The organism is Citrobacter sp. FP75 (assembly GCF_018342065.1).
Classification (GTDB): domain Bacteria; phylum Pseudomonadota; class Gammaproteobacteria; order Enterobacterales; family Enterobacteriaceae; genus Citrobacter.
Genome location: NZ_JAFDOE010000003.1, coordinates 173,015 through 286,070 on the forward strand (window position 1 = coordinate 173,015; position 113,056 = coordinate 286,070).

Annotated in this window: 112 protein-coding genes, 7 tRNA genes, 1 other RNA gene and 1 pseudogene (1 of these 121 only partly in view); 77 read left to right on the forward strand and 44 right to left on the reverse strand. The window is 53.3% G+C overall.

Going from position 1 to position 113,056, the window contains the following annotated elements; all coding sequences use genetic code 11:
• The 8 genes in view from eutG to eutR are tightly spaced (at most 48 nt apart) and all read left to right on the forward strand, a layout consistent with a single transcriptional unit that may run on beyond the window.
• Positions 1–1,102: the 3' portion of an ethanolamine utilization ethanol dehydrogenase EutG gene (eutG, locus tag JQ822_RS12075; RefSeq protein WP_213133663.1), read on the forward strand. It extends 86 nt beyond the left edge of the window; 1,102 of the gene's 1,188 nt are visible here — the last part of the coding sequence; its start codon lies off the left edge, out of view; it ends in the stop codon at positions 1,100–1,102.
• Between the two features lie 27 nt (positions 1,103–1,129).
• Entirely contained in the window at positions 1,130–2,377 is a 1,248-nt protein-coding gene (gene eutH / locus JQ822_RS12080) for an ethanolamine utilization protein EutH (RefSeq protein WP_213133664.1), read from the forward strand.
• Positions 2,374–3,777 (forward strand): ethanolamine ammonia-lyase reactivating factor EutA, encoded by a 1,404-nt coding sequence (gene eutA / locus JQ822_RS12085; RefSeq protein WP_213133665.1) that lies wholly within the window; start codon positions 2,374–2,376, stop codon positions 3,775–3,777. The genes eutH and eutA overlap by 4 nt, the downstream gene beginning before the upstream one ends.
• Before the next feature lie 11 nt (positions 3,778–3,788).
• On the forward strand, positions 3,789–5,150 hold the full coding sequence (gene eutB / locus JQ822_RS12090; RefSeq protein WP_005121914.1) for an ethanolamine ammonia-lyase subunit alpha: 1,362 nt from the start codon (positions 3,789–3,791) through the stop codon (positions 5,148–5,150).
• A 20-nt stretch (positions 5,151–5,170) separates the two neighbouring features.
• Positions 5,171–6,067: an ethanolamine ammonia-lyase subunit EutC gene (gene eutC / locus JQ822_RS12095; RefSeq protein WP_213133666.1), complete on the forward strand. Its 897-nt coding sequence runs from the start codon at positions 5,171–5,173 to the stop codon at positions 6,065–6,067.
• 9 nt (positions 6,068–6,076) lie between these two features.
• The gene (eutL, locus tag JQ822_RS12100; protein ID WP_096756235.1) at positions 6,077–6,736 is read left to right on the forward strand and encodes an ethanolamine utilization microcompartment protein EutL; all 660 of its coding nucleotides are present in this window, start codon (positions 6,077–6,079) and stop codon (positions 6,734–6,736) included.
• Between the two features lie 11 nt (positions 6,737–6,747).
• Positions 6,748–7,293: an ethanolamine utilization microcompartment protein EutK gene (gene eutK, locus JQ822_RS12105; protein WP_213133667.1), complete on the forward strand. Its 546-nt coding sequence runs from the start codon at positions 6,748–6,750 to the stop codon at positions 7,291–7,293.
• Positions 7,294–7,341: 48 nt separating this feature from the next.
• Positions 7,342–8,394, forward strand: coding sequence for an HTH-type transcriptional regulator EutR (gene eutR, locus JQ822_RS12110; protein ID WP_213134074.1), 1,053 nt, complete (start codon positions 7,342–7,344; stop codon positions 8,392–8,394).
• A 122-nt stretch (positions 8,395–8,516) separates the two neighbouring features.
• On the opposite strand, the gene hemF is transcribed toward eutR, so the two are convergent.
• On the reverse strand, positions 8,517–9,416 hold the full coding sequence (gene hemF / locus JQ822_RS12115) for an oxygen-dependent coproporphyrinogen oxidase (protein WP_213133668.1): 900 nt from the start codon (positions 9,414–9,416) through the stop codon (positions 8,517–8,519).
• A gap of 2 nt (positions 9,417–9,418) precedes the next feature.
• Positions 9,419–10,288 (reverse strand): N-acetylmuramoyl-L-alanine amidase AmiA, encoded by an 870-nt coding sequence (gene amiA, locus JQ822_RS12120; RefSeq protein ID WP_213133669.1) that lies wholly within the window; start codon positions 10,286–10,288, stop codon positions 9,419–9,421.
• Positions 10,289–10,500: 212 nt separating this feature from the next.
• Between amiA and JQ822_RS12125 the strand changes: the two genes are divergently transcribed.
• From JQ822_RS12125 to cysM, 10 genes are all read left to right on the forward strand, one after another.
• Positions 10,501–10,926 carry a GNAT family acetyltransferase gene (locus JQ822_RS12125; protein WP_135324815.1) on the forward strand — a complete coding sequence of 142 codons (426 nt, stop codon included), beginning with the start codon at positions 10,501–10,503 and terminating at the stop codon, positions 10,924–10,926.
• On the forward strand, positions 10,913–11,362 hold the full coding sequence (locus JQ822_RS12130; RefSeq protein WP_213133670.1) for a DUF2919 domain-containing protein: 450 nt from the start codon (positions 10,913–10,915) through the stop codon (positions 11,360–11,362). The genes JQ822_RS12125 and JQ822_RS12130 overlap by 14 nt, the downstream gene beginning before the upstream one ends.
• 60 nt (positions 11,363–11,422) lie before the next feature.
• Positions 11,423–11,998: an RpoE-regulated lipoprotein gene (locus JQ822_RS12135; protein ID WP_213133671.1), complete on the forward strand. Its 576-nt coding sequence runs from the start codon at positions 11,423–11,425 to the stop codon at positions 11,996–11,998.
• A gap of 93 nt (positions 11,999–12,091) precedes the next feature.
• Positions 12,092–12,991: a porphyrinogen peroxidase gene (gene yfeX, locus JQ822_RS12140; protein WP_213133672.1), complete on the forward strand. Its 900-nt coding sequence runs from the start codon at positions 12,092–12,094 to the stop codon at positions 12,989–12,991.
• A 207-nt stretch (positions 12,992–13,198) separates the two neighbouring features.
• A complete protein-coding gene (gene ucpA, locus JQ822_RS12145) occupies positions 13,199–13,990 on the forward strand; it encodes an SDR family oxidoreductase UcpA (RefSeq protein ID WP_213133673.1) in 792 nt (263 codons plus the stop codon).
• 157 nt (positions 13,991–14,147) lie between these two features.
• On the forward strand, positions 14,148–15,161 hold the full coding sequence (gene cysP, locus JQ822_RS12150) for a thiosulfate/sulfate ABC transporter substrate-binding protein CysP (RefSeq protein WP_213133674.1): 1,014 nt from the start codon (positions 14,148–14,150) through the stop codon (positions 15,159–15,161).
• Positions 15,162–15,995 carry a sulfate/thiosulfate ABC transporter permease CysT gene (gene cysT / locus JQ822_RS12155; protein WP_096756246.1) on the forward strand — a complete coding sequence of 278 codons (834 nt, stop codon included), beginning with the start codon at positions 15,162–15,164 and terminating at the stop codon, positions 15,993–15,995.
• A complete protein-coding gene (gene cysW, locus JQ822_RS12160; protein ID WP_135324821.1) occupies positions 15,995–16,870 on the forward strand; it encodes a sulfate/thiosulfate ABC transporter permease CysW in 876 nt (291 codons plus the stop codon). The genes cysT and cysW overlap by 1 nt, the downstream gene beginning before the upstream one ends.
• Positions 16,860–17,957 (forward strand): sulfate/thiosulfate ABC transporter ATP-binding protein CysA, encoded by a 1,098-nt coding sequence (cysA, locus tag JQ822_RS12165; RefSeq protein ID WP_213133675.1) that lies wholly within the window; start codon positions 16,860–16,862, stop codon positions 17,955–17,957. The genes cysW and cysA overlap by 11 nt, the downstream gene beginning before the upstream one ends.
• 68 nt (positions 17,958–18,025) lie before the next feature.
• On the forward strand, positions 18,026–18,937 hold the full coding sequence (gene cysM / locus JQ822_RS12170; protein ID WP_213133676.1) for a cysteine synthase CysM: 912 nt from the start codon (positions 18,026–18,028) through the stop codon (positions 18,935–18,937).
• A 57-nt stretch (positions 18,938–18,994) separates the two neighbouring features.
• Here cysM and JQ822_RS12175 read toward each other — a convergent pair whose 3' ends face one another.
• Together JQ822_RS12175 and ptsJ are read right to left on the reverse strand one after the other, a co-directional pair.
• Positions 18,995–19,711, reverse strand: coding sequence for a type 1 glutamine amidotransferase (locus tag JQ822_RS12175; protein WP_213133677.1), 717 nt, complete (start codon positions 19,709–19,711; stop codon positions 18,995–18,997).
• Between the two features lie 13 nt (positions 19,712–19,724).
• Positions 19,725–21,017: a MocR-like B6 salvage transcription factor PtsJ gene (gene ptsJ, locus JQ822_RS12180; protein WP_213133678.1), complete on the reverse strand. Its 1,293-nt coding sequence runs from the start codon at positions 21,015–21,017 to the stop codon at positions 19,725–19,727.
• A gap of 82 nt (positions 21,018–21,099) precedes the next feature.
• Between ptsJ and pdxK the strand changes: the two genes are divergently transcribed.
• Together pdxK and JQ822_RS12190 are read left to right on the forward strand one after the other, a co-directional pair.
• The gene (pdxK, locus tag JQ822_RS12185) at positions 21,100–21,966 is read left to right on the forward strand and encodes a pyridoxine/pyridoxal/pyridoxamine kinase (RefSeq protein ID WP_213133679.1); all 867 of its coding nucleotides are present in this window, start codon (positions 21,100–21,102) and stop codon (positions 21,964–21,966) included.
• On the forward strand, positions 21,963–22,202 hold the full coding sequence (locus tag JQ822_RS12190; protein WP_213133680.1) for a cytoplasmic protein: 240 nt from the start codon (positions 21,963–21,965) through the stop codon (positions 22,200–22,202). Before pdxK ends, JQ822_RS12190 begins: the two co-directional genes overlap by 4 nt.
• 61 nt (positions 22,203–22,263) lie before the next feature.
• On the opposite strand, the gene crr is transcribed toward JQ822_RS12190, so the two are convergent.
• The 5 genes from crr to cysZ form a co-directional block, all read right to left on the reverse strand.
• Positions 22,264–22,773: a PTS glucose transporter subunit IIA gene (gene crr / locus JQ822_RS12195; RefSeq protein ID WP_008803873.1), complete on the reverse strand. Its 510-nt coding sequence runs from the start codon at positions 22,771–22,773 to the stop codon at positions 22,264–22,266.
• Positions 22,774–22,813: 40 nt separating this feature from the next.
• On the reverse strand, positions 22,814–24,541 hold the full coding sequence (gene ptsI / locus JQ822_RS12200; RefSeq protein ID WP_135324828.1) for a phosphoenolpyruvate-protein phosphotransferase PtsI: 1,728 nt from the start codon (positions 24,539–24,541) through the stop codon (positions 22,814–22,816).
• Positions 24,542–24,586: 45 nt separating this feature from the next.
• On the reverse strand, positions 24,587–24,844 hold the full coding sequence (ptsH, locus tag JQ822_RS12205; protein ID WP_002913505.1) for a phosphocarrier protein Hpr: 258 nt from the start codon (positions 24,842–24,844) through the stop codon (positions 24,587–24,589).
• 383 nt (positions 24,845–25,227) lie between these two features.
• On the reverse strand, positions 25,228–26,199 hold the full coding sequence (gene cysK / locus JQ822_RS12210; protein WP_213133681.1) for a cysteine synthase A: 972 nt from the start codon (positions 26,197–26,199) through the stop codon (positions 25,228–25,230).
• 163 nt (positions 26,200–26,362) lie between these two features.
• A complete protein-coding gene (cysZ, locus tag JQ822_RS12215) occupies positions 26,363–27,124 on the reverse strand; it encodes a sulfate transporter CysZ (protein WP_213133682.1) in 762 nt (253 codons plus the stop codon).
• A 230-nt stretch (positions 27,125–27,354) separates the two neighbouring features.
• Here cysZ and zipA point away from each other — a divergent pair, with 230 nt between their 5' ends.
• The 3 genes from zipA to JQ822_RS12230 all read left to right on the forward strand — a co-directional run bounded on the left by zipA (position 27,355) and on the right by JQ822_RS12230 (position 30,636).
• The gene (zipA, locus tag JQ822_RS12220; RefSeq protein WP_213133683.1) at positions 27,355–28,329 is read left to right on the forward strand and encodes a cell division protein ZipA; all 975 of its coding nucleotides are present in this window, start codon (positions 27,355–27,357) and stop codon (positions 28,327–28,329) included.
• A gap of 71 nt (positions 28,330–28,400) precedes the next feature.
• Positions 28,401–30,416 (forward strand): NAD-dependent DNA ligase LigA, encoded by a 2,016-nt coding sequence (ligA, locus tag JQ822_RS12225; RefSeq protein WP_213133684.1) that lies wholly within the window; start codon positions 28,401–28,403, stop codon positions 30,414–30,416.
• 1 nt (position 30,417) lies between these two features.
• Positions 30,418–30,636 carry a DUF3820 family protein gene (locus JQ822_RS12230; RefSeq protein WP_045445890.1) on the forward strand — a complete coding sequence of 73 codons (219 nt, stop codon included), beginning with the start codon at positions 30,418–30,420 and terminating at the stop codon, positions 30,634–30,636.
• On the opposite strand, the gene JQ822_RS12235 is transcribed toward JQ822_RS12230, so the two are convergent.
• The gene (locus tag JQ822_RS12235; RefSeq protein WP_213133685.1) at positions 30,633–31,631 is read right to left on the reverse strand and encodes a bile acid:sodium symporter family protein; all 999 of its coding nucleotides are present in this window, start codon (positions 31,629–31,631) and stop codon (positions 30,633–30,635) included. The two genes, JQ822_RS12230 and JQ822_RS12235, sit on opposite strands and share 4 nt — an antisense overlap.
• 89 nt (positions 31,632–31,720) lie before the next feature.
• On the opposite strand from JQ822_RS12235, the gene JQ822_RS12240 reads away from it, so the two are divergent.
• Complete coding sequence (locus JQ822_RS12240) at positions 31,721–32,647, forward strand: LysR family transcriptional regulator (RefSeq protein WP_213133686.1); 927 nt, start codon at positions 31,721–31,723, stop codon at positions 32,645–32,647.
• Here JQ822_RS12240 and JQ822_RS12245 read toward each other — a convergent pair.
• Positions 32,638–32,979, reverse strand: a complete 342-nt coding sequence (locus JQ822_RS12245; RefSeq protein ID WP_213133687.1) for a FlxA-like family protein — start codon at positions 32,977–32,979, stop codon at positions 32,638–32,640. The two genes, JQ822_RS12240 and JQ822_RS12245, sit on opposite strands and share 10 nt — an antisense overlap.
• Positions 32,980–33,270: 291 nt before the next feature.
• Here JQ822_RS12245 and xapA point away from each other — a divergent pair, with 291 nt between their 5' ends.
• The 3 genes from xapA to JQ822_RS12260 all read left to right on the forward strand — a co-directional run bounded on the left by xapA (position 33,271) and on the right by JQ822_RS12260 (position 36,402).
• Positions 33,271–34,104: a xanthosine phosphorylase gene (gene xapA / locus JQ822_RS12250; RefSeq protein WP_213133688.1), complete on the forward strand. Its 834-nt coding sequence runs from the start codon at positions 33,271–33,273 to the stop codon at positions 34,102–34,104.
• A 56-nt stretch (positions 34,105–34,160) separates the two neighbouring features.
• A complete protein-coding gene (locus JQ822_RS12255) occupies positions 34,161–35,417 on the forward strand; it encodes a nucleoside permease (RefSeq protein ID WP_213133689.1) in 1,257 nt (418 codons plus the stop codon).
• Positions 35,418–35,517: 100 nt separating this feature from the next.
• Positions 35,518–36,402, forward strand: a complete 885-nt coding sequence (locus tag JQ822_RS12260; RefSeq protein ID WP_213133690.1) for a LysR family transcriptional regulator — start codon at positions 35,518–35,520, stop codon at positions 36,400–36,402.
• 52 nt (positions 36,403–36,454) lie between these two features.
• On the opposite strand, the gene JQ822_RS12265 is transcribed toward JQ822_RS12260, so the two are convergent.
• The 5 genes from JQ822_RS12265 to JQ822_RS12285 form a co-directional block, all read right to left on the reverse strand.
• A non-coding RNA gene (locus JQ822_RS12265) (RtT sRNA) lies at positions 36,455–36,581 on the reverse strand.
• Positions 36,582–36,610: 29 nt separating this feature from the next.
• Positions 36,611–36,686, reverse strand: a tRNA-Lys gene (locus JQ822_RS12270).
• A 4-nt stretch (positions 36,687–36,690) separates the two neighbouring features.
• A tRNA-Val gene (locus JQ822_RS12275) sits at positions 36,691–36,766 on the reverse strand.
• A gap of 46 nt (positions 36,767–36,812) precedes the next feature.
• Positions 36,813–36,888, reverse strand: a tRNA-Val gene (locus tag JQ822_RS12280).
• Between the two features lie 46 nt (positions 36,889–36,934).
• Positions 36,935–37,010, reverse strand: a tRNA-Val gene (locus tag JQ822_RS12285).
• Positions 37,011–37,268: 258 nt separating this feature from the next.
• On the opposite strand from JQ822_RS12285, the gene gltX reads away from it, so the two are divergent.
• On the forward strand, positions 37,269–38,684 hold the full coding sequence (gene gltX, locus JQ822_RS12290) for a glutamate--tRNA ligase (RefSeq protein WP_213133691.1): 1,416 nt from the start codon (positions 37,269–37,271) through the stop codon (positions 38,682–38,684).
• Between the two features lie 55 nt (positions 38,685–38,739).
• Here gltX and JQ822_RS12295 read toward each other — a convergent pair whose 3' ends face one another.
• A complete protein-coding gene (locus tag JQ822_RS12295; RefSeq protein ID WP_213133692.1) occupies positions 38,740–39,132 on the reverse strand; it encodes a MerR family transcriptional regulator in 393 nt (130 codons plus the stop codon).
• A 1-nt stretch (position 39,133) separates the two neighbouring features.
• Positions 39,134–39,496: a YfeC-like transcriptional regulator gene (locus tag JQ822_RS12300; protein WP_213133693.1), complete on the reverse strand. Its 363-nt coding sequence runs from the start codon at positions 39,494–39,496 to the stop codon at positions 39,134–39,136.
• A 221-nt stretch (positions 39,497–39,717) separates the two neighbouring features.
• On the opposite strand from JQ822_RS12300, the gene JQ822_RS12305 reads away from it, so the two are divergent.
• Both JQ822_RS12305 and JQ822_RS12310 read left to right on the forward strand, forming a co-directional pair.
• Positions 39,718–39,793: transfer RNA gene (locus tag JQ822_RS12305), tRNA-Ala, on the forward strand.
• A 38-nt stretch (positions 39,794–39,831) separates the two neighbouring features.
• Positions 39,832–39,907: transfer RNA gene (locus JQ822_RS12310), tRNA-Ala, on the forward strand.
• A 145-nt stretch (positions 39,908–40,052) separates the two neighbouring features.
• Here the strand turns inward: JQ822_RS12310 and nupC are convergent.
• Positions 40,053–41,255, reverse strand: a complete 1,203-nt coding sequence (nupC, locus tag JQ822_RS12315; protein WP_213133694.1) for a nucleoside permease NupC — start codon at positions 41,253–41,255, stop codon at positions 40,053–40,055.
• A 273-nt stretch (positions 41,256–41,528) separates the two neighbouring features.
• On the opposite strand from nupC, the gene JQ822_RS24650 reads away from it, so the two are divergent.
• Together JQ822_RS24650 and JQ822_RS12320 are read left to right on the forward strand one after the other, a co-directional pair.
• Complete coding sequence (locus JQ822_RS24650; protein ID WP_446715012.1) at positions 41,529–41,591, forward strand: hypothetical protein; 63 nt, start codon at positions 41,529–41,531, stop codon at positions 41,589–41,591.
• Positions 41,592–41,600: 9 nt separating this feature from the next.
• Positions 41,601–42,839 carry an Nramp family divalent metal transporter gene (locus JQ822_RS12320; protein WP_213133695.1) on the forward strand — a complete coding sequence of 413 codons (1,239 nt, stop codon included), beginning with the start codon at positions 41,601–41,603 and terminating at the stop codon, positions 42,837–42,839.
• Positions 42,840–42,870: 31 nt separating this feature from the next.
• On the opposite strand, the gene ypeC is transcribed toward JQ822_RS12320, so the two are convergent.
• Both ypeC and mgrA read right to left on the reverse strand, forming a co-directional pair.
• Positions 42,871–43,209, reverse strand: a complete 339-nt coding sequence (ypeC, locus tag JQ822_RS12325; RefSeq protein ID WP_213133696.1) for a DUF2502 domain-containing protein YpeC — start codon at positions 43,207–43,209, stop codon at positions 42,871–42,873.
• A gap of 129 nt (positions 43,210–43,338) precedes the next feature.
• Positions 43,339–44,337, reverse strand: a complete 999-nt coding sequence (gene mgrA / locus JQ822_RS12330) for an L-glyceraldehyde 3-phosphate reductase (protein ID WP_213133697.1) — start codon at positions 44,335–44,337, stop codon at positions 43,339–43,341.
• A gap of 182 nt (positions 44,338–44,519) precedes the next feature.
• Between mgrA and JQ822_RS12335 the strand changes: the two genes are divergently transcribed.
• Positions 44,520–46,172 carry an alpha-keto acid decarboxylase family protein gene (locus JQ822_RS12335; protein WP_213133698.1) on the forward strand — a complete coding sequence of 551 codons (1,653 nt, stop codon included), beginning with the start codon at positions 44,520–44,522 and terminating at the stop codon, positions 46,170–46,172.
• On the opposite strand, the gene JQ822_RS12340 is transcribed toward JQ822_RS12335, so the two are convergent.
• A complete protein-coding gene (locus tag JQ822_RS12340) occupies positions 46,173–47,408 on the reverse strand; it encodes an ion channel protein (RefSeq protein WP_213133699.1) in 1,236 nt (411 codons plus the stop codon).
• 204 nt (positions 47,409–47,612) lie between these two features.
• Between JQ822_RS12340 and glk the strand changes: the two genes are divergently transcribed.
• The 6 genes from glk (at position 47,613) to ptsP (ending at position 55,026) form a co-directional block, all read left to right on the forward strand.
• Positions 47,613–48,578, forward strand: coding sequence for a glucokinase (glk, locus tag JQ822_RS12345; RefSeq protein ID WP_213133700.1), 966 nt, complete (start codon positions 47,613–47,615; stop codon positions 48,576–48,578).
• A gap of 191 nt (positions 48,579–48,769) precedes the next feature.
• A complete protein-coding gene (locus tag JQ822_RS12350; protein ID WP_213133701.1) occupies positions 48,770–49,096 on the forward strand; it encodes a PTS fructose transporter subunit IIB in 327 nt (108 codons plus the stop codon).
• Positions 49,097–49,116: 20 nt separating this feature from the next.
• Positions 49,117–50,364, forward strand: coding sequence for a PTS fructose transporter subunit IIC (locus JQ822_RS12355; RefSeq protein WP_213133702.1), 1,248 nt, complete (start codon positions 49,117–49,119; stop codon positions 50,362–50,364).
• Between the two features lie 17 nt (positions 50,365–50,381).
• Complete coding sequence (gene ypdF, locus JQ822_RS12360; protein WP_213133703.1) at positions 50,382–51,467, forward strand: aminopeptidase; 1,086 nt, start codon at positions 50,382–50,384, stop codon at positions 51,465–51,467.
• The gene (gene ypdE / locus JQ822_RS12365) at positions 51,467–52,507 is read left to right on the forward strand and encodes an aminopeptidase (RefSeq protein ID WP_213133704.1); all 1,041 of its coding nucleotides are present in this window, start codon (positions 51,467–51,469) and stop codon (positions 52,505–52,507) included. The genes ypdF and ypdE overlap by 1 nt, the downstream gene beginning before the upstream one ends.
• A gap of 23 nt (positions 52,508–52,530) precedes the next feature.
• Entirely contained in the window at positions 52,531–55,026 is a 2,496-nt protein-coding gene (ptsP, locus tag JQ822_RS12370; protein WP_213133705.1) for a phosphoenolpyruvate--protein phosphotransferase, read from the forward strand.
• A gap of 37 nt (positions 55,027–55,063) precedes the next feature.
• Here the strand turns inward: ptsP and JQ822_RS12375 are convergent, their stop codons facing one another.
• The 4 genes from JQ822_RS12375 to JQ822_RS12390 all read right to left on the reverse strand — a co-directional run bounded on the left by JQ822_RS12375 (position 55,064) and on the right by JQ822_RS12390 (position 59,486).
• Positions 55,064–56,086, reverse strand: coding sequence for a hypothetical protein (locus JQ822_RS12375; RefSeq protein WP_213133706.1), 1,023 nt, complete (start codon positions 56,084–56,086; stop codon positions 55,064–55,066).
• 74 nt (positions 56,087–56,160) lie between these two features.
• Positions 56,161–57,015: an AraC family transcriptional regulator gene (locus JQ822_RS12380; protein ID WP_213133707.1), complete on the reverse strand. Its 855-nt coding sequence runs from the start codon at positions 57,013–57,015 to the stop codon at positions 56,161–56,163.
• Positions 57,016–57,039: 24 nt separating this feature from the next.
• The gene (gene ypdB, locus JQ822_RS12385) at positions 57,040–57,774 is read right to left on the reverse strand and encodes a two-component system response regulator YpdB (RefSeq protein ID WP_213133708.1); all 735 of its coding nucleotides are present in this window, start codon (positions 57,772–57,774) and stop codon (positions 57,040–57,042) included.
• A gap of 14 nt (positions 57,775–57,788) precedes the next feature.
• Entirely contained in the window at positions 57,789–59,486 is a 1,698-nt protein-coding gene (locus tag JQ822_RS12390; RefSeq protein WP_213133709.1) for a LytS/YhcK type 5TM receptor domain-containing protein, read from the reverse strand.
• 387 nt (positions 59,487–59,873) lie between these two features.
• On the opposite strand from JQ822_RS12390, the gene alaC reads away from it, so the two are divergent.
• Positions 59,874–61,124 carry an alanine transaminase gene (gene alaC, locus JQ822_RS12395; RefSeq protein WP_213133710.1) on the forward strand — a complete coding sequence of 417 codons (1,251 nt, stop codon included), beginning with the start codon at positions 59,874–59,876 and terminating at the stop codon, positions 61,122–61,124.
• A gap of 55 nt (positions 61,125–61,179) precedes the next feature.
• Here the strand turns inward: alaC and ypdK are convergent, their stop codons facing one another.
• Positions 61,180–61,251: a membrane protein YpdK gene (ypdK, locus tag JQ822_RS12400; protein WP_010723117.1), complete on the reverse strand. Its 72-nt coding sequence runs from the start codon at positions 61,249–61,251 to the stop codon at positions 61,180–61,182.
• Positions 61,252–61,594: 343 nt separating this feature from the next.
• Here ypdK and JQ822_RS12405 point away from each other — a divergent pair, with 343 nt between their 5' ends.
• Positions 61,595–62,209 (forward strand): lysozyme inhibitor LprI family protein, encoded by a 615-nt coding sequence (locus JQ822_RS12405; RefSeq protein ID WP_213133711.1) that lies wholly within the window; start codon positions 61,595–61,597, stop codon positions 62,207–62,209.
• A 41-nt stretch (positions 62,210–62,250) separates the two neighbouring features.
• Here the strand turns inward: JQ822_RS12405 and lpxP are convergent, their stop codons facing one another.
• Positions 62,251–63,171, reverse strand: a complete 921-nt coding sequence (gene lpxP, locus JQ822_RS12410; protein ID WP_213133712.1) for a kdo(2)-lipid IV(A) palmitoleoyltransferase — start codon at positions 63,169–63,171, stop codon at positions 62,251–62,253.
• Positions 63,172–63,593: 422 nt separating this feature from the next.
• Here lpxP and JQ822_RS12415 point away from each other — a divergent pair, with 422 nt between their 5' ends.
• Positions 63,594–63,836, forward strand: coding sequence for a YfdY family protein (locus JQ822_RS12415; protein WP_213133713.1), 243 nt, complete (start codon positions 63,594–63,596; stop codon positions 63,834–63,836).
• Positions 63,837–63,948: 112 nt separating this feature from the next.
• Here JQ822_RS12415 and pgtP read toward each other — a convergent pair whose 3' ends face one another.
• Positions 63,949–65,340 carry a phosphoglycerate transporter PgtP gene (gene pgtP / locus JQ822_RS12420; protein ID WP_213133714.1) on the reverse strand — a complete coding sequence of 464 codons (1,392 nt, stop codon included), beginning with the start codon at positions 65,338–65,340 and terminating at the stop codon, positions 63,949–63,951.
• Between the two features lie 460 nt (positions 65,341–65,800).
• Here pgtP and pgtC point away from each other — a divergent pair, with 460 nt between their 5' ends.
• Genes pgtC through pgtA form a run of 3 tightly spaced genes read left to right on the forward strand, consistent with a single transcriptional unit; the run spans position 65,801 to position 70,198 of the window.
• On the forward strand, positions 65,801–66,955 hold the full coding sequence (gene pgtC / locus JQ822_RS12425; protein WP_213133715.1) for a phosphoglycerate transport regulator PgtC: 1,155 nt from the start codon (positions 65,801–65,803) through the stop codon (positions 66,953–66,955).
• Entirely contained in the window at positions 66,952–68,961 is a 2,010-nt protein-coding gene (pgtB, locus tag JQ822_RS12430) for a two-component system sensor histidine kinase PgtB (protein WP_213133716.1), read from the forward strand. Before pgtC ends, pgtB begins: the two co-directional genes overlap by 4 nt.
• Positions 68,951–70,198, forward strand: a complete 1,248-nt coding sequence (gene pgtA, locus JQ822_RS12435) for a two-component system response regulator PgtA (protein ID WP_213134075.1) — start codon at positions 68,951–68,953, stop codon at positions 70,196–70,198. Before pgtB ends, pgtA begins: the two co-directional genes overlap by 11 nt.
• 123 nt (positions 70,199–70,321) lie before the next feature.
• On the opposite strand, the gene JQ822_RS12440 is transcribed toward pgtA, so the two are convergent.
• The 3 genes from JQ822_RS12440 to JQ822_RS12450 form a co-directional block, all read right to left on the reverse strand.
• On the reverse strand, positions 70,322–70,861 hold the full coding sequence (locus tag JQ822_RS12440) for a DUF2058 domain-containing protein (RefSeq protein ID WP_213133717.1): 540 nt from the start codon (positions 70,859–70,861) through the stop codon (positions 70,322–70,324).
• A 109-nt stretch (positions 70,862–70,970) separates the two neighbouring features.
• Positions 70,971–71,045, reverse strand: a tRNA-Arg gene (locus JQ822_RS12445).
• A 68-nt stretch (positions 71,046–71,113) separates the two neighbouring features.
• Positions 71,114–72,061 (reverse strand): formate/nitrite transporter family protein, encoded by a 948-nt coding sequence (locus tag JQ822_RS12450; protein WP_213133718.1) that lies wholly within the window; start codon positions 72,059–72,061, stop codon positions 71,114–71,116.
• A 288-nt stretch (positions 72,062–72,349) separates the two neighbouring features.
• On the opposite strand from JQ822_RS12450, the gene mlaA reads away from it, so the two are divergent.
• The gene (gene mlaA, locus JQ822_RS12455; protein ID WP_213133719.1) at positions 72,350–73,105 is read left to right on the forward strand and encodes a phospholipid-binding lipoprotein MlaA; all 756 of its coding nucleotides are present in this window, start codon (positions 72,350–72,352) and stop codon (positions 73,103–73,105) included.
• A gap of 60 nt (positions 73,106–73,165) precedes the next feature.
• On the opposite strand, the gene fadL is transcribed toward mlaA, so the two are convergent.
• Positions 73,166–74,446, reverse strand: a complete 1,281-nt coding sequence (fadL, locus tag JQ822_RS12460; protein ID WP_213133720.1) for a long-chain fatty acid transporter FadL — start codon at positions 74,444–74,446, stop codon at positions 73,166–73,168.
• A gap of 371 nt (positions 74,447–74,817) precedes the next feature.
• On the opposite strand from fadL, the gene JQ822_RS12465 reads away from it, so the two are divergent.
• The 4 genes from JQ822_RS12465 (at position 74,818) to sixA (ending at position 79,429) form a co-directional block, all read left to right on the forward strand.
• Positions 74,818–75,102: a YfcZ/YiiS family protein gene (locus JQ822_RS12465; protein ID WP_135321081.1), complete on the forward strand. Its 285-nt coding sequence runs from the start codon at positions 74,818–74,820 to the stop codon at positions 75,100–75,102.
• Positions 75,103–75,277: 175 nt separating this feature from the next.
• Entirely contained in the window at positions 75,278–76,588 is a 1,311-nt protein-coding gene (gene fadI / locus JQ822_RS12470) for an acetyl-CoA C-acyltransferase FadI (protein WP_213133721.1), read from the forward strand.
• Positions 76,588–78,735, forward strand: a complete 2,148-nt coding sequence (gene fadJ / locus JQ822_RS12475) for a fatty acid oxidation complex subunit alpha FadJ (RefSeq protein ID WP_213133722.1) — start codon at positions 76,588–76,590, stop codon at positions 78,733–78,735. The genes fadI and fadJ overlap by 1 nt, the downstream gene beginning before the upstream one ends.
• 208 nt (positions 78,736–78,943) lie before the next feature.
• The gene (gene sixA / locus JQ822_RS12480; protein WP_213133723.1) at positions 78,944–79,429 is read left to right on the forward strand and encodes a phosphohistidine phosphatase SixA; all 486 of its coding nucleotides are present in this window, start codon (positions 78,944–78,946) and stop codon (positions 79,427–79,429) included.
• A gap of 74 nt (positions 79,430–79,503) precedes the next feature.
• On the opposite strand, the gene smrB is transcribed toward sixA, so the two are convergent.
• Positions 79,504–80,055, reverse strand: coding sequence for an endonuclease SmrB (gene smrB, locus JQ822_RS12485; protein WP_213133724.1), 552 nt, complete (start codon positions 80,053–80,055; stop codon positions 79,504–79,506).
• A 166-nt stretch (positions 80,056–80,221) separates the two neighbouring features.
• Between smrB and prmB the strand changes: the two genes are divergently transcribed.
• From prmB to JQ822_RS12515, 6 genes are read left to right on the forward strand one after another with little or no spacing between them, the layout of a single operon-like run.
• Positions 80,222–81,154 carry a 50S ribosomal protein L3 N(5)-glutamine methyltransferase gene (prmB, locus tag JQ822_RS12490; protein WP_213133725.1) on the forward strand — a complete coding sequence of 311 codons (933 nt, stop codon included), beginning with the start codon at positions 80,222–80,224 and terminating at the stop codon, positions 81,152–81,154.
• Between the two features lie 37 nt (positions 81,155–81,191).
• Positions 81,192–82,277: a chorismate synthase gene (aroC, locus tag JQ822_RS12495; RefSeq protein WP_213133726.1), complete on the forward strand. Its 1,086-nt coding sequence runs from the start codon at positions 81,192–81,194 to the stop codon at positions 82,275–82,277.
• Between the two features lie 2 nt (positions 82,278–82,279).
• Positions 82,280–83,104 carry a penicillin-insensitive murein endopeptidase gene (gene mepA / locus JQ822_RS12500; protein ID WP_213133727.1) on the forward strand — a complete coding sequence of 275 codons (825 nt, stop codon included), beginning with the start codon at positions 82,280–82,282 and terminating at the stop codon, positions 83,102–83,104.
• A complete protein-coding gene (locus JQ822_RS12505; RefSeq protein WP_213133728.1) occupies positions 83,104–83,913 on the forward strand; it encodes a sulfite exporter TauE/SafE family protein in 810 nt (269 codons plus the stop codon). The genes mepA and JQ822_RS12505 overlap by 1 nt, the downstream gene beginning before the upstream one ends.
• Positions 83,913–84,461 carry an elongation factor P hydroxylase gene (locus JQ822_RS12510; protein ID WP_213133729.1) on the forward strand — a complete coding sequence of 183 codons (549 nt, stop codon included), beginning with the start codon at positions 83,913–83,915 and terminating at the stop codon, positions 84,459–84,461. Before JQ822_RS12505 ends, JQ822_RS12510 begins: the two co-directional genes overlap by 1 nt.
• A 32-nt stretch (positions 84,462–84,493) precedes the next feature.
• On the forward strand, positions 84,494–84,772 hold the full coding sequence (locus JQ822_RS12515; protein WP_135321091.1) for a YfcL family protein: 279 nt from the start codon (positions 84,494–84,496) through the stop codon (positions 84,770–84,772).
• Between the two features lie 56 nt (positions 84,773–84,828).
• Here JQ822_RS12515 and mnmC read toward each other — a convergent pair whose 3' ends face one another.
• Positions 84,829–86,829, reverse strand: coding sequence for a bifunctional tRNA (5-methylaminomethyl-2-thiouridine)(34)-methyltransferase MnmD/FAD-dependent 5-carboxymethylaminomethyl-2-thiouridine(34) oxidoreductase MnmC (gene mnmC / locus JQ822_RS12520; protein ID WP_213133730.1), 2,001 nt, complete (start codon positions 86,827–86,829; stop codon positions 84,829–84,831).
• Positions 86,830–86,988: 159 nt separating this feature from the next.
• Between mnmC and fabB the strand changes: the two genes are divergently transcribed.
• Positions 86,989–88,209, forward strand: a complete 1,221-nt coding sequence (gene fabB, locus JQ822_RS12525; protein ID WP_213133731.1) for a beta-ketoacyl-ACP synthase I — start codon at positions 86,989–86,991, stop codon at positions 88,207–88,209.
• 43 nt (positions 88,210–88,252) lie between these two features.
• On the opposite strand, the gene JQ822_RS12530 is transcribed toward fabB, so the two are convergent.
• The 3 genes and pseudogenes from JQ822_RS12530 to JQ822_RS12540 form a co-directional block, all read right to left on the reverse strand.
• On the reverse strand, positions 88,253–88,777 hold the full coding sequence (locus JQ822_RS12530; RefSeq protein ID WP_213133732.1) for a YbjP/YqhG family protein: 525 nt from the start codon (positions 88,775–88,777) through the stop codon (positions 88,253–88,255).
• A complete protein-coding gene (locus JQ822_RS12535) occupies positions 88,777–89,145 on the reverse strand; it encodes a hypothetical protein (RefSeq protein WP_213133733.1) in 369 nt (122 codons plus the stop codon). Before JQ822_RS12535 ends, JQ822_RS12530 begins: the two co-directional genes overlap by 1 nt.
• Before the next feature lie 167 nt (positions 89,146–89,312).
• Positions 89,313–89,557, reverse strand: a pseudogene (locus JQ822_RS12540) (helix-turn-helix domain-containing protein).
• A 170-nt stretch (positions 89,558–89,727) separates the two neighbouring features.
• Here JQ822_RS12540 and JQ822_RS12545 point away from each other — a divergent pair.
• Together JQ822_RS12545 and JQ822_RS12550 are read left to right on the forward strand one after the other, a co-directional pair.
• A complete protein-coding gene (locus JQ822_RS12545; protein ID WP_213134076.1) occupies positions 89,728–90,102 on the forward strand; it encodes a hypothetical protein in 375 nt (124 codons plus the stop codon).
• Positions 90,103–90,281: 179 nt separating this feature from the next.
• Positions 90,282–91,460 (forward strand): MFS transporter, encoded by a 1,179-nt coding sequence (locus JQ822_RS12550; protein WP_213133734.1) that lies wholly within the window; start codon positions 90,282–90,284, stop codon positions 91,458–91,460.
• On the opposite strand, the gene flk is transcribed toward JQ822_RS12550, so the two are convergent.
• A complete protein-coding gene (flk, locus tag JQ822_RS12555; protein ID WP_213134077.1) occupies positions 91,457–92,458 on the reverse strand; it encodes a flagella biosynthesis regulator Flk in 1,002 nt (333 codons plus the stop codon). The genes JQ822_RS12550 and flk overlap by 4 nt on opposite strands.
• Before the next feature lie 108 nt (positions 92,459–92,566).
• On the opposite strand from flk, the gene pdxB reads away from it, so the two are divergent.
• From pdxB to hisP, 15 genes are all read left to right on the forward strand, one after another.
• The gene (pdxB, locus tag JQ822_RS12560) at positions 92,567–93,703 is read left to right on the forward strand and encodes a 4-phosphoerythronate dehydrogenase PdxB (protein WP_213133735.1); all 1,137 of its coding nucleotides are present in this window, start codon (positions 92,567–92,569) and stop codon (positions 93,701–93,703) included.
• Positions 93,704–93,770: 67 nt separating this feature from the next.
• Positions 93,771–94,784 carry an aspartate-semialdehyde dehydrogenase gene (locus tag JQ822_RS12565; RefSeq protein ID WP_213133736.1) on the forward strand — a complete coding sequence of 338 codons (1,014 nt, stop codon included), beginning with the start codon at positions 93,771–93,773 and terminating at the stop codon, positions 94,782–94,784.
• Positions 94,784–95,596, forward strand: a complete 813-nt coding sequence (gene truA, locus JQ822_RS12570) for a tRNA pseudouridine(38-40) synthase TruA (RefSeq protein WP_213133737.1) — start codon at positions 94,784–94,786, stop codon at positions 95,594–95,596. The genes JQ822_RS12565 and truA overlap by 1 nt, the downstream gene beginning before the upstream one ends.
• Before the next feature lie 24 nt (positions 95,597–95,620).
• Positions 95,621–96,280 (forward strand): DedA family protein, encoded by a 660-nt coding sequence (locus JQ822_RS12575; RefSeq protein ID WP_213133738.1) that lies wholly within the window; start codon positions 95,621–95,623, stop codon positions 96,278–96,280.
• Positions 96,281–96,429: 149 nt separating this feature from the next.
• Positions 96,430–97,344 (forward strand): acetyl-CoA carboxylase, carboxyltransferase subunit beta, encoded by a 915-nt coding sequence (gene accD, locus JQ822_RS12580; RefSeq protein ID WP_135321099.1) that lies wholly within the window; start codon positions 96,430–96,432, stop codon positions 97,342–97,344.
• A gap of 126 nt (positions 97,345–97,470) precedes the next feature.
• Positions 97,471–98,739 (forward strand): bifunctional tetrahydrofolate synthase/dihydrofolate synthase, encoded by a 1,269-nt coding sequence (gene folC / locus JQ822_RS12585; protein ID WP_213133739.1) that lies wholly within the window; start codon positions 97,471–97,473, stop codon positions 98,737–98,739.
• The gene (gene dedD, locus JQ822_RS12590) at positions 98,729–99,391 is read left to right on the forward strand and encodes a cell division protein DedD (protein WP_213133740.1); all 663 of its coding nucleotides are present in this window, start codon (positions 98,729–98,731) and stop codon (positions 99,389–99,391) included. Before folC ends, dedD begins: the two co-directional genes overlap by 11 nt.
• A gap of 248 nt (positions 99,392–99,639) precedes the next feature.
• Entirely contained in the window at positions 99,640–100,128 is a 489-nt protein-coding gene (gene cvpA / locus JQ822_RS12595) for a colicin V production protein (RefSeq protein WP_096756345.1), read from the forward strand.
• Between the two features lie 33 nt (positions 100,129–100,161).
• Entirely contained in the window at positions 100,162–101,679 is a 1,518-nt protein-coding gene (purF, locus tag JQ822_RS12600; RefSeq protein ID WP_213133741.1) for an amidophosphoribosyltransferase, read from the forward strand.
• A 97-nt stretch (positions 101,680–101,776) separates the two neighbouring features.
• The gene (locus tag JQ822_RS12605) at positions 101,777–102,346 is read left to right on the forward strand and encodes a UbiX family flavin prenyltransferase (RefSeq protein WP_213133742.1); all 570 of its coding nucleotides are present in this window, start codon (positions 101,777–101,779) and stop codon (positions 102,344–102,346) included.
• 287 nt (positions 102,347–102,633) lie between these two features.
• Positions 102,634–103,416 (forward strand): lysine/arginine/ornithine ABC transporter substrate-binding protein ArgT, encoded by a 783-nt coding sequence (gene argT / locus JQ822_RS12610; protein WP_135321166.1) that lies wholly within the window; start codon positions 102,634–102,636, stop codon positions 103,414–103,416.
• A gap of 246 nt (positions 103,417–103,662) precedes the next feature.
• On the forward strand, positions 103,663–104,445 hold the full coding sequence (gene hisJ / locus JQ822_RS12615; protein WP_135321167.1) for a histidine ABC transporter substrate-binding protein HisJ: 783 nt from the start codon (positions 103,663–103,665) through the stop codon (positions 104,443–104,445).
• Positions 104,446–104,537: 92 nt separating this feature from the next.
• Positions 104,538–105,224 (forward strand): histidine ABC transporter permease HisQ, encoded by a 687-nt coding sequence (locus tag JQ822_RS12620; protein WP_213133743.1) that lies wholly within the window; start codon positions 104,538–104,540, stop codon positions 105,222–105,224.
• On the forward strand, positions 105,221–105,934 hold the full coding sequence (gene hisM / locus JQ822_RS12625; RefSeq protein ID WP_096756354.1) for a histidine ABC transporter permease HisM: 714 nt from the start codon (positions 105,221–105,223) through the stop codon (positions 105,932–105,934). Before JQ822_RS12620 ends, hisM begins: the two co-directional genes overlap by 4 nt.
• 7 nt (positions 105,935–105,941) lie before the next feature.
• On the forward strand, positions 105,942–106,715 hold the full coding sequence (hisP, locus tag JQ822_RS12630; RefSeq protein ID WP_213133744.1) for a histidine ABC transporter ATP-binding protein HisP: 774 nt from the start codon (positions 105,942–105,944) through the stop codon (positions 106,713–106,715).
• A gap of 36 nt (positions 106,716–106,751) precedes the next feature.
• On the opposite strand, the gene JQ822_RS12635 is transcribed toward hisP, so the two are convergent.
• From JQ822_RS12635 to yfcG, 4 genes are all read right to left on the reverse strand, one after another.
• On the reverse strand, positions 106,752–107,261 hold the full coding sequence (locus JQ822_RS12635; protein WP_213133745.1) for a GNAT family N-acetyltransferase: 510 nt from the start codon (positions 107,259–107,261) through the stop codon (positions 106,752–106,754).
• Between the two features lie 70 nt (positions 107,262–107,331).
• Entirely contained in the window at positions 107,332–108,225 is an 894-nt protein-coding gene (locus JQ822_RS12640; protein WP_213133746.1) for a TIGR01777 family oxidoreductase, read from the reverse strand.
• 19 nt (positions 108,226–108,244) lie between these two features.
• Positions 108,245–108,607 carry a dihydroneopterin triphosphate 2'-epimerase gene (folX, locus tag JQ822_RS12645; protein ID WP_213133747.1) on the reverse strand — a complete coding sequence of 121 codons (363 nt, stop codon included), beginning with the start codon at positions 108,605–108,607 and terminating at the stop codon, positions 108,245–108,247.
• A 54-nt stretch (positions 108,608–108,661) separates the two neighbouring features.
• Complete coding sequence (gene yfcG / locus JQ822_RS12650) at positions 108,662–109,297, reverse strand: GSH-dependent disulfide bond oxidoreductase (protein ID WP_213134078.1); 636 nt, start codon at positions 109,295–109,297, stop codon at positions 108,662–108,664.
• A 136-nt stretch (positions 109,298–109,433) separates the two neighbouring features.
• On the opposite strand from yfcG, the gene yfcF reads away from it, so the two are divergent.
• The 3 genes from yfcF to yfcD are packed head-to-tail and all read left to right on the forward strand — an operon-like array spanning position 109,434 to position 111,296.
• Positions 109,434–110,078 carry a glutathione transferase gene (gene yfcF, locus JQ822_RS12655; protein ID WP_213133748.1) on the forward strand — a complete coding sequence of 215 codons (645 nt, stop codon included), beginning with the start codon at positions 109,434–109,436 and terminating at the stop codon, positions 110,076–110,078.
• A 55-nt stretch (positions 110,079–110,133) separates the two neighbouring features.
• Positions 110,134–110,685, forward strand: coding sequence for a phosphodiesterase (gene yfcE / locus JQ822_RS12660; RefSeq protein ID WP_213133749.1), 552 nt, complete (start codon positions 110,134–110,136; stop codon positions 110,683–110,685).
• A 56-nt stretch (positions 110,686–110,741) separates the two neighbouring features.
• A complete protein-coding gene (gene yfcD / locus JQ822_RS12665; protein ID WP_213133750.1) occupies positions 110,742–111,296 on the forward strand; it encodes an NUDIX hydrolase YfcD in 555 nt (184 codons plus the stop codon).
• Positions 111,297–111,352: 56 nt separating this feature from the next.
• Here the strand turns inward: yfcD and yfcC are convergent, their stop codons facing one another.
• Positions 111,353–112,873 (reverse strand): putative basic amino acid antiporter YfcC, encoded by a 1,521-nt coding sequence (yfcC, locus tag JQ822_RS12670; protein WP_213133751.1) that lies wholly within the window; start codon positions 112,871–112,873, stop codon positions 111,353–111,355.
• Positions 112,874–113,056: the final 183 nt, after the last annotated feature.

The following is a 113,056-nucleotide window of genomic DNA, read 5'->3' on the forward strand; positions in this document are numbered from 1 at the left end:
CACGTTATGCGGACTGGGAGCGCTCAGCACCTGCGGACAGGAAGCGCAAACGCGTGGGCTGACGCATATGTTCGTGATGGTTGATAGCTTCCTGCATCAGGCGGGAATGACCGCCTCACTGGAACGCAGCCTGGCGATGAAGGGCGTGGCGATGACGCTGTGGCCGTGTCCGGTGGGCGAGCCGTGCATCACTGACGTTTGTGCGGCGGTAGCCCAGCTGCGCGAGTCAAAATGTGACGGCGTTGTGGCCTTCGGCGGCGGCTCGGTACTGGATGCCGCCAAAGCGGTAGCGCTGCTGGTGACCAACCCGACGCAAACGCTGGCTGACATGACGGAGCACAGCGTGCTGCGTCCGCGTCTGCCGCTGATTGCCGTGCCAACCACCGCCGGGACCGGGTCAGAAACCACCAACGTTACGGTGATTATCGACGCCGCTACCGGACTAAAAAAGGTGTTGGCCCACGCGTCACTGATGCCGGATGTGGCCATTCTGGATGCAGCGGTAACGGAAGGCGTTCCGGCACACGTGACGGCAATGACCGGCATTGACGCGCTAACCCACGCCGTTGAAGCCTACAGCGCGCTGAACGCAACGCCGTTTACCGACAGCCTGGCGATTGGCGCGATTGCGATGATCGGCAAATCGCTGCCGAAAGCGGTGGGCTACGGCCATGATCTGGCAGCGCGTGAAAGCATGTTACTGGCGTCCTGCATGGCCGGAATGGCGTTTTCCAGCGCGGGGCTAGGCTTGTGTCACGCGATGGCACACCAGCCGGGTGCGACGCTGCACATCCCACACGGGCAGGCTAACGCCATGCTGTTACCCACGGTAATGGGGTTTAACCGCATGGTGTGTCGCGAACGCTTTAGCCACATCGGCAGAGCGTTAACCAATAAGAAATCAGACGATCGTGACGCCATCAGCGCGGTCATTGAGCTGATCGCCGAAGTGGGCCAGACCAAACGGCTCGCTGACGTTGGGGCAAAACCTGAGCATTACAGCGCATGGGCGCACGCCGCGCTGGAGGATATCTGTATCCGCAGCAACCCACGAACCGCCACGCAGGCCGAAATTATCGCGTTGTATGCGGCGGCACAATAAATACACATATGACAGGGAGTGAAGGCTATGGGAATTAACGAAATCATCATGTACATCATGATGTTCTTTATGCTGATTGCCGCCGTGGACAGGATCCTGTCGCAGTTCGGCGGTTCAGCGCGTTTCCTCGGTAAGTTTGGTAAGAGCATCGAGGGATCGGGCGGTCAGTTTGAAGAAGGTTTTATGGCGATGGGCGCGCTGGGTCTGGCGATGGTCGGTATGACCGCGCTGGCGCCGGTACTGGCGCATGTGCTTGGGCCGGTGATCATTCCGCTGTATGAAATGCTGGGCGCGAACCCGTCGATGTTTGCCGGTACGCTGCTGGCGTGCGATATGGGCGGCTTCTTCCTGGCGAAAGAACTGGCGGGCGGCGACGTGGCCGCATGGCTGTACTCTGGCCTGATCCTTGGGGCAATGATGGGGCCGACGCTGGTCTTCTCCATTCCGGTTGCGCTGGGGATTATTGAACCGTCTGACCGTCGTTATCTGGCGCTGGGCGTGCTGGCCGGTATCGTCACCATCCCAATTGGCTGTATTGCGGGCGGTTTGGTGGCGATGTACTCCGGCGTGGAAATCAACGGGCAACCTGTGGAGTTCACCTTCGCGTTGATCCTGATGAACATGATCCCGGTGCTGATCGTGGCGGTGCTGGTGGCGCTGGGGCTGAAATTTATCCCGGAAAAAATGATCAATGGTTTCCAGATCTTCGCCAAATTCCTGGTGGCGCTGATCACCATCGGTCTGGCGGCGGCAGTCATCAAGTTCCTGCTTGGCTGGGAGCTGATCCCGGGTCTTGACCCTATCTTTATGGCGGCGGGTGACAAACCGGGCGAAGTGATGCGCGCCATCGAAGTTATCGGTTCTATTTCCTGCGTACTGCTCGGGGCTTACCCGATGGTACTGCTGCTGACCCGTTGGTTTGAAAAACCGCTGATGAGTGTCGGTAATTTGCTGAAAATTAACAATATCGCTGCTGCGGGTATGGTGGCGACGCTGGCGAACAACATCCCGATGTTCGGCATGATGAAAAATATGGATACCCGCGGCAAGGTAATCAACTGCGCGTTCGCGGTCTCAGCAGCCTTCGCTCTGGGTGACCATTTAGGTTTCGCCGCTGCAAACATGAACGCCATGATCTTCCCGATGATTGTCGGCAAGCTGATTGGCGGCGTGACGGCGATTGGCGTGGCGATGCTGCTGGTACCGAAAGACGAAAACGTTCCGGCAGTCGTCGATGCTGACGCCGCTGAAACAAAAGCGGAGGCGCAATCGTGAATACTCGCCAGCTACTGAGCGTCGGTATCGATATCGGCACCACCACCACTCAGGTGATCTTCTCGCGCCTTGAGCTGGTTAACCGTGCGGCAGTGTCGCAGGTGCCGCGCTACGAATTCATCAAACGCGAAATTAGCTGGCAAAGCCCGGTCTTCTTCACCCCCGTCGATAAGCAGGGCGGGTTGAAAGAGGCCGAACTAAAGGCGCTGATCCTCGCTCAGTACCAGGCGGCGGGCATTGCGCCGGAAACGGTTGATTCAGGCGCGATCATCATCACCGGGGAAAGTGCCAAAACCCGCAACGCACGACCCGCGGTGATGACACTCTCCCAGTCTCTGGGCGACTTCGTGGTGGCCAGCGCCGGTCCACACCTGGAATCAGTGATTGCCGGTCACGGCGCGGGTGCACAAACCCTGTCTGAACAGCGTCTGTGCAGCGTGCTGAATATCGACATCGGTGGCGGTACGTCGAACTACGTGCTGTTTGATGCCGGCAAAGTCAGCGGTTCGGCCTGCCTGAACGTCGGCGGGCGACTGCTGGAAACCGACGGTCAGGGGCGCGTGGTTCATGCGCACCAGCCTGGGCAAATGATCGTCGACGAAGTTTTTGGTGCCGGTACCGACGCCCGTTCGCTTAATGCCGCACAGCTGATTCAGGTCGCGCGGCGTATGGCGAATCTGATAGTGGAAGTGATTGACGGCACGCCTTCTGCATTGGCGCAGGCGCTGATGCAAACCGGTTTACTGCCTGCGGGCGTGAAACCGGATGTGATTACGCTTTCCGGGGGAGTGGGCGAATGCTACCGCAACCAGCCTGCCGATCCGTTCTGTTTTGCTGACATTGGACCGCTGCTGGCGACGGCGCTGCATGAACATCCGCGCCTGCGTGAGATGAACGTGCAGTTCCCGGCGCAAACCGTGCGCGCCACGGTGATTGGCGCCGGGGCGCATACGCTGTCGCTGTCGGGCAGCACCATCTGGCTGGAGGGTGTGGCGCTTCCGCTGCGCAATCTGCCGGTGGCGATCCCGGTTGATGAGGCTGATTTAGTAACGGCCTGGCAGCAGGCGCTGATGCAGCTCGACCTTGACCCGAAAACAGACGCCTATGTGCTGGCGCTGCCTGCTCGGCTTCCAGTGCGCTACGCCGCGTTGCTAACGGTCATTGATGCGCTGCAGGCCTTTGTCGCGCGCTATCCAAATCCGCATCCCCTGCTGGTGGTAGCCGAGCAGGATTTTGGTAAAGCCCTGGGCATGCTGTTGCGCCCACAGTTACAGCAACACCCGCTGGCAGTCATCGATGAGGTGGTTGTCCGGGCGGGGGACTATATCGACATTGGTACGCCTCTTTTTGGCGGATCGGTTGTGCCGGTGACGGTGAAATCACTCGCATTTCCTTCCTGAGGGAACGACTTATGAAACTAAAGACCACATTGTTCGGCAATGTTTATCAGTTTAAGGATGTAAAAGAGGTGCTGGCAAAAGCCAACGAACTGCGTTCGGGGGATGTGCTGGCAGGTGTCGCCGCGACAAGCTCGCAAGAGCGCGTGGCGGCCAAACAGGTGTTGTCGGAAATGACGGTGGCGGATATCCGCAACAACCCGGTGATTTCCTATGAAGAGGACTGCGTCACGCGTCTGATTCAGGATGACGTCAACGAAACGGCTTATAACCGCATCAAAAACTGGAGCATCAGTGAGCTGCGCGAGTACGTGTTGAGTGATGAAACCTCTGTCGATGACATTGCGTTTATGCGCAAAGGGTTAACGTCAGAAGTGGTCGCAGGCGTGGCTAAAATTTGCTCCAACGCGGACTTGATCTACGGCGGCAAAAAAATGCCGGTGATCAAAAAAGCCAACACCACTATCGGTTTGCCGGGCACCTTCAGCTGTCGTTTGCAGCCGAACGATACCCGTGACGACGTGCAGAGTATTGCCGCACAAATCTATGAAGGACTGTCCTTCGGTGCGGGCGATGCGGTGATCGGCGTTAACCCGGTAACGGATGACGTGGAAAACTTAAGCCGCGTGCTCGATACCGTGTATGGCGTGATCGACAAGTTCAACATCCCGACCCAGGGCTGCGTACTGGCACACGTCACCACACAGATCGAAGCGATTCGTCGCGGCGCGCCGGGCGGGCTGATTTTCCAGAGTATCTGCGGCAGTGAGAAGGGCTTGAAAGAGTTCGGCGTTGAGCTGGCAATGCTGGATGAAGCGCGCGCAGTGGGCGCTGAGTTCAACCGTATCGCCGGGGAAAACTGCCTGTACTTTGAAACCGGGCAGGGTTCAGCGCTTTCTGCTGGCGCTAACTTCGGTGCCGATCAGGTGACGATGGAAGCACGTAACTATGGGCTGGCTCGCCACTACGATCCGTTCCTGGTGAACACCGTGGTGGGCTTTATCGGGCCGGAGTATCTCTATAACGACCGTCAGATTATTCGCGCCGGTTTAGAAGATCACTTCATGGGCAAGCTGAGCGGCATTTCGATGGGCTGCGACTGCTGTTACACCAACCATGCCGATGCTGACCAGAACCTCAACGAAAACCTGATGATTCTGCTCGCCACCGCTGGCTGCAACTACATCATGGGCATGCCGCTCGGTGACGACATCATGCTCAACTATCAGACCACCGCATTCCACGACACCGCGACCGTGCGCCAGCTGTTGAACCTGCGCCCGTCACCGGAGTTTGAACGCTGGCTGGAAACCATGGGCATTATGGCAAACGGTCGCCTGACCAAACGGGCGGGCGATCCGTCACTGTTCTTCTGATGACGCGGGGATGACACACGATGGATCAAAAACAGATTGAAGAAATTGTACGCAGCGTTATGGCGTCAATGGGAGAGTCACAGCCGCAGGCTCAAGCGCCGTCACCAGAGGTGAAATGCAGCACCACGCAGTGTGCCGCACCAACGGGTGAAAGCTGTGCGATGGACTTAGGTTCAGCCGAAGCGAAAGCGTGGATTGGCGTTGAAAATCCGCACCGCGCAGAAGTGCTGACAGAGCTGCGCCGTAGCACCGCTGCGCGTGTATGCACCGGTCGTGCGGGTCCGCGTCCGCGCACTCAGGCGCTGCTGCGTTTCCTGGCTGACCACTCACGCTCGAAAGATACGGTACTGAAAGAAGTGCCGGAAGAGTGGGTGAAAGCGCAAGGCTTGCTGGAAGTGCGCTCAGAAATCAGCGACAAAAACCTGTATCTGACGCGCCCGGATCTCGGTCGTCGTCTGAGTGCAGAAGCGATTGAAGCGCTGAAATCCCAGTGCGTAATGAGTCCGGATGTGCAGGTGATCGTCTCTGATGGCCTGTCTACTGACGCTATCACCGCCAACTACGAAGAGATCCTGCCGCCGCTGTTATCAGGCTTAAAACAGGCCGGGTTGAAGGTCGGCACGCCGTTCTTTGTTCGCTATGGCCGCGTGAAAATCGAAGATCAGATTGGCGAGTTGCTCGGCGCGAAAGCGGTGATCCTGCTGGTGGGTGAACGTCCGGGCCTGGGCCAGTCGGAAAGTCTTTCCTGCTACGCCGTTTATTCTCCGCGCGTGGCGACCACCGTTGAGGCTGACCGTACCTGTATCTCGAACATTCACCAGGGCGGTACGCCACCGGTTGAAGCGGCGGCGGTAATCGTGGATTTGGCCAAACGTATGCTGGAGCAAAAAGCGTCCGGCATCAACATGACCCGTTAAGGAGGCATCATGCCAGCATTAGATTTGATCAGACCTTCAGTCACCGCGATGCGCGTGATTGCCTCGGTAAATGACGGTTTTGCCCGCGAACTTAAATTACCGCCACATATACGTAGCCTCGGACTCATCACAGCAGATTCTGATGACGTGGCGTATATTGCTGCAGACGAAGCGACAAAACAGGCAATGGTAGAAGTGGTTTATGGCCGCTCGCTGTATGCCGGTGCGGCGCACGGACCCTCTCCAACCGCAGGTGAGGTGCTGATTATGCTCGGTGGACCTAACCCGGCAGAAGTTCGTGCGGGTCTGGATGCGATGGTTGCCAATATTGAAAATGGCGCAGCGTTCCAGTGGGCCAATGATGCAGAAAATACGGCTTTCCTGGCACACGTCGTCTCGCGTACCGGTTCGTATCTTTCTGCCACCGCAGGATGCGTACTGGGTGACCCGATGGCTTATCTGGTGGCCCCGCCATTAGAAGCAACATATGGGATTGATGCCGCGCTGAAATCTGCCGATGTACAGATTGTCACCTATGTGCCGCCACCGTCAGAAACCAACTACTCAGCGGCGTTCTTAACCGGTAGCCAGGCCGCCTGTAAAGCTGCCTGTAACGCCTTCGCTGATGCTGTTCTGGATATTGCCCGTAATCCTGTCCAGCGCGCGTAAGAGAGGTTGCAATGATCAATTCACTGGGATTACTGGAAGTGGATGGCATGGTGGCTGCCGTAGACGCGGCGGATGCCATGCTGAAAGCCGCGAACGTGCGTCTGCTCAGCCACCAGGTGCTCGATCCTGGCAGGTTGACGCTGGTGGTGGAAGGCGATCTGGCCGCATGCCGTGCAGCGCTGGATGCCGGTTGTGCTGCCGCAGCGCGTACAGGACGTGTTATCAGCCGCAAGGAGATAGGGCGGCCGGATGATGACACCCAGTGGCTGATCGGCGGTTTTACGCGCCAGCCGAAGAAACCAGAACCGAAGAAACCAGAGCAAAAGCCGGAAGTGAAATCAGATGTGGCCTTAGAGAAGACGCAGGAAGCGCCTGTGTCATCTGAATCCTCTGATGAATTGCTGGCGCTGTTAACATCGGTCCGTCAGGGAATGACGGCAGGGGAAGTGGCCGCGCACTTTGGCTGGTCACTTGATAAAGCCAGAATTGCGCTGGAACAGCTCTTTTCTGCCGGAGCGTTGCGTAAACGCAGTAGTCGCTATCGCTTAAAAAATTAACCTGTCGGAGGGCCGGGGGCTTCAATGAAGCTTCCGGCTGCAAAGGTCATGAAAAAGAAACGTACTGCAAACCTGCACCATCTTTATCATGAAGTATTACCCGAAGACGTTAAACTTACGCCGAAAGTGGAAGTGGACAACGTTCATCAGCGGCGAACGACGGATGTGTATGAGCACGCGCTGACCATTACCGCCTGGCAGCAGATCTATGATCAGCTGCACCCAGGAAAATTTCATGGCGAGTTCACGGAAATCCTGCTTGATGATATTCAGGTGTTCCGTGAATACACCGGTCTGGCGCTGCGCCAGTCCTGTCTCGTCTGGCCAAATTCATTCTGGTTTGGTATTCCGGCTACGCGCGGCGAACAGGGGTTCATTGGTACCCAATGTCTTGGTAGCGCTGAAATTGCGACTCGCCCGGGCGGGACGGAGTTTGAGCTAAGTACGCCGGATGACTACACCATTCTTGGCGTTGTTATCTCCGAAGAGGCGATTGCCCGTCAGGCTAACTTCCTGCATAACCCGGAAAGAGTGCTGCATATGCTGCGCAACCAGTCGGCGCTGGAAGTGAAAGAACAACACAAAGCGGCGTTATGGGGCTTTGTGCAACAGGCGCTGGCGACGTTTAGCGAAAACCCGGCGAATCTTCATCAGCCCGCGGTGCGCAAAGTGTTAGGGGATAACCTGCTGCTGGCGATGGGCACCATGCTGGAAGAAGCGCAGCCGATCATGACCGCCGAGAGCATTAGCCATCAAAGTTACCGTCGGCTGCTTTCGCGTGCGCGTGAATATGTGCTGGAAAATATGTCGGAGCCGCTGACCGTGCTCGACCTGTGCAATCAGCTGCATGTCAGTCGCCGGACGTTGCAAAACGCTTTTCACGCCATTCTGGGGATTGGCCCGAACGCGTGGCTTAAACGGATCCGCCTGAATGCAGTGCGTAGAGAGTTGATTAGCCCGTGGTCGCAGAGTACGACGGTAAAAGACGCTGCCATGCAGTGGGGATTCTGGCATTTAGGGCAGTTCGCCACCGACTACCAGCAGCTGTTTGCCGAGAAACCGTCGTTGACGCTGCATCAACGTATGCGCCAGTGGGCATGATGATATGGCTTGAGTAGGCCTGATAAGGCGTTAGCCGCCATCAGGCAATTGTGGTTACTGCGCTGCCGGATGGCGACGCCTTGCGTCTTATCCGGCCTACGAATAGTGCCGCTATCTGGCCATTACACCCAGTTGCGCACCTGAATAAAGTCGCTAAGGGCAGCTTCCGGGCTGTTCGCTTCCGGCTGCCAGTCATACTCCCAGCGCACCAGCGGCGGCATCGACATCAAAATGGATTCTGTACGCCCGCCGGTCTGTAAGCCAAACAGCGTGCCGCGATCCCACACCAGGTTGAACTCCACGTAGCGCCCACGACGATAAAGCTGGAAGTTGCGCTCGCGCTCACCCCAAACCATCGCTTTGCGCCGCTCAACGATAGGCAGATACGCGTCGGTGTAACCTGCGCCAACCGCCTGCATAAAGTCGAAACAGTGGTCGAAATCCGGGGTATTTAAATCGTCGAAGAACAGTCCGCCGATACCGCGCTGTTCGTTACGGTGCTTGAGGAAAAAGTAGTCATCGCACCACTTTTTATAGCGCGGGTAAACGTCGTCGCCAAACGGCTGGCACAGTTCAAGCGCGGTGCGGTGCCAGTGAACGGCGTCTTCTTCAAAACCGTAATAAGGCGTTAAATCAAAGCCTCCGCCAAACCACCACACCGGATCGGCACCCGGTTTTTCGGCAATAAAAAACCGCACATTGGCATGGCTGGTGGGAATATACGGATTGAGCGGGTGCACCACCAGTGACACGCCCATCGCTTCAAAACTGCGCCCGGCGAGTTCCGGCCGATGTGCTGTCGCTGATGCTGGCATCGCGTCGCCATGGACATGGGAAAAATTCACGCCCGCTTGTTCAAAAATACCGCCGTTACGCAGTACCCGGCTGCGCCCGCCGCCACCCGCTTCGCGCTGCCAGTTATCTTCAACAAATTCAGCGCCGTCAACGTTGGATAACTGCTGGCAAATATCATCCTGCAGGCTGAGCAGGAACTGTTTTACGCGCTGGGCATCGGGCTTCATGATTAACGTTTCTTCGAATGGGCTTTTTGGTTATCAAACCAGTGGAAATAGCTGATAACGCCGTTGGCAATAGCGGTGGCAATTTTCTGACGAAATGCAGTCGTGCCCAGCAGCCGTTCTTCTTCCGGGTTGGTAATAAACGAGGTTTCGACCAGTACCGAAGGAATTGACGGGGATTTAAGCACCACGAAGGCGGCCTGTTCCGTGCTGCGACTGTGCAGACGGTGTACCGGTTTGATCTTCTTCAGAATGTGCGAACCCAAGGTCAGGCTGTTTTTAATGGTGTCGGTCTGGACCAGATCGAACAGTACCTGCTGTAACAAATGATCTTTGGCGGTGGCTTTTTTCCCGGCGACTTCATCGGCGCGGTTTTCACGATCGGATAAATACTTCGCCATGGCGCTACTGGCACCGCGATTAGACAGAGCAAAGACCGATGCGCCTGCCGCGCTGGGATTGGTAAAACCGTCGGCGTGGATCGACATAAACAGATCGGCACCGTGTTTGTGGGCGATCTCGACGCGGTCATACAGCGGAATAAAAGTATCGCCGGAACGCGTCAGTCGCGCATCGATCCCCTGGCTACGCAGGATGGAACGCACGTTTTTGGCAATCGCCAGCACCACGTGTTTTTCCTTCGAACCGTTGCGACCAATCGCGCCAGTATCGATCCCCCCATGACCCGGATCGAGTACCACAACCCGCTTAGCGCCTGATTTTTTCGCTTTCGGTTTGCTGTGTCCATTGCTGGTCTTTAGCGCTTCTTCTTTAGCGATGGCTGGCGACATGCCTGACAGCGTCAGGGCTGCCAGCCCGGCTTTCAGCACCTGGCGGCGCGATGTGAGAGTTTTTAGTGGTTTAAAAGTGCTCATACGGCCTGAGTTGTAATAAATAAGTTCCAGATGTTATATCGTATCGCGTAGTCCGTTGCGACGGATCGGGATGATAATTGTTTTATTTTTCATTTCAATACGTGACAGTTCCCTATTATGCCATTTTTTCCGCCGCTTCGCGTCAGATATTGGCTAAATCAGTTGTTCGCGCCATAATCACTATTTTTAGGGCTAAAAAGGGTCTCAATACCATGGAGATACGCGTATTTCGCCAGGAAGATTTCGAAGAGGTCGTTACCCTCTGGGAGCGCTGCGACTTGCTGCGTCCATGGAACGATCCAGAAATGGACATTGAGCGCAAAGTGAATCACGACGTCAGCTTGTTCCTCGTCGCAGAGGTGAACGGCGAGGTGGTTGGCACGGTGATGGGCGGTTACGATGGTCATCGTGGGTCAGCGTACTATCTCGGCGTACACCCTGAGTTTCGCGGTCGCGGCATAGCGAATGCGCTGCTTAACCGACTGGAGAAAAAGCTCATTGCCCGCGGCTGCCCGAAGATTCAAATCATGGTGCGTGACGATAACGACGTCGTGCTGGGCATGTATGAACGTCTGGGCTATGAACATGCTGACGTACTCAATCTGGGCAAACGCCTGATCGAAGATGAAGAGTACTGAGTTTCACTCCACCGACTATGACGCTCATGGTCGTTTACGCCTGCCTGTCTTGTTCTGGTGCGTGCTGCTGCTTCAGGCGCGTACCTGGGTGCTGTTTGTGATTGCGGGATCTTCGCGCGAGCAGGGCAACACCTTACTGAATTTGTTTTACCCCGATCATGATGCGTTCTGGCTGGGATTGCTCCCCGGCGTTCCGGCGGTGCTGGCGTTTTTACTCAGCGGCAGGCGTTTTGCCTTTCCTGTGTTATGGCGCTGGCTGCGCGGATCATTGATCCTCGCTCAACTGGTGTTGCTCTGCTGGCAGCCTGTTTTGTGGCTGGGCGGCGATCCTGTTAATGGCGTCGGGCTGGCGCTGCTGGTGGCAGATATTGTCGCACTGGTCTGGCTACTGACGAACCCGCGTTTACGTGCTTGTTTTTCCATCGAAAAAGAATAACGGCACTTTTTTATGAAGTCGGACTCCAAGCAACGTTAATTAATAAAGAAAGGATGTGAGATGAAATCGCTGCGTTTGATGTTATGCGCGATGCCGCTGGTGCTGACTGGCTGCTCGACGCTCTCGTCGGTGAACTGGTCCGCCGCAAATCCGTGGAACTGGTTTGGTTCTTCGACGGAGGTCACCGAGCAGGGGGTGGGACAACTCACCGCCGCGACGCCGCTGGATGAGAAAGCCATCGCCGATGCGCTGGACGGAGATTATCGCCTGCGCAGCGGGATGAAAACCGATAACGGCAATGTGGTGCGCTTTTATGAAGCGATGAAAGATGACAAGCTGGCGATGGTTATCAATGGTAGCCAGGGAACCATCAGTCGTATTGATGTGCTGGACAGTGATATTTCGTCAGCATCCGGTGCAGAAATCGGTACACCGTTTAGCGACCTTTACACCAAAGCGTTCGGTAATTGCCAGAAAGCGACCGGTGACGACAGCGCGGGCGTTGAGTGTAAAGCTGAAGGAAGTCAGCATATTAGCTACATTTTCTCCGGCGAGTGGAGCGGGCCTGAAGGCATAATGCCGTCTGACGATATGCTGAAAGACTGGAAAGTGAGCAAAATTATCTGGCGGCGTTAATTTGCGTCTGAACAAATCGACGGACTAAAAAAACAGGTAGAATAACGCCCATCAATGCCACGATGTCGTGGCATCTTTTTTTCAGGAGGAACAATGTCTCAGGTTCAGAGTGGCATTTTGCCAGAACATTGCCGTGCGGCGATTTGGATTGAAGCCAATGTTAAAGGCGACGTTGAGGCTTTGCGTGCGGCCAGCAAAATCTTTGCAGATAAACTGGCGACCTTTGAAGCGAAATTCCCGGATGTGCATCTCGGTGCGGTCGTTGCTTTCGGCAACAACACCTGGCGCACACTGAGCGGCGGCGTGGGCGCTGAAGAGCTGAAAGACTTTATCCCTTACGGTAAAGGTCTGGCACCGGCAACCCAGTATGATGTGCTGATCCACATTCTTTCCCTGCGTCATGACGTGAATTTCTCCGTTGCGCAGGCGGCGATGGAAGCCTTTGGCGACTGCATCGAAGTGAAAGAAGAGATCCACGGTTTCCGTTGGGTTGAAGAGCGCGATCTCAGCGGTTTTGTTGACGGTACGGAAAACCCGGCGGGCGAAGAAACGCGTCGTGAAGTTGCGGTCATCAAAGATGGCGTGGATGCCGGTGGCAGCTATGTGTTCGTGCAGCGTTGGGAACACAACCTGAAACAGTTGAACCGCATGAGCATTCATGACCAGGAAATGATGATTGGTCGTACCAAGGAAGCTAACGAAGAGATCGACGGCGACGACCGCCCGGCGACGTCTCACCTGAGCCGTGTTGATCTCAAAGAAGACGGCAAAGGGCTGAAAATTGTGCGCCAGAGCCTGCCGTACGGCACGGCCAGCGGCACGCACGGCCTTTATTTTTGCGCCTACTGCGCGCGTCTGTACAACATTGAACAGCAACTGCTGAGCATGTTTGGTGACACCGACGGTAAGCGTGACGCCATGCTGCGCTTCACCAAGCCGGTGACCGGCGGCTATTACTTTGCGCCGTCATTGGATCGTTTAATGGCGCTGTAGTCTCCCTGTGTTGCCCGGTGGTGTTGACGCTTACCGGGCGCCTACAGGAGCCACAACTGACATAAAAGATATCTCCCCGCATCGCCGGGGATTTTTTTACCTGAGATTAAACTGATTTAGTGAGCTATTCCTCAGTACAAATTTGTTAATGCTGTATCTTTTGCGTGAATGAAGCGGAGGCTTCATATTCAAAAGGAGAATATTGAAATGGGAAAACTCACGGGCAAAACAGCATTGATTACGGGCGCATCGCAGGGCATTGGCGAAGGGATCGCCAGAACGTTTGCCCGCCACGGCGCGAACTTAATCCTGCTGGATATCTCCGATGAGATTGAAAAACTGGCGGATGAACTGGCTGGACGCGGTCACCGCTGTACAGCGGTTCATGCGGACGTCAGAGATTTTGCTTCTGTCACCGCGGCGGTGAAACGCGCGAAGAAGATTGAAGGCAAAATCGATATTCTGGTCAACAATGCGGGCGTGTGCCGTCTCGGCAGCTTCCTTGAAATGAGTGATGAAGATCGTGACTTCCATATTGATATCAACATTAAAGGCGTCTGGAACGTGACGAAAGCCGTTCTGCCGGAGATGATTGATCGCAAGGACGGGCGCATCGTGATGATGTCATCCGTAACGGGCGATATGGTGGCCGATCCGGGCGAAACAGCCTATGCGCTGTCGAAAGCCGCAATTATCGGTTTAACCAAATCGCTGGCGGTGGAATACGCGCAGTCCGGCATCCGCGTCAATGCCATTTGTCCCGGCTACGTCCGTACACCAATGGCGGAAAACATTGCGCGTCAGTCTAATCCGGACGATCCTGAATCGGTGTTAACTGAAATGGCAAAAGCCATTCCGCTGCGTCGTTTGGCGTGTCCGCTTGAAGTCGGTGAACTGGCGGCGTTCCTGGCATCAGATGAATCTAGCTATTTAACTGGCACGCAAAACGTGATTGATGGCGGCAGTACCCTGCCAGAAAGCGTGAGCGTCGGCGTCTGATTGATGCCTGTCTCCTCCTCACCCTGTGTGGGGAGGGATTCTCTTATTCTCTTTTCAACTTTCAAATCATCAAACGGTATATAAAACCGTTACTCCTTTTACTCCCGTTATAAATATGATGACCATAAGAAAGTCATTAAATTTATAAGGGTGCGCAATGGCCGTTAACTTACTGAAAAAAAGAACCCTGACGCTGGCGGCGCTGCTGCTGGTTGGTCAGGCGCAGGCAACGGAACTGCTGAACAGCTCCTATGATGTGTCTCGCGAACTGTTTGCCGCCCTTAACCCGTCGTTTGAACAGCAATGGGCGCAGGATAACGGCGGTGACAAGCTGACGATTAAACAATCTCATGCCGGGTCATCGAAACAGGCGCTGGCGATTCTGCAAGGGCTGAAAGCCGACGTCGTGACCTATAACCAGGTCACCGATGTGCAGATCCTGCATGACAAAGGCAAACTGATCCCCGCCGACTGGCAAAGCCGCCTGCCGAATAACAGCTCGCCGTTCTATTCCACAATGGGGTTCCTGGTGCGTAAGGGGAACCCGAAAAACATTCATGACTGGAATGACCTCGTGCGTTCTGATGTGAAACTGATTTTCCCGAACCCGAAAACCTCCGGCAATGCGCGCTATACCTATCTGGCGGCGTGGGGTGCTGCGGATAAAGCTGACGGTGGCGATAAAGCCAAAACCGAACAGTTCATGACCCAGTTCCTGAAAAACGTCGAAGTGTTTGATACCGGCGGTCGTGGTGCCACCACCACTTTTGCAGAGCGCGGTCTGGGCGATGTGCTGATCAGCTTCGAATCAGAAGTGAACAACATTCGTAAACAGTATGAAGCGCAGGGTTTTGAAGTGGTTATCCCAAAAACCAATATCCTCGCCGAGTTCCCGGTGGCATGGGTAGATAAAAACGTGCAGGCCAACGGTACCGAGAAAGCCGCGAAAGCGTACCTGAACTGGCTGTACAGTCCGCAGGCGCAGACCATCATCACGGATTACTACTACCGCGTGAATAACCCGCAGGTGATGGACAAGCTGAAAGATAAATTCCCGCAGACTGAGTTGTTCCGCGTGGAAGAAAAGTTTGGCGCGTGGCCTGACGTGATGAAAACGCATTTTGTCAGCGGCGGTGAGCTGGACAAACTGTTGGCGGCGGGGCGTAAGTAAATGTTTGCTGTTTCCTCCCGACGCGTGCTGCCCGGTTTTACCTTGAGCCTGGGCACTAGCTTACTGTTTGTTTGCCTGATATTGCTGCTGCCGCTCAGTGCGCTGGTGATGCAACTGGCGCAAATGAGCTGGGCACAATACTGGGAAGTGATCACCAACCCGCAGGTGGTGGCAGCCTATAAGGTGACGCTGCTGTCCGCGTTTGTGGCATCGATTTTTAACGGCGTGTTTGGCCTGCTGATGGCGTGGATCTTAACCCGCTATCGCTTTCCGGGCCGCACGCTGCTGGATGCGTTAATGGACCTGCCGTTTGCGCTGCCTACGGCGGTAGCAGGTCTGACGCTGGCATCACTGTTTTCGGTGAACGGTTTTTACGGCGAGTGGCTGGCGAAGCTTGATATTAAGGTGACCTACACCTGGCTTGGTATTGCGGTAGCCATGGCGTTCACCAGCATTCCGTTCGTGGTGCGCACCGTACAGCCGGTGCTGGAAGAGTTAGGCCCGGAGTATGAAGAAGCCGCAGAAACGTTGGGCGCCACGCGGTTGCAGAGCTTTCGTAAAGTGGTGCTGCCGGAATTATCCCCGGCGCTGGTCGCGGGTATCGCGCTGTCCTTCACCCGCAGTCTGGGGGAGTTTGGCGCCGTTATTTTTATTGCCGGGAACATCGCGTGGAAAACGGAAGTCACCTCGCTGATGATTTTTGTCCGCCTGCAGGAGTTTGACTACCCGGCTGCCAGCGCGATTGCCTCTGTGATCCTCGGGGCATCGCTGTTGCTGCTGTTTTCGATTAACACCCTGCAAAGTCGCTTTGGTCGACGCGTGGTAGGTCACTGATGGCAGAGATTACTCAATTGAAACGCTATGGCGCGCCCCGCATTAACTGGGGGAAATGGTTTCTGATTGGCACGGGTATGCTGGTATCCGCGTTTATTTTGCTGGTGCCGATGATTTACATCTTCGTGCAGGCGTTCAGCAAGGGATTAATGCCGGTACTACAGAATCTGGCCGACCCGGACATGCTGCACGCCATTTGGCTAACGGTGCTAATTGCGCTGATTGCTGTACCGGTGAACCTGGTGTTTGGCGTGCTGCTGGCGTGGCTGGTGACGCGCTTTAACTTCCCGGGTCGCCAGCTGTTGCTGACGTTGCTGGATATCCCGTTTGCCGTGTCGCCGGTGGTCGCTGGTCTGGTGTATCTGCTGTTTTACGGCTCCAACGGTCCGCTCGGTGGCTGGCTGGATGAGCACAACCTGCAGATTATGTTCGCCTGGCCGGGAATGGTGCTGGTCACGGTTTTCGTCACCTGTCCGTTTGTAGTGCGTGAGCTGGTGCCGGTGATGCTAAGCCAGGGCAGCAATGAAGACGAAGCGGCTGTTTTGCTTGGCGCATCCGGCTGGCAAATGTTCCGTCGCGTGACGTTGCCGAATATTCGCTGGGCGCTGCTGTACGGCGTGGTGCTGACCAACGCCCGCGCGATTGGTGAGTTCGGTGCGGTGTCGGTGGTGTCCGGCTCGATTCGCGGCGAAACCCTGTCGCTGCCACTACAGATTGAACTACTGGAGCAGGACTACAACACCGTCGGCTCCTTTACCGCTGCGGCGTTATTAACGCTGATGGCGATTGTTACCCTGTTTTTAAAGAGCATGTTGCAATGGCGTCTGGAAAACCAGGAAAAACGCGCGCAGCAGGAGGAAAATCATGAGCATTGAGATTGCCAATATTAAGAAGTCTTTTGGTCGCACCCAGGTGCTGAACGATATCTCGCTGGATATTCCTTCAGGTCAGATGGTCGCACTGTTGGGGCCGTCCGGCTCGGGTAAAACCACACTGCTGCGCATTATTGCCGGGCTGGAGCATCAGTCCAGCGGGCATATTCGTTTTCACGGTACGGACGTCAGCCGCTTGCACGCCCGTGACCGCAAGGTGGGGTTCGTATTTCAGCATTACGCGCTGTTCCGGCATATGACCGTATTCGACAACATCGCCTTTGGCCTGACGGTCCTGCCGCGCCGCGAGCGTCCAAATGCCGCCGCCATCAAAGCAAAAGTGACCAAGCTTTTGGAAATGGTGCAGTTGGCTCATCTGGCGGATCGCTTCCCGGCACAGCTTTCCGGCGGGCAAAAGCAGCGTGTGGCACTGGCGCGCGCATTGGCGGTGGAGCCGCAGATCCTGCTGCTCGACGAGCCGTTTGGCGCGCTTGATGCCCAGGTGCGTAAAGAACTGCGTCGCTGGTTGCGCCAACTGCACGAAGAGCTGAAATTCACCAGCGTGTTTGTCACCCACGATCAGGAAGAAGCGACGGAAGTTGCAGACCGCGTGGTGGTGATGAGCCAGGGTCGTATCGAGCAGGCCGATGCGCCGGATCAGGTATGGCGCGAACCGGCCACCCGCTTTGTGCTGGAGTTTATGGGCGAAGTTAACCGCCTGCAGGGCACGGTTCGCGGCGGTCAATTCCACGTTGGCGCACATCGCTGGCCGCTGGGGTATACGCCTGCGTATCAGGGGCCGGTCGATCTGTTCCTGCGCCCGTGGGAAGTGGACGTCAGCCGCCGTACCAGTCTCGATTCACCGCTGCCGGTTCAGGTGCTGGAAGCCAGCCCGAAAGGTCACTACACCCAATTAGTTGTGCAGCCGCTGGGGTGGTATAACGAGCCGCTGACGGTGGTAATGCAGGGTGATAACCCTCCAGGCCGCGGTGAACGCCTGTTTGTTGGGCTGCAAAATGCACGTTTGTACAATGGCGAACAGCGCATTGAAACGCGCGAAGCGGAGCTTGCTCTGGCACAATCCGCCTGATAGGTTAATTCGTATGTTTATCGCCCGGTGGCGCGACGCTTACCGGGCTTTTTTATTGGACAGGGTTCGTGAACACATTAGAACAAACAATAGGCAATACGCCTCTGGTCAAACTGCAGCGGCTGACGCCGGATAACGGCAGTGAAATTTGGGTCAAACTGGAAGGGAATAATCCTGCGGGTTCGGTGAAAGACCGCGCCGCGCTGTCGATGATTGTCGAAGCGGAAAAGCGTGGAGAAATTAAGCCCGGTGATGTGCTGATTGAGGCGACCAGCGGCAACACCGGGATTGCGCTGGCGATGATTGCCGCGCTGAAAGGTTATCGAATGAAGCTGTTAATGCCGGACAATATGAGCCAGGAACGCCGTGCCGCGATGCGTGCTTACGGCGCCGAACTGATTCTGGTCAGCAAAGAGCAGGGCATGGAAGGGGCGCGCGATTTAGCCCTTGAGATGGCTCAGCGCGGTGAGGGTACTCTGCTCGATCAGTTTAACAATCCTGATAACCCGTATGCGCATTACACTACCACCGGTCCCGAAATCTGGCAGCAGACGTCAGGACGTATCACCCATTTTGTCTCCAGTATGGGGACCACTGGCACCATTACCGGCGTGTCGCGTTTTCTGCGCGAGCAGGAAAAACCGGTGACAATCGTGGGCCTGCAGCCGGAAGAGGGCAGCAGTATTCCGGGCATTCGCCGCTGGCCTGCAGAGTATATGCCGGGGATTTTTAACGCTTCGCTGGTCGATAAAGTGCTGGATATTCATCAGGATGACGCCGAGAAAACAATGCGTGAGCTGGCGGTTCGCGAGGGTATTTTTTGCGGCGTGAGTTCTGGTGGCGCGGTGGCGGGGGCCATTCGGATTGCTGAACAAACCCCGGGTTCAGTGGTGGTGGCGATCATCTGCGATCGCGGCGATCGCTATCTCTCAACGGGTGTCTTTGGCGAAGAGCACTTCAACCAGGGATTAGGGATTTAAGCCGCTCCCGATTCAGAGATGCCTGAGAAGCGTCGCGCCATCAGGCATCTCTGCACATTATCCGCCGTGTTTCTCGACCAGTTTATCCAGGAACTGCCACAGCTTCTCATTCATTTGCCGGTAATTCCATGTACGCATCTCTTCAACAGAACGAATAAAGCGCTTCCCTTTGGCTTCGGACAACTCTTGCTCAGAGTGCTGAATTAATCCTTCGACCGCTTCCGTGGTAAACTCCATATGGCACTGGAAACCATAGATAAAATTACCGTACTGCACAATTTGTCGCGAGCAGCCCTCGCTTACGGCAAGAATTGCCGCCTGATCGGTTAACCCCGGCATATCGTTATGCCAGTGCCCGACCACCAGCGGCGAACCAAAGTGGGCGATCAGCGGATGTGCTTTACCTGCTTCGGTTAGGCTGATGGGGTAGTGACCAATCTCTTTTTCCGGGCTTTGGCACACCTTCGCACCCAGCGCCTCGCCAATCAACTGTGAACCTAGGCAGATACCGACGACAATTTTACGTGCCGCAATTGCCTGGTTGATCAGATGTTGCTCGGCCTGAGAGTCAAAGTATGGGCACTCTGCCTGCGTGGTTCGTGGTGACTGTGGGCCACCAAACACCACCAGCATATCGAAGCCGTCGGCGCTGGCGGGAACGGACTCTCCGGCGTAGACGCGCGACCAACTTATGGCGTAACCGCGTTCTTCGGCCCATGGCAGGTATGCGCCAGCAGATTCAAATGACTCATGAATTACAAAGTGAACTCGCACGTTTTCTCTCCTGTTAGCGCTTGAGCGCCTGATGAATATCAGCCGCCAGCCTGGTAATGTCGTTGTCTTCTAACATTGACAGCGTAATGCGCAGGCCGTGTGACGGCGCATCGATGCCAAATACTTCGCCTTCACGTACCAGCCAGCCGGCCTTCGCCAGCGCAAAAGCGAGTGACTGGCTGTGGGTTTCCAGCGGCAGCCACAGATTCAAACCATCGCCTGCGGCAAGCTTAATGTCGTGCTGTCGGAGGGCATCGGTCAGTTTTTGTTGCTGTTCGGCGTAAAACTGCTGAGTCTGCGCCAGCGTATATTGATAAGTCTCGTCACTCAGACAGGCGCAGGCCAAATCCTGCAGCAGATGGCTGACCCACTGACTGCCGGAGTTGAGCCGCAGGCGCAGTCTTGCAGAGGTGTCTGGATCGCTGGCGACGATGGCAAGGCGCAGGTCCGGGCCTAATGTTTTCGACATCGAACGGACAATGGCCCAGTGCTTTGTTTGTGCAGCAATCACCGGATGCCACTGGGAAACAGACAGTAGCGCAAAGTGATCGTCGATAATCACCAGCGTTTGTGGGTAGCGGGCCAGGATTTCCTGCAACCGAGCGGCACGGGCAGCGCTCAGGCTACAGCCTGTTGGATTGTGTGCGCGTGGAGTGAGGATCACCGCCCGCGCCCCTTTCTGTAGGGCGAGTTCCAGCATGTCTGGTTGCATGCCTTCGCTGTCCACACTGACCGGGCTTGCCGAGAACCCGGCATAACGCAGCATATTGATGCTGCTTAAAAAACAGGGATCTTCAACGGCGACGCTATCGCCTGGCAGCAAATGGGCGCACAGTAGTCGTTCGATGGCATCAATGGCACCACTGGTAATATCAATTTCACCTGCGCCGGGCAGGGCATCCTGCATCCATTGCGTCGCCCACGCTTTAAGTCCAGGGGAGACGGCGGCGTCGCCATACAGGCGCGGATTCTTATTTATCTTCGCGAAATAACGGCTCAGATCGGGCAGTCGACGAGGCGCAGGGTTACCGCCGGAAAGGTCGGTAAGGGGGGTGTCCGGGCTACTGCCTTCGAGTGCTACAGGGGAAGATACGCCTTTGATAACCGTGCCGTTACGCCCCTGACTCAGCGCCAGTCCGGTGGTGACCAGTCGTTTATATGCCGCTGCGACAGTATTGCGGTTAACGTTTAATGCCGTTGCCAGCTCCCTGACCGGCGGCAGCGTGTTTCCGGGTACGAGCGTGCCTGTAGCGACATGTTGACGAATACTGTCAAAAATTTCGTTAGCGGTTTTTCCGTCGATCATTATTGACCTATGACAAAATGAATTTTAGCATATGACGATAATAGTGAGGCATCAGCCCGCTGTCCAGCGAGAGGAGAGGTTTATGGAGCAGGAGAGTGAAATACAGTCAGTGCTCTTCGACGACAAACATCGGGCGTTGCAAACCGATATCGTCGCCGTCCAGTCACAGGTGGTATATGGCAGCGTAGGCAACAGCATTGCTGTGCCGGCCATTAAAGCACATGGGTTACGGGTCACGGCCGTACCGACGGTGCTGTTCAGTAACACCCCACATTATGAGACCTTTTACGGCGGGGTTATTCCAGGCGACTGGTTTAACGGTTTCCTCACTGCCTTGCATGAGCGCGATGCTTTACGTGAGCTAAAAGCGGTAACCACCGGCTATATGGGGAGCGCGGAGCAGATAGCGCTGCTCGCGCAGTGGCTGGAAATTGTTCGCGCCACGCATCCACAACTGTGCATTCTGGTCGATCCAGTGATTGGTGATACCGATAGCGGGATGTACGTGAAGGCTGAAATCCCGGAGGCGTACCGCAAGTCCCTGCTCCCGCTGGCGCAGGGATTGACGCCGAACGTGTTTGAGCTGCAAATGCTGAGCGGAAAACCGTGTCGCACGCTTGATGAGGCGATTCTGGCGGCAAAATCCCTGCTTACCGACACGCTGAAATGGGTGGTGATTACCAGCGCGCCGGGGGATGCCGAGGAGGTTATCAACGTGGCGGTAGTGACGGCACAGACGGTGGAAGTGTTAGCTCATCCGCGGGTGAAAACGGATCTCAAGGGAACGGGCGATCTGTTTTGCGCCGAGCTGGTGAGCGGTATTGTGTCAGGGAAACCTCTCACCACCGCCACGCACGATGCCGCACAGCGCGTGCTGGAAGTGATGACGTGGACGCACCAGTGCGGTTGCGATGAATTAATTCTGCCACCGGCAGGGGAGGCGCGATGAAGAGTTATCGGCTGGTGGTTCGCCAGCATGGAAGAATGGTAGGGCATTTTGATACCAGCGGTACTGAAGCGCTGGAGGATATCTGCGTGGCGCGCGCCATGTTTAGCATTGCCGGCGGGTATGACTGTGAGCTGCTGGTGGCGGATTCAGAAAGACGGATGCTGGAAAGCGGGCCGGAAGGGATGAAAATCCTGATGCGCGAGGCGTGTTATCGTCCGGTGACCGCGCGCATTTAATGCCGGATGAAGTGTATAAAAAAATGGCGCCATCAGGCGCCATTCTTCACTGCGGCAAGAATTACTTCTTGATGCGGATAACCGGGGTTTCACCCACGGTCACGCTACCGGACAGTTTGATCAGTTCTTTGATTTCGTCCATGTTGGAGATAACAACCGGAGTCAGGGTTGACTTGGCTTTTTCTTCCAGCAGCGGCAGATCGAATTCAATAACCGGGTCGCCCACTTTAACGCGTTGACCTTCTTCAGCGATACGCTTGAAGCCTTCGCCTTTCAGTTCAACGGTATCAATACCGAAGTGAACGAACAGCTCAATGCCGCTATCAGATTCGATAGAGAACGCATGGTTGGTTTCAAAGATTTTGCCGATGGTGCCGTCTACAGGGGCAACCATTTTGTTACCGGTTGGTTTGATAGCGATGCCATCACCAACGATTTTTTCAGCAAAAACTACATCCGGCACATCTTCGATGTTGACGATCTCGCCAGAGAGCGGAGCTATAATCTCAATAGTTCCGGTGTCTTTCTTATCATCAGAAACCAGAGATTTCAGTTTATCGAACAAACCCATGATCTTCTCCTAAGCAGTAAATTGGGCCGCATCTCGTGGATTAGCAGATTGTTTTTTCTTCAATGAACTTGTTAACCAGCGTCATTAACTCGTCCGTTGTCGGTTGAGCAAGAGCCTGCTCTGCTAACACCTTCGCATCTTCGAAGTTCGTGTTACGGATAATCTTCTTAATGCGCGGGATAGAAATGGCGCTCATAGAGAATTCGTCCAGACCCATCCCCAGCAACAGAAGTGTAGCACGTTCGTCGCCTGCAAGCTCACCACACATGCCGGTCCATTTGCCTTCAGCATGAGAAGCATCAATAACTTGCTTAATCAGCGTCAGAACAGATGGTGACATTGGTTGGTAAAGGTGGGAAATCATATCATTACCACGGTCAACTGCCAGGGTATACTGCGTTAAATCATTGGTGCCGATACTAAAAAAGTCGACTTCTTTGGCTAAATGACGCGCAATGGTCGCCGCAGCCGGTGTTTCCACCATCACGCCAATCTCAATGGTTTCGTCAAAAGCTTTGCCTTCGTCGCGCAGTTCCTGTTTGTAGATTTCGATCTCTTTGCGCAGTGCGCGCACTTCTTCAACAGAGATGATCATCGGGAACATGATGCGCAGTTTGCCGAAAGCAGAGGCGCGCAGGATGGCGCGAACCTGGTCACGCAGGATCTCTTTACGATCCAGCGCGATACGAATAGCACGCCAGCCCAGGAACGGGTTCTCTTCTTTCGGGAAGTTCATGTACGGCAGTTCTTTATCGCCGCCGATGTCCATGGTACGGACAATGACCGCCTGAGAGCCACAGGCTTCAGCAACGGCTTTATACGCAGCAAACTGTTCTTCTTCAGTCGGCAGCGATTCACGGTCCATGAACAGGAATTCGGTACGATACAGACCAACGCCTTCAGCGCCATTACGCTCAGCGCCTTCAACGTCACGAACGGTACCGATGTTGGCGCAAACTTCGACCTGATGACCGTCCAGCGTGATGGCTGGCAGATCTTTCAGCTTGGCAAGTTCCGCTTTTTCGGTGGCAACCTGCTCCTGAACGGCACGCAGTTGCTCAATAACGTCGTTGGTTGGATTGACGTAAACCAGATTGTTTACGGCATCCAGAATCAGATAGTCGTCGTTTTTCACCTGAGAGGTGACGCTACCGGTACCCACGATGGCAGGCAGCTCCAGGGAACGCGCCATGATTGAGGTATGGGAGGTACGTCCGCCTGCATCAGTGATGAAACCCAGCACCTTATTCAGGTTCAGCTGTGCGGTTTCTGACGGCGTCAGATCGGCGGCAACCAGGATGACTTCATCCTGAATAGCGCTCAGATCGATAATTGCCAGACCCAGGATGTTACGCAGCAGGCGTTTACCGATGTCACGTACGTCAGCCGCACGTTCCTTCAGGTATTCATCATCCAGCTCTTCCAGAGCGGTGGCCTGACCTTCGATAATTTCATGCGCAGCTGCATCAGCCGTCATGTGCTTATCTTTAATCAGGGCTATGATTTCCTGCTCCAGCTCCTCATCTTCGAGCAGCATGATATGCCCTTCAAAGATGGCTTCTTTTTCTTCACCGAATGTTTCACCAGCTTTGGTTTTGATCGCTTCCAGTTGCGCAGATGCCTTGGCACGACCGCTCAGAAAACGTTCAACTTCCTGATCAACCTTGTCGGCAGAAATTTTTTTCCGGTCAATGACGATTTCGTCTTCTTTCAGCAGCAGTGCCTTGCCGAAAGCGATACCCGGGGATGCTAAAATGCCTGAAATCATAACCCTACCTTACTTGTGACTGATATTAAAAAGAACTCGTTGAACTTACTCGAGTTCAGCCATCAGTTTAACCAGATGCTCAACTGCTTTCTGCTCGTCTTCGCCTTCTGCGGAAAGGGTAACAACGGTGCCCTGGGTCAGGCCCAGAGTCTGCAGTTTAAACAGGCTTTTGGCGCTAGCGCTTTTGCCGTTGGAAGTCACAGTGATTTCAGACGTAAAGCCTTTTGCTTCTTTAACGAACTGAGCAGCAGGGCGAGTATGCAGACCGTTCGGAGCGGTAATGGTAACTTCTTGCTGGAACATTATATTTCCCCAACTTATAGGTTTAGTGTTGTGGAACTAAAGTCTAGCCTGGCGGTTCAACTTTAGCCTGTATTGTTAGCGTCGGCGTAAACAGGACGCGACACAAAAGGAGTTCGGTGCAATCCGTTGCGGGCAACTTCTTGCCGCTGACGTTTCTTTCGTCATTAAACATTATGCCGCGAAAGGAAGAGTTGAACCAAATCATAAAATCGATTCAGCTTGCGCTTTTCCTGTAACGATTAATTTCGCGCATCAAAATAATTAGTTTGGTTAAATACCAGTTCCGGCGGGCTGAATCAATGCCAGGTGGGTTGAAACTTTGAAGCAGGCCACAAAAAAGCACCCGAAAGGGTGCTTTTTTACGCGTTTTTAACATGCTGGCATTACTGTTGCAGTTCTTTCTCAGTGAAGAGATCGGCAAACAGTGCAGTGCTCAGATAACGCTCACCCGATGACGGTAGAATAACCACTATATTCTTATTGGTAAAGGATTCATCTTCCTGGAGCTTAAGCGCGGCAGCAACTGCAGCCCCCGAAGAGATACCGGCCAGAATACCTTCTTCTTCCATCAATCGACGCGCGGTAGAGATAGCTTCGTCATTGGTGATGGCGACCACTTTATCAATTAGCTTCAGATCGAGGTTGCCAGGAATGAAACCGGCACCGATCCCCTGAATTTTGTGCGGGCCCGGTTTAAGCTCTTCACCCGCCAGCGCCTGAGCGATAACCGGGGAGTCGGTCGGCTCTACCGCGACGGTGATCAGATCCGTTTTACCTTTGGTACCTTTAATGTAGCGGGTGACGCCGGTCAGCGTACCGCCGGTGCCAACGCCGGAGATAAACACATCCACCTGACCATCGGTATCTTCCCAGATTTCCGGGCCGGTGGTTTTTTCGTGGATTTCCGGGTTGGCCGGGTTGCTGAACTGCTGAAGCAGCAGGAATTTTTCCGGATTGCTGGCGACGATTTCTTCCGCTTTCTGAATCGCGCCCTTCATGCCTTTTGCACCTTCGGTCAGCACCAGATTTGCGCCCAGCGCTTTCAGCAGCTTACGACGCTCAATGCTCATGGTTTCCGGCATCGTCAGCGTCAGCTTGTAGCCACGCGCGGCGGCCACGTAGGCCAGCGCAATGCCGGTGTTGCCGCTGGTCGGTTCAACCAGTTCAACGCCCGGTTTCAGTACTCCACGTTTTTCGGCATCCCAAATCATGTTGGCACCGATACGGCATTTGACGCTAAAGCTCGGGTTGCGTGATTCTACCTTCGCCAGAATGCGTCCGTTACCGATACGGTTCAGTCGAACCAGCGGCGTATGACCGATAGTCAGCGAGTTGTCTTCAAAAATCTTACTCATGGCCTGTCCTTAACTGTATGAAATTGGGATACCACCTCAGCATACCTGTTGAGAAAGTATGGGGAAGTAAGGAATTCGCATATCTATATGCTGATGAGAAATAATGCCTTGCAGTATGGAATAAGAGCGGGCATAAGACTGCCCGCTTTTACACAATTTTGCATTACTTCCATAACGCGTGCTTAGCACGATAGCAATCTACCCACATCGCGGTGGCACCGCATACGGCAACCGGCATGATAAACATGTTGAGCACCGGGATCAGGGTGAACAGGCTGGTCAGCGCACCAAACTGCATATTGGTGACTTTACGCGTGCGCAGGGCGCTGCGCATCTCTTTGAAGGGCACTTTGTGGTTATCAAACGGGTAATCGCAATATTGAATAGCCAGCATCCACGCGCTGAACAGGAACCACAATACCGGGGCGACGGTCTGTCCGATACCAGGGATAAAATAGAGGATCAGCAATACAAAGGCGCGCGGCAGGTACCATGCCAGCTTTTGCCATTCGCGTTTCATAATGCGCGGGACATCTTTCATGATGCCGAGCACGCCGGTGTCGGGAGGAGTTGCACCAGTCAGGCGAGCTTCCAGTTGTTCCGCCAACAAGCCGTTAAACGGTGCGGCAATCCAGTTTGCGATGGTGGAGAAAAAGTAGCCAAACACTAACAGTACGGAAAGGGTCACAATGGGCCACAGTAAATAGCTGAGCCACTGCAGCCAGTCCGGAACATAGCTCATCAGGGCGGGGATCCAGCTATCCAGTTGGGTGAATAACCACCAAAATGCGCCGCCCATCAGCAGAATATTCACCAGTAAAGGCAGGAGGACAAAGCGACGGATCCCCGGTTGGCTGATGAGCTTCCATCCCTGAGAAAAGTAATAAAAACCGCTGCGTGGTACACTTGCAGATGATGAAACCATAGTCGGGACGTGCTCCTTGTAATCTAAGTCCAGGTCAACTTTGCGTATCTTACCGGGTTGTTGAGCCTTAGGCTGTTCGGAAATGTTCGAAAAAACAGCAAAAAGCACGATTTTATTCATCTTTATGCTGTGAAAGCCAAGAGTACACTTGCACTAGACGTAATCGGCAAATACTCTTAGTGAGTAAATGTTTGCCGTGGTGGCAAGGTGTTAGAACAACAGAGAATATAATGATGCAGGATTTGCGTCTGATATTAATCATTGTTGGCGCGATCGCCATAATTGCTTTACTGGTACATGGTTTCTGGACTAGCCGTAAAGAACGGTCTTCTATATTCCGCGATCGCCCACTGAAACGCATGAAGTCTAAACGTGATGACGAGGATTCTATCGACGACAACGTCGAGGAAGAAGAAGGCGTGGGCGAAGTTCGCGTGCATCGCGTGAATCATGCTCCCGGCAACGCGCAGGAACATGGTGTTCCTCCTCAGCCGCCGCAGCACCAGTACCAGCCGCCTTATGCGTCTGCTCAGCCGCGCCAGCCTGCACAGCAACCCGCTGAAACGCAGGTGCCGCCGCAGCACGTGCAGCAGCCTGTACAACAGCATCAGCCTGTACAGCAGCCGATGCAACAGCAACCCGTTGCTCCGCAGGTTCAGCAGCCAGTACAGCAAGCACCGCAGCCAGCGCCGCAGACCTTCCAGCCAGCGGAGCCTGTCGTTGAACAGCAGCCACAGCCTGAGCCGATCGTTGAGCCTGCGCCCGTTGCAGAAAAACCGCAGCCTAAAGAAACGGTCATTATTATGAACGTTGCGGCCCATCATGGCAGCGAGCTCAACGGTGAAGTGCTGCTCAACAGTATTCAGCAGGCGGGCTTTAAATTTGGCGACATGAATATTTTCCATCGTCATCTGAGCCCCGATGGCAGCGGCCCGTCACTGTTCAGTCTGGCAAACATGGTTAATCCGGGGACGTTTGACCCTGAGATGACCGGTGATTTCACCACCCCAGGCGTCACTATCTTTATGCAGGTGCCGTCCTACGGCGACGAGTTGCAAAACTTTAAGCTGATGCTGCAGTCTGCGCAGCACATCGCTGATGAAGTGGGTGGTGTGGTGCTCGACGATCAACGTCGTATGATGACGCCGCAGAAACTGCGCGAGTATCAGGATCGCATCCGCGACGTTAAAGAATCTCACGCCTGATTTTCCTCTGGCGTGACATCCCCTTTCTGAACCCCCGCCTGTCGGGGGTTTTTTATCATTGATGGTGCGATATGGAATCAATCGAACAACAACTGACAGAACTGCGAACCACGCTTCGCCATCATGAGTATCTTTACCATGTGATGGACGCGCCGGAAATTCCCGATGCGGAATATGACCGCCTGATGCGCGAACTGCGCGAACTGGAAGCGCAGCATCCGGAGTTGGTTACACCCGACTCGCCGACGCAACGCGTGGGTGCGGCTCCGCTGGCGTCCTTCAGCCAGATACGCCATGAAGTGCCCATGCTGTCACTGGATAACGTGTTTGATGAAGAGAGTTTTCTCGCCTTCAATAAGCGCGTGCAGGACCGACTGAAGAGTACGGACAAACTGACCTGGTGCTGCGAATTAAAGCTGGACGGGCTGGCCGTCAGCATTTTGTATGAAAACGGTGTACTGGTCAGCGCGGCAACGCGCGGGGACGGCACGACCGGTGAGGATATTACCTCTAATGTGCGCACCATTCGCGCGATCCCGCTAAAACTGCGCGGCGACAATATCCCAACGCGTCTGGAAGTACGTGGTGAAGTCTTTCTGCCGCAGGCCGGTTTTGAAAAAATTAATGAAGACGCCCGTCGTACCGGCAATAAAGTGTTTGCTAACCCACGTAACGCGGCGGCCGGGTCATTGCGCCAGCTTGATCCGCGTATCACGGCGAAGCGACCGCTTACTTTCTTCTGCTATGGTGTCGGTGTGCTGGAAGGCGGCGTGCTGCCCGATACCCACCTGGGTCGCCTGCTGCAATTTAAAGAGTGGGGACTGCCGGTGAGCGGCAGAGTGGCGCTGTGCGACTCCCCGCAGGAAGTCCTTGCTTACTATCACAAGGTTGAAGAAGACCGACCGACGCTGGGATTTGATATCGACGGCGTGGTAATCAAAGTCAATTCGATGGCATTGCAGGAGCAACTGGGCTTCGTAGCTCGTGCGCCGCGCTGGGCGGTGGCCTTTAAGTTTCCGGCGCAGGAACAAATGACCTTTGTCCGCGACGTCGAGTTTCAGGTCGGACGCACCGGGGCAATTACGCCCGTCGCCCGTCTTGAGCCGGTACAGGTGGCGGGGGTACTGGTCAGTAACGCCACGTTGCACAACGCCGATGAAATCGATCGTCTGGGTTTACGTATTGGCGATAAGGTCGTTATTCGCCGTGCGGGCGATGTGATCCCGCAGGTGGTAAACGTCGTGCTTTCTGAACGCCCGGAGGAGACGCGTGAAATTGTCTTCCCGGCTCATTGTCCGGTGTGTGGTTCTGACGTTGAGCGTGTGGAAGGTGAAGTTGTCACCCGCTGCACCGGAGGGCTAATCTGCGGCGCGCAGCGTAAAGAGTCACTCAAACATTTTGTCTCGCGTCGGGCGCTGGACGTTGACGGCATGGGTGATAAGATTATCGATCAGCTGGTAGAGAAAGAGTATGTCCATACGCCTGCCGATCTGTTCCAGTTAACCGCAGGTAAGCTAACCGGTCTTGATCGTATGGGACCGAAGTCGGCGCAAAATGTGGTTAATGCGCTGGAAAAAGCCAAGGAGACCACGTTTGCCCGTTTTCTCTATGCACTCGGGATACGTGAGGTAGGCGAAGCCACAGCGGCAGGTCTGGCGAGCTATTTCGGTACGCTGGAGGCGCTGGAAGCAGCCTCCATTGAGGAGCTGCAAAAAGTCCCTGATGTCGGCATCGTGGTGGCGACTCATGTGTTTAACTTCTTTGCCGAAGAGAGTAACCGCGAGGTGATCGGGCAGCTACTGGCGCAAGGGATTCACTGGCCGGCTCCGGTGGTTATCAACGCTGAAGAGATCGACAGCCCGTTTGCCGGTAAAACGGTAGTGCTGACCGGGAGTCTGAGCCTGATGTCGCGTGATGATGCCAAGGCTCGGCTGACTGCGCTGGGCGCGAAAGTTGCGGGCAGCGTGTCGAAGAAAACCGATCTGGTGATTGCCGGTGAAGCCGCAGGTTCTAAACTGGCAAAAGCGCAAGAGCTCGGCATCGACGTGATTGATGAAGCGGAAATGATCCGCTTACTGGGCGTCTGAGATGGAAAAAGAGCAGCTGATTGACATTGCTAATACCGTAATGCCCTTTGGTAAATATAAAGGGCGTCGGTTGATTGATGTGCCGGAAGAGTACCTGCTGTGGTTTGCCCGTAAGGATGAATTTCCGCCGGGCAAACTGGGCGAGCTGATGCAAATCACGCTGCTGATTAAAACCGAGGGGCTGACGCAGCTGGTACAGCCCCTGAAACGCCCGCTTTAAGCCTTCGCGGCGCGGCTTTTCTGCTGCGCCTGCAACGCGTCTGTCTGTTGTTTGTAACGACGCGCCAGTACAGCGCACACCATCAGCTGAATCTGATGGAAGATCATCAACGGCAGCACCATCATGCCGATCACCGATGTCGGGAACAGAATGTTCGCCATGGGGATCCCGTTCGCCAGGCTCTTTTTCGACCCGCAGAATACAATGGTGATTTCATCGGCTTTATTGAAGCCGCATTTACGCGCCACAAAGACGTTTATTCCGATCACGATGGCCAGTAGTACGATACTGACTACCACGATAAACAGCAGCGAACCCACCCCAACTTTATGCCAGATCCCATTCACAACGGCTTCGCTGAAGGCGGAATAAACCACCAGCAGAATCGAAGACTGGTCGGTTTTTGCGATCCATTTTTTATGGCGCGACACCCAGTTACCAATCCACGGACGTGAAAGATGCCCCAGCACGAACGGCAGCAGCAGCTGCAGCATTATTTTACCCACTTGCTCGAGGCTACCTTCTGCGCCATGCATATTCATCACCAGGCCGACTAACAGCGGTGAAAGAAAAATACCCAGCAGGCTGGAGGCCGAGGCGGAGCACACGGCGGCGGCAACGTTACCGCCCGCCAGCGACGTAAAAGCGATAGCCGACTGCACCGTAGCCGGCAAAATGCACAGGTACAGGAAACCGGTATACAGCATGGGATCCACGTTAACCGGTGCCCACCAGGCAAACAGCACGCCCAGTACCGGGAAGACAACAAAGGTGCTGCACATGACCCACAGATGCAAACGCCAGTGGCTACCACCGGCAATAATGGCTTCTCGTGAGAGCTTTGCCCCATGCATAAAAAACAGCAGGGCAATCGCGGCGGTGGTTAAACCTTCAAAGAAAGGGACAAATCCGCCCTCGGCGGGAAAAAAGGATGCCAGTAATACGACGGTAATCAGCGTCAGCGTGAACGGATCGAGGATACGAAAAAGTTTCATAAAAGCTCCTGGAGTTCGGTCGCAATAGTTTGCGTTTTTCCATTTGAGAAATAAAATTGATTTATTGCATCCATATATGAATTAAATAGATGAATTATTCGCTGCGCCAGCTACGTATCTTTGTCACCGTCGCCCAGGCCAAAAGCTTTAGCCGGGCGGGGGATATTATCGGTTTAAGTCAGTCGGCGGTCAGCCACAGCATAAAAGAGCTGGAGGGGCAGACGGGTGTACGACTGTTGGATCGTACCACGCGAGAAGTGGTGCTGACCGAAGCCGGACAACAGCTGGCAGCACGACTGGAGCGTATTCTGGATGAACTGCATAGCACGCTACGGGAAGCCGGGCAGGTGGGTACTCAGCTCACCGGTACGGTGCGTGTGGCGGCCAGTCAGACTATCTCCGCCCATCTCATTCCGCAGTGTATTGCGCAGAGCAATGCGATGTATCCGTCTATTGATTTTGTCCTGCATGACAGGCCGCAGCAGTGGGTGCTGGAAAGCATTCGTCAGGGGGAAGTGGATTTCGGTATTGTTATCGATCCCGGCGCTGCGACGGACCTGCAGTGCGAAGCGGTGCTGTCGGAACCCTTCCTGCTCTTGTGCAGGGAGGATCATCCCTTAGCCGGACGGGAGTGGGTTAACTGGCAGGATCTCCTGTATGAAAGTCTGGTGTTACAGGATTATGCCTCCGGTAGCCGACCGCTGATTGATGCCGCGCTGGCCCATTTTTCCATCGATGCCAACATTGTGCAGGAGATAGGTCACCCGGCGACGCTGTTTCCGATGGTGGAGGCGGGGATTGGCATTAGCGTGCTGCCGGCACTGGCGCTACCGCTGCCGCAGGGAAGTCATTTGCAGGTCAAACGATTGACGCCGGTGGTGGAACGGCAGTTGATGCTGGCACGGCGCAAAAATCGATCGCTATCGACCGCCGCTCAGGCGCTGTGGGATGTGGTGCGTACGCAGGCCAGTGAATTAACTGCTGCCCGCGCACGCGATCCGCTGTATCAGATATAAATATCGACCTGATGTTGGTCGGAAGCATTGTTGACGCCCTTTGCTTTGCTCTGATCGGCGCTTTGATTTTGCTGCGACTCCTCGGCTTGCCGGCGCAACAATTGAGCCAGTTGTGCTTGTAACACCTTAATTTGAGTCTGAATAATTTCCTGCTGCTCGCGCTTCTGCTCGACACTGCCACTACTATTGGGAATATCTTTGAGCTGCTGGGTTAGCTTGGTTATCTTTTGGGTGATTTGTGCAATCTGTGCGGAGATGTCATTCCCGGCTGGTGCTTTTACTCCACCGCTACTGCTTTGAACAGTTGGGGTGGAAACGTTGATAGTTGTCATATGGATCCCTCACGCCATAAAACATGAGTATCGGCATCAGCGAACAGAACTTCAGTTGCAATACGGACGAGCGGAGTTTAATTATAAAAACCCCAGGGCTTCATTTATCTGCACTCCGGTGCCATTTCTGGCTCGAAAATAATGTGATTTCAGGCTGATTTAGCACAAATCATCGATACCGATTTACTATCGGTAGTCGGGATAAACTGTATTGGTAATCGATTGCGTAGTCTCGCTATAACAGTGAGGTACGTGACGTTATTTTCGATTACTCAGTATTAAGGACATTTCATGAGCCACTCTCTTTTCTCACAAAACCCCTGGTATAGCGCCGACATCATTCGTAGTTACAAACCAGATTTCACGCCGCGCGTAGCCTTTATTCTTGGCTCTGGCCTCGGCGCATTGGCGGATCAAATCGAGGATGCGGTGTCCATCTCTTACGAGAAATTGCCGGGATTCCCTGTCAGTACAGTGCATGGTCATGCCGGTGAACTGGTATTGGGGAATCTGGCGGGTATTCCGGTGGCCTGTATGAAAGGGCGTGGGCATTTCTATGAAGGTCGCGGCATGACGGTGATGACCGATGCCATTCGCACCCTGAAACTGCTGGGCTGCGAATTGCTATTTTGTACCAATGCTGCAGGTTCTTTGCGTCCCGAAGTCGGGCCGGGTAGCCTGGTCGCGCTTAGCGATCATATTAATACGATGCCAGGTACACCGATGGTGGGATTAAACGATGAGCGTTTTGGTGAGCGATTTTTTTCGCTGGCGAATGCCTATGATGCAGATTATCGCGCAGTCCTGCAAACCGTCGCGGGAGAAGAAGGATTTCCGCTGAGTGAAGGGGTGTTTGTCTCCTATCCGGGGCCGAATTTTGAAACGGCGGCAGAAATCCGCATGATGCAAATTATCGGCGGTGACGTGGTGGGGATGTCGGTGGTGCCTGAAGTTATCTCTGCACGCCACTGCGGTCTGAAAGTGGTTGCGGTGGCCGCCATCACCAACCTGGCGGAAGGTCTGGGTGATGTGAAATTATCTCACACGCAGACGTTGGCGGCAGCGGAACTCTCCCGGCAGAATTTCATCAATCTGATCTGTGGCTTCTTGCGCAAATTAGCCTGAATAATTAAAAAATGACCCCGCTTGCGGGGTCTTACTTTATGGCAAGGAACGGAAAAATGGGTATCGCATCTCGCTTAAAACTCATGTCGTTTTTGCAATATTTCATCTGGGGAAGCTGGCTGGTAACCCTGGGTTCTTACATGATTAACACCCTGGATTTTACCGGCGCGAACGTCGGTATGGTCTACAGTTCGAAAGGGCTGGCCGCGATCATTATGCCAGGCATTATGGGGATCATTGCCGATAAATGGCTGCGTGCCGAGCGCGCCTACATGCTTTGCCATCTGGTGTGTGCGGGCGTGTTGCTATACGCCACAACCGTTACCGATCCCCAGACCATGTTTTGGGTGATGTTGGTTAATGCAATGGCTTATATGCCGACGATTGCGTTATCGAACAGCATCTCATACTCGTGCCTTGCGCAATCGGGTCAGGATCCTGTCACCGCGTTCCCGCCAATTCGTGTGTTTGGCACTATAGGCTTTATTGTGGCGATGTGGACGGTCAGCCTGGTGGGGGTGGAGCTGAGCAGCGCGCAGCTGTATATCGCTTCAGGCGCATCGCTGCTGCTGGCTCTGTATGCGCTGACGCTGCCGAAAATTCCGGTTGCGAAGAAAAAAGAATCCGCCACGCTTGCCAGTAAACTGGGGCTGGATGCGTTTGTGCTGTTTAAGAACCCGCGAATGGCAATCTTTTTTCTGTTTGCCATGATGCTGGGAGCGGTGCTGCAAATTACCAACGTCTTTGGTAATCCGTTCCTGCATGATTTTGCCCGTAACCCTGAGTTTGCCAACAGCTTTGTGGTGAAATACCCCTCCATTTTGCTGTCTGTTTCTCAGATGGCGGAGGTGGGCTTTATCCTTACTATTCCGTTCTTCCTTAAACGCTTTGGCATTAAAACGGTAATGCTGATGAGCATGCTGGCGTGGACGCTGCGCTTTGGCTTCTTTGCCCTTGGCGATCCGTCTCCGTCTGGTTTTGTGCTGCTGTTGATGTCGATGATCGTTTACGGTTGTGCGTTCGATTTCTTCAACATCTCGGGGTCAGTATTTGTGGAGCAGGAAGTTGACTCGAGCATTCGCGCCAGTGCGCAGGGGCTGTTTATGACCATGGTTAATGGCGTTGGTGCGTGGGTTGGGTCAATTTTAAGCGGTATGGCTGTGGACTATTTTTCTGTCGATGGTGTCAAAGACTGGCAAACCATCTGGCTGGTGTTTGCCGCTTATGCGCTGGCCCTGGCGGTTATCTTTGCATTGTTCTTTAAATATAAGCATGAGCCTGAACCCCTGGCGCAAAAATCACCGGCACATTAATGTTCCAATAACGGCGGGGTTCTGCTACCCGCCGTTTCATTTTCTGTGATGCAATGTGGTAACTTTGCGCATTGTCCTTCATCTCAGGAGCGCATTATCCATGGAACGCACGCACCGTATCGATCTGAAGTTACTGCGTTATTTTCTTGCTGTCGCAGAAGAACTGCACTTTGGACGCGCTGCTGCTCGCCTGAACATGTCACAACCGCCGCTTAGTACGCACATCAAAGAGTTAGAACAACAGCTCGGCACTTTGCTATTTATCCGTCATTCCCGCAGCGTGGCGTTAACCCACGCCGGAAAGGTTTTGATGGAGGAGTCGCGCCGGCTGTTATCCAGTGCCAATCAGGCACTGGCAAGAGTGGAGCAGATTGGTCGCGGTGAGGCAGGGCGAATTGAGCTCGGCGTCATCGGTACCGCAATGTGGGGAAAAATGCGCCCGGTGATGCGGCGTTTTCTGAAGGAAAATCCCAACGTTGAGGTGCAGTTTCGCGAGAATATGCCCGCAATGCAGATGACGATGCTGGAACGACGTGAACTGGATGCGGGAATCTGGCGGATGGCCACTGAGCCTTCCCCTGGGTTTACCAGTCTGCGCTTACATGAGTCATCTTTTCTGGTTGCCATGCCTGAAGAACATCCTCTTACCGTCTATGAATTTGTACCGTTGGAGGCACTAAGGAATGAATATTTTGTCACGATGCCTTCCATACATACTGACTGGGCATTTTTACAGAGAGTTTGCCTGAGTGCCGGGTTTTCCCCGATGATTATTCGTGAGGTGAGGGAACCGCAAACGGTGCTGGCGATGATCAGTATGGGCATTGGTATTACGTTGATTGCAGATAGCTATGCGCAAATGAGCTGGCCTGGCGTGGTTTTCCGACCATTAGAAGAACGTATTCCAGCGGATTTGTATATTGTCTATGAACAGCCGCAGGCTACGCCCGCGCTGGAAAAACTGGTGGCGGCTTTGACGACATGATTTTTATAAATCGCAGATAGTAAAAAAGCGCCTTTAGGGCGCTTTTTTACATTGGTGGGGCGTGCAGGATGACTCGCTGCGCTCGCCCTTCGGGCCGTCGCCGTGAACGGCTCCGTTGTTTCGCTACGCTCAACACCGAACCTGCTGCAGGTTCGAATCTTACAGATCGCAGATAGCAAAAAAGCGCCTTTAGGGCGCTTTTTTACATTGGTGGGGCGTGCAGGATTCGAACCTGCGACCAATTGATTAAAAGTCAACTGCTCTACCAACTGAGCTAACGCCCCGAAGTGGTGGGTGATGACGGGATCGAACCGCCGACCCCCTCCTTGTAAGGGAGGTGCTCTCCCAGCTGAGCTAATCACCCACTTCGGTACTTCACATTATTGTAAGAAATCCAGCTGGCGAGAAAGTGGTGGGTGATGACGGGATCGAACCGCCGACCCCCTCCTTGTAAGGGAGGTGCTCTCCCAGCTGAGCTAATCACCCACTTCTCAATTTCTTACATTACACGGCGGAGACTACATAAAGTAGTTGGTGGGTGATGACGGGTTCGAACCGCCGACCCCCTCCTTGTAAGGGAGGTGCTCTCCCAGCTGAGCTAATCACCCCCGCTGTGTGGAGTCGCATTATAGGGAGAGTTGAAAATGAGTCAACGCATTTTCTAAAGAAATTGTTCGTTCGTCGTAAATTTAAGCAAAACGATCGCAAAACCATCCATGCGGCATGATTTGTATACGAAAATGGCAAAGCGTGATGTTCCAACCTGAACAACATTGAGGAATCAGACCACGGTGATAGAATACCAGCCTGATAATCTTCCCAGGATTTGCCGGTTGTCGGCATCTTTATAAACGTAAGGCCATTTCATGAAAATCAAAACTCGCTTCGCGCCTAGCCCGACAGGTTATCTGCACGTCGGCGGTGCGCGTACTGCTCTTTATTCCTGGCTTTTTGCACGTAACCATAGCGGTGAGTTTGTGCTGCGTATTGAAGACACCGATCTCGAACGCTCCACGCCGGAAGCTATCGAAGCTATTATGGATGGTATGAACTGGCTCAATCTGGAGTGGGATGAAGGCCCGTATTTCCAGACCAAACGTTTTGATCGCTACAACGCCGTTATTGATGAGATGCTGGAAGCGGGCACGGCGTATAAATGCTACTGCTCCAAAGAGCGTCTGGAACAGTTGCGTGAAGATCAGATGGCGAAAGGTGAGAAGCCGCGTTACGACGGGCGCTGCCGCCATGGTCACGAACATCATGCCGACGATGAACCTTGCGTGGTGCGTTTTGCCAACCCGCAGGACGGTTCCGTTATATTTGACGACCAGATCCGTGGACCGATTGAATTCAGCAACCAGGAACTGGACGATCTGATCATCCGCCGTACCGACGGTTCCCCAACCTATAACTTCTGTGTGGTTGTTGATGACTGGGATATGGAAATTACCCACGTCATTCGTGGTGAAGACCATATCAACAACACCCCGCGTCAAATCAACATCCTGAAAGCGCTGAACGCGCCGGTACCGGTTTACGCCCACGTGTCGATGATCAACGGTGACGACGGTAAAAAGCTGTCCAAACGTCACGGTGCGGTCAGCGTCATGCAGTATCGCGACGACGGCTACCTGCCGGAAGCGCTGCTGAACTATCTGGTGCGTCTGGGCTGGTCCAGCGGCGATCAGGAAATCTTTACTCGCGAAGAGATGATCAAACTGTTCTCTCTCGGCGCGGTCAGCAAATCGGCGAGCGCGTTCAATACCGAGAAACTGCAGTGGCTGAACCATCACTACATTAACTCTCTGGCACCAGAATATGTGGCAACGCACCTGCAGTGGCACATTGAGCAGGAAAATATCGATACTCGCGTCGGCCCACAGCTGTCTGAGCTGGTAAAACTGTTGGGTGAGCGCTGCAAGACACTGAAAGAGATGGCGCAGAGCTGCCGCTACTTCTATGAAGACTTTGCTGAGTTCGATGCAGATGCCGCGAAGAAACATTTACGTCCGGTAGCGCGTCAGCCGCTGGAAGTGGTGCGTGACAAGCTGGCCGCAATTAGCGAGTGGACCGCTGAAAACGTGCACCACGCGATTCAGGCAACTGCTGATGAGCTGGAAGTGGGTATGGGTAAAGTCGGGATGCCGCTGCGCGTTGCGGTGACCGGTGCAGGTCAATCCCCGGCGTTAGACGTGACAGTGCATGCGATTGGTAAATCCCGCAGCATTGAGCGTATTAACAAAGCGCTGGCGTTTATTGCTGAGCGTGAAAGCCAGCAGTAAGACCGGCTGAGAGATAAAAAAACGGCAGGAGCGCATCCTGCCGTTTTTTTGGCATTTATTCGGACTCACCAATACCCAGACGGGTGAGGAAACTGCGGATACCTTCGCGAGAAAGAAACAGTGCCAGCTTTTCTTGTTCCGCGGGCGACATGTTATCCAGTGCGCTGATTATCTGACGACAGGCGTGACTGCGGACAACGTGCGTGTATTCTGCCACGGGTTCTTCAGCCTGATAAAACTCAGGGGTTTTGCGAAAAGCAGGGATATTGAGAATAAATTCCCGAACGCCAGCATCAATATGAATAAGTCTTGCACGACCACCTTTCACGCCGGGAAACTTTTCGGTTTTCCAGTTTTGTTCTCTGACCCAACGATTGACCGTTTGTTTGGCAACGCCAAGACATTCAGCCAGTTCTTCGGTGGTCATTTTGCTGCGTAATTTTTTCATATTATTTGCTGTCGCGGATCCCTAAGCGTTGTAACAAACCCGTAATGCCTTCACGCAGGAGCAGGGACGTAAACATTTTCTGTTCTGCTGGGGTCATTTCTTTCGCGAGGGTTATCAGCAGTGTTTCAATAGATGAGTCGCCCGCAAAAGAGACGTTATCTGATAAACCTTCAGCTGAACGCTCTGCGCTGCGGATGTATTCACGAACTTGTTCGGTGACGTGAACCAGACGGGCTTTTCCGCCCTGAACGCCCGGTTTTGGTGACGTAGCCCAGCCTTCCTTGCGCACCCATTTATTGATGGTCTGTCGGCTGTAACCGGTCAGATTAGCAAGTTCTTCTGGCGTCATCCGTTCCTTGAACATAACGATTCCCTGAGTAGTCGTGGGGTTAATTAGTGGTTCATTTTATAGCACCATTTTACTAGAAACCGTGACGCGTTTAACTACTGAATGCGAGTTGTTGCGCAATGTTCTTCATTTGCCTGCTTTTTCAGCGATTGAATTCAGTGAGTTAATTTTGCCGTTGACACGCGCGAAGGGAATTCATATTATGCCGCCCGTCAACTCGACAAGCTTTACGTGACGGGGCTATAGCTCAGCTGGGAGAGCGCTTGCATGGCATGCAAGAGGTCAGCGGTTCGATCCCGCTTAGCTCCACCAAATTTAATCCCAATAAATTTGGTACGTAATAGCATCGTGGGGCTATAGCTCAGCTGGGAGAGCGCCTGCATGGCATGCAGGAGGTCAGCGGTTCGATCCCGCTTAGCTCCACCAAAATTGAAACCCTCGCTGAAAAGCGGGGGTTTTTTGTTTACACTTCCTGCCTGATTCTCTGGTTTCTCCGTGTAGATTGCCAAATTACGGATATAAAAAAACCGGGGAAATCCCCCGGCCTTATCACTACGATGTTGTCTTGGTCTTACAGCACCAGCGCTGCGATTGACGCAGACAGAACGCTCACCAGCGTAGAGCCGTAGACCAGCTTCAAACCAAAGCGGGAAACCACGTTACCTTGCTCTTCATTCAGGCCTTTAATCGCGCCTGCGATGATACCGATGGAAGAGAAGTTAGCGAAGGAGACCAGGAACACAGAAATGATGCCTTCCGCGCGTGGAGAGAGCGTAGAGGCGATTTTCTGCAGGTCCATCATCGCGACGAATTCGTTGGAAACCAGTTTAGTGGCCATGATACTGCCCACCTGCAGCGCTTCGCTGGACGGCACACCCATCACCCATGCAACCGGGTAGAAGATGTAACCCAGGATGCCCTGGAAGGAGATGCTGTAGCCAAACCAGCCGGTAACGGTGGCGAACAGGGCGTTCAGCGCGGCAATAAGCGCGATGAAACCAATCAGCATGGCGGCTACGATAATCGCCACTTTGAAACCTGCCAGGATGTATTCACCCAGCATTTCGAAGAAGCTCTGGCCTTCGTGCAGGTTAGACATCTGGATATTTTCTTCGCTGGCATCCACGGTGTAAGGGTTGATCAGCGACAGTACGATAAAGGTGCTGAACATGTTCAGAACCAGCGCAGCAACGACGTATTTGGGTTCCAGCATGGTCATGTACGCGCCGACGATGGACATGGAAACGGTAGACATTGCCGTCGCTGCCATAGTGTACATGCGGTTGCGTGACATCTTGCCGAGAATATCTTTATAGGCAATAAAGTTCTCGGATTGACCTAAGATCAGCGAGCTGACGGCGTTGAAGGATTCCAGCTTGCCCATACCGTTGATTTTGGATAACAGGAATCCAATCGCGCGGATGATAACCGGCAGAACGCGGATATGCTGCAAAATACCGATCAGGGCGGAAATGAAGACGATTGGGCACAGTACTTTCAGGAAGAAGAATGCCAGACCTTTATCGTTCATGCTGCCGAAGACAAAGTTTGTCCCTTCATTAGCAAACCCGAGCAGTTTTTCAAACATCTCGGAGAAGCCTCTCACGAAGCCCAGCCCGACATCAGAGTTCAGGAAGAACCATGCAAGTAACACTTCGATAACAAGCAATTGAATAACATAACGAATGCGAATTTGTTTACGGTTACTGCTTGCCAGCAGTGCGAGTGCCGCAACCACGGCAAGGGCCAGGACAAAATGAAGAACGCGGTCCATATTTGCTCCAAATATGAGGCAGGTTTAATTTTCATGCACATTCTATGTAACAACACCAAAGAAAACGAGATCAAACACACACTATAATAAGGACCTGTGACGGGATTCAAAATTAGTGATCGGTAAGACACTTCCGTGATGTTTAGTATGGAAGTGAAAAGTTATGTCATTGTGCTAATCTGATAACATTAATTAAACATCTCACCTGTGTTGCCAGATCCCTGATCTATTTATAGACCAACGCTATCAAAGAAATCATTTTTATCCATTAAAATGAATTTGATAATCATTCTCAACTGGCGTAATTTGAAATATAGCAAAGGCTATGTTTTTTGAGGCAAGAAAATGACGAATGAACGCGTTGAGACGAGCAGTGGACGGGCGGCACGCAAGCTGAAACTTGCGTTAATGGGACCTGCATTCATCGCGGCTATCGGATATATCGACCCAGGTAACTTTGCCACTAACATCCAGGCAGGGGCCAGCTTCGGTTATAAACTGCTGTGGGTTGTTGTCTGGGCAAACCTGATGGCGATGCTGATTCAGGTGCTGTCGGCCAAGCTGGGTATTGCTACCGGAAAAAACCTCGCGGAGCAAATTCGCGATCACTATCCGCGTCCGGTGGTGTGGTTTTACTGGGTGCAGGCTGAAATTATTGCCATGGCGACCGATCTTGCTGAATTTATCGGTGCCGCAATTGGCTTTAAGCTGATCCTCGGCGTTTCGCTGCTGCAAGGGGCGGTACTGACCGGTATTGCTACATTTTTAATCCTGATGCTGCAGCGTCGCGGGCAAAAACCGCTGGAAAAAGTGATTGGCGGATTGCTGTTGTTTGTTGCCGCGGCTTATATTGTCGAACTGATTTTCTCGCAGCCAAATCTGGCACAGTTGAGTAAGGGGATGATTATTCCCAGCCTGCCGAACTCCGAAGCGGTCTTTCTGGCGGCCGGCGTGCTCGGCGCGACAATTATGCCGCACGTCATTTATCTGCACTCCTCTTTAACCCAGCACCTGCATGGCGGGACACGTCAACAGCGCTATGCGGCAACCAAATGGGATGTGGCCATTGCCATGACCATTGCCGGGTTTGTCAATCTGGCGATGATGGCTACAGCCGCAGCGGCCTTTCATTTCAGCGGCCATACCGGCATTACCGATCTCGATCAGGCTTATCTGACGCTGGAGCCGTTGTTGAGTCATGCGGCAGCGACGGTATTTGGTCTTAGCCTGGTAGCGGCGGGACTTTCCTCAACGGTTGTCGGCACGCTGGCCGGACAGGTGGTCATGCAGGGGTTTATTCGTTTTCACATCCCGCTGTGGGTTCGTCGTACGGTTACCATGATGCCGTCGTTTATCGTCATCCTGATGGGACTCGATCCCACGCGTATTCTGGTCATGAGTCAGGTTCTACTCAGTTTCGGTATAGCGCTGGCGCTGGTACCACTCCTGATATTCACCAGCAACAGTACGTTAATGGGAGATTTGGTTAACACCGTCTGGGTCAAATATGTTGGCTGGATAATCGTGGTGCTGGTGGTGGCGCTGAATATCTGGTTGCTGGTAGGGACCGCGCTCGGTTTGTAAGAAAAAAGAGCCCGCAGGCTCTTTTGTTACATTAATGATGGTGGCCATGACCTCGTCCGCGGTCCTTTCCGCGACCGCGATGGTCATCGCGATCGTTCCAGCCTTCACGGTAACCGCGCTCGTAAGCTTTGCGCTTATCCCAGCCGCGATGATTTCCGTTATCATGACGCCACCAGCGATTTTTGCGCCATTCATAATTATTGTGCCAGTAACCCCGGTCGCGCCAGTGCCCGCCATCCCAGTAGTTACCATAATTGTCGCGATCGCCAATTTGTAATTTTATTGATGGCAGCAGGGTGATTTCGCCAGCGTTTACGGCCAGCGGCGTAAAAGCCAATAAGGCTGCAGCCAGAATCAGTGACCTGAACATTTTTTTCTCTCCTTCACGATCGAGCCGTAGCCGGCCTGTTAACGCAATATTACGGGGCAGTAAAGCCCCGTTTAATCGCCTTAACTCTTAAATCATAAAAGAGAGCACTTTTTGTTAATAAATGTGTCTTTATTTCGAACAACCCAGGATGGCGTCAATCTCTGCACACTCCTCTGCAGAGAAATAACGGTTTGCCAGCATGCCGACAGCATCTTCAATTTGCGCCGTTTTACTGGCACCAATAAGCACTGAGGTGACTTTGTCTTCCCGCAGAACCCAGGCCAGGGCCATTTGGGAGAGCTTCTGCCCCCGACGCTCAGCCAGCGCGTTCAGTTGGCGGACTTTTTCCAGTTTTTCTGGCGTGATCTGATCCGGATTCAGAAAGCGACTGCCGCTTGCCGCACGGGAATCCGCCGGGATCCCGTTCAGGTAGCGGTCGGTTAACTGCCCGCCTGCCAGCGGTGAGAAAGCAATACTTCCCACGCCTTTCTCCTGCAGCAGCGACAATAATCCCCCTTCCACCCAACGTTCAAACATGGAATATTTCGGCTGGTGGATCAGGCATGGGGTGTCTAAGTCGTCGAGGATCTCAATCGCCTGTCTGGCAAGGTCGGCGGGATAGTTAGACAGCCCGACATACAACGCTTTACCCTGGCGAACAATATGATCCAGCGCCTTCATGGTTTCTCTGAGCGGCGTTTGTGGGTCAGGGCGATGGTGGTAGAAGATATCGACGTATTCCAGCCCCATGCGTTTGAGGCTTTGGTCGAGGCTGGCAACCAGGTATTTACGCGAACCCCAGTCACCGTAGGGACCGTCCCACATAGTGTATCCCGCCTTGGTCGAGATAATGAGCTCATCCCGCCACGGTAAAAAATCTTCCTGTAAAATACGGCCGAAATTACGCTCGGCTGAGCCCGGCGGAGGGCCATAGTTGTTGGCGAGATCAAAATGGGTGATCCCCAGATCGAAAGCACGCTGTAGCAGGTTTCGACTGTTCTCCACCTGCGTGGTGTCGCCAAAATTGTGCCATAAACCTAGAGAGATAACCGGTAGCTTTAACCCGCTCTGACCGCAGCGGCGGTACTCCATTGTCTGATAGCGATTTTCATCAGCCTGATAAACCATGTGACCCCCTTTCGGATAACGTGAGGATTTCAGTGTATACGGTTACACTGAGCAGACTTCAATGAAATTTCACCGGCAACACTGTAAATTCTGCTTTCCACCCCCTCCACGGCGTCTTTCCTGGACAGCTATCACAGTTCTTCGATACTCAACATGAGGTTACCGTCAGAAGGATAGCTGTCATGCAAACCCCGTATTCTGTTGCTGATTACCTGCTGGACAGACTGGCAGGTTGTGGTATTGGCCATCTTTTTGGTGTGCCGGGCGATTATAATTTGCAGTTTCTTGACCATGTGATTGACCATCCCGATGTACGCTGGGTCGGCTGTGCGAACGAATTGAATGCGGCTTATGCTGCGGACGGGTATGCACGGGTTGCTGGGGCAGGGGCGCTTCTTACTACCTTTGGCGTTGGAGAACTAAGCGCCATTAATGGATTAGCGGGCAGCTACGCAGAATTTGTTCCCGTACTGCAGATAGTGGGCGCGCCGTGCAGCGGGGCCCAGCGTCGCGGGGAGCTTATGCATCACACTCTGGGTGATGGCGATTTTCAGCATTTTTATCGGATGCACCAGGCGGTGACGGCAGCAAGCGCGGTGCTTGATGAACAAAACGCCTGCTATGAAATTGACCGTGTGCTGCGGGTCATGCTAACCGAGCGCAGGCCGGGCTATCTGATGCTGCCTGCCGATGTTGCCAAACAGCCCGCCACGCCCCCGCAGGAGCGACTGATTATTCCGTTGAGTGAACCGGAGAACAGCGTGGCGGCAGCGTTTCGTTATCAGGCCCGTGAACGACTGCTGGACAGTTCGCGTGTGGCGCTACTGGCTGATTTTCTCGCGCAGCGCTTTGGTTTGCAGCCAGTCTTGCAGCGCTGGGTGGTGGAAACGCCGATGGCTCATGCCACGCTGTTAATGGGCAAGGGGCTTTTTGATGAGCGTCATCCGGCGTTTGCTGGCACTTATAGCGCTGGAGCCAGCAGTGAATATGTACGCCAGGCGATAGAAGATGCCGATACGATTATCTGTGTGGGCACCCGTTTTATTGACACGCTAACCGCAGGTTTTACGCAGCGCTTGCCGCAGGACCGCACGATTGAGGTTCAGCCGCATGCTGCGCGTGTGGGAAGTCAGTGGTTTAACGTCCCGATGGAGCAGGCGGTCGCCACACTGCGCGAGTTGTGCCTGGAAATGTCGTTTTCGCTTCCGCCAGAGCGTCCTCCTGTCGGGGGTAGTCAGATTGAGAAAGGGCCGCTGACGCAGGAAAATTTCTGGCATGCGGTGCAGCAATATCTGGCACCTGACGACATTATTCTTGTCGATCAGGGGACCGCGGCCTTTGGCGCGGCGGCGCTCTCGCTACCCAGCGGGTCAGACGTTCTGGTACAGCCGCTGTGGGGTTCCATCGGCTACGCCCTTCCGGCGGCATTCGGTGCGCAAGCGGCCTGTCCGGATCGTCGGGTGATCCTGATTATTGGTGACGGGGCAGCCCAGCTCACGATTCAGGAATTGGGTTCGATGCTCAGAGATGGGCAATCTCCGGTTATTTTACTGCTCAATAATGACGGCTATACCGTGGAGCGCGCGATCCACGGGGCGAGCCAGCGTTATAACGATATTGCCGGATGGAACTGGACGCAGGTACCACAGGCGTTAAGCCATGAGTGTCAGGCGGAATGCTGGCGCGTGACGCAAGCCGTACAGCTGGAAGAAGTGCTGGCCCGGTTGTCTCGTCCGCAACGATTGTCGTTAATTGAGGTGGTATTGCCGAAAGCCGATCTTCCCGAGTTATTGCGCACGGTGACCCGTGCGCTGGAAGCCCGTAATGGGGGATAGTTATTGATCAGGGCGGTTGGCGATCATCATTGGTTTACCTGCCAACAGCAGCCAGGCGGGAAGCATGACAATGCACAGCAGAGGCAGCAGGGTGGTGTCGGGGACCACCACTGCCGCCATGAACAGGCTCAGCCAGGCATCGCGTGTGACGACTAGTACCAGCCCGAGAATGGCGCAGGAGACGGTGATCGCCGCCGGAACGGTTTCCACATGAGCGTGTAGCATCAGCCCCAGCGCCACGCCAACGAATACCGCCGGGAAAATGCGTCCCCCGCGAAAACCACTGGCGGCGGCAACCACTAACGCCGCCAGTTTAATCACCGCGAGCATGAAATAATCCGACGCGCCCAGCGTCTGGCTAAACACCATTTGCTGCATTTCATCCAGCCCCTTAAACAGGGTTAGCGGTCCCCCAATGATGCCCAGAATGCCGAGAACAAAGCCGCCAGCGCCGAGAATCAGCACCGGGTGTTTCAGGCGATGCATCAACTGGTGTAAGCGTGGTAAACACCAGACGGCTACCATGCCCGCTGCAATCGCAATGGCCGCGACAATGGCACCGCTAAAAATATCGGTCAGACGCATCTGTGAATAGTGTTCGATAGGCAACGAAAAGTGCGGATGAAAGAACAGACTGGTGGTCAATGAACCCGCGGCCGCCGCCATTAACGGCGCAAATAAACGATCCCACAAAGGAACATCGTTGGAGCCATTCAGCGTTTGTGAAAACACCAGCGCGGCGGCAACGGGGGTACCAAATAGCGCTCCGATAGTGCCGGCGGAGGCGAGGATGGTCCAGTCCAGCTTAGCAATACGGGGAAACATACGGCTACCAATCGCTACAGCCAGTGCGATATTCACGGTCATAATGGGGTGTTCTGGGCCCAAACTGACGCCGCCCGCCAGACCGAGGATCAGCGCGGCCAGCAGGCCGGGGATCGCCGACGTTGGGATCGGCATACCGATTAACGGTTCGCAGGCCGGATCCGGGCCTGCATGATCACGGCTGTAGCGGATAACCAGCCCAACCATTAGACCGGTTAGCGTCAGCATACCGATAATCCAGAATGGGGAGTCGTGGGCAATACCGATGCTGCCGGGCAGTCGCTCCCACAAAAATTGCTGTAAGACAGCCGCTACTTTCATGACGACGATCAGCACCAGGCTTGAGGCGACGCCAATGATCAGGGCGGGAGTGGATAATAACAGCATCGTTCTGGCTCGCGGATGGAGCATTTGCTATTCCCTCAAATAGAGTCATAGACATAGTTTGCACAGCCTGCCCAATGGCATCGCTGCAAATGGTGCTGAAACGATAAAGTAATTCTGTGATCTGGGTCGATATTCCACCGGCATCAGCCTTCAGAACATTGTTGTTATGCCCCCATGAATTTACAGTGTGGCAAAGATTTATTCTGACTTTAGCGGAGCAGTGAAAGAATGACAAAATATGCTTTAGTAGGTGATGTTGGCGGCACCAACGCGCGTCTTGCTCTGTGCGATATTGCCAGCGGTGAGATCTCGCAGGCAAAAACCTATTCCGGGCTGGATTACCCAAGCCTGGAAGCCGTGGTTCGCGTGTACCTGGACGAGCATAGCGTCAGCGTTGAGGATGGATGCATTGCGATCGCCTGTCCCATTACCGGCGACTGGGTGGCCATGACTAACCATACCTGGGCGTTCTCTATTGCTGAAATGAAAAAGAATCTTGGCTTCAGCCATCTGGAAATCATCAACGATTTCACCGCCGTGTCGATGGCGATCCCGATGCTGAAAAAAGAGCATCTGATTCAGTTTGGTGGCACACAACCGGTAGAAGGTAAACCTATCGCGGTATACGGTGCGGGAACCGGCTTGGGCGTGGCGCATCTGGTGCATGTCGATAAGCGTTGGGTGAGCCTGCCGGGAGAGGGCGGTCACGTGGATTTTGCGCCTAACAGCGAAGAAGAGGCGATTATCCTTGAAGTTCTGCGTGCTGAAATTGGCCATGTTTCCGCGGAACGCGTGCTGTCCGGACCGGGGCTGGTGAACCTGTACCGCGCAATTGTGAAATCAGACGGACGCCTGCCGGAAAACCTGCAGCCGAAGGATATCACCGAACGCGCGCTGGCCGACTCGTGCACTGACTGTCGTCGGGCACTATCGCTGTTTTGCGTCATCATGGGGCGTTTTGGTGGCGACCTGGCATTAACGCTGGGGACGTTTGGCGGGGTTTACATTGCCGGTGGTATCGTGCCGCGCTTCCTCGAGTTCTTTAAAGCCTCGGGTTTTCGCGGTGGCTTTGAAGATAAAGGGCGTTTTAAAGCCTACGTGCAGGATATTCCGGTATATTTGATTGTGCATGATAACCCAGGCCTGCTGGGCTCCGGTGCGCATCTGCGCCAGACGCTGGGGCATATTCTGTAGTTATTTCGCAAAAAGCCTGTAAAACCGCGTCATTCACGCGGTTTTTTTTCGTCTGCTATTTCCCTTTCCGACACGCGTCACATTTCTGTATTGCGGAATTATTTGTCCAGTAAAAGCATTATTCATCGGGTAACGATCGTGACTTTCCTGCCGCCATAATTTCACTCGTTAACTATTACGAGGAAATGATAATGACCAAAAAACTGATTGCAGTTTGTGCATGCCCGATGGGGCTGGCTCACACCTTTATGGCGGCCCAGGCGCTGGAAGAGGCGGCGGTTGAGGCTGGATACGAAGTGAAAATTGAAACCCAGGGAGCGGACGGTATCCAAAATCGTTTGACGCCGCAGGACATCGCGGAGGCGACGTTAATCATCCATTCTGTCGCCGTCACCCCGGAAGATAACGAGCGTTTTGAAACGCGCGATGTGTACGAAATTACGTTACAGGATGCGATAAAAAACGCGGCTGGCATCATTAAAGAGATCGAAGAGATGGTTGCCGCAGAACAACAATAATTGTCTACAGGGAAACACGTATGGCCATTAAAAAACGCAGTGCAACCGTTGTGCCTGGCGCATCTGGTGCGGCAGCGGCAATAAAAAATCCCCAGGCCACCCGCAATAGCTTTTGGGGCGAACTCCCGCAGCATGTGATGTCGGGCATTTCGCGTATGGTACCGACGTTAATCATGGGCGGGGTCATCCTCGCCTTCTCGCAGCTGATCGCTTATAGCTGGCTCGATATTCCTGCTGACACCGGCATTATGGATGCGCTGAATAGCGGAAAATTCACCGGTTTTGATCTCTCACTACTGAAGTTTGCCTGGCTGTCGCAATCCTTTGGCGGCGTGCTGTTTGGTTTTGCGATTCCGATGTTTGCCGCGTTCGTCGCTAACTCTATTGGCGGCAAACTGGCGTTTCCGGCCGGGTTTATCGGTGGGCTGATGTCTACCCAGCCAACCCAGATACTGAACTTTGACCCGGCCACCCTGCAATGGGCGACCAGCGCTCCCGTACCGTCGACCTTTATTGGTGCGCTGATTATCTCGATTGTCGCCGGGTATCTGGTGAAGTGGATGAACCAAAAAATCCAGCTCCCCGATTTCCTGCTGGCGTTCAAAACCACTTTTTTACTGCCCATTCTTTCCGCCATTTTCGTCATGCTGGCGATGTATTACGTGATAACCCCGTTTGGCGGCTGGATCAACGGCGGCATTCGAACCCTGCTGACGGCAGCGGGAGAAAAAGGCACGCTGATGTATGCCATGGGGATCGCTGCGGCAACGGCGATTGATCTTGGTGGCCCTATTAATAAGGCCGCTGGATTTGTTGCCTTCAGCTTTACCACCGACCATGTTCTGCCGGTGACGGCGCGCTCTATTGCGATTGTCATCCCGCCGATTGGCCTCGGTCTGGCAACGCTCATTGACCGTCGCTTAACCGGTCAGCGCCTGTTCAGCGCCCAGCTTTACCCGCAGGGAAAAACGGCGATGTTTCTTGCGTTTATGGGCATCAGTGAAGGGGCAATCCCGTTTGCGCTGGAAAGTCCCATTACGGCAATTCCTTCCTACATGGTTGGCGCCATTGTGGGATCGACAGCTGCCGTCTGGCTGGGTGCGGTGCAGTGGTTTCCTGAGTCGGCGATATGGGCATGGCCGCTGGTCACCAACCTTGGTGTTTATATGGCGGGGATCTTGTTAGGTGCGGTGATTACGTCACTGATGGTGGTGTTCCTTCGCCACAGGATGTATCGCAAAGGCAAACTGCTGATTGAAAGCCTCTGAGAATAAGGATTGTTACCATGAGCTTACTTGCCTCACTGCGGGAATGGCTAACGGCGCAGCGCCTTGATGCGATGCTGCTTTCATCGCGGCAGAACAAACAGCCGCATCTGGGGATCTCCAGCAGCTCCGGGTTTGTGTTTATTAGCCAGAACAGCGCGCATATCCTGGTCGATTCCCGTTACTACACGGATGTCGCAACGCGCACGCGTGGCTACCAGATCCATCTACTCGATGGGACGCAGACGCTGTATTCGCGGGTGAATCGCATCATTGATGACGAAAAGCTGTCCACGGTGGGGTTCGAAGGCGAACAGGTGAGCTGGGACACGGTGAACACGTGGTCAGGCAAGCTGCGTGCCCGACTGGTGAGCGCCGTACCGGATGTGCTCCGACAGGTAAAAATGGCGCAGGAAATTACCTGTATCCGCGAAGCCTGCCGGATTGCCGATCTCAGCGCTGAACACATTCGTCGTTTTATTCAGCCGGGGCTCAGTGAGCGAGACATTGCCGCCGAGCTGGAGTGGTTTATGCGCACGCTTGGCGCAGAAAAAGCGTCTTTTGACACCATTGTCGCCAGCGGCTGGCGCGGCGCGCTGCCGCACGGAAAAGCCAGCGACAAGCGTGTTGAGGCGGGCGAGTTCATCACGCTGGATTTTGGTGCGCAGTATCGGGGCTATTGTTCGGATATGACGCGAACGTTTCGCATCGCCGATGCAAACCAGCCAGCGGGAGAAAGTGCCCTGTTTTCTGTTTATCAGACTGTCCTGGCGGCGCAGCGTGCGGCGGTGGCGGCAATTCGCCCCGGCCGTCTTTGTCACGAGGTAGACGCTGCCGCGCGTCGGATAATCACCGACGCTGGTTATGGCGATAACTTTGGTCACAATACCGGACACGCGATTGGCATTGAAGTCCATGAAAATCCACGATTCTCACCAACCGATATGACCGAACTGAAGGTAGGTATGTTGCTGACCGTCGAACCGGGGATATATCTGCCGGGGCAGGGAGGAGTGCGTATTGAGGACGTGGTGCTCGTCACGCCAGACGGTGGTGAAGTGCTCTACAGCATGCCGAAAACATTGCTACACACGGGAGAGGCGTAATGGATTTATCGCTACTGAAGTCCCTGAGCGAGGCGGATGCGATCGCCGCTTCAGAACACGAGGTTCGCCAGATCTTACTGGAAGAGGCGGATCGTTTGCATAAAGAGGTGCGCTTCGATGGTCTGGGATCGGTGCTGATCCGCCTGAATGAGTCGAACGGTCCAAAGGTGATGATCTGCGCCCATATGGATGAGGTGGGATTTATCGTGCGCAGCATTTCCAGCGAAGGAGCGATCGATGTGTTGCCGGTGGGCAATGTTCGCATGGCGGCCCGACAGTTGCAGCCGGTACGCATTACCACGCGGGAAGAGAGCAAAATTCCCGGACTGCTTGACGGTGAGCGCAGCGGAAGTGACGTTAGCGCGTTGCGGGTAGATATTGGCGCACGTTCTTATGACGAGGTGATTCAGGCCGGTGTTCGTCCGGGCGATCGCGTCACCTTCGACACGACTTTTCAGGTCCTGCCACACCAGCGGGTGATGGGCAAAGCTTTTGACGACCGGCTCGGGTGCTATTTACTAATAGCCCTTCTGCGCGAATGGCATCGTGCGGAACTGCCTTGCGAGGTCTGGCTGGTGGCCAGTTCCAGCGAAGAGGTCGGGCTGCGCGGAGGGCAAACGGCAGCACGCGCGGTCGCACCGGATGTAGCGATTGTGCTGGATACAGCCTGCTGGGCAAAAAACTTTGACTATGGTGCAGCGAACCACCGACAGCTCGGTAAAGGCCCGATGCTGGTGCTGAGTGATAAGTCACTTATTGCGCCGCCAAAATTGACGGCATGGATCGAAAGCATTGCCGCTGAGGTGGGTATACCGCTACAGCTCGATATGTTTAGTAACGGCGGCACCGACGGCGGGGCGGTACATCTCAGCGGTACGGGCATCCCGACGGTGGTGTTAGGCCCCGCCACCCGCTACGGGCACTGCGCGGCATCGATTGCTGATTGTTGCGACATCAGCCAGACACAACAGCTGCTGTCGGCTCTCATTTCACATCTTACGTGCGAAACCGTGGCTCATCTGACGGATTTCAGGTGCTGATTTCGCGCTAACCAGGAGTTGTTATGCTTACGATTCAATTTCTTTGCCCGCTGCCTAATGGCCTGCATGCACGGCCTGCGTGGGAGCTGAAAGAACAGTGCAGCCAGTGGCAAAGTGAGGTGGTGTTTATCAATCATCGCCAGAACTCGCGGGCTGATGCGAAAAGCTCGCTGGCGCTGATCGGCACCGGAACGCTGTTTAATGACAGCTGCAGTTTAATTATTACTGGTCGTGATGAAGAACAGGCCCGACGTGCTCTGGAAGCGTATATCCAGCACCGGTTTATTGATAGTGATAGCGTTCAGCCCACGCCTGCAGAGCTGGCGGCGCATCCGCTGCCGCGCTCGCTGATCCGTCTCAACCCGGATTTGCTGTATGGCAACGTGCTGGCAGGCGGCGTGGGATCAGGTCAGCTCACGCTTTGGCAGAGTGATAATCTGGAAAGCTATCGCGTTATTGCGGCAAGCGCGGAAGATAACACCCGGCTGGAACACAGCCTGGCAACGCTGGCTGAACAGCTTAACCAGCAGCTGCGTGAACGCGATGGTGAGAGTAAAACTATCCTGAGTGCACACTTGTCGCTGATTCAGGACGATGAGTTTGCGGGCAACATTCGCCGCTTAATGCTCGAGCAGCATCTGGGATTAGGTGCGGCGATTATCGCCAATATGGAACAAGTGTGTGAAAAACTGTCGGCTTCCGGTAGCGATTACCTGCGTGAGCGCGTTAGCGATATCCGTGATATCAGCGAGCAGTTGCTGCACATCACCTGGCCTGAAAGGCAAACGCGTAATGCGTTGGTGTTGGAAAAGCCGACCATTCTGGTTGCCGAAGACCTTACCCCTAGCCAGTTTTTGAGCCTCAATTTGCAGCATTTGTCCGGGATGATGCTCGAGAAAACCGGGCGCACTTCGCATACCTTGATCCTGGCCCGCGCATCGGCGATCCCGGTGCTAAGCGGCTTGCCGCTGGACGCCATCAGTCGCTATGCCGGACAGCAGGCGGTGTTGGACGCCCGCAGCGGCGTGCTGGCGATTAGTCCAGATGACGCCGTGCGCGGATATTACAGCATTGCGCAAAAGCTGGCCGACGAATGCCAGCAGCGACAGGCGCTCGATGCCGCGCAGCCCGCTCTCACCAGAGATAGTCAGAGAATTGACGTTGCGGCAAACATTGGCACCGCGCTGGAAGCCCCCGGTGCGTTTGCCAACGGCGCGGAAGGGATTGGTCTGTTCCGTACCGAAATGCTGTTTATGGACCGGGACAGCGCTCCCGACGAGCAAGAGCAGTTTGAAGCCTACCAGCAGGTGCTGCTGGCCGCTGGTGACAAACCGGTTATCTTTCGCACCATGGATATTGGTGGTGATAAAAATATCCCTTACCTCAATATTCCGCAGGAGGAGAATCCGTTCCTCGGCTATCGCGCGGTGCGTATTTATCCTGAATTTGCCGGGCTGTTTTGTACGCAACTACGCGCCATTTTGCGCGCAGCAACCTTCGGTAACGCACAGCTGATGATCCCGATGGTACATAGCCTTGACCAAATTTTGTGGGTGAAAAGCGAACTGCAGAAGGCGATAGCTGAACTGAAGGCGGACGGTTTACGCCATGCCTCAGCTATCCCACTGGGGATTATGGTTGAAGTGCCGTCGGTGTGTTACATCATCGACCACTTCTGCGACGAGGTGGATTTCTTCAGCATCGGTTCAAACGACATGACCCAGTACCTGTACGCGGTCGATCGCAATAACCCACGCGTTTCGCCGCTGTATAACCCGATTACACCGTCGTTCTTGCGTATGCTGCAGCAGATTGCTCGGGTGGCGCACGATCGCGGTAAATGGGTGGGTATCTGCGGTGAACTGGGCGGAGAGAGTCGTTACCTGCCGCTACTGTTAGGTTTAGGACTCGACGAGTTAAGCATGAGCAGCCCACGCATTCCGGGATTGAAAAGCCAGCTTCGTCAACTGGATAGCCAGGCGTGTCGGGAACTCGCGTTACAAGCCTGTGAGTGTCGCAGCGCGCAGGAAATAGAAGCACTGTTGAACCAGTTTACACCGCCTAAAGATGTCCGTCCGTTGCTGGCGCTGGAGAATATCTTCGTTGGTGAGCCGCTTGCCAACAAAGAGCAGGCGATCCAGTTTCTGTGCGGCAATCTCGGCGTGAATGGGCGAACGGAGTATCCGTTTGAGCTGGAAGAGGATGTCTGGCAGCGAGAGGAAATCGTCACCACCGCCGTCGGTTTTGGCGTGGCCATCCCGCACACTAAATCTCAGTGGGTCCGCCACTCCAGCATCAGCATTGCCCGGCTTGCCGGACCGGTTGACTGGCAGTCAGAAATGGGCGAGGTTGAACTGGTCATTATGCTGACGCTGGGTGCCGATGAAGGCATTAACCATGTGAAGGTCTTCTCGCAGCTTGCGCGAAAGCTTGTGAACAAGCCATTCCGCCAGTCGTTATTTGCTGCACAAGACGCCGAAAGTATTCTGGCGCTGCTGGAGGCGGAATTGACGTTTTGAGCCTGAGTGACAGGTCGGATAATGACGTATACGCGTCTTATCCGGTCTGGCTGTTCTGACTGGCAATACTCTCTAAAATTATCTGTATTATCTGTTGTTCAAAATATTCTGCGTGCAGGTATCTTTTGTCTCGATATCTTTTATCCGTATCCAGATAGGGTTGATGCAAAGAGCATTCTGGTGGCGTGCACGAGATAAGCGTATTAATGACGTCAATGGGTTCAGGATATTCAAAAAAAAGCGGTCCGTGGCGATAGTTATGCTTAATTTGCCATTCCGCCAGGTCGTCCAGGAAACACTCTGCGGCTGGCTTTATCATCAAACTGGCTTTTTCTCTGCCCAACACAATAAAAGCCAGGTTGTATAACCCATGCGCGTATGGCCAGAACAGTTTATGGAGTTTAGTAAGCCCCGATTCCCTTAGCGCTGAGACGCTTTTACAGTATAAATCGAGCTGTGCGCCTGCTTCTGTAACATCCTCATCAAGAAGCGCCATCAGATAGCGGAGGGTAAACACATCAGCAGGTGTTTGCTTCGTCGCCAGTACTTTTTGCGCTCTTTTTCTGGCATCAGCTTCAAAGTCGGTACGTTTGTACCATAACGCCATAATTAAATTAGTTATGGCCAGCGTAACAGGGTGGCCGTTATCACTCATACCTAATTTTTCAGGTAATAGCAGTGGTACTCGATCAAACAAACCTGCGGCAAGAATATCCAGGGTTGTCCATATATTAATAGAGTGGTCGCAACCTGAATCCACACCCAATGTCACATGTTTAATCATGGCAGACTGAAGCAGAGATGAGTGTAGCATTTCCATATTATTCGAGTGTATTGCAGTTTTATAGCCTAATAAATCCGGAGTACGTTTCATGCGTAATATAAAAAGCCATGAACTTACCTTTTTTTGAAGTGAGTAATCCTGGTGAGATTGCTCGTGAATATCCAGGCATTCAGCTAAATAATCATCCGTGCTTATCCATACCAGGGCATTTTTCTCTGCTTCTTTTTTGTATTCGCGTTGATATGTACGTTGATATTTTTCGCTCAGCTTTGCCATGACATTACCTGTAAAAAATAGAGTAACGACCAATATACTACAAATAAGGGAAAGTCATCATTTGGCAACGGGATCTACTTAAAGCGAACGCTGTACTCTCCCGGCGTCAGGCCAAACTGGCGGCGGAAAAGACGACAAAAATAGTCACTGTCCTGATATCCGCATCGCTGTGCCACTTCGCTTATTGGCAAATGGTATTTTTGTAAGATAATGCGCGCTTTCGCCATTCTGACCCAGCGGACATACTCAACGAAGCCCATCGTACCGTGCTGGGTAAACAGTTTTGATAAATGGTTTGGGGTGATGTTGAAAAACTGCGCCACGTTTTCCCGCGTCAGCTGTTGGGCATAGTTGTCCTGTACCCAATTACACATGCTGTGATAGAGAAATTCAGATCGCGGGCGCTGCGTGTCAGGACGGGTATTGACCACGCTGCGGCAAAGATGCAGCAGGCTGAGCACCAGAGGCTGAATGATACTCTGGGCTTGAGGAGAGCGGCTCAAGTGGGTCAATGCCGTTAGCATCGCTTCGCCTTCACCACGCTGCGGATGCGGCAATTCAATACGACGAGTGGGATGTAAAAGCGATGCAGTTCGATTGTCGTAAAACGACAGGCCCAGCCAGGACGGCGAGAATACCAGACTCAACAGCATAACCGGTTTGTCGCTACCGGGAAGATTGGCCGCTCTCGCCGGGATAAACAGCATCTCGCCTTCTGGCAAACAGTGCTGCTTTTTTTCCAGTTGATTGCTGTACTCCCCGCGCAGCACGATATCGAGGCGTGGGAGGTCAATACACAAACTGCCGGTCGGTAAATTGGCAGGCTGAGTGGCAAACCACACGCGACCCAGGCGCTGCGGGTTTAACACCAGGCCGCTGAACAGATCGGCAAAAAACTGTTGGTCTGCGGGCAAGCCTGGCTCTTTCATCACTCTTTCTCTGTGGAATAAGCGCTATAAATGCATTAACTGCCTGAACTCTTTCACTTTACTCCGACTGACCGGGATTTCAAATTCCAGGTCTTTTAAGCGCAGAATGTAGGTGTTATTGAACCACGGTTCGATCTCGCGGATTTTATTCAGATTCACGCAGAATGAGCGGTGGCAGCGGAAGAAATGTGAGGCCGGCAGTTTGCTGCAAAATTCGCTGATGTTCATTGGCATGACGTACGATTCCCGTCGCGTGTAGACGAACGTCATCTTTTCATGCGCTTCAGCGTAGTAGATGTCGTTGATTGGGGTCACGATGATCCGCTCATCTTTGATCAGGTTAATGGTGTCATTTTCACGTGTGACGGGGGCTGCGAGCGGAGTTCCCGTCTGCTGCTGCTGCCAGGCAGCTTCCAGCTTTTGCAGCATACCGACAATCCGCGACTCCTGGTACGGCTTCAGAATGTAGTCAAACGCCTCGAGCTCAAATGCTTCAACGGCGTGTTCTTTCCATGCGGTAATAAACACAATAAAGGGTTTATGCGCGAACTGGCTGATGTTTTGTGCCAGTAATACGCCGTCCAGCGAGGGAATATTAATATCCAGAAAAATGGCGTCGACGCGGTTGTGCTGCAAAAATTTCAGCACGTCCAGACCGTCGTCGAAGGTGCCGACAATGTCCATCTGGCTGTGTTCTTTTATCAGCCAGCTCAGTTCCTGTTGGGCCAGGAATTCATCTTCAACAATGATGACTTTCACAACTTCACTCCTGGTTAAAGCAACAATGTGGCCGGTGCGGCTGCGGGCGAGTGCTGATTGGGCACATAGAACGCAATTTCGGTGCCTGGCTCCAGGCGGCGGATATGCAGCCCTTCTCCATAGAGCAGCTTCACGCGGTGATGCACGTTCAACAGGCCGATTTTATTGCCCGGCATTTCGTTGGATTCGACCCGCTCGATGACTTGCGGATCGATCCCATGGCCGGTATCCCTGACGGCGATGCGTACCCGGTTGCCGCACTCTGCGACGCTGATCGTAACCACGCCTTTCCCTTTACACGGCTGAATACCGTGGACGATGGCGTTCTCTACCAGCGGCTGAATCAGCAGGCTGGGAATATAGCAGCTTACCTCTTCATCAATATCATAAATAACCGTCAGTTTATCGCCAAAACGGGCCTGTTCTATGGCGATGTAATCCTTGATTTGATACAGCTCTTTCTTGATGTCGATCTGTTCATCGTCTTTCAATTCAATATTATAGCGAAGGTAACGCGACAAATTAAAAATGAGCTGGCGTGCGGTATCCGGGTTAAGTCGCACCGACGACGAAATCGCGTTCAGGGCGTTAAACAGGAAATGGGGATTTATTTTACTTTGCAGCGCGCGCAGCTCTGCCTTATTTGCCATTTCACGTAGCTGTTCTGCACGAGAAACCTCCAGCTGAGTAGAGATAATTTGCGACAGGCCGATAGCCATTTCCTGTAGCGAGGAGGTGATCTGGTGGGCGTGGCAGTAGTAAATCTTCAGCGTGCCGGTCACGATGCCTTTCTCCCAGAGCGGGATCACCAGCATGGAGTGGATTTCCGGTGTGCGATGCGCCTCATCATTGTTTTTTATGATGATTTTTCCGTAATTGATCGCCTGCTGCGTGGTCGGACTGACGAAGTCATCGTTATCGCGGTAATTCAGTTCCCCCACGCCGACATAGGCCAGAACGTGCTGGGTATTCGTGATGGCAACCGCGTCTGCATGAATATCATGGCGAATAATTTCGCACACCTGACGTAACGACTCGCTGTTGACCTGGCGAAAGAGCGGCAGAGTTTTATTGGCAATATCCAGCGCCAGCTTGGCTTGCCTGGCGGCGCTGGCTTCTTTTTCACCTTCAACGCTTTGAACCAGCATCACTATAAAGCCAATACAAACGCTACCGAGAATCATCGGGATGCCGATTTTCGAGACAATATCCAGCCCCAGTTCGGTGGTGGGAGCCCAGGCGACAACCAGGATCATGGTCAGGGATTCGCACAGCATTCCACCTAAAATACCGGCACGCCAGTGCTGCGCTTTGGGGATCTTACGGTTGATCCACCCGGCAATGCAGCCTGCCAGAATGCTGGTAATAAAGCAGGGGAGGGCAGTTACGCCGCCGATGTCTATCAGGTAGCGGTGGGTGCCTGCGATGACGCCGGTAATGATGCCGACCCACGGGCCGAACAGGATCCCACCCGACATCACCGCAATAATACGCACGTTAACCAGAGAACCTTCGACCGGTACCCCGGACCAGGTGCTGAAAAGAGCAAACATGGAGAAAATCGCGGTAACGGCGAGCAGCTCTTTCGGTGAGTGGGCTGACTTGTGCAACAGTTCGCGAAACAAGCGGATACGAATCAGGAAAAACAGGCAGAACAGCATCAGCGCTGCCCGATCAAAGACCGCCAGCAGCATATTGAATATTTCGTGCACAGGTGACTCTTGCGAATGAAGTAAACCTCTATGATAGGTAACCTGAGCGAGGATGACCAGCCTGCCCATAGCGTCTACTTAATGAGGAAAAACCATAATATTAAAAGGGGATTGTAAAGAAAAAGTGAGTTTGCACGACATGTCCAGGATTGATTGATTTTCAACGTAAAGTTCATGGGCTGAAAATGTTAATGATTGGTAATTTTTGCAGTTGCCGAAAAATATTTATTTCCTTGTTTATTTTTATTGTTCCTCTTTTAAAGCAGGAAAAAATATTTTTCGTTACCTCTCGACAGACGGAATTTATTCAGGCTATTTTCTAAACATGCCACCATCGTGGCAGCGTCGCTCGGACGGTCCGGGCGCTAACGTGAATCTGAGGATACTATGGCTGACTCCCGCCCTGAACGTCGCTTTACGCGTATTGATCGCCTTCCCCCTTACGTTTTTAACATCACCGCTGAACTGAAGATGGCTGCGCGTCGGCGCGGCGAAGATATTATCGATTTCAGCATGGGGAACCCGGATGGAGCCACGCCTCCCCACATTGTCGAAAAACTGTGTACCGTGGCGCAGCGCCCGGATACCCACGGTTATTCAACCTCTCGCGGTATTCCGCGTCTGCGTCGGGCGATTTCCCGCTGGTACCAGGAACGCTATGACGTCGAGATCGATCCCGAATCCGAAGCCATTGTGACCATCGGCTCTAAAGAGGGGCTTGCGCACCTGATGCTGGCTACGCTTGATCACGGTGACACGGTCCTCGTGCCCAATCCAAGCTATCCGATCCACATTTACGGTGCCGTCATCGCCGGGGCGCAGGTGCGTTCTGTGCCGCTGGTGGAAGGGGTCGACTTCTTTAACGAACTGGAGCGGGCGATCCGTGAAAGCTACCCGAAACCGAAGATGATGATCTTAGGTTTCCCGTCCAACCCGACCGCGCAGTGCGTCGAGCTGGAGTTCTTCGAAAAAGTGGTCGCCCTGGCTAAACGCTACGACGTGCTGGTGGTTCACGACCTGGCCTATGCCGACATTGTCTACGATGGCTGGAAAGCACCGTCGATCATGCAGGTGCCCGGCGCCCGCGATGTAGCGGTCGAATTCTTCACGCTGTCGAAAAGCTATAACATGGCGGGATGGCGTATTGGCTTTATGGTGGGTAACAAAACGCTGGTTAACGCGCTGGCACGTATTAAAAGCTATCACGATTACGGTACTTTCACGCCGTTGCAGGTTGCGGCCATTGCCGCGCTGGAAGGCGATCAGCAGTGCGTGCGGGATATCGCAGAACAGTATAAGCGTCGTCGCGATGTGCTGGTCAAAGGGCTGCACGAAGCGGGCTGGATGGTAGAAATGCCGAAGGCGTCGATGTATGTCTGGGCAAAAATTCCCGAGCAGTATGCCGCAATGGGCTCGCTTGAATTTGCTAAAAAAATGCTGAATGACGCGAAAGTATGCGTGTCGCCGGGCGTTGGTTTTGGTGATTATGGCGATACCCACGTGCGCTTTGCGTTGATTGAGAACCGTGACCGTATCCGCCAGGCGATCAGGGGGATTAAAGCGATGTTCCGTGCAGATGGCCTGCTGCCCACCAGCATGAAATCAGCCTCTGAAAGCGCCGACTCACCGAACGCTTAACCCATAAAAGCAAACAGGAGCCTGAGGGCTCCTGTTTTTTGCTGTGGCTTTTCTTCTAGATCATCAGGGCAAACGTACCGGCCCAAACGATGACCATAAATGAAATGCCCATAAAGAAATATTTCACTTTTCATCTCTCCGCGTACTTTGAGTACGCCTAAATGAACATATGCTTACCTGACAGAGAGCTGATGCAAGCGTGAACGAGATAGAGAATATCCCTCGTTTGCTTGGCGGCATCACCTCAGAATTCTGAGCGTTAATGCTCCAGACGGCGCTAATGTACGCCTAAAAATGAGGTGAGACAAGAGGCATTTTTTTATTTAATTTTAATAACTTACAAGTGTCGTGATTCGGCGACAGTTTAATTTCTGTCGGTAATAAATTGCTATTGAGCGACGTAATGGTTACTCAGAGAATTCTCATATCGCCATGAGATTAATACGGTTAATTTTTCCCGGAATTTGATAATGAAAAGGTTAAAAATGACCAGGTTAATGATGTTAGCGCTCGTTCTTACTCCACTGACGTCGATGGCGGCTTCGCCGCTGGCGTTTAATTTCAGCTGCGCAAGTATTGGTGGTGTGAATAGTGATGGTAAAGGTAATGTCTGGATTAATGGCACAAAAGCGACCATTAAGGCTTTCAATGAAAATTACTGGGAAGCTAAAAGCGGTAAAAATACCGTATCCATTTCCCGCAATGGTGACGGGAATCCGGATGTATCCTGGGCTGGGCCGGATCGAAAGCACGGGATTTGCCTGCCTGAAGATGAGAAGAGCTATGCTCCGGTGACAAAATCGGTGAATGCTGGTCCGTCTTTCTCCTGTGCGGCGGTCGACAAGGGAAGCATGGAAGAGATGATTTGTCAGAGTCCGTCACTTTCCGCAATGGATTTGAAACTGAATGGCATTTACAAGCAGGCGTTGGTTAAATCAAATAATGACTCGATGCTGAAAGCGGAGCAGCGCGGCTGGATAAAAGGTCGCAACGAGTGCTGGAAAGAGCAGGATAAGCCCGCCTGTCTTTCCCGGGAATACAGCCAACGGATGAGCGAACTACAGAGTAAATGGGGCGTTAAGTAATTTGGTTGCAGAAAAAAAGAAAGGCCATTAGGCCTTTCTTTTTAGATATATAACGAGGCTTCACCCATCGGGCGGGTTTTGAAACGACGGTGGATCCAGAGATACTGCTCGGGTGCGCGCATGATCTCTTTCTCAATAATTTTGTTCATATAAGCCGCAGCCAGGCCCTCATCTGCCGGGTAACCTTCCATCTCCGGCGTGATAAACAGACGGTAGCCGGAATTGTCCTTTTTTCTCACCATTGTGACGGTCAACATCGCAGCACCTGATAGACGTGACAGCACGTAGGTACCATTGGTTGTCGCGACGTCTTTGACGGCGAAAAAAGGGGCAAATGAACTGCCTTTACGACCGTAGTCCTGATCGGGCGCAAACCATACGGCTTCTCCTTTTTTTAGGGCGCCGACGATGCCGCGCAGGTTATTTCTGCCGATCATGGCTTTGTTTGAGCGCATCCGTCCACGGGTTTGGATCCACTCCATTAACTTATTGTTATGCGGGCGATAGGTCGCCATCATTGGCTGGCAAAGCCCCATAACACGGCCCCCCAGTTCCAGTGACATAAAATGTACACCGACGACCATCACGCCACGCTTTTGCGACTGCACACGCTTCAGGTTGTCCAGACCTTCAACATCAAACCACTTACGCACCCGGCGGTCAGGCCAGAACCAGGCCATGCCGGTTTCAAGCAGCGCCATGCCGAGTGAATGAAAGTTTTCTTCGATCAGCTTGTCTCGTTCTTCTTGTGACAGATTCGGGAAGCACAGTTCGAGGTTTTTACGGGCGATAGATTCACGACGTTTTAAAAATGGGCGTGCAAGCGTTCCGGTACGCGTACCCAGAAAGCACAATACAGGGTAGGGGAGTTGCACCAATAACCAGAGCACACCGACACCAAACCATGTGAGCCAGTAGCGCGGATGCAAAAACGCGCGTGAAAATTTACATTGGGGGAACATAAGCACCTGTTGTTGATACGAATAGGATGTATCGCGAAGATTCTGTGTCTACAACGTTACACTCTGATACTGATCGTTAGGCCACCATGAAAGACAATGGTTCCTGTAAAGAGTGTAAAACTTAGTCAGGATAAAACCACGGGGGGACATGAATGATCGGACGCATAATGTACCACCTGGAGATTAATGTCAGCCAGAGATAAATACTCAAGAAGCGTAAATGTTTTTGGCCGGTAAGAAAAAATGAAATGAGAGATAATCTGTTGTTTTTATGATGGTTAAATACCCGTCAGCGGACAATGACGAATTTATTGTAACAAAAATGTTGCTTGGATTGTTTGTGTATCGGAATTGTCTTAGACTATAAATTCAAGGAGTGTAAGGACTTACGTGAAGTTTTATAGCAAACAGGAGGTACCGCTATGCTCTATTTCTGGACCTTTCTCGTATTGAGCATTTTGTGCGTTAGTTGCTATATCTGGCAGGTTTTGGGCGCGTTGGCATCCATCAGCTCTTTAATCGGTATGGTTATCCTGGCGGCATTAATTTACTACGTTACCATGTGGTTGACCCATGGTGACGAAATGGTCACGGGAATATTTCTTTTTCTGGCCCCGATCTGTGGGCTGATCATCCGCTTTATGGTCGGTGACGGTAAGCATTAAATCGACGTGCCATTATCGATAATAACAATGAGTGCTACGTGTTTTTTTGTATTAAATGTGAACATCCTGAAGTGCCAGCACCGCTGGCACTTTCTTGTCGACCTAAAACAGATTACCGGGCTTCAGCAAGCTGTAATGCGGCTTCCTCTTGCTGGGCATCTTTTCGCTGTTGTTCCAACTCCAGCGCGCCGCGGTGAGACAAGTAGCAGAACACGATACAGCAGACGATCCCACCCATCAGCAGATAAAAACCCCCGTGCCAGCCCATTTTGTCGACCATCACGCCAAACAGGCTGGTTCCCAGCGATGCGCCAAAAATGTAGCTCATAAATCCGCGTAACCCTACGGCTGAACCGACGGCAAAGCTGGGGACGATTTCCATGGTCTGTACAGATGCCAGGAACTGAGGAACGTAAATCAGGCAGCCGACAATGGCAGCGAATATGGTCACCATCAGCAGGGATTCACTTTTCCAGTAGCCGATCAGGCAGACGAAGATTAGCGCCATACAAATCATCGCCAGTGGCATTCTGCGCCCCTTAAACAGTTTGTCGGTGAGCCAGCCTGCGAGTAGTGTGGAAGGAATGGCCGCCCATTCGAAAAACAGAAAAGCCACGCTCATTTCTTCTTTCGAGAAGTGTTTTTCGGTTAACAGATAAATAGGCAACCAGCTGATCATGCCAAAGCGCACCATATAGACAAACACGTCCACCAGGGATACATACCAGGCGTTTTTATTACGCAGCACGTAGGTGCAAAAGATCTGGAAGGCACTCATATTTTCCGGTGCTTGGGTGACATGTCGGGCGTTGAGCACGACTTTTTCTTCCGGCATCATCTCTTCCAGCGGCGGTAAACCTTCTTTTCGCGGCGAACCTTTACCCAGCATTAGAACAACAAAGGCAAACAGCACAGCGATGCAGGCGGGGACAATATAACTGGCGCTTTGCCAGTGTTCGCTACCCAGAATGGCAAAAGCCGTGCCCACAATCGGTGCGACAATACCGCCGCCAACGTTGTGCGAGATATTCCAGAATGCACCAACGCGCCCACGCTCTTTACGCGGGAACCAGTTGGCAATGGTTATAAACGAGGGGCCGACACCCATCCCCTGGAATAAACCGTTGAACACCACCAGTGTGGCAAAAATCCAGAATCCGGTGCTGAAACCTAAACCGACGTTCACAATGGCGCACAGGATCAAGCCGCAAGCCATAAAGACTTTAGGGCTGGCCTTATCAGCCAGGCTGCTCATAATGCCTTTACTGATCCCGTAGGCAATTAGCATGCAGCTGCTGAGCAAACCAATCTGGGTTGCACTGAGATCCAGGTGTTCTTTCAGGTACGGCGTAGAGAGGGTGAAGTTATTACGTACAATATAGTACGCGAGATAACCGAGAAATACGCTAAGGAGCGCCTGCATACGGTACCGACCATATGTCGCCTGGACTTGCTCCGGCGGAATTTTATTTGCCGAGGGGCCTGTCTTAAATATTGATAGCATATCATCACCTAAATTTTTATTGATGTGAATATCAGGAGTTTTCGTCAGGCAGGGTGAAATAGACGGTGATGAAATTCAACTCGATGAAATGTGTCAGTATTGACTCAATTTACGCGACGGGTGGCTAATTTTGACTCTTTTAAATTAACAGGAATGTGTGGTTGTTATTTTTATCAGGGTTTTCTAGTCGGTGTGTGCGGGTATTAACAATTTCAATCGGCATTTTAAGGTATTCTTTAGCCATGTTTTTGCATTCAGCCTGGTTATTTTGATAACCACCTTATCCTTCCCTTCAGTGGTGGTAAACGGGTAAGTTTTGTCTCAATATTATTTTTAGAGCATGTTGGTATTTATGAACAGGATCACAAACAGGCTTTTTGACCGGGGGCGGACTTTTATCCTTTCGCTCTGTTTTACGTTGCTGTCGGCGGCAAGCCTGGCGCAGGGCAAAGAGTTAGTCATGGCAACAACGTTTTCTCCAGGTGCGACGGCATGGATTATCCAGCAATGGCAAACTGAGTCTGGCTCGGTGATGATTCGTACGCTAAATCGCACCAGCGCTTCTCTGGAACAACTGCTCGATACGGCGAACGCGGATAACGTCGATCTGATTTTGACCTCATCCCCCATGCTGTTGCAGCATTTGCAGGAGCATCAGAAGCTGGCACCGTTTGACAATGCGCTGTCGGAGAGCCAGCGTCTGGTTCCTGAATCCATCCGTTCTACGTCCGTGGCGGTGGCGATATCGGGCTTTGGTCTGCTGATTAACCGTTCTGCGCTGGCGGCGCGGCATTTACCTGCCCCAACAGACTGGGGGGATTTAACGCACCCAAAATATCAGGGGGCGCTATTGATGAGTAGCCCGTCGCGTTCCGATACTAACCATCTGATGGTGGAATCGCTGCTACAGCAAAAAGGGTGGGAACAAGGATGGGCGACGCTGCTGGCAAGTGCCGGTAATCTGGTGACGATTTCCTCGCGCAGTTTTGGCGTCGCCGACAAAATAAAGAGCGGACTGGGCGTCGCCGGGCCGGTGATTGATAACTACGCCAATTTGCTGCTCAACGACCCGCATCTGGCGTTTAACTATTTTCCACAGTCTGCGGTGTCACCAACCTATGTGGCGGTGTTGAAGAACAGCCAACATGCCGGGGACGCTCGTCGTTTTATCCGCTATTTGTTGAGTCCTCAAGGGCAGCGGATCCTTGCCGATGCGAATACGGGGAAATACCCGGTCACGCTGTTGCCTGCCGATAACCCGCGCGCCGCTCAGCAGGCCATCCTGATGAATCAGTCGCCGTTAAATTATCGCTTGATCCTCAAGCGCCAGCAGCTGGTGCAGCGGATGTTTGATACCGCCATCAGTTTTCGTCTTGCGCAGTTGAAGGATGCCTGGCGGGCGCTGTATAGCGCTGAAGCACGGCTGAAACGTCCTCTTCCTGAAATCAGAGCGTTATTGACCCGCGTCCCGATAGACGCCAGGAGCAGCGAAGATGAGGCCTGGCTTGCGCAATTCGATAATAAAAGCGTTGCCGAGCAGCAGATGATGGAGTGGCAGCTGTGGTTTCTCAACAATCAGCGCGAGGCTATCTCGAAACTGGAAGAATTAAAATGAAAGGGGGGGCGCTACTGCAACGTCTTCGCCAGCTCAGCATCAGCAGCAGCCTGCGGGGGGCCTTCCTGACGGGCGCGCTGCTAACGCTAAGCGTGAGCTGTGTGAGCTTGTACTCCTGGCATGAGCAGGGCTCGCAGATCCGCTATTCGCTGGATGACTACTTCCCGCGCGTTCATTCCGCTTTTCTGATTGAAGGAAATCTTAACCTGGTGGTGGATCAGCTCAACGAGTTCCTGCTCGCACCCAACACCACGGTAAGGCTGCAACTGCGTAACCAGATAATCCAACATCTGGATAAAATTGAGGCGCTGAGTCGGGGATTACAACCCGCGGAACAGCGGCAGCTGGCAGTCATTTTGCAGGACAGCCGCACTCTGATGACGGAGCTGGACAGAGTGCTCTACAACATGTTCCTGGTGCGTGAAAAAGTGAGTGAACTGTCCGCGCGCATCGACTGGCTGCATGATGATTTTACGACCGAGCTGAATTCGCTGGTGCAGGATTTTACCTGGCAGCAGGGAACATTGTTGGATCAAATCGAGGCCAAAAATGGCGATGCGGCACAATACCTGAAACGCGCCCGGGAAGTGCAAAACGAACAGCAGCAGGTTTACACGCTGGCGAGAATTGAGAATCAAATCGTCGATGATCTGCGCGACAGGCTGAACGAACTGAAGTCGGGCAGCGATGACGGCATGCTGGTGGAAACCCACATTCGCTATCTGGCGAATTTGAAAACAACGGCGGATGAAAATATCCGTACCCTCGATGACTGGCCCAGTACTATCACCTTACGGCAAACTATCGACGAGCTGCTGGAAATCGGCATGATGAAAAATAAAATGCCCGATACGATGCGCGATTACGTGGCCGCACAAAAGGCTCTCGTTGATGCTAATCATGCCAGAGAAGCGACGCTCGGGCGCTTTCGTACTTTGCTCGAGGCGCAACTGGGCAGCAGTCATCAGCAAATGCAGATGTTTAATCAGCGTCTGGAACAGATTGTTCGCGTCAGCGGCGGGCTGATTCTACTGGCGACAATGCTGGCGCTGCTTCTTGCCTGGGCACTCAACCACTACTTTATCCGCTCACGGCTGGTGAAGCGTTTTACCGCGCTCAACCAGGCCGTGGTACAGATTGGTCTCGGCAGAACCGATGCGACGATCCCGGTGTATGGTCGTGATGAGTTAGGGCGAATTGCGGGCTTGCTGCGCCATACGCTGGGGCAGCTCAATACGCAAAAAAATCAGCTTGAGCAGGAAGTGGCTGAGCGTAAGGAGATTGAGTCCGATCTCCGTGCCACGCAGGATGAGCTGATTCAGACGGCGAAACTGGCGGTGGTCGGTCAGACCATGACCACCCTGGCGCATGAAATAAACCAGCCGCTGAACGCGCTGTCGATGTACTTGTTTACGGCGGGAAGGGCCATTGAACAGGGGCAGTCGGCGCAGGCGAGAAGCACCTTAACCAAAGCGGAAGGGCTGATCACCCGCATTGACGCCATCATTCGCTCGCTGCGCCAGTTTGCGCGCCGGGCCGAGCCGGGTGCGCCGTTGCATCCGGTTGATTTGCGACAAACCTTTAGTGCAGCCTGGGAGCTGTTGGCGATGCGTCATAAGCCACAGCAGGGCAGGCTGACGCTCCCGCCAGAGGCAGTATGGGTTCTCGGTGATGAGGTGAGAATTCAGCAGGTGCTGGTTAATGTACTGGCTAACGCGCTCGACGCCTGTCCGGCTACGGCTGAGATTGAGGTGTGCTGGCGAGCTCAGGGCAGAACCCTGTGCGTATTGGTCAGCGACAATGGCCCCGGCTGGCCGCCAGCGCTGTTACCGTCGCTATTAAAGCCGTTCACTACCAGCAAAGATGTTGGCCTTGGTATTGGTTTGTCGATTTGTGTATCGCTGATGACGCAGATGAACGGCGAGCTACGCCTGGCGTCAACGCTGGGGCGCAATGCCTGCGTAGTCCTGCAATTCAACCTGACGGATGTAAATGATGTTGAGTGATGAATGTTCTGTTCTGCTGATTGATGACGATGCCGATGTACTCGATGCTTACACTTTGTTGCTGGAGCAGGCGGGGTATCGCGTCCAGGCCTGTAACAATCCTTTTGACGCCAGAAACCTGATGCCGGCCGACTGGCCAGGGATCGTATTAAGCGATGTGTGCATGCCGGGTTGCTCAGGGATCGATCTGATGACCCTGTTTCATCAGGATGATAATCAGCTGCCAATTTTGCTGATCACTGGGCACGGCGATGTACCTATGGCGGTGGATGCAGTGAAGAAAGGCGCATGGGATTTTCTGCAAAAGCCGGTCGACCCCGGCAAATTGTTAGCACAGGTCGAAGATGCTTTGCGCCAGAGGCAGTCCGTGATTGCGCGCCGCCAATACTGCCAGCAGAAGTTACAAGTTGAACTGGTCGGCTACAGTGACTGGGCAAAGCAATTCCGCCAGCGGTTACAGCAGTTGGCTGAAACGGATATTGCTGTCTGGTTTTATGGTGAACCCGGAACAGGGCGCATGACGGGTGCGCGGTATCTGCATCAACTCGGGCGCAGCGCTAACGGGCCGTTTATACGAGCAGACCTGACATGCGAAAATGCGGTTCAGCTCAATGCGCTTATTGCTCAGGCGCAGGGAGGAATGCTGGTATTGAGCCATATTGAGTGTCTGACGCGCGAGCAGCAGCACCATTTGGTACAGTTACAAAGTCAGGAGCGGCGTCCTTTTCGTTTAATTGGGATCGGGGAGACGTCATTGGTGGAGCTGGCGGCAACCAACCAGATTGTGGCGGAACTCTATTATTGCTTCGCCATGACGCAAATCGCTTGCCAGCCGTTGTCTCTGCGTCCGGACGACATCGAGCCTTTATTCCATCACTATCTGCACAAAGCCTGTCTGCGGTTAAACCATCCTGTACCCGAGGTCGACGGAGAGTTGCTGAAAGGCATGCGCCGTCGCGTATGGTTGAGCAATGTGCGGGAACTGGCGAATGCCGCAGAGCTTTTTGCCGTCGGGTTACTCCCACTGACCGAAACCGCCAACCCGCAAATGCATATGCCTGAGCCGACCCCGCTAGACCGTCGAGTAGAAGAGTATGAGCGGCAGATTATTACTGAAGCGCTGAATATCCATCAGGGGAGGATTAATGAGGTGGCAGAGTATCTGCAAATCCCGCGTAAGAAGCTGTATCTGAGGATGAGAAAATACGGGCTAAGTAAAGAACACTATAAGTTTTAAAGAATTTGGTCTGCGAGTATTTTATGCAACGCCTGCAGTATTTCGGCGATCGTTTGGCGCTCACCGAAATACTCGAAATATAGCCAGATACCCATCTGGCTATATTGCTTACCACATCATTGCTTACCACATCAAATCATCTGGTACGACAAAGTCAGCATACGGATCGTCTTCGTCCTTATCTTCCTGACTCAGTTCGCAATTTAAGACAATATAGCTCGCGTCACGCTGGGCAATCTTATCGGCGACGACCGCCGGAATTATGGCGTATTCGCTATCGCTGTCGCTTTCAGCGGTCAGACGAGCGATGGCCAGACGGCCCTTGATCAACTGAGACTGAGTCACCTTATCAACGTAGATTTTTTTAATCAGATTATTGTCAGTAAAGTTGTAGCCAATATCGCCACGGCTAATGGTGATTTTGTTCATTTCAATAAGTTGCTTGATCTGCGCTCTATACTCTTTAGACAACGCAGCTTGCTTCTGCTGCTCGCTGAGCTGCTTGTCACGCTCAACCTGCGCTTTTTTATTTTCTTCTACCGCTTCCCGGGCTTCGCGAGCCTGAACGCGCGATTTTTTCGCTGTTCGCTGCACTTTCGCCATTTTTTTACTGGTGACTAAGCCAGCTTTAAGCATCTGCTCTTGTAGGGTGAGTTTTGTCATGTTCGTTTCTAAATCCAGTAAAAGAGTTCTCAGGATTATACCCTTAACGTCCAGGAGGATGCCAGATTGCGGGGAGTTGCAAAGCGTCGGGGGATAAAATGGAAGGCTATGGTGTCCCCTGCAGGAATCGAACCTGCAACTAGCCCTTAGGAGGGGCTCGTTATATCCATTTAACTAAGGGGACGAAGCGGCACGAGTATAGCGTTTTTTCCAAGCAACGGTAAGACTGTGTCCGCCTGACTGCTCAAACAGTCACCATTCAGGACTGTTTTTCTTAGGTTTCTGCATTCGCTGTTCTCGCTCAGCCTGTAACCGGGCTTCTTCCTTGCGCTTATTGCTCATGTCATTACGGATCTGCGCGTGGCTCATCAACGCGAAGATAAACGTCCCGCCGCAGATATTCCCGGCAAGCGTCGGAAGTGCGAAGGGCCAGAAGAAGTCGCTCCAGTGCAGCGTGCCGTTAAAAACCAGATAGAGAATTTCAACCGAGCCGACGACGATGTGGGTGGTATCACCTAGCGCAATAAGCCAGGTCATCAGGACAATAACGACAATTTTTGCCGCACCTGCTGCGGGAAACATCCACACCATGGTGGCGATCAGCCAGCCGGAAATAATCGCGTTGGCAAACATCTCCGCAGGACTGTTTTTCATGACGTCCATACCAATTTTAACAAAGGCGTCGCGGGTCTCTTCATCAAAAATAGGCATATATTCAAACGCCCATGCCGCAATACCGGTGCCGATAATATTACCCAGCAAGACCACACTCCACAGACGCATCAGCAAACCAAAATTCCCGAGGGTTGGGTTTTGCATGACCGGCAGTACGGCGGTCACGGTGTTTTCGGTAAACAGCTGCTGGCGGGCCATGATGACGATGATAAACCCGAAGGTATAGCCGAGGTTTTCCAGTAAAAATCCGCCAGGGACGCCCTCAAGCTGTACGTGAAAAATGCCTTTTGCCAGCAAAGAGGCCCCCATCGACAGCCCGGCGGCAATCGCTGACCACAGCAGCGCCATCGCGTCGCGTTCCATCTCTTTTTCCCCGTCCTGGCGGATATGTTCATGGATCGCCATTGCGCGGGAAGGGAGCCGGTCTTCGTCGAGCTCTATTTTCTTACCCTGCAGCTTTTCTTCGCTTTCAACTTCGAGTTCGTCGCTGTGTTGATCAATTTTTTCTTTTTCGATGTCATTCATCTCAGAGTCCCGAATAAGCACGTATTGCTAAAGCGTAGCGGTTTTTATCCAGAAACTGGCAGGAGAAACTCTGAAATCGCAAAAATGGTAACGTTTGTATTTATCGGATTCGGTAAAATAGAAAGACCGCGAGGTCAACCTTACCAGGCTATGATCAAATCAGTAAGTTAGGGTATATAGACATCGTTTGACGTGCTGTTACAATCGCTCACATCTAAACTGGCGGATACCTTATCGTTCCGTCACGGATGGCAATCAGCGATAGCCATAAAACACAGGGAGACACTTATGAAGCTTCGCCTGTCGGCGCTTGCGCTGGGAACCACACTTTTGGTGGGGTGTGCGAGCTCCGGTACAGAACAGCAGGGGCGCTCGGATCCGTTTGAAGGGTTCAACCGCACCATGTACAACTTCAACTTTAATGTGTTGGATCCGTATATTGTTCGACCGGTGGCTGTAGCCTGGCGTGATTATGTTCCGCAGCCGGCCCGAAACGGTTTGAGCAACTTTACTGGCAACCTCGAAGAACCAGCCGTCATGGTTAACTATTTCCTGCAGGGCGATCCTTATCAGGGCATGGTGCATTTTACCCGTTTCTTCCTGAACACCTTGTTAGGTATGGGGGGCTTTATCGATGTTGCGGGCATGGCTAATCCAAAACTGCAGCGCGTTGAGCCACATCGTTTCGGCAGTACGTTAGGCCACTATGATGTGGGTTATGGGCCGTATATGCAGCTTCCGTTCTACGGTAGCTTCACGGTACGTGATGACGGTGGTGATATGGTGGATACGCTGTATCCGGTGCTATCGTGGCTGACCTGGCCGTTGTCGGTCGGTAAATGGACGATTGAAGGAATTGAAACCCGTGCACAGCTGCTCGACTCCGACGGTCTGCTGCGTCAATCTTCAGATCCTTACATCCTGGTGCGTGAAGCCTACTTCCAGCGTCATGATTTCATCGCGAACGGCGGGAAACTCAAACCAGAAGAAAACCCGAACGCGCAAGCTATTCAGGATGATTTAAAAGATATTGATTCCGAGTAAGGAATTGGCGCAAATAAAAAGGTGAGCTAAAAAGCTCACCTTTTTTACGTCTGAAGAAAATCAGAACGCGTAGTTAAAGTTGGTACCGAACAGCCAGGCTTTACCTTCAGATTCGAACGTATATGGACCTTCTTTGACGGTCACTTTCTGGCCGTGCATATAAGAAGCACCGATGTCGATAGACGCATCTTCATTGAACGCGTAGGTGGTACCTGCGCTCAGCCACAGACGATCCTGGTCTGGAATGGAGATGGAACGCTTGCTTGCTGGAACAGGACTATCGTCATAGGCGATACCAGTACGGAAGGTCCAGCTTTTATCCATGTAGTAAGTGGTACCCAGCGCGATGCGGTAAGAATCTTTGAAGCCTTCTTCTTTATAGAACAGCGTCTGTCCGTTGGTGCCGGTTGCTTTCAACTCCTGGAACTGACTCCAACTGGTGTAAGCCATGCTGTAGTGAATAGCCCACTGTGGCGCGATGCGGTTGTAACCCGACAGTTCCCACATTTCCGGCAGGTTAAGCGTCAGAGAGCCCGGGACGGTGGCATTGGTTGTTCCCCAAGGGAACGCCGTGCCTGCGCCAGGTAACGCGTTTGCCTGGGTGCGGATGCCGCTCTTGTAATCGCCATCAAAGTCGATTTTGACTTCGGAACGATACGTTAAACCGTAGCGGTTATTTTTATCCAGCTCGTACAAAATACCGGCGTTCCAGCCGTAACCCCATTCGTCACCTTTCAGGCTGGCAATTTTCTGGCTGACTTTCGGCAATGCAGCTGTCTGTTCGCCGGAATAACGTTCAATTTTGGCGTCGGCATACACGGCGTTAAAACCGAGACCGAAGCTCCAGCTATCATTCAGACGGTAGGCCCCGCTGAGGTTAAGGTTAACCGTTTTAAGGTCGGTCTTGCCGCCGTATTCGCCGACAATGTAGCTGTCGTTAAATTCGGTTGCCAGGCCATAGTTAGAGGTGACGGACGCCCCCCAACCAAACTGCTCGTTGATAGGCATCACAAAGTGAGCATTCGGCACCCATGCCGTTGGGGCGATATTGTCCGCGTCGGTGCTGCGCCCAGTGAATGGCGATTTACCGGAGATATTAACGTCTGGATCGATATACACCGCACCTGCCGAGAAAGTAGGGCGATCGAACATCATGATCAGTGCCGGGTTACGACTCGCGTTACCTGCGTCGTCTGCAATTGCGCCTTCACCCGAATATGCCCGGCCAAGGCCAGAGGAAGAAAATTCGTTTAACTGAAAGCCTGCAGACCAGGCCTGTGTGGAGATAATTGCCACTGCGACTGCGAGAGCAGACTTTGTAAACAGGGTTTTCTGGCTCATGACCATAACCTCATTGATTTATTTTTATACAAACAATGTTACATACCGTAACAGGAGCGCGAAGTGTAGGGTCTGAGGTACCACATAGAAATCAGACCAGTGGCGAGAGTATAGGTCTGACCAGATAGAATGTTGCAAGTATGTTTATAAGTTTTTTCAAATATGATCTTAAAAACGCGATCCAGCTGGCAAAATTGCGGTGATGCGCACTCACCTGTTTGGGCGATTTTTGTTTTGGATCATTTTTAAGTGTGATTTCGGTCGCTTATCTCATTTCGCACAATTAACGACTGGAGAGGAGAATAATGGGAGCGTAAAATATCTCTAACGTTTATCTGGCACCTCAGGTGCGAATACAGAGGAAATCTACAATGAGTAAATGCAGTGCTGATGAAACCCCGGTTTGCTGCTGTATGGATGTTGGTACCATCATGGACAACACCGATTGCACCGCGTCATACAGCCGTGTGTTCGCGACTCGCGCACAGGCAGAAGAAACGCTGGCCGCTCTGACCGAGAAGGCGCGTGGCGTAGAATCTGAACCTTGCCAAATCACCTCGACCTTTACTGAAGAGGCTGAGGGCGTTCGTCTGGATATCGATTTTGTTTTCGCTTGCGAAGCCGAAACCCTGATCTTCCAGCTGGGTCTGCGTTAATCCCTTCTTTCAATGCCCTTGTCACCTTCGGACAAGGGCATTTTCGTAACAAGCAGTGATTATTCACTGTGTCATAGCTCCCACTTTCTTTTCTCTCCGCTTGGCTAAATGTAAAAAATTGGTTAAGACTGTGATCAGGTCAGACCACTTATTTTATTTTTTACAGGGGAGTGTTATGAGTCAGGCTTTACCGCTGGTTACCCGTCAGGGCGATCGCATCGCCATTGTGAGCGGACTGCGTACGCCATTTGCCCGTCAGGCGACCGCGTTTCATGGCATTCCCGCCGTTGATTTGGGAAAAATGGTTGTCGGCGAACTGCTGGCACGCAGTGAAATTCCTGCCGACGTCATTGAACAACTGGTGTTTGGTCAGGTCGTGCAGATGCCGGAAGCGCCAAACATTGCCCGGGAAATCGTGCTGGGCACCGGGATGAACGTGCATACCGATGCCTTCAGCGTGAGCAGAGCCTGCGCCACCAGCTTTCAGGCAGTGGCGAATGTCGCGGAAAGCCTGATGGCGGGAACCATCCGTGCGGGCATTGCCGGCGGGGCGGATTCCTCATCTGTGTTGCCGATTGGCGTCAGCAAAAAGCTGGCGCGGGTGTTGGTAGACGTGAATAAAGCCCGCTCCACCGGCCAGCGGCTGAAGCTATTTTCCCGACTGCGTTTGCGCGATTTGATGCCGGTTCCGCCTGCAGTTGCTGAGTATTCCACCGGTCTGCGCATGGGAGACACGGCGGAGCAAATGGCGAAAACTTACGGCATCACGCGTGAGCAACAGGATGCGCTGGCGCACCGTTCGCATCAGCGTGCCGCTCAGGCGTGGGTAGAAGGCAAGCTGGCCGATGAGGTGATGACCACCTATGCGCCGCCGTTCAAAGATCCTTTTTCAGAAGATAACAATATTCGCGGTAACTCTACGTTGGCGGATTACGCCAAACTGCGCCCGGCGTTTGACAGAAAACACGGCACCGTCACCGCGGCGAACAGTACCCCGTTGACCGACGGTGCCGCCGCGGTAATTTTGATGACGGAGTCCCGTGCAAAGGAGTTGGGACTGGTGCCGCTGGGCTATCTGCGCAGTTTTGCGTTTACCGCCATCGACGTCTGGCAGGATATGCTGCTGGGGCCGGCGTGGTCGACGCCGCTGGCTCTTGAGCGCGCAGGTCTGACCATGGCCGATCTCACGCTTATTGATATGCACGAAGCCTTTGCCGCACAGACGCTGGCGAATGTTCAACTGCTTGGCAGCGAACGTTTTGCCCGTGACGTACTGGGTAGGGCACATGCCACTGGCGAAGTGGATGACAGCAAATTTAACGTACTGGGCGGTTCGATTGCCTATGGACACCCGTTCGCTGCGACCGGTGCGCGGATGATCACCCAAACGCTTCATGAACTACGACGTCGCGGCGGTGGATTTGGTCTGGTCACCGCGTGTGCGGCGGGTGGCCTGGGTGCGGCAATGGTTCTGGAGGCGGAATAATGGAAATGACATCGGCTTTTACGCTGCATGTGCGTCTGGATAACGTGGCGGTCGTTTCCATTGACGTACCCGGAGAGAAAATGAATACCCTGAAAGCGGAGTTTGCTTCTCAGGTGCGGGCTATTCTGAAACAAATTCGCGACAACAAAGATCTGCGCGGCGTGGTGTTTATTTCGGCGAAGCCGGATAATTTTATCGCCGGGGCGGATATTAACATGATCGGCAACTGCCGCAGTGCGCAGGAAGCCGAAACCCTGGCTCGTCAGGGGCAGCAGATAATGGCGGAAATTAATGCGTTGCCGATCCCGGTTATCGCGGCTATTCACGGTGCCTGCCTGGGCGGTGGTCTGGAGATGGCGCTGGCGTGCCATAACCGCATTTGCACCGATGACGTCAAAACCGTATTGGGTCTTCCGGAAGTACAGCTTGGTCTGTTGCCCGGCTCCGGCGGCACGCAGCGATTACCACGTCTGATTGGCGTCAGTACCGCGCTGGACATGATCCTGACCGGTAAACAATTACGAGCCAAACAAGCGCTGAAAGTGGGGCTGGTGGACGAAGTGGTGCCGCAGACCATTTTGCTGGAAGCGGCGGTGGAACTGGCGAAAAAGGAGAGTTCGGTAAACCGCAGTTTGCCCGTGCGAGAACGTATTCTGGCCGGACCGTTGGGCCGGGCGATGCTGTTTCGTATGGTCAGTAAAAAGACGGCACAAAAAACGCAGGGCAATTACCCTGCAACGAACCGCATCCTTGAGGTGATTGAAACCGGTCTGGCACAGGGCAGCAGCAGCGGCTATGACGCAGAAGCTCGCGCGTTTGGCGAACTGGCGATGACGTCGCAGTCTCAGGCCCTGCGTAACATTTTTTTTGCCAACACCGACGTGAAAAAAGATCCCGGTAGCGAGGCGCAACCCGGTCCGCTAAACAGCATAGGCGTCCTGGGCGGTGGCCTGATGGGTGGTGGTATTGCCTACGTGACGGCCTGTAAAGGCGGCTTGCCGGTACGTATCAAAGATATTAATACGAAGGGAATCAATCACGCGTTGAAGTACAGTTGGGATCAGCTTGAAACCAAAGTTCGCCGCCGCCATCTTAAAGCCGGTGAACGTGATAAACAGCTGGCGCTGATTTCAGGCACCACCGATTTTCGCGGTTTTGCACATCGTGATCTGGTTATTGAGGCGGTGTTTGAAGATCTGGCGTTAAAACAACAGATGGTGGCAGATGTTGAGCACAATTGCGCCGCTCATACTATTTTTGCCTCTAACACTTCATCTTTACCAATTGGCGATATTGCGGCTAACGCAGCACGGCCTGAGCAGGTCATTGGTTTGCACTTTTTTAGCCCAGTGGAAAAGATGCCGCTGGTAGAAGTTATCCCGCATGCTGCAACGTCTGAGCAGACGATTGCCACAACCGTTAAGCTGGCGAAAAAACAGGGGAAAACGCCGATTGTGGTGCGGGATAAAGCTGGGTTCTATGTGAATCGCATTCTTGCCCCGTACATCAACGAAGCCATCCGCTTACTGACCGAAGGCGAACGCGTCGAGCAGATTGATGCCGCGCTGGTAAAGTTTGGTTTTCCGGTAGGGCCAATCCAACTTTTGGATGAGGTCGGAATTGACACGGGCACTAAAATTATACCTGTACTGGAAGCGGCTTATGGTGAACGTTTTAGCGCGCCTGCAAATGTTGTTGCTTCAATTTTGAATGACGATCGCAAAGGTAGAAAAAATGGTCGGGGTTTCTATCTTTATGGTGCGAAAGGGCGTAAAAGCAAAAAACAGGTCGACCCTGCAATTTATACGCTTATTGGCGCTCAGGGGCAGGGCCGACTTACGGGGGCGCAGATCGCAGAGCGGTGCGTCATGTTAATGCTTAACGAAGCGGCACGCTGTTTTGATGAGCAAATTATCCGCAGCGCGCGCGATGGCGACATCGGCGCGGTATTTGGTATTGGTTTTCCGCCATTCCTCGGCGGCCCGTTCCGGTATATGGACTCTCTCGGTGCGGGTGAAGTGGTTGCGGTTCTGCAACGACTGACCACGCAATATGGTTCCCGGTTTACACCGTGTGAACAATTGTTGCTGATGGCGGAACGCGGTGAAAGTTTCTGGACGTACGGGGAAACTGACCTGAATTCATGAGGTCAAAGGTAAGATGAATCCGCACCGAATGTATGACTTACGCTCAAAATGTAAACAGAGATTGACTATACTTACGCCATTAAGGTAAAAAACAGCGTTTCATTCGGTGAATGGATAAGGCACAATGCCGGCCACCACAAATTTACCATCGCCAATAGGGGCTTTGGCTAAAGATGTTGGTGTTTCTGGTTAACAAAAGCGGTGCAATATGCAAGTTTTTATCATGCGTCACGGCGACGCGGCCCTCGATGCCGCCAGTGATTCGGTTCGTCCCTTAACCTCCTGTGGTTGTGATGAATCTCGCCTGATGGCGAACTGGCTGAAAGGTCAAAAAGTGGATATCGAACGTGTTCTGGTGAGCCCGTTCCTGCGAGCCGAACAAACGCTGGATGTGGTTGGGGAGTGTATGAACCTACCAGCCGGTGTGGATGTTTTGCCGGAGCTGACTCCCTGCGGCGATGTTGGTCTGGTCAACGCCTATTTACAGGCTCTGGCCAATGAAGGTGTCGCCACGGCGCTGGTCATTTCTCACTTGCCTTTGGTGGGATATCTCGTGTCAGAGCTTTGCCCTGGTGAAACGCCGCCGATGTTTACCACATCTGCGATTGCCAGCGTAACGCTTGATGAGAGTGGAAAAGGCGTTTTCAACTGGCAGATGAGCCCGTGTAACCTGAAAATGGCAAAAGCGATTTAATCAGGCCGGATAAGGCTAAGCCGCTATCCGGAAAATCAAAGAGCCGCAACTGCGGCTCTTTCTGTTTTTCTTTCTCAGGGAAGTTCTGGCGGCAGCCACTCTTCCACTTCAATCAGCACCAGCAGCGCGGCGTCGCCGCCATACTCTTTAGGCGCCTGATGAAAAGCCATCACGTGTGGGTGTTGTGCCAGCCAAAGCGGCGTTTGCTGTTTCAGAACATGTTTTCCGTGGCCATGCATGACGCAGGCGCAGAAAACGTGTTCACGACGACAGGCGGCAATCAGCGCGCCAAGTTCCTGTTTAGCCTGCTGTTGCGTCAGTCCGTGTAAATCAAGAAACAGTTCTGGGGAGTAGTCGCCACGGCGCATTTTCTTCAGTTCAAAGTGGCTGACGTCGGCGCGCAGATATCTTACCGGGCCTTCCGTATTCAGCAACGGCTGAAATTCATCAGAGAAGTAGTGGCTGGCATCAGCCTGTTCCTGCAACAGCCTTTTGACCGGCACCTCGGTGATTTTTTTACGCGGTGTCCGATGGACAATAGTGTCCTGCTTAATTTGACGAGTGCCGGTCATCAACTGGCGAAACAGCGTCTGATCCTCCTCGCTGAGCGATGTTTTCTTTTTCATTTGAGCGTCTCATCTTTTATTTTCCGTTAGTTTAACCCGACTCGGCAGGCATCCGATCGCTTAAAACGCAATTTTCGCGCTCAGGCTCCGCGTGAATGCTGATTTATCGCCGTCTTCGTGGCAAACTAGCCGCCGAATTTAATACGAGCATGCCCTGGAGGAATACGTGGATAAAATTTTCGTTGATGAAGCAGTGAGTGAACTGCATACCATTCAGGACATGTTGCGTTGGGCGGTCAGCCGTTTTAGCGCGGCGAATATCTGGTATGGCCACGGGACGGATAACCCATGGGATGAAGCGGTACAGCTGGTGTTGCCGTCGCTCTACCTGCCGCTGGATATCCCAGAAGATATGCGCACCGCACGTCTGACCTCCAGCGAGCGCCACCGCATTGTTGAGCGTGTGATTCGCCGCGTCAATGAACGCATCCCGGTTGCTTACCTGACCAACAAAGCCTGGTTCTGCGGCCACGAATTCTATGTCGATGAACGTGTGCTGGTGCCGCGCTCACCGATTGGCGAGCTGATTAATAATCGCTTTGCCGGTCTTATCAACGAGCAGCCGCAGCACATTCTTGATATGTGTACCGGTAGCGGCTGTATCGCGATCGCCTGTGCGTATGCCTTCCCGGAAGCTGAAGTGGACGCGGTCGATATTTCCACTGATGCGCTGGCGGTGACCGAGCACAATATTGAAGAACATGGTTTGATCCATCACGTGACGCCGATCCGCTCCGATCTGTTCCGTGACCTGTTGAAAGTGCAGTATGACCTGATTGTGACCAACCCGCCGTATGTGGATGCGGAAGATATGTCCGATCTGCCTAATGAGTATCGCCATGAACCAGAGCTGGGACTGGCGTCTGGCAGCGATGGGCTGAAGCTCACCCGCCGCATTCTGGGCAATGCGCCGGACTACCTGTCAGACAACGGTATTCTGATTTGTGAAGTCGGTAACAGCATGGTACATCTGATGGAACAATATCCGGATGTGCCGTTTACGTGGCTGGAATTCGACAACGGCGGCGAAGGCGTATTTATGCTGACTAAAGAGCAGCTGATCGCCGCTCGTGAGCATTTCAGCATCTATAAAGATTAACGACACGCGCACATACAACAATGATAACGGAGCGGTGATGGCAGGAAACACAATTGGACAACTCTTTCGCGTAACGACCTTCGGCGAATCACACGGGCTGGCGCTCGGCTGTATCGTGGATGGCGTTCCGCCGGGCATTCCTCTGACTGAAGCTGACCTGCAGCACGATCTCGACAGACGGCGTCCGGGAACTTCGCGTTACACTACGCAACGTCGCGAGCCGGATCAGGTGAAGATCCTCTCTGGCGTGTTTGAAGGCGTCACCACCGGTACCAGTATTGGCCTGCTGATCGAAAATACCGATCAGCGTTCACAGGATTACGGCGCGATTAAGGATGTTTTCCGTCCTGGCCATGCCGACTATACCTATGAGCAGAAATATGGCGTGCGTGACTACCGTGGCGGCGGGCGTTCTTCCGCGCGCGAAACGGCGATGCGCGTGGCAGCCGGGGCGATTGCCAAAAAATATCTGGCGCAGAAATTCGGCGTCGAAATTCGCGGCTGTCTGACTCAGATGGGCGATATTCCGCTGGAGATCAAAGACTGGTCTCAGGTCGAGCTTAACCCGTTCTTTTGCCCGGATCCGGACAAAATCACGGCGCTGGATGAACTGATGCGTGCGCTCAAGAAAGAGGGCGATTCCATCGGAGCAAAAGTGACCGTGGTTGCAAGCCACGTACCGGCGGGTCTCGGCGAACCTGTTTTTGACCGTCTGGATGCCGACATTGCCCATGCGTTGATGAGCATTAATGCGGTCAAAGGCGTGGAGATTGGCGACGGCTTCGAGGTTGTTGCGCTGCGCGGCAGTCAGAATCGTGATGAAATCACTAAAGAAGGTTTCCAGAGCAACCATGCGGGCGGCATTCTGGGGGGGATCAGCAGCGGGCAACAAATTGTTGCGCATATGGCGCTGAAACCGACGTCCAGTATTACCGTTCCCGGACGCACCATTAACCGCTTTGGTGAAGAAGTCGAAATGATAACCAAAGGACGTCATGATCCGTGTGTTGGGATCCGCGCTGTGCCGATCGCAGAAGCGATGCTGGCGATTGTGCTGATGGATCACCTGCTGCGTCAGCGGGCGCAGAATGCGGATGTAAAGACGGACATTCCACGCTGGTAAAGATGAAAAAAACGGCACTTGCGGCGCTGGCTCTTTTTGCCAGTACCGCCTGTCTGGCGGCGACGCCCTGGCAGAAAATTACCCACCCGGTGGCAGGCAGCGCACAGTCCATCGGTGCGTTCTCCAATGGTTGCATTGTTGGCGCAGATACGCTGCCCGTGCAGTCAGAACACTATCAGGTGATGCGCACCGATCAACGTCGCTATTTTGGTCATCCGGACCTGGTGACGTTTATCCAGCGTTTGAGCACCCAGGCCAGTAACCTTGGATTGGGCACGGTGTTAATCGGCGATATGGGTATGCCGGCCGGTGGGCGTTTTAACGGCGGACACGCCAGCCACCAGACGGGACTGGACGTCGATATTTTCCTGCAATTACCGAAAACGCGCTGGACCCAGTCGCAACTGCTGCGGCCCCAGGCGTTGGATCTGGTATCACAGGATGGCAAGCGGGTTGTGCCGTCATTGTGGAAGCCAGAGATTTTCAGCCTGATCAGGCTGGCGGCAAAAGATAATGAAGTCACACGTATTTTCGTGAATCCGGCGATTAAGCAGCAACTTTGTCTGGATGCAGGGACCGACAGGGACTGGTTGCGTAAAGTGCGGCCATGGTTCCAGCACCGTGCGCATATGCACGTACGGTTACGTTGTCCTGCCGACAGTCTTGAGTGCGAAGATCAACCGTTACCGCCACCGGGTGACGGCTGTGGCGCGGAGCTACAAAGCTGGTTCGAACCTCCAAAACCTGTAACCACCAAGCCTGAGAAGAAGACACCGCCCCCGTTGCCGCCTTCCTGCCAGGCGCTGCTGGATGAGCATGTACTCTAATGGATCATTTTGCCTCTCTGTTTATGGTGTCTCCGCTGTTGCTGGGCGTTCTTTTTTTTGTGGCAATACTGGCGGGATTTATTGATTCTCTGGCGGGGGGCGGTGGCTTACTCACCATCCCTGCGTTGATGGCTGCCGGTATGCCGCCAGCACAGGCGCTGGCAACCAATAAACTGCAGGCCTGTGGGGGATCGATCTCTTCCTCGCTGTATTTTATTCGCCGGGGCGTGGTGAATCTGGCGGATCAAAAACTCAACATCTTTATGACCTTTATTGGGTCAATGAGCGGCGCGCTGCTGGTTCAGCATGTGCAATCGGATATTTTGCGCCAGATCCTGCCGGTTCTGGTTATCTGTATTGGCCTTTACTTTCTGTTGATGCCGAAAGTGGGTGAAGAAGACCGGCAGCGTCGGTTGCATGGTCTACCTTTTGCGCTGATAGCCGGAGGCTGCGTCGGTTTCTACGACGGTTTCTTTGGCCCGGCAGCCGGGTCGTTTTATGCGCTCTGCTTTGTCATGCTGTGCGGCTACAATCTGGCGAAATCCACGGCACACGCCAAAGTCTTGAATGCCACCTCAAATATTGGCGGGCTACTGTTATTTGCCCTCGGCGGCAAAGTGATTTGGGCAACCGGTTTTGTGATGCTCATTGGCCAGTTTATTGGCGCGCGGATGGGGTCGCGACTGGTGCTCAGCAAAGGACAAAAACTGATTCGGCCAATGATCGTCATTGTCTCCGCGGTGATGAGCGCCAAGCTACTTTACGATAACCATGGACAGGAGATTCTCCACTGGCTGGGGATGAACTAATGAATAATACCCATCACTACGATCAGTTAATTGAGATTTTTAACGGCTGCTTTGCCGATGAATTTAATACCCGTCTGATTAAAGGCGACGATGAACCGATCTATCTTCCTGCTGATGCGGAATTACCGTACCACCGCATCGTTTTTGCACATGGTTATTACGCCAGCGCGTTACACGAAATTTCCCATTGGTGCATTGCCGGTAAAGCCCGTCGTGAGCTGGTCGACTTCGGTTACTGGTACTGCCCGGATGGGCGTGACGCCAAAACACAATGTCAGTTTGAAGACGTGGAAGTGAAGCCGCAGGCTTTTGACTGGCTATTTTGCATGGCGGCGGGATACCCGTTTAACGTCAGCTGTGACAACCTGGAAGGCGACTTTGAGCCGGATCGCGTGATGTTCCAGCGCCGTGTTCACGCCCAGGTAATGGAGTATCTGGAAAAAGGCATCCCTGAGCGTCCAGCGCGTTTCATCAAGGCGCTACAGAATTATTATCACACGCCTGAACTTAAGGCGGAACAATTCCCGTGGCCCGAAGCGCTCAACTGAAGTGGCAGCCACGTTTACAATGAGGAAAGAAGATGATCGCGGAGTTTGAATCACGCATTCTGGCACTAATCGACGATATGGTAGAACACGCCAGCGATGATGAGCTATTTGCCAGTGGGTATTTGCGTGGACACTTGACGCTGGCCGTGGCAGAACTGGACGGTGGTGAGGACCATTCCGCTGAGGCATTGTACGCCAATGTTACCAGCAGCCTGGAAAAAGCTATCAGCGCGGGCGAACTCTCGCCGCGTGACCAGGCGTTAGTGAAAGAGATGTGGGACACGTTGTTCCAGAAGGCGACGCAACAATAATTACCTTACGGACCGGGTGGCGTTAACCGCTTATCCGGTCCGCAATGATGACCTCATTATTTTACTGCTTTTCCCTTCACTAATTTTCTCACCCATAAACGATTCGGATTCAACGCTGCCAGAGTTTCTGCGTCCATTGGGATCGGTTCATCACTCATTTGCGCCGCCAGAATTTCTGCACACAGTGGGGCAGAGCACAGCCCGCGCGAGCCCAGTGCACCCAGCATAAATAAGTCACGGTAAACCGGCGCGGGCGCGGCGGTCTCTTTGTGTTCTGCAAGATTGGCGTACTGACTGAGCGTGGCGTCATAATCCGGTACATTGCCGACCATCGGTAAGTGATCGCGGGTGGCACAGCGAACGCCACAGCGCGCAGCCTGCCCACTGACATCTACCTCTTTTGCCCACGCAGCATGCGGGAAGCAGTCGATTAAACGTTGTCGGTTTTGCTGCTGATCGTCTTCGCGATACGCCGTCTCTTCTTCACCACGATGATAGCTCGCGCCAATACAATGATGCTGATTGTCCGGATTTTGTGGCGTGAGGTATCCGTCGTAACACAACACTTGATGCAGCGCCGAAAGTGAAGGCGTGGTGGGAATATGGCTCACCTGACCGCCGACGGAATAGACCGGTAACGGCTGGGTCTGATCAAAGCGGCTTATGCGGTGACCATTCGCCAGCACCACCACCTCATGTTCAACGGTTTTGCCAGTGGCAAACTGTAGCTGCCAGTTGTCTTCCTGCTGTGCAAGTGATGTCAGCGAATGCTGATAAAGGGTACGTAATCCTTGCGTTTCGGCGTAGTTCAGTACAGCAGTGGTCAACTGCGCAGGAGACAGCCACCCTCCGGTAGGATATTGGATACCGCCGCAGTCAGTTGCGACGCCGGTCGTTTGTAAAACCTGTTCAGCATCAGCGGCAAGCGCAAGAGCATCGGGTAATGCAAGTGACAGCATCTGGGTGATTTTCTGTTGGCTTTTCTCATCCCAGGCAAGTTGCGTTACGCCGCACCAGTCATGCGCGAAATCCACCGGCAGGGCGTCATACAGTCGACGGGCGAAGGTAAACGCGGTGGGGAAAAAGAGATTAATGGCGGCATCATGTTTGCTGAGCAACGGATACAGTGCGCCCTGACGATTACCGGACGCGCCCTGTGCGGGCTTATCGTCAGCGCAATAGAGCGTCACCTGCCAGCCACGGCGCGCGAGTGCCAGCGACAGCAATGCGCTGGCAATGCCGCCACCGATAATAGCCGCCTCACGTTTTTCCGTGCCGGTGCGTGAGAACCACGGTGCGGGTGACGGGAAAGCAAGGTTTTGCTCCATCACGCCGCACAACATTTCGCGTTTACGCCCGAAGCCTTTGCATTTTTGCATCGTGAAACCGGCGTCCTGCAAGCCCCGGCGAACAAAACCTGCGGAGGTGAAGGTTGCCAGCGTCCCGCCCGGACGGGCAAGCCGGGCCATCGCGTTAAACAGCGTCGGCGTCCACATATCGGGGTTTTTTGCCGGAGCGAAACCGTCCAGGAACCAGGCATCGACCTGCTGATTCAGGGATTCATCCAGTTTACCGGTGAGATCGTTAATGTCGCCGAACCACAAATCCAACGTGACCCGACCTTCATCGAGCAGCAGTCGATGACAACCCGCTAATGGCAGCGGCCACTGAGCCTGCAATGACTCCGCCCACGGGGCAAGTTCCGGCCAGTGCTGATGGGCTAATGTCAGATCGTCACGCGTCAGCGGATATTTTTCAAAACTGATGAAATGCAGTCTTTCCAGGGTTGCGTCAGGGTGCGCAGCGAGAAAAGCCGAAAATGCTTGCCAGAGGGTGAGGAAGTTGAGTCCGGTGCCAAAACCACTTTCCGCCACCACGAATAACGGGCGTGGATGTGTCGGGAATCGGTCCGCGAGATGATTGCCGCCGAGAAACACATAACGCGTCTCTTCCAGCCCATTATCATTGGAAAAATAGACATCGTCAAAATCTCGGGAAACAGGTGTACCCTCAGCGTTGAATTCAAGGTTGGCAGGTTGTATCGCGTATTGTTTCACGTAAGTTACTCGTCTGGCTTGCTGTGTCTCGATCTTAACGATGAGTGCCTGAGTGCGCAAATTTCCACATTAAATGGCTGATCGGACTTGTTCGGCGTACAAGTGTACGCTATTGTGCCACTCGAAACTTTAAAATAGTGCGACTTACAGAGGTATTGAATGAAACGTGCAGTGATTACTGGCTTGGGCATCGTTTCCAGCATCGGTAATAACCAGCAGGAAGTCCTGGCATCTCTGCGTGAAGGACGTTCAGGGATCACTTTCTCTCAGGAGCTGAAGGACTCCGGCATGCGTAGCCACGTTTGGGGCAACGTAAAACTGGATACCACTGGCCTCATTGACCGCAAAGTTGTGCGCTTTATGAGCGACGCATCCATCTATGCATTCCTTTCTATGGAGCAGGCTGTGGCTGATGCCGGCCTCTCTGCAGACGTTTACCAGAATAACCCGCGCGTTGGCCTGATTGCAGGTTCTGGCGGCGGCTCCCCACGTTTTCAGGTGTTCGGTGCTGACGCAATGCGTAGCCCGCGTGGCCTGAAAGCGGTTGGCCCGTATGTGGTCACCAAAGCGATGGGCTCTGGCGTTTCTGCCTGCCTCGCAACCCCGTTCAAAATCCATGGTGTGAACTACTCCATCAGCTCCGCCTGTGCGACATCTTCGCACTGTATCGGCAACGCGGTTGAGCAGATCCAACTGGGCAAACAGGATATCGTTTTCGCAGGCGGCGGCGAAGAGCTGTGCTGGGAAATGGCATGCGAGTTCGACGCTATGGGCGCACTGTCTACCAAATATAACGACTGTCCGGAAAAAGCATCCCGTACTTATGATGCGAACCGCGATGGTTTCGTTATTGCAGGCGGCGGCGGTATGGTTGTGGTTGAAGAGCTGGAACACGCTCTGGCTCGTGGCGCGCATATCTATGCAGAAATCGTTGGCTACGGAGCAACGTCCGATGGTGCAGATATGGTTGCACCGTCTGGTGAAGGCGCAGTGCGCTGCATGCAAATGGCGATGCACGGCGTGGATACGCCAATCGACTACCTGAACTCCCACGGTACCTCTACTCCGGTAGGTGACGTGAAAGAATTGGGTGCTATCCGTGAAGTCTTCGGCGACAACAGCCCGGCGATCTCCGCAACTAAAGCGATGACCGGTCACTCTCTGGGCGCGGCTGGCGTACAGGAAGCCATCTACTCTCTGCTGATGCTGGAACACGGCTTTATCGCCCCAAGCATCAACATTGAAGAGATGGATGAGCAGGCGGCGGGTCTGAACATCGTGACCAAACCGACTGAGAAAGAGCTGACCACTGTGATGTCCAACAGCTTCGGCTTTGGCGGCACCAACGCCACGCTGGTTATGCGTAAGCTGAAAGCATAATTCTGAATGATTATGTGAGAAGGGAGCCTGATGGCTCCCTTTTTTATTTATTCATTTTTTCGTATTCCGGCGCGATTTCAGCAGACCAGGCCTTGGCTTGCGTAATATCACCGGCGCTGTAGATGGGGTGCTCGAAATTATTGCCCACATCGCGGACGCGATAAATTTTCCAGCGGCCATCCTCCCAACGCGTATACACCTCCAGTTGAACAGGTTGCGATTCGGTACCTAACTGAACGTCAACTTTTTCACCACCGAGAAAGGACTGAGCCTGCCCAACCCGTAACTGTGGGATCCACTCCGGGGCGTAATCCTGCATGTACATAAAATAGTCCGAATCCATGATCTCCTGCTCGTAAAGGGCACTAATCATCGCCAGACGCTCGATAGCCTCTTTCGCCACATAGTGTTGCATTACTGCTGATGTCTTGTCGGGGAGCGCGTCACCCTCACTCCAGGTTGTCATCCACAAGAGATAGAACTGTTTTACATCCTGGGTGCTGTCGCAGTGGGGCGTAGAACAACCGCATAGCAACAGGATCAGAGCAATAAACGAGAACACTTTCATTACTGTTTCCTGTAAATGATGTATGACGGTTTAGCTGCCCGATAGCCCGGACCGGCCCACATATCTCGCTGTTTAAAGTCGGAGTACCACTCTCTGCCGTCATATATCGCCATATGACCACTTGGGTTTCCTCCTGCATAAGGCTGAATGACGATGACATCTCCCTCGCGCGGTTGTTCAAAGGTACCAATAGCGCTGAATCCGGCACTTTTTAGCATGGGGCCATAATCTTTGGCATGGTAAGTATGCCCGAGAGTGATACCTCCAGCCTGAATGGCTTTGCGGGGATATTTCGCACAACGTGCTTGAGAATGTGAACCCGCATGCGATTTAGCATAACTGGCTGCCGTCGTTTTATTCCAGTTCATAGTCGTTCCGGTTAATATAAAGAGTAATGGAATCACGTAATGCTTTAGCAGTATTTATTTAAACAGGAATGACCGTTAGTGCTATTAATACCTTCAATATGATTCGTTAATATATTTATTAATTGATGTCATAGATAACTTAAGAATGATTGATTTATCAGATTGGGTTATTCGACGGGTTTGTTTTCATTAGTTGACTCACTGGAGTAGCGCGAAGGCCAGACCTCATCGGGTGTAGTATCCAGCGCCTTCGCAATGATCATCTCTGCTCTTGGCCAGTGGCGGGTAAATACATTGCGTAGCGAGTCGGGAGATAAACCTGCTGAACGCGAAAGTTCTCTGAGAGTAATTCCTCTTTTTCCAGTGCACTTTTAATATCTGCACGATGCCAGTCTTGGCTTTTGTGTTTCATTCTGTAACCCTATGAAGATGTGTTATCGGTGCCGATATTTTTAGGGTATTAATCAGGATGATAAAAAGAACGTTACTTTCTTTTTTATCGCAGGAATATTGCCAGAATAAAACCGAAAATTTGCGCAAAAGAAAAAATATTTTTATTTCATCGCAGAAAGGAAAGAAATGGTGCCAAGAGAGTGGTTCACAGTACAGGAATGTATAGGTTTACCTGGTTATCCTGGCACCGCACCTGCCGTTCGAGGTCGCCTTAATGCGCTCAGCAAAGGAAAAGAGGGGGTTAAACGCAAGCGCGTTAAATCCAAAGCCTGGGAGTATCACATTTCGATTCTGCCAGCGTATGTTCGCGACTACATGGCGGAAAAGGACGATGTGGGCATACCGGGTAACAGCACTCTCTGGGAAGCTGAACCGAAAGAGATCTGGGATATGATGTTCCGGCTATTGACGCTGGAGCAGCGCAAGCAGGTAAGCGGACTGTTTGGTACTAAAGGTATTGATACAGTATTTCCCTTTTTGTTCGACGAGAAGCCACCATTTTGATGCGAACACCTGTGATTTCATGGTTGACAGCCCTGGCAAATCACAGGCAGACTCCAGTTTCAACATTATCCTCATGATAATGCGTAAGCGTTTAACGTTATCCAACGCACCTTAATCCTGATCGTCAGGTAGAGGGGGCGTGGGCATTCCTCGCCTTACTCTGCATTTTGGAGTAACGCATGACAGCAGTAACTCAACAAGAAAAAACACCTTCGGCGAACTTTTCGCTGTTTCGTATCGCTTTTGCGGTTTTCCTGACCTATATGACGGTCGGGCTACCTTTACCCGTCATCCCGCTGTTTGTGCATCAGGAACTGGGCTATGGCAATACCATGGTCGGTATCGCTGTGGGCATTCAGTTTCTGGCAACGGTTTTAACGCGTGGCTACGCCGGGCGTTTAGCCGATCAGTATGGTGCCAAGCGTTCGGCGCTGCAGGGGATGTTTGCCTGTGCGCTGGCGGGCGCGGCGTGGCTATTGGCCGCGCTATTACCGGTCTCCGTTCCTGTTAAATTTGCTTTGCTGATTATCGGACGTCTGATCCTCGGTTTTGGCGAAAGCCAGCTGTTGACCGGCACCCTGACCTGGGGCTTGGGGCTGGTTGGGCCAACACGTTCCGGCAAAGTGATGTCGTGGAACGGGATGGCGATTTACGGCGCGCTGGCGGTCGGTGCGCCGTTGGGCCTGCTGATCCACAGCCATTTCGGCTTTGCTGCGCTGGCGGGAACCACGATGGCGTTGCCGCTGCTGGCATGGGCATTCAATGGTACGGTCCGTAAAGTGCCAGCCCACGCGGGAGAGCGTCCTTCGTTGTGGAGCGTGGTTGGGCTTATCTGGAAACCGGGGCTGGGTCTGGCGCTGCAAGGCGTTGGCTTTGCGGTGATTGGCACGTTTATTTCACTCTATTTTGTCAGTAACGGCTGGACGATGGCTGGCTTCACCCTGACCGCGTTCGGCGGTGCGTTTGTGCTGATGCGCATTCTGTTTGGCTGGATGCCGGACCGGTTTGGCGGCGTGAAGGTGGCGGTGGTTTCTTTGCTGGTTGAAACCGTGGGGCTGGTGCTGCTCTGGCAGGCACCCACGGCCTGGATTGCGCTGCTGGGAGCGGCATTAACCGGGGCCGGGTGTTCGCTTATCTTCCCGGCGCTGGGTGTAGAGGTGGTGAAGCGCGTTCCTGCACAGGTGCGTGGGACCGCGCTCGGCGGTTACGCCGCATTTCAGGATATCTCGTACGGCGTAAGCGGTCCTCTGGCAGGCGTCTTGGCTACCGCGTACGGCTATTCCTCGGTATTCCTCGCTGGGGCGATTTCCGCAGTAGTGGGGATTGTCGTTACGCTGTTGACCTTGCGCAAACGCTAAACAACGAGCCAGAAAATGGCTAAGGCAATCATCAACGCCACAAACAGCAATCCCGGTCGTGTCGACAGCGATTTAACGGTTTCAATTACCGGCGCGAACGGGCTGTATATAGGTTGAAGATGGCGCGGATCGCTTAATTCTCGTTCCCGCTCTGCGCGGCGCAGGAAGATTTGATTAAGCAAGTCTTGCACCTGCACCGCGGTCAGAACCGTTTGCGGTTGGATCTGATACGTCTGTTGGACATAGTCTTTGATGGCCGCAAATTCATTTGGCTCTAACGGCTGCTTGAGCGCCGCCTGTAGCGTTTGCAGGGTTGGAGCATTTTGCAGGCTTAGCGTCTGGCGCGCCTGCAGCCAGGTGACCAGATGCGTAAACTGCCTGGCGGGGATCAGTTCACCGCTTTTTACACCGGACAGTTCCAGCATCGACTGCCAGATCATTTTGCTGGATTCTCCGGTAGCAGCCGCCAGCTTTGTGACCAGTTGATTCAGCGTATTGTGTTCGGCGGGTAACAGGGGACGCGCGGTTGCCGGACGTTGTTGTGGTTGAGGAATCGAAAGCTGCCCTTGTTGCAGCAGCGTCAGCACATTCTTCAACTGCTCCGGCGTGAGCTGGCTGAGTGCCGTTTGTCCGTACTGTTGACGGATAAAATCGCTCACCGCCTGGCGGTTATTTCCCTGAGTCAGTAATTCAGTGAGCTGCGCCAGTACTTGACGGTTGACATGATTCTGCTGAGCAATACCCAGACGTTGGTTCAGGTTTTGTTCAGCTGCGGGAAAGTGACGCGACTGCAGCGGCGTATCGCTTTTGACGCCCAGATCGTGCTTCATTCCGGCCCACACCTCGGCGCTTTGCTGCTGAGTGAGCGAAATCAAACGGGTAATCAGTCGTTCCAACACGGTGCGTTGTAGCGTGGACAATGGTTGCTCACCCGCAACGGAAGGGGCGTTTTGGCCTTCACCGGGAGGGCGGGCGGGCGTACCAGAAATGGGCTGCATCATCTCTATTCCTTAAATCTGTGCTAACCAGGTCTCGCAGTATGCCTGGCGACGAGATTATGGCACACTTGCCCGGTTAACTCTCGTTCTCAAACAGGTGCGAAAGACGTGAAAATCCTCGTTGATGAAAATATGCCCTATGCCCGCGAACTGTTCAGTCGTTTGGGGGAGGTCAAAGCGATTCCAGGTCGCCCGATTCCCGTTGCAGAACTGGATAATGCGGACGCCTTAATGGTGCGTTCGGTGACGAAAGTCAATGAATCACTGCTTGGCGGAAAACCGGTTAAGTTTGTCGGAACGGCAACCGCAGGCACTGACCACGTAGATGAAGCCTGGCTTGCGCAGTCAGAGATTGGTTTCTCCGCCGCGCCCGGTTGCAATGCGATTGCGGTGGTTGAGTATGTCTTTTCAGCACTGCTGATGCTGGCAGAGCGCGATGGTTTTGCGTTAGCCGATCGCACCGTGGGCATTGTCGGCGTCGGCAATGTAGGCGCGCGTTTGCAGGCGCGACTGGAAGCGTTAGGGATCCGCACATTACTTTGCGACCCGCCGCGTGCCGACCGGGGAGACGAGGGCGACTTCCGCTCGCTGGGCGAGCTGGTTGAGCAAGCCGATATTCTGACCTTCCATACGCCACTGTTTAAAGACGGTCGGTACAAAACCCTGCATCTGGCCGATGAAGCGCTGATTAGCCGACTGAAGCCGGGCACTATCCTGATTAACGCCTGCCGTGGACCGGTCATCGACAATACCGCTTTGCTGGCCTGTCTTAATGCCGGGAAACGTTTGAGCGTGGTGCTGGATGTTTGGGAAGGTGAGCCGGATCTGAATGTCGCGCTGCTCGAGAAAGCGGATATCGGCACGGCACACATTGCGGGTTATACCCTCGAAGGGAAGGCGCGTGGGACAACGCAGGTTTTTGAGGCCTATAGCAAGTTTATCGGTCGTGAGCAGCACGTTGCGCTGAACACACTGTTACCCGCACCCGAATTTGGCCGTATCACGCTGCATGGCCCGTTGGATCAGCCAACGCTGAAAAGGCTGGTGCATTTAGTGTATGATGTGCGCCGCGATGATGCGCCGCTGCGCAAAGTCGCTGGAATTCCGGGTGAGTTTGATAAACTGCGTAAAAATTACCTTGAGCGCCGTGAATGGTCGTCTTTGTACGTGATGTGTGACGACGCTGCTGCAGCTACCTTGTTATGTCAGCTGGGTTTTAACGCCGTTCATCACCCGGCACATTAATGTCTTCTTAATGCTCCCTGTCGAATAATACGACAGGGACGCTTACGTATTTCTGGAGTAAATCACCATGTCTGAAGGCTGGAATATTGCCATTCTGGGCGCAACGGGCGCCGTAGGCGAAGCCCTGCTCGAAACGCTGGCGGAACGCCAGTTCCCGGTCGGTGAGATTTATGCGCTGGCTCGTAATGAAAGCGCGGGTGAGCGCCTGCGTTTTAACGGTAAATCAATAATCGTCCAGGATGTTGCTGACTTTGACTGGACACAGGCGCAGCTGGCATTTTTTGTCGCGGGCGTTGAAGCAACCGCGGCGTGGGTAGAAGAAGCAACCAATGCGGGCTGCCTGGTAATTGACAGCAGCGGCCTGTTTGCCCTTGAGCCGGACGTTCCGCTGGTGGTGCCGGACGTAAATCCGTTCGTACTGGCGGATTACCGCAACCGCAACGTGATTGCGGTCCCCGGTAGCCTGACCAGCCAACTGCTGTCTGCGCTGAAACCGCTGATTGACGATGGTGGACTTTCTCGTATCACGGTGACCAATATACTTTCGGCTTCCGCTCACGGTAAAAAAGCGGTTGATGCGCTGGCCGGGCAGAGTGCGAAGCTGCTCAACGGTATTCCGATTGATGACGACGATTTCTTTGGCCGCCAGCTGGCGTTCAACATGCTGCCGTTGCTGCCAGACCGCGAAGGCAGCGTGCGTGAAGAGCGTCGTATTGTTGATGAAGTGCGTAAAATTATGCAGGACGAAGGGCTGATGATCTCCGCAAGCATCGTACAGTCGCCGGTATTCTACGGCCATGCGCAGATGGTGAGCTTTGAAGCGCTACGTCCGCTGGCGGCAGAAGAAGCGCGCGACGCGTTTGAGCGTGGCGAAGATATTGTGCTGTCAGAAGCGACGGATTTCCCGACCCAGGTCCGCGATGCGTCTGGTAGTCCGCATCTTTCGGTTGGCTGCGTGCACAATGATTACGGTATGCCGGAGCAGGTACAGTTTTGGTCTGTAGCAGACAACGTGCGCTTCGGCGGCGCGTTGATGGCGGTGAAAATCGCTGAAAAACTGGTGCAGGAGTATATGTACTAATGTCTGACCTGCAACAACTGCCCGTCCATAAAATTGCGCTGGGTATTGAGTACGACGGCAGCAAATATTATGGCTGGCAGCGCCAGAACGAGGTCCGTAGCGTTCAGGAAAAGCTGGAAAAAGCGCTCTCTCAGGTCGCCAATGAACGCATCAATGTCTTTTGTGCGGGACGCACCGATGCGGGCGTTCATGGCACAGGGCAAGTCGTGCATTTTGAAACGACCGCGCAACGTAAAGACGCCGCCTGGACGCTGGGGGTAAATGCCAATTTACCGGGTGACATTGCTGTGCGCTGGGTAAAGGCAGTACCGGATGATTTTCATGCCCGATTTAGCGCAACGGCTCGCCGTTACCGCTACATCATCTACAATCATCGGTTGCGCCCTGCGGTTCTGGGTAAAGGCGTGACGCATTACTATGAGCCGCTGGATGCCGAACGTATGCATCGCGCGGCCCAGTGCCTGATTGGGGAGAATGATTTCACTTCGTTTCGGGCAATGCAGTGCCAGTCGCGTACACCGTGGCGCAACGTGATGCACATTAACGTGACGCGTCATGGCCCTTATGTGGTGGTTGATATTAAAGCGAATGCCTTTGTACATCATATGGTCAGGAATATTGTCGGCAGCCTGATGGAAGTAGGTGCCAACAACCAGCCGGAGAGCTGGATAGCAGAACTGTTAGCGGCGAAGGACAGAACGCTGGCAGCGGCAACGGCGAAGGCGGAAGGGTTGTATCTGGTCGCGGTAGATTACCCCGACCGGTTTGACTTGCCAAAACCGCCGATGGGCCCGCTATTTCTGGCGGACTAATTTGAGTCGTATAAAGGCATAACTATGGAACTGATTTACTTTCTTATTGATTTTATCCTGCACATTGATGTGCACCTGGCAGAGTTGGTCGCGGAATATGGCGTTTGGGTTTATGCCATTCTGTTTCTGATCTTGTTCTGTGAAACCGGGCTGGTGGTCACGCCATTCCTGCCGGGAGACTCGCTGCTGTTTGTCGCAGGTGCGCTTTCCGCACTGCCAACCAACGATCTCAATGTTCATCTGATGGTGGCGTTAATGATCGTGGCGGCAATTGTGGGCGATGCGGTGAACTACACTATCGGTCGGGTGTTTGGCGAAAGACTGTTTAGCAATCCGAACTCGAAAATTTTTCGTCGCAACTACCTGGATAAAACCCATGCGTTTTATGAACGTCATGGCGGTAAAACCATTATTTTGGCGCGTTTTGTTCCGATCGTGCGTACATTCGCACCGTTTGTTGCCGGTATGGGGCACATGTCCTATCGTCATTTTGCGATGTATAACGTAGTGGGTGCGCTGCTGTGGGTATTACTGTTCACTTATGCGGGCTATCTGTTTGGCGACCTGCCAGTGGTGCAGGAAAACCTGAAGTTGTTGATTGTGGCGATTATCGTGCTCTCCGTATTACCAGGCGTTATCGAAATCATTCGCCACAAACGTGCAGCATCCAGGGCGCAAAAATAGAAAGTAACTCAGCGGTTCGACCACTTTTTTATCCAAAGTTTCGGGCTGTTATGTTTTAATGTGCAACATTCATGGTCTGTTGGGGGCAAAACTGGCATTATGCGCCCCTTATAACAAAGCTGACTAAGGTTCAGGCAGAAAGGTCACCAATGAGCTGGATTGAACGAATTAAAAGCAACATTACTCCCACCCGCAAGGCAAGCATTCCTGAAGGGGTGTGGACCAAGTGTGATAGCTGCGGTCAGGTATTATACCGTGCTGAGCTGGAACGTAATCTTGAGGTCTGTCCGAAGTGTGACCATCACATGCGCATGTCGGCGCGCAATCGCCTGCATAGCCTGTTAGATGAAGGTTCTCTTGTGGAACTGGGTAGCGAGCTTGAGCCGAAAGACGTGCTGAAGTTTCGTGACTCCAAGAAGTACAAAGACAGACTGGCTTCTGCGCAGAAAGAAACCGGTGAAAAAGATGCGCTGGTGGTAATGAAAGGCACGCTTCACGGTATGCCGGTTGTTGCTGCCGCATTCGAGTTCGCGTTTATGGGCGGCTCCATGGGTTCTGTGGTTGGCGCACGTTTCGTCCGTGCCGTTGAGCAGGCGCTGGAAGACAACTGTCCGCTGATCTGCTTCTCCGCTTCTGGCGGGGCGCGTATGCAGGAAGCGCTGATGTCGCTGATGCAGATGGCTAAAACCTCTGCTGCGCTGGCAAAAATGCAGGAACGCGGTTTACCGTATATTTCAGTACTGACCGACCCAACCATGGGCGGTGTTTCAGCAAGCTTCGCGATGCTGGGCGACCTGAACATTGCTGAACCGAAAGCACTGATCGGCTTTGCCGGTCCGCGCGTTATCGAGCAAACCGTACGTGAAAAACTGCCGCCGGGATTCCAGCGCAGTGAATTCCTGATTGAAAAAGGCGCTATCGACATGATCGTTCGCCGTCCGGAAATGCGCCTTAAGCTGGCAAGCGTTCTGGCGAAGCTGATGAATCTTCCTGCGCCGAATCCGGATGAGCCGAGTGAAGGCGTAGTGGTACCTCCGGTACCCGATCAGGAAGCAGAGGCCTGATAATTTACTCTATGGATTTCGAGTTGCAGCCAACGTATCTGCAACTTGAAAAATGACGGGTAAAAAAGGGCAGAGCCACAGGCGCTGCCCTTTTGCTTTTATTAACGTAACGAATCTACAGGCATCATGGACAATAAACGTATTCCCCAAGCCGCGTCGCCCCTGGCGTCGTGGCTTTCTTATCTGGAAAACCTGCACAGTAAAACCATCGATCTCGGCCTTGAGCGCGTAAGCCAGGTCGCGGGCAAACTGGGCGTGCTGAAACCTGCGCCGTTTGTTTTCACGGTGGCGGGTACTAACGGTAAGGGTACGACCTGCCGTACGCTGGAATCCGTACTGACAGCGGCGGGATATAAAGTCGGGGTGTACAGTTCTCCTCATCTGGTGCGCTACACGGAGCGCGTGCGCGTGCTGGGGGGGGAACTGCCGGAATCAGCACATACCGCCTCATTTGCCGAGATTGAAGCCGCACGCGGCGACATTTCCCTGACCTACTTTGAATACGGTACGCTGTCGGCGCTGTGTCTGTTTAAGCAGGCTCAGCTTGATGTCGTTATTCTGGAAGTCGGCCTGGGCGGGCGTCTTGATGCTACCAATATTGTCGATGCTGATGTTGCCGTCGTCACCAGTATTGCGCTTGATCATACTGACTGGCTGGGGCCGGATCGCGAAAGCATCGGCCGTGAGAAGGCCGGGATCTTCCGTGCAGAAAAACCGGCTATCGTCGGCGAACCGGAGATGCCTTACACCATTGCCGATGTGGCACAAGAGACCGGGGCTATTTTGCAGCGCTGTGGCGTTGACTGGCGCTATGCGGTTACGGAAAGTGACTGGTCCTTTACGGACGGAGACGGTACGCTGATGCATCTGCCGTTACCCCAGGTTCCGCAGCCTAACGCCGCCACTGCGCTGGCCGCGCTGCGGGCCAGCGGACTTAATGTCAGCGAGCAGGCGATTCGTGAGGGGATTGAGCAGGCGATTTTACCGGGGCGTTTCCAGATTGCGAGCGAGTCGCCGCGCGTTATTTTTGATGTCGCGCATAATCCTCATGCAGCAGAATATCTGACCGGACGTCTGAAAAAGTTAGTGAAAAACGGGCGTGTGCTTGCGGTTATCGGTATGCTACATGATAAAGACATTGCCGGTACGTTGGCCTGGCTGAAAAGCGTGGTTAACGTGTGGTATTGTGCGCCCCTGGAGGGGCCACGAGGTGCGACGGCAGAACAACTGCTGGAGCACCTGGGCAACGGTAAGGCGTATGACAGCGTGGCGCAGGCATGGTATTCAGCGCTGGCAGAGGCTAAACCAGAAGATACCGTGTTGGTGTGTGGATCGTTTCACACTGTCGCACATGTCATGGAAGTGATAGACGTGGGGAGAAGCGGTGGCGAGTAAGTTTCAGAATCGATTAGTCGGCACGATTGTGCTGGTGGCGCTCGGGGTGATTGTGCTTCCCGGGCTGCTTGACGGGCAGAAAAAACATTATCAGGATGAGTTCGCGGCTATTCCGTTGGTACCTAAACCCGGCGACCGTGATGAGCCGGATATGATGCCTGCAGCAACGCAGGCGCTGCCGACGCAACCGCCGGAAGGTGCAGCAGAAGAGGTGCGTGCGGGTGATGCCGCTGCGCCGTCGTTGGATCCGTCGCGCATGGCGACGGCAAACAGCGCTGAGTTCGATCCTATACCTGCGCCTGTTGAACCACCGAAGCCTAAACCGAAGCCGCAGCCTGTTGTTGCTACACCTGCGCCGGCACCGACTCCGGCCCCGAAACCGGTCGTCGAAGAAGCCCCGGCCCCGACCGGTAAAGCGTATGTTGTGCAACTCGGTGCGCTAAAAAATGCGGATAAGGTCAATGAGATCGTGGGCAAACTTCGTGGCGCTGGCTTCCGGGTATTTACTTCCCCGTCAACACCAGTACAGGGTAAAATAACCCGTATTCTCGTTGGGCCTGACGCCTCCAGAGATAAGTTGAAAAACTCGCTTGGCGAACTGCAGAAGATCTCCGGCTTGAGTGGGGTAGTGATGGGTTACAGCCCGAACTAAGTTAGGGTTGCCAGATGGCGATGCTCTGCGTCTTATCATGCCTGGAGTGTCGCTGTTTTGTAGGCCGGAAAAGGTGTTTACACTGCCATCCGGTAGTGCCCGAAGAGGCAAAAAGTCAGATGGCGTTGAAGATTTTTTCAGCGCCATTTTTATTTACGCGTGGAAAGGAAATCCCTACGCAAACGTTTTCTTTTTCTGTTAGAATGCGCCCCGAACAGGACGACAGGGCGTAAAATCGTGGGACACATATGGTCTGGATTGATTACGCCATTATCGCGGTGATTGGTTTTTCCTGTCTGGTTAGCCTGATCCGTGGCTTTGTTCGTGAAGCATTATCGTTGGTGACTTGGGGTTGTGCTTTCTTTGTCGCCAGCCATTACTACACTTACCTGTCTGTCTGGTTTACGGGCTTTGAAGACGAACTGGTTCGAAATGGGATTGCTATCGCGATACTGTTTATCGCGACGCTTATCGTCGGTGCTATCGTTAACTTTGTGATAGGCCAACTGGTGGAGAAAACAGGTCTGTCGGGTACCGACAGGGTGTTGGGGATCTGCTTCGGTGCTCTGCGAGGAGCGTTGATCGTCGCCGCCATACTGTTCTTTCTCGATACGTTTACCGGTGTGTCGAAAAGTGAAGACTGGAGTAAGTCGCAGCTGATCCCGCAGTTCAGTTTCATCATCAGATGGTTCTTTGACTATCTGCAAAGCTCGTCAAGTTTCTTGCCCAAAGTATAAATTTTGGGTCGTTGCTGAACGAGGAAAAGACGTATGTGCGGTATTGTCGGTATCGCCGGTGTTATGCCGGTAAACCAGTCGATTTATGACGCGTTAACGGTGCTCCAGCATCGTGGCCAGGATGCCGCTGGCATCATTACCATTGATGCCAACAACTGCTTCCGTTTGCGAAAAGCGAATGGAATGGTGAGCGACATTTTTGAAGCTCGCCATATGCAGCGTTTGCAGGGCAATATGGGCATCGGGCATGTGCGTTACCCAACGGCTGGCAGCTCCAGCGCCTCCGAAGCTCAACCTTTTTACGTCAACTCACCGTACGGTATCACGCTTGCCCACAACGGCAATCTGACCAACGCCCATGAGCTGCGTAGAAAGCTGTTCGAAGAAAAGCGCCGTCACATCAACACCACTTCCGATTCAGAAATCCTGCTGAATATTTTTGCCAGCGAGCTGGATAACTTCCGCCATTACCCGCTGGAAGCGGACAATATTTTTGCTGCTATTGCGGCAACCAACCGCCAGATCCGCGGCGCTTATGCCTGTGTGGCGATGATTATCGGTCACGGCATGGTCGCCTTTCGCGATCCGAACGGCATCCGTCCGCTGGTGTTGGGCAAGCGCGATATCGGTGATGGCCGTACCGAGTATATGGTGGCCTCCGAGAGCGTGGCGCTGGATACGCTGGGCTTTGAATTCCTGCGCGATGTTGCACCGGGTGAAGCGGTCTATATTACCGAAAAAGGTAACTTGTTTACCCGCCAGTGTGCCGATAATCCGGTCAGCAATCCGTGCCTGTTCGAGTACGTTTACTTTGCGCGTCCGGACTCCTTCATCGACAAAATTTCCGTCTACAGCGCTCGCGTGAATATGGGCACTAAGCTTGGCGAAAAAATTGCCCGTGAGTGGGAGGATTTGGACATCGACGTGGTGATCCCCATCCCAGAAACCTCGTGCGACATCGCGCTGGAAATTGCCCGTATTCTCGGCAAACCGTACCGCCAGGGCTTTGTGAAAAACCGCTACGTGGGCCGTACCTTTATCATGCCGGGCCAGCAGTTACGTCGTAAATCTGTGCGCCGTAAGCTGAATGCCAACCGTGCGGAATTCCGTGATAAAAACGTGCTGCTGGTAGATGATTCCATCGTGCGCGGGACCACCTCAGAACAGATTATCGAGATGGCGCGTGAGGCCGGAGCGAAGAAGGTGTATCTGGCCTCCGCTGCGCCGGAAATCCGCTTCCCGAACGTTTACGGCATTGATATGCCGACGGCGACGGAGCTGATTGCTCATGGCCGCGAAGTTGACGAGATCCGCCAAATCATTGGCGCTGACGGTCTTATCTTCCAGGATCTGAACGATCTGATCGAAGCCGTCCGCGCTGAGAACCCGGAAATTCAGCAGTTTGAATGTTCTGTGTTCAACGGCGTGTACGTTACTAAAGACGTTGACCAACAGTATCTTGATTTCCTTGATTCCCTGCGTAATGACGACGCCAAAGCGGTATTGCGTCAAAACGAAGCGGAAAACCTCGAGATGCACAACGAAGGTTAATGCTCACCTTCAGGCAAGGGCGCGAGTGGTGCCCTTGCTTGCAACTCCCCGCAAAATCCTGCAAAGTCAGCCCTGAAACAAGAAAGGGCGATTAAACATGAAACGACTCATCATTGGTATTTCTGGCGCCAGCGGTGCAATTTACGGCGTGCGGCTGTTACAGGTTTTACGTGACGTTGCCGATGTGGAAACCCATCTGGTGATGAGCGCGGCGGCGCGGCAGACGCTGGCGCTGGAAACGGACCTCTCTGTACGCGACGTGCAGGCATTGGCCAATGTGAATCATGACGCGCGCGATATCGCCGCCAGTATTTCATCCGGTTCATTCCAGACGGCAGGGATGGTCATTCTGCCTTGTTCAATTAAAACGCTTTCCGGCATTGTCCATAGTTATACCGATGGGCTGCTGACCCGTGCGGCCGACGTGGTGCTGAAAGAGCGCCGTCCGCTGGTGCTGTGCGTACGTGAAACGCCGCTGCATCTGGGGCATCTGCGACTGATGACGCAGGCGGCTGAAATAGGCGCGGTGATTATGCCGCCGGTTCCGGCGTTTTATCATCGTCCTCAGACGCTGGATGATGTGATTAATCAAACGGTTAATCGCGTACTCGACCAGTTCGACATCACGCTTCCGCAGGATCTCTTTACTCGCTGGCAGGGGGCATAAGCCGCTCCGCCTGCGTGCGTATCTGCATTCATTGCCCTGTTTCAGGGCAATTTTGTAACCGCGATCATATCCTCAACATTTAATTCGTTAAAACTCAACGAAACGCTGCGGTTCAACCGTCAGACCTGCTATCTTCAAAATCAGGACAATATTGCAACGTTTTATTAACATATTTAACGTCGAATATCCTCATCGACGCGAAAATGGCATAAGACCTGCATGAAAAAGTCTGCAAACACACAACACAACGTAAAACATAATAAAATTATGCCACTTGAGGGTTATGTATGAAGAAGACGGTACTTGCTTTGTCTTTGCTGGTAGGACTTTCCGCAACCGCGGCCAGCTACGCAGCGCTTCCGCAGACAGTTCGTATTGGTACAGATACCACCTACGCCCCATTCTCCTCTAAAGATGCCAAAGGCGATTTTGTCGGCTTTGATATCGATCTCGGAAATGAGATGTGTAAGCGTATGCAGATTAAATGTACCTGGGTTGCCAGCGACTTTGATGCGCTAATCCCCTCCCTGAAAGCGAAGAAAATCGATGCCATCATCTCCTCGCTTTCCATCACCGAGAAGCGCCAGCAAGAGATCGCTTTCTCAGACAAACTTTACGCAGCAGACTCGCGTCTGATTGCCGCGAAAGGTTCACCGATCCAGCCCACTCTTGATTCGCTGAAGGGGAAACATGTTGGCGTACTGCAAGGCTCCACCCAGGAAGCCTACGCCAATGACACCTGGCGCAGCAAAGGCGTGGATGTGGTGGCCTATGCCAACCAGGATCTTATCTATTCTGACCTGACAGCAGGGCGTCTGGATGCCGCGTTGCAGGACGAAGTCGCAGCCAGCGAAGGGTTCCTGAAACAACCGGCAGGTAAGGACTACGATTTTGCGGGCCCTTCGGTAAAAGACAAAAAATATTTTGGCGACGGAACCGGGATTGGTTTGCGCAAAGATGATGCTGAGCTGAAAGCCGCGTTTGATAAAGCGCTGGGCGAGCTGCGCAAAGACGGTACCTACGACAAAATGGCGAAAAAGTATTTTACCTTTAATGTCTACGGTGATTAATACGCCGATAGGGAAATGGACTGCACCATTGGGGTTAACCATTACGGTGCATAATCATTGCAGTGCACTGTTTTGGTGCCTTTATCGCTGACTTAATGAGCATGATTGCATAGTTAAGCGCTTTTCATGCAAAAAAATACCGCCGACAGGGTAGAATACTTTGCCTTGTCGGCCTGATTAATGGCACGATAACTGCACCTGGTCCTGTAAAGATCCCCTATAAAAGACAGTCTGTTGAGGATAGTTATGAAAAAACTGGTGTTGTCTCTTTCTCTGGTTCTGGCTTTCTCCAGCGCTACCGCAGCCTTTGCAGCTATTCCGCAAAAAGTGCGTATCGGTACCGATCCCACTTATGCCCCGTTTGAGTCGAAAAATGCGCAGGGTGAATTGGTTGGTTTTGACATCGATCTGGCGAAAGAACTCTGCAAACGCATTAATACACAGTGTACCTTCGTTGAGAACCCGCTTGATGCGCTGATCCCTTCGTTAAAAGCGAAGAAAATCGACGCTATTATGTCTTCGCTTTCGATCACTGAAAAACGTCAGCAGGAAATCGCCTTTACCGACAAGCTTTATGCAGCAGACTCTCGTCTGGTGGTCGCTAAAGATTCCGCTATCCAGCCGACCATTGAGTCGCTGAAAGGCAAGCGTGTCGGTGTACTTCAGGGCACAACTCAGGAAACGTTCGGCAACGAACACTGGGCGCCTAAAGGTATTGAAATTGTCTCCTATCAGGGGCAGGACAATATCTATTCTGACCTGACGGCAGGCCGTATTGACGCCGCGTTCCAGGATGAAGTTGCGGCCAGCGAAGGTTTCCTGAAGCAGCCGGTAGGCAAAGATTACAAATTCGGCGGCCCGTCTGTGAAAGATGAGAAACTGTTCGGAGTAGGTACCGGTATGGGGCTGCGCAAAGACGATAACGAACTGCGCGAAGCACTGAATAAAGCGTTTGCAGAAATGCGCGCTGACGGGACTTACGAGAAGCTGGCGAAGAAGTACTTTGATTTTGATGTTTACGGCGGTTAATCCCCCCGTTTTTTGATAAAGCCCGCTCCCTCCTGCGACTGCGGGAGGGAGAAAAGAGGCCTAGAGCTACCACACACGACAGGACAGGCAGCATGTTGTATGGCTTTTCAGGTGTAATTTTACAGGGCGCAATTGTGACGCTTGAGCTGGCTCTCAGCTCAGTGGTGCTGGCGGTTCTGATAGGTCTTGTCGGCGCGGGAGCAAAGCTGTCGCAAAGCCGGGCAATGGGGCTTATTTTCGAAGGGTATACGACGCTGATCCGCGGGGTACCCGATCTCGTCTTAATGTTGCTCATCTTTTACGGGTTACAAATCGCACTTAACGTCGTTACTGACGCTGTCGGTATCAGCCAGATTGATATCGATCCGATGGTGGCGGGGATTATCACGCTCGGTTTTATCTACGGGGCCTATTTTACCGAAACGTTCCGTGGCGCGTTTATGGCGGTTCCCAGAGGCCATATTGAAGCGGCGACGGCGTTCGGTTTTACCAGCTCACAGATTTTCCGTCGGATTATGTTTCCGGCGATGATGCGCTACGCGCTGCCGGGAATTGGTAATAACTGGCAGGTCATCCTGAAGGCGACGGCACTGGTTTCACTGCTCGGCCTGGAAGACGTGGTGAAAGCGACACAGCTTGCCGGGAAGAGTACCTGGGAGCCGTTCTATTTTGCCGTGGTGTGCGGGGTTATCTATCTGGTGTTTACCACCGTGTCTAATGGTGTGCTGCTGTACCTTGAGCGCCGCTACTCCGTGGGTGTGAAGAGGGCTGACCTGTGATTGAGATTATTCAGGAGTACTGGAAATCCCTGTTGTGGACCGACGGCTATCGTTTTACCGGCGTGGCGATCACCCTGTGGTTGCTGATCTCATCCGTGGTGATGGGCGGGATTTTGGCGTTGTTTTTAGCGATTGGTCGCGTATCCAGCAATAAGTTTATCCAGTTTCCCATCTGGCTATTTACCTATATTTTTCGTGGGACGCCGCTTTACGTTCAACTACTGGTGTTTTATTCCGGAATGTACACGCTGGAGATCGTCAAAGGGACGGACCTCCTCAACGCGTTTTTCCGCAGCGGGCTGAATTGCACCGTGCTGGCATTAACGCTGAATACCTGCGCTTATACCACCGAGATCTTTGCCGGGGCTATACGTTCGGTGCCTCACGGTGAGATTGAAGCCGCGCGTGCCTACGGCTTTTCATCCTTCAAAATGTATCGCTGCATTATTTTGCCTTCCGCACTGCGTATTGCACTGCCTGCGTACAGCAATGAGGTTATTTTAATGCTGCACTCCACGGCGTTGGCCTTTACGGCGACGGTGCCGGATTTGTTGAAAATTGCCCGCGATATCAACTCGGCGACCTACCAGCCGTTTACCGCCTTCGGTATTGCAGCCGTGCTGTATTTGATGATTTCGTATGTCCTGATCAGTCTGTTCCGTAAAGCGGAAAAACGCTGGTTGCAGCATGTAAAACCTTCGACGCACTGAGAACATCATGTCTGAAAATAAATTAAACGTTATCGATTTACACAAACACTACGGCGAACATGAAGTGCTGAAAGGGGTATCGCTGCAGGCTAATGCGGGCGATGTTATCAGTATTATTGGTTCGTCAGGTTCCGGTAAAAGTACCTTTCTGCGCTGCATTAACTTTCTCGAAAAACCCAGCGCTGGGTCGATTGTGGTCAGTGGTCAGAATATTGGTCTGGTGCGCGACAAAGACGGCCAGCTTAAGGTGGCGGACAAAAATCAGCTGCGTCTGCTGCGCACGCGCCTGACCATGGTCTTTCAGCACTTTAACCTGTGGAGCCACATGACGGTGCTGGAAAACGTCATGGAAGCGCCCATTCAGGTGTTGGGGCTGAGCAAGCAGGAAGCCCGCGAGCGCGCGGTGAAATATCTGGCAAAAGTGGGTATCGATGAACGCGCGCAGGGTAAATATCCGGTGCATCTGTCCGGTGGTCAGCAGCAGCGTGTCTCCATTGCGCGCGCGCTGGCGATGGAGCCTGAGGTGCTGCTTTTTGATGAACCGACGTCAGCCCTTGATCCTGAGCTGGTGGGTGAAGTGCTGCGCATTATGCAAAAACTGGCCGAAGAGGGGAAAACCATGGTGGTCGTCACCCACGAAATGGGATTTGCCCGTCATGTCTCCACGCACGTAATTTTCCTGCATCAGGGGAAAATTGAAGAAGAAGGCAATCCGGAGCAGGTCTTCGGTAATCCGCAAAGCCCACGTTTACAACAGTTCCTTAAAGGATCGCTGAAGTAAGCGAGTGATTGCCTGGCGGCGCGTCGCTTGCCGGGCTTACGACTTGCTGCACCCCAGACGATAAACCCAGTCGTCATAACGCACACCGTTCACTTCATACGCTTGCTCAAGCACCTGGGTTCGCACAAAGCCGGTCTTCTCCAGTATGCGCACGGAGCCTTTATTGTCTGCCAGTACGTAGGCGTTGATTGCCGTTACGCCAACGTGCTGAAAGGCATAATCGCATACCGCGCGCACCGCCTCGCTGGCGATACCTTTTCCCTGTGCCTGTGGAATGATGACGTAACCAATGTCGGCTTCCTGCGGATAAAGATGGCTAATCTGTAAGCCAATATCACCCAGCGGGGTCGCGTCATGATGTTGGCGGATGACGAAAGTATGTGCCGCATTCAACCGTCGGGCGAACAGCAGGCGCGTTTCTTTTGCCGGGGAGATATCGCCCATAAAACGCATAATGTCCGGACTTTCGCGCAGCCGCAGGAAAAACGGCCAGTCAGTCGGTTGAAACGGGGAGAGGGTAAGTCGCGGGGTGGTAATTATCGCCATAAATTCGCCATTACAGAAGTCAGGTCTATAACCTTACCACCGTAATGGCGACAGTAAACAGCAATCGGACTTATCGAATGACGTCGGCCAGCGCTTCCTCTAAGTCATACCAGCGAAACGCAAAACCGGAGGCTTCCAGCCGCTTAGGTAATGCGCGCTGACCGCCAAGGACCAGCACTGAGGATTCCCCCATCAGCAACCGCATAGCCGTGGCGGGAACGCGTAAGATGGCGGGGCGATTCAAAGCATGACCCAGCGCATGGGCAAATTGTTCGTTACGCACCGGGTATGGTGAGACCATATTGAATGGACCGCGCAAATCGTTATCCAGCAGCCAGATGATCGCGTTGACCATATCATCAATATGGATCCAGGCCAGATACTGACGCCCGTTGCCGATGGGACCGCCCAGACCAAGGCGAAACGGTGGGACCATTTTCCCCAGGATCCCGCCCGCCGGTGCCAGCACGACGCCGGTACGCAGCAGGCAGACGCGCGTGTTATCGCTTTGCGCAGCGCTGGCAATTTGCTCCCAGCGGGCGCACAGCTTGTGGGTAAATTCGTTGTGCGGAGGGTCTTCCTCCGTGACAACCACTTCGCCCAGATCGCCGTAGTAGCCCATTGCGGAACCGGAAATTAACACCGCCGGCGGTGCATCGCTGGCCTTGATTAAATCGACCAGTTTCTGGGTTATTCCCCAACGACTCTGGCACAGACGTTCCTTTTGCTCAGTCGTCCAGCGCTTATCGGCGATAGGCTCGCCGGCAAGGTTTACGATAGCGTCGATGCCATTGAGGTTGGGTCTGCCCTCCAGCCCTTTCCAGAGTGTAACCCGGGAGTCCAGAATCTGGCTGGCCTTATCAGGGGTGCGTGTCACCACGGTTATCTGATGTCCCAGTTCCAGCAGGCGGGGGATCAAATGGCGTCCAATCAGGCCAGTACCGCCGGTAATCAGAATCTGCATATCGCCTCCCGGATAGTGGTTATCGCTGCCAGCTCAGCGTCATGGACACGGAGTCGGCGTAGCGTAATGCGTGAAGTTTGTCGATCTCCACTTCAGCATAAGTGACCCAGTGATGTTCACGTGCGATATCGAGCACATCCTGGGTTAATTTTTCCAATAATGAGAAGCGGTTATTCTCTACGTGCGAAATAATGTTTTTGGTGATAGTGCGATAATTCAACGCATCGTTGATATCTTCGCTGGATCGGGCTTTGTCTGCCGGGTAGTGAATGGCGATGTTAATGACGATATCCTGGCGGTTCAGGATCTCCTCTTCTTTGATGCCAATAAAAGTGCGCAGACGAAGGTTTTTTATACGAATAATCGCGTCAGGTTGTGACATTGCAGGTTTCCTCCATGTATGAACCTCTGCATGATACACGAGAACCGAATTACGTTACCTCTTCTCACTCTGGGTGTGCTGCAAAGCACGTTCTGTGGCGGGCCGCGTACGAATGCGTTCGTACCAGTTATTGACCGCCGGATAATTGTCGAGATCGATGCGCTGGCGCTGATGGGCATTAATCCACGGCCAGCAGGCAATATCCGCAATGCTATAGTGATCGCCACCCAGCCAGGGGGATATTTCCAGACGTTTGTTCATCACGTTGTACAGCCGCTGGGTTTCAACCTGATATCGCTCAATGGCGTAAGGGATGGTCTGGGGGGCGAAGTGATTGAAATGGTGATTCTGGCCCAGCATGGGACCCAGACCGCTAACCTGCCAGAACAGCCACTGCAGCGTGGTATGGCGTTCGCGTAATTCGCCGCTGAGCAGCTTGCCGCTCTTCTCCGCCAGGTAGAGTAAAATTTCACCCGACTCAAACAAGCTAAGCGGCTTACCGCCGTCTTCCGGGGTGTGATCAACAATGGCCGGGATTTTATTATTTGGCGAGATTTGCAGAAAATCCGGGTGAAATTGATTCCCTTTGCTGATATCGATATGAATCAGGCGGTATTGCAACTGCGCTTCTTCGAGGAACAACGTGATTTTGTGACCGTTGGGCGTTGGGGTGTAGTAGAGATCGATCATATTCAGCGTCCGTTGAGTGATGAACCAGGTCATTACAAGTATAGAAAGCCTCCAGATGTACGTGAGTTTTCATCAAGTGACAGGGTAAGAAAGACTCTATATTTTGAAAGCAAGCCAATCCACTCCCGAGGACATTATGAGCAAACCTGCAATTACGCTGTGGTCAGATGCCAACTTTTTCTCCCCGTACGTGTTATCTGTGTATGTCGCTCTGCAAGAGAAGGGGCTGCCTTTTACGCTGAAAACCGTCGATCTCAGCGCGGGCGAGCATTTACAACCGGCATGGCAAGGGTATGCGCTGACGCGCCGCGTACCGGTTCTTGAGATTGACGGTTTTGAAGTGAGCGAATCCTCGGCCATCGCTGAGTTTTTGGAGGATCGTTTCGCACCACCGCAATGGGAGCGGATCTACCCGCACGATCTGCAAAAACGTGCGCGGGCTCGCCAGGTTCAGGCGTGGATCCGTAGCGATCTGATGCCTATTCGTGAGGAACGCTCAACGGATGTGGTTTTTGCTGGCGTGAAAAAAGGTCCGTTGAGCGAGGCAGGAAAAGCCTGCGCGGAAAAACTGTTCGCCACCGCGGGCAGTTTACTGGCCCACGGGAATCAGAATTTATTTGGCGAATGGTGTATCGCTGATTGTGACTTAGCGCTAATGCTTAATCGTCTGGTGCTAAACGGAGATGAGGTTCCACAGGCGTTAGCCGACTACGCCACCTTTCAGTGGCAGCGGGCGTCGGTACAACGTTTTATCGCGCTGTCAGCGAAGCGTTCCTGCTGATAATCGAGCCATAATCCAGTATCATTAAAAGGTATTTTACGACGAGGAGTGAGTGATGAAACTGATGTTCGCATCGGACATTCATGGGTCGTTGCCAGCCACGGAACGCGTGCTTGAGTTGTTTGCCCACAGCGGTGCGCAATGGCTGGTGATATTGGGTGATATTTTAAACCACGGTCCGCGTAATGCCCTGCCACAAGGCTATGCGCCTGCGCAGGTTGCCGACCGTTTGAACGAACTGGCGTCGCGTATCATTGCGGTACGCGGCAATTGCGACAGCGAAGTGGATCAGATGCTCCTGCATTTTCCAATAACCGCGCCGTGGCAGCAGATTCTGACAGAAAACCAGCGGCTCTTTTTGACCCACGGGCATCTTTTTGGTCCGGAAAACCTCCCGGCGCTTAATGCAGGTGATGTGCTGATTTATGGGCATACGCATCTGCCGGTTGCCGAGAAGCGTGGCGATATTTATCACTTTAACCCCGGTTCGGTCAGTATTCCGAAGGGAGGTTTTACGGCAAGCTACGGGATTCTGGATGATAATGTTCTCAGCGTAATGGCACTCAATGATCAAAGTGTTATTGCGCAGATCGAGATTAATCCGTAAGTTACCCCACAAACGTAAACGCGCCGTAAGAGCGCTAGAAAAAAGAAGGTTTCCTGATGGTGGAACAGCGTCGTTTGGCAAGTACGGAATGGGTGGATATTGTGAATGAAGACAACGAAGTCATCGCACAGTCCAGCCGGGAACAAATGCGGGCGCAACGCCTACGTCATCGCGCAACGTATATCGTCGTGCACGACGGTATGGGCAAAATTCTGGTTCAGCGTCGCACCGAGACAAAAGATTTTTTGCCCGGCATGCTGGATGCCACCGCAGGTGGCGTTGTCCAGGCGGATGAGCAAATGCTTGAATCCGCGCGTCGTGAAGCGGAAGAAGAGTTGGGCATTGCGGGCGTGCCGTTTGCTGAACACGGTCAGTTCTATTTTGAAGATAAGAACTGTCGCGTATGGGGCGGGTTGTTTAGCTGCGTATCCCACGGTCCGTTTGCGCTGCAGGAAGAAGAAATCAGCGAAGTCTGCTGGCTGACGCCGGAAGAGATTACCGCGCGCTGCGACGAGTTCACCCCGGACTCGCTGAAAGCGCTGGCGCTGTGGATGACCCGCAACGCCAAGAATGAAGCGGCGAAAGCCGAAAAACAGGAAGAGGCGGAGTAAAATCTGCTCGTCCGGCCTACAGCGTCGAGAAATCGTGTAGGCCGGACAATTGTTTTTTAATGATAACCCATTATCTGCGCACCAATTACCACCACGCTGGACATAATAAACAGCAGACCGAGCAGCGTGGCGCCGACCTTCAGCCAGTTGCGGAAGTCCACCCGGCAAACGCCTAACGTCGCCATCAGTGACGCCGACGTAGGATAGATAATATGACTGAATCCGTCGCCAAACTGAAAGGCCAGCACGGTGACCTGACGGTTGACGCCAACCAGGTCGCCTAACGGTGCCAGCAGCGGCATGGTTAACGCCGCCTGACCCGAGCCGGAAGTGACGAAGAAATTAAACACCGCCTGGAACAGCAGCATAAACCACGCCGCAATGGCGTTATCCAGACCGCTAATGCCGTTGGCGATGCTGTGCAGCAGGGTATTCAGCACGCTGGCATCTCCCGCCTCGCCATTGCCTACCAGCAGCAATATCCCTTTGGCAAAACCGACCAGCAGGGCAGGGGCAATCATCATGCGCGCGCCCTCAGTAAATGAGGAAGCCATAATGTTGACCGTCATCCCGTTGAGCCGAAAGACCACGCCGATGATGCCAATTACCAGCCCCATGGTGAAGAACTGGCTGGCGATCTCAGGAATGAACCATGCGTTGACAATAACGCCCCAGATGACCCACACGATCACGCCCGTTAGCACCATCAACACCAGCCAGTCGCCGAGCGTAAAGCGACGCTCAATGACCTCATCCTGTTGTTCGCGGAAGAAACGGTCTGATTCATGAACGCGGGACAGCAGGGGATTCTTTTTGATGCGCGCCGCGTAGGCCAGCGTGAAGGTCAGGCCAATCATCGTGGCAACAACCCACACCACGATGCGCAAACCTGAGCCGGAGAGCACTGGAACGCCCGCAATACCCTGCGCGACCACCACGCAGAACGGGTTCATCCACGAACTGGCAAAACCTATTTGGGTGGCAATATAGGTCACCAGCACGGTGGTAATGCTGTCGTAACCTAAGCGCACCATCAGCGGCGCGATAACAATGGCAAAGGCGACCGCCTCTTCCCCCATGCCAAATACCGCCCCGCCTAAAGAGAAGAGAATAAACAGCACCGGGATAAACAAGACCTCGTTACCCCGGGTATGGCGGATGAGCGCCAGGATGCCGTTATCAATGGTTCCGGTGCGCATAACGATGCCAAACGCGCCGCCAATCACCAGCATAAACATAATGATACCAACGGCAGTACCGAATTTAGAGCCGGAGGTTAACCCTTCGAACGGAAAGTTCATCAATCCAGGGCTTTCATCGCCGGTGGTAAAAAATTTAACCCGGTGATACTGCTCTTCTCCCGCCTCGTTGGTCAGAATGCGAAAAGAGTGGGGGTCGACTACCTTACGGGTTTTGGTTTGCCCATCAACCTGGTACTGTACCTCCTGGCTGTCGAACATCCCGACGGGAATAACCCAGGTTGCCAGGCTGGTTAAAATGGCGACGAAAAAAATAATCACTAGCGTATCGGGCATGGCCCATTTTTTCGCGGGTTGTGATTCTGTTACTGCTGACATGAAAGACTATCCCTGTTGCAAAGCAAAGAGGTTAAGTATGCAAACAGGAGAATAGTTATTCATTGATGCAGCGCATCCTGGCAAATGTTTCAGATTATGCCAACGGGAAAACAGATATAAAAAAACCGGAAATATCAGCTATTTCCGGTTTGATAAGCAGATGTGTTGCCGGATAGGACATCC

Excerpts from the sequence above, each read along its gene's own strand:
- eutH (WP_213133664.1), top strand. The coding sequence starts at position 1,130 with ATGGGAATTAACGAAATCATCATGTACATCATGATGTTCTTTATGCTG.
- eutB (WP_005121914.1), top strand. The coding sequence starts at position 3,789 with ATGAAACTAAAGACCACATTGTTCGGCAATGTTTATCAGTTTAAGGAT.
- eutC (WP_213133666.1), top strand. The coding sequence starts at position 5,171 with ATGGATCAAAAACAGATTGAAGAAATTGTACGCAGCGTTATGGCGTCA.
- eutL (WP_096756235.1), top strand. The coding sequence starts at position 6,077 with ATGCCAGCATTAGATTTGATCAGACCTTCAGTCACCGCGATGCGCGTG.
- eutK (WP_213133667.1), top strand. The coding sequence starts at position 6,748 with ATGATCAATTCACTGGGATTACTGGAAGTGGATGGCATGGTGGCTGCC.
- eutR (WP_213134074.1), top strand. The coding sequence starts at position 7,342 with ATGAAAAAGAAACGTACTGCAAACCTGCACCATCTTTATCATGAAGTA.
- hemF (WP_213133668.1), bottom strand. The coding sequence starts at position 9,416 with ATGAAGCCCGATGCCCAGCGCGTAAAACAGTTCCTGCTCAGCCTGCAG.
- amiA (WP_213133669.1), bottom strand. The coding sequence starts at position 10,288 with ATGAGCACTTTTAAACCACTAAAAACTCTCACATCGCGCCGCCAGGTG.
- JQ822_RS12125 (WP_135324815.1), top strand. The coding sequence starts at position 10,501 with ATGGAGATACGCGTATTTCGCCAGGAAGATTTCGAAGAGGTCGTTACC.
- JQ822_RS12130 (WP_213133670.1), top strand. The coding sequence starts at position 10,913 with ATGAAGAGTACTGAGTTTCACTCCACCGACTATGACGCTCATGGTCGT.
- JQ822_RS12135 (WP_213133671.1), top strand. The coding sequence starts at position 11,423 with ATGAAATCGCTGCGTTTGATGTTATGCGCGATGCCGCTGGTGCTGACT.
- yfeX (WP_213133672.1), top strand. The coding sequence starts at position 12,092 with ATGTCTCAGGTTCAGAGTGGCATTTTGCCAGAACATTGCCGTGCGGCG.
- ucpA (WP_213133673.1), top strand. The coding sequence starts at position 13,199 with ATGGGAAAACTCACGGGCAAAACAGCATTGATTACGGGCGCATCGCAG.
- cysP (WP_213133674.1), top strand. The coding sequence starts at position 14,148 with ATGGCCGTTAACTTACTGAAAAAAAGAACCCTGACGCTGGCGGCGCTG.
- cysT (WP_096756246.1), top strand. The coding sequence starts at position 15,162 with ATGTTTGCTGTTTCCTCCCGACGCGTGCTGCCCGGTTTTACCTTGAGC.
- cysW (WP_135324821.1), top strand. The coding sequence starts at position 15,995 with ATGGCAGAGATTACTCAATTGAAACGCTATGGCGCGCCCCGCATTAAC.
- cysA (WP_213133675.1), top strand. The coding sequence starts at position 16,860 with ATGAGCATTGAGATTGCCAATATTAAGAAGTCTTTTGGTCGCACCCAG.
- ptsJ (WP_213133678.1), bottom strand. The coding sequence starts at position 21,017 with ATGATCGACGGAAAAACCGCTAACGAAATTTTTGACAGTATTCGTCAA.
- pdxK (WP_213133679.1), top strand. The coding sequence starts at position 21,100 with ATGGAGCAGGAGAGTGAAATACAGTCAGTGCTCTTCGACGACAAACAT.
- JQ822_RS12190 (WP_213133680.1), top strand. The coding sequence starts at position 21,963 with ATGAAGAGTTATCGGCTGGTGGTTCGCCAGCATGGAAGAATGGTAGGG.
- crr (WP_008803873.1), bottom strand. The coding sequence starts at position 22,773 with ATGGGTTTGTTCGATAAACTGAAATCTCTGGTTTCTGATGATAAGAAA.
- ptsI (WP_135324828.1), bottom strand. The coding sequence starts at position 24,541 with ATGATTTCAGGCATTTTAGCATCCCCGGGTATCGCTTTCGGCAAGGCA.
- ptsH (WP_002913505.1), bottom strand. The coding sequence starts at position 24,844 with ATGTTCCAGCAAGAAGTTACCATTACCGCTCCGAACGGTCTGCATACT.
- cysK (WP_213133681.1), bottom strand. The coding sequence starts at position 26,199 with ATGAGTAAGATTTTTGAAGACAACTCGCTGACTATCGGTCATACGCCG.
- cysZ (WP_213133682.1), bottom strand. The coding sequence starts at position 27,124 with ATGGTTTCATCATCTGCAAGTGTACCACGCAGCGGTTTTTATTACTTT.
- zipA (WP_213133683.1), top strand. The coding sequence starts at position 27,355 with ATGATGCAGGATTTGCGTCTGATATTAATCATTGTTGGCGCGATCGCC.
- ligA (WP_213133684.1), top strand. The coding sequence starts at position 28,401 with ATGGAATCAATCGAACAACAACTGACAGAACTGCGAACCACGCTTCGC.
- JQ822_RS12230 (WP_045445890.1), top strand. The coding sequence starts at position 30,418 with ATGGAAAAAGAGCAGCTGATTGACATTGCTAATACCGTAATGCCCTTT.
- JQ822_RS12235 (WP_213133685.1), bottom strand. The coding sequence starts at position 31,631 with ATGAAACTTTTTCGTATCCTCGATCCGTTCACGCTGACGCTGATTACC.
- JQ822_RS12240 (WP_213133686.1), top strand. The coding sequence starts at position 31,721 with ATGAATTATTCGCTGCGCCAGCTACGTATCTTTGTCACCGTCGCCCAG.
- JQ822_RS12245 (WP_213133687.1), bottom strand. The coding sequence starts at position 32,979 with ATGACAACTATCAACGTTTCCACCCCAACTGTTCAAAGCAGTAGCGGT.
- xapA (WP_213133688.1), top strand. The coding sequence starts at position 33,271 with ATGAGCCACTCTCTTTTCTCACAAAACCCCTGGTATAGCGCCGACATC.
- JQ822_RS12255 (WP_213133689.1), top strand. The coding sequence starts at position 34,161 with ATGGGTATCGCATCTCGCTTAAAACTCATGTCGTTTTTGCAATATTTC.
- JQ822_RS12260 (WP_213133690.1), top strand. The coding sequence starts at position 35,518 with ATGGAACGCACGCACCGTATCGATCTGAAGTTACTGCGTTATTTTCTT.
- gltX (WP_213133691.1), top strand. The coding sequence starts at position 37,269 with ATGAAAATCAAAACTCGCTTCGCGCCTAGCCCGACAGGTTATCTGCAC.
- JQ822_RS12295 (WP_213133692.1), bottom strand. The coding sequence starts at position 39,132 with ATGAAAAAATTACGCAGCAAAATGACCACCGAAGAACTGGCTGAATGT.
- JQ822_RS12300 (WP_213133693.1), bottom strand. The coding sequence starts at position 39,496 with ATGTTCAAGGAACGGATGACGCCAGAAGAACTTGCTAATCTGACCGGT.
- nupC (WP_213133694.1), bottom strand. The coding sequence starts at position 41,255 with ATGGACCGCGTTCTTCATTTTGTCCTGGCCCTTGCCGTGGTTGCGGCA.
- JQ822_RS12320 (WP_213133695.1), top strand. The coding sequence starts at position 41,601 with ATGACGAATGAACGCGTTGAGACGAGCAGTGGACGGGCGGCACGCAAG.
- ypeC (WP_213133696.1), bottom strand. The coding sequence starts at position 43,209 with ATGTTCAGGTCACTGATTCTGGCTGCAGCCTTATTGGCTTTTACGCCG.
- mgrA (WP_213133697.1), bottom strand. The coding sequence starts at position 44,337 with ATGGTTTATCAGGCTGATGAAAATCGCTATCAGACAATGGAGTACCGC.
- JQ822_RS12335 (WP_213133698.1), top strand. The coding sequence starts at position 44,520 with ATGCAAACCCCGTATTCTGTTGCTGATTACCTGCTGGACAGACTGGCA.
- JQ822_RS12340 (WP_213133699.1), bottom strand. The coding sequence starts at position 47,408 with ATGCTCCATCCGCGAGCCAGAACGATGCTGTTATTATCCACTCCCGCC.
- glk (WP_213133700.1), top strand. The coding sequence starts at position 47,613 with ATGACAAAATATGCTTTAGTAGGTGATGTTGGCGGCACCAACGCGCGT.
- JQ822_RS12350 (WP_213133701.1), top strand. The coding sequence starts at position 48,770 with ATGACCAAAAAACTGATTGCAGTTTGTGCATGCCCGATGGGGCTGGCT.
- JQ822_RS12355 (WP_213133702.1), top strand. The coding sequence starts at position 49,117 with ATGGCCATTAAAAAACGCAGTGCAACCGTTGTGCCTGGCGCATCTGGT.
- ypdF (WP_213133703.1), top strand. The coding sequence starts at position 50,382 with ATGAGCTTACTTGCCTCACTGCGGGAATGGCTAACGGCGCAGCGCCTT.
- ypdE (WP_213133704.1), top strand. The coding sequence starts at position 51,467 with ATGGATTTATCGCTACTGAAGTCCCTGAGCGAGGCGGATGCGATCGCC.
- ptsP (WP_213133705.1), top strand. The coding sequence starts at position 52,531 with ATGCTTACGATTCAATTTCTTTGCCCGCTGCCTAATGGCCTGCATGCA.
- JQ822_RS12375 (WP_213133706.1), bottom strand. The coding sequence starts at position 56,086 with ATGGCAAAGCTGAGCGAAAAATATCAACGTACATATCAACGCGAATAC.
- JQ822_RS12380 (WP_213133707.1), bottom strand. The coding sequence starts at position 57,015 with ATGAAAGAGCCAGGCTTGCCCGCAGACCAACAGTTTTTTGCCGATCTG.
- alaC (WP_213133710.1), top strand. The coding sequence starts at position 59,874 with ATGGCTGACTCCCGCCCTGAACGTCGCTTTACGCGTATTGATCGCCTT.
- JQ822_RS12405 (WP_213133711.1), top strand. The coding sequence starts at position 61,595 with ATGAAAAGGTTAAAAATGACCAGGTTAATGATGTTAGCGCTCGTTCTT.
- lpxP (WP_213133712.1), bottom strand. The coding sequence starts at position 63,171 with ATGTTCCCCCAATGTAAATTTTCACGCGCGTTTTTGCATCCGCGCTAC.
- JQ822_RS12415 (WP_213133713.1), top strand. The coding sequence starts at position 63,594 with ATGCTCTATTTCTGGACCTTTCTCGTATTGAGCATTTTGTGCGTTAGT.
- pgtP (WP_213133714.1), bottom strand. The coding sequence starts at position 65,340 with ATGCTATCAATATTTAAGACAGGCCCCTCGGCAAATAAAATTCCGCCG.
- pgtC (WP_213133715.1), top strand. The coding sequence starts at position 65,801 with ATGGCAACAACGTTTTCTCCAGGTGCGACGGCATGGATTATCCAGCAA.
- pgtB (WP_213133716.1), top strand. The coding sequence starts at position 66,952 with ATGAAAGGGGGGGCGCTACTGCAACGTCTTCGCCAGCTCAGCATCAGC.
- pgtA (WP_213134075.1), top strand. The coding sequence starts at position 68,951 with ATGTTGAGTGATGAATGTTCTGTTCTGCTGATTGATGACGATGCCGAT.
- JQ822_RS12440 (WP_213133717.1), bottom strand. The coding sequence starts at position 70,861 with ATGACAAAACTCACCCTACAAGAGCAGATGCTTAAAGCTGGCTTAGTC.
- JQ822_RS12450 (WP_213133718.1), bottom strand. The coding sequence starts at position 72,061 with ATGAATGACATCGAAAAAGAAAAAATTGATCAACACAGCGACGAACTC.
- mlaA (WP_213133719.1), top strand. The coding sequence starts at position 72,350 with ATGAAGCTTCGCCTGTCGGCGCTTGCGCTGGGAACCACACTTTTGGTG.
- fadL (WP_213133720.1), bottom strand. The coding sequence starts at position 74,446 with ATGAGCCAGAAAACCCTGTTTACAAAGTCTGCTCTCGCAGTCGCAGTG.
- JQ822_RS12465 (WP_135321081.1), top strand. The coding sequence starts at position 74,818 with ATGAGTAAATGCAGTGCTGATGAAACCCCGGTTTGCTGCTGTATGGAT.
- fadI (WP_213133721.1), top strand. The coding sequence starts at position 75,278 with ATGAGTCAGGCTTTACCGCTGGTTACCCGTCAGGGCGATCGCATCGCC.
- fadJ (WP_213133722.1), top strand. The coding sequence starts at position 76,588 with ATGGAAATGACATCGGCTTTTACGCTGCATGTGCGTCTGGATAACGTG.
- sixA (WP_213133723.1), top strand. The coding sequence starts at position 78,944 with ATGCAAGTTTTTATCATGCGTCACGGCGACGCGGCCCTCGATGCCGCC.
- smrB (WP_213133724.1), bottom strand. The coding sequence starts at position 80,055 with ATGAAAAAGAAAACATCGCTCAGCGAGGAGGATCAGACGCTGTTTCGC.
- aroC (WP_213133726.1), top strand. The coding sequence starts at position 81,192 with ATGGCAGGAAACACAATTGGACAACTCTTTCGCGTAACGACCTTCGGC.
- mepA (WP_213133727.1), top strand. The coding sequence starts at position 82,280 with ATGAAAAAAACGGCACTTGCGGCGCTGGCTCTTTTTGCCAGTACCGCC.
- JQ822_RS12505 (WP_213133728.1), top strand. The coding sequence starts at position 83,104 with ATGGATCATTTTGCCTCTCTGTTTATGGTGTCTCCGCTGTTGCTGGGC.
- JQ822_RS12510 (WP_213133729.1), top strand. The coding sequence starts at position 83,913 with ATGAATAATACCCATCACTACGATCAGTTAATTGAGATTTTTAACGGC.
- JQ822_RS12515 (WP_135321091.1), top strand. The coding sequence starts at position 84,494 with ATGATCGCGGAGTTTGAATCACGCATTCTGGCACTAATCGACGATATG.
- fabB (WP_213133731.1), top strand. The coding sequence starts at position 86,989 with ATGAAACGTGCAGTGATTACTGGCTTGGGCATCGTTTCCAGCATCGGT.
- JQ822_RS12530 (WP_213133732.1), bottom strand. The coding sequence starts at position 88,777 with ATGAAAGTGTTCTCGTTTATTGCTCTGATCCTGTTGCTATGCGGTTGT.
- JQ822_RS12535 (WP_213133733.1), bottom strand. The coding sequence starts at position 89,145 with ATGAACTGGAATAAAACGACGGCAGCCAGTTATGCTAAATCGCATGCG.
- JQ822_RS12550 (WP_213133734.1), top strand. The coding sequence starts at position 90,282 with ATGACAGCAGTAACTCAACAAGAAAAAACACCTTCGGCGAACTTTTCG.
- flk (WP_213134077.1), bottom strand. The coding sequence starts at position 92,458 with ATGCAGCCCATTTCTGGTACGCCCGCCCGCCCTCCCGGTGAAGGCCAA.
- JQ822_RS12565 (WP_213133736.1), top strand. The coding sequence starts at position 93,771 with ATGTCTGAAGGCTGGAATATTGCCATTCTGGGCGCAACGGGCGCCGTA.
- truA (WP_213133737.1), top strand. The coding sequence starts at position 94,784 with ATGTCTGACCTGCAACAACTGCCCGTCCATAAAATTGCGCTGGGTATT.
- JQ822_RS12575 (WP_213133738.1), top strand. The coding sequence starts at position 95,621 with ATGGAACTGATTTACTTTCTTATTGATTTTATCCTGCACATTGATGTG.
- accD (WP_135321099.1), top strand. The coding sequence starts at position 96,430 with ATGAGCTGGATTGAACGAATTAAAAGCAACATTACTCCCACCCGCAAG.
- folC (WP_213133739.1), top strand. The coding sequence starts at position 97,471 with ATGGACAATAAACGTATTCCCCAAGCCGCGTCGCCCCTGGCGTCGTGG.
- cvpA (WP_096756345.1), top strand. The coding sequence starts at position 99,640 with ATGGTCTGGATTGATTACGCCATTATCGCGGTGATTGGTTTTTCCTGT.
- purF (WP_213133741.1), top strand. The coding sequence starts at position 100,162 with ATGTGCGGTATTGTCGGTATCGCCGGTGTTATGCCGGTAAACCAGTCG.
- JQ822_RS12605 (WP_213133742.1), top strand. The coding sequence starts at position 101,777 with ATGAAACGACTCATCATTGGTATTTCTGGCGCCAGCGGTGCAATTTAC.
- argT (WP_135321166.1), top strand. The coding sequence starts at position 102,634 with ATGAAGAAGACGGTACTTGCTTTGTCTTTGCTGGTAGGACTTTCCGCA.
- hisJ (WP_135321167.1), top strand. The coding sequence starts at position 103,663 with ATGAAAAAACTGGTGTTGTCTCTTTCTCTGGTTCTGGCTTTCTCCAGC.
- JQ822_RS12620 (WP_213133743.1), top strand. The coding sequence starts at position 104,538 with ATGTTGTATGGCTTTTCAGGTGTAATTTTACAGGGCGCAATTGTGACG.
- hisP (WP_213133744.1), top strand. The coding sequence starts at position 105,942 with ATGTCTGAAAATAAATTAAACGTTATCGATTTACACAAACACTACGGC.
- JQ822_RS12635 (WP_213133745.1), bottom strand. The coding sequence starts at position 107,261 with ATGGCGATAATTACCACCCCGCGACTTACCCTCTCCCCGTTTCAACCG.
- JQ822_RS12640 (WP_213133746.1), bottom strand. The coding sequence starts at position 108,225 with ATGCAGATTCTGATTACCGGCGGTACTGGCCTGATTGGACGCCATTTG.
- folX (WP_213133747.1), bottom strand. The coding sequence starts at position 108,607 with ATGTCACAACCTGACGCGATTATTCGTATAAAAAACCTTCGTCTGCGC.
- yfcG (WP_213134078.1), bottom strand. The coding sequence starts at position 109,297 with ATGATCGATCTCTACTACACCCCAACGCCCAACGGTCACAAAATCACG.
- yfcF (WP_213133748.1), top strand. The coding sequence starts at position 109,434 with ATGAGCAAACCTGCAATTACGCTGTGGTCAGATGCCAACTTTTTCTCC.
- yfcE (WP_213133749.1), top strand. The coding sequence starts at position 110,134 with ATGAAACTGATGTTCGCATCGGACATTCATGGGTCGTTGCCAGCCACG.
- yfcD (WP_213133750.1), top strand. The coding sequence starts at position 110,742 with ATGGTGGAACAGCGTCGTTTGGCAAGTACGGAATGGGTGGATATTGTG.
- yfcC (WP_213133751.1), bottom strand. The coding sequence starts at position 112,873 with ATGTCAGCAGTAACAGAATCACAACCCGCGAAAAAATGGGCCATGCCC.